102 protein-coding genes, 4 tRNA genes and 1 pseudogene (2 of these 107 only partly in view) are annotated in these 115,343 nt (G+C 45.3%); 77 read left to right on the forward strand and 30 right to left on the reverse strand.

Annotated elements, in window-relative coordinates:
• The 4 genes in view from JK628_RS20195 to JK628_RS20210 are tightly spaced (at most 18 nt apart) and all read left to right on the forward strand, a layout consistent with a single transcriptional unit that may run on beyond the window.
• Positions 1-1,136: the 3' portion of a TolC family outer membrane protein gene (locus tag JK628_RS20195; RefSeq protein WP_202286705.1), read on the forward strand. It extends 286 nt beyond the left edge of the window; 1,136 of the gene's 1,422 nt are visible here — the last part of the coding sequence; its start codon lies off the left edge, out of view; its stop codon occupies positions 1,134-1,136.
• Positions 1,133-1,738, forward strand: coding sequence for an OmpA family protein (locus tag JK628_RS20200; RefSeq protein WP_202286706.1), 606 nt, complete (start codon positions 1,133-1,135; stop codon positions 1,736-1,738). Before JK628_RS20195 ends, JK628_RS20200 begins: the two co-directional genes overlap by 4 nt.
• An 18-nt stretch (positions 1,739-1,756) precedes the next feature.
• Positions 1,757-2,470: a transglutaminase-like cysteine peptidase gene (locus JK628_RS20205; protein ID WP_202286707.1), complete on the forward strand. Its 714-nt coding sequence runs from the start codon at positions 1,757-1,759 to the stop codon at positions 2,468-2,470.
• A gap of 8 nt (positions 2,471-2,478) precedes the next feature.
• Positions 2,479-4,401 carry a bifunctional diguanylate cyclase/phosphodiesterase gene (locus tag JK628_RS20210; RefSeq protein ID WP_202286708.1) on the forward strand — a complete coding sequence of 641 codons (1,923 nt, stop codon included), beginning with the start codon at positions 2,479-2,481 and terminating at the stop codon, positions 4,399-4,401.
• A gap of 553 nt (positions 4,402-4,954) precedes the next feature.
• Here the strand turns inward: JK628_RS20210 and JK628_RS20215 are convergent.
• The 4 genes from JK628_RS20215 to JK628_RS20230 form a co-directional block, all read right to left on the reverse strand.
• Positions 4,955-5,031 (reverse strand) — tRNA-Pro (locus JK628_RS20215).
• 94 nt (positions 5,032-5,125) lie between these two features.
• Positions 5,126-5,202: transfer RNA gene (locus JK628_RS20220), tRNA-Pro, on the reverse strand.
• A 123-nt stretch (positions 5,203-5,325) separates the two neighbouring features.
• Positions 5,326-5,401 (reverse strand) — tRNA-His (locus JK628_RS20225).
• A 40-nt stretch (positions 5,402-5,441) separates the two neighbouring features.
• Positions 5,442-5,518, reverse strand: a tRNA-Arg gene (locus JK628_RS20230).
• Between the two features lie 214 nt (positions 5,519-5,732).
• Here JK628_RS20230 and JK628_RS20235 point away from each other — a divergent pair.
• On the forward strand, positions 5,733-8,354 hold the full coding sequence (locus JK628_RS20235; protein WP_202286709.1) for a sensor domain-containing phosphodiesterase: 2,622 nt from the start codon (positions 5,733-5,735) through the stop codon (positions 8,352-8,354).
• A gap of 54 nt (positions 8,355-8,408) precedes the next feature.
• Here the strand turns inward: JK628_RS20235 and rep are convergent, their stop codons facing one another.
• Entirely contained in the window at positions 8,409-10,421 is a 2,013-nt protein-coding gene (rep, locus tag JK628_RS20240) for a DNA helicase Rep (protein ID WP_202286710.1), read from the reverse strand.
• 293 nt (positions 10,422-10,714) lie between these two features.
• Between rep and JK628_RS20245 the strand changes: the two genes are divergently transcribed.
• The 4 genes from JK628_RS20245 (at position 10,715) to ubiK (ending at position 15,930) form a co-directional block, all read left to right on the forward strand.
• Positions 10,715-11,293: a TetR/AcrR family transcriptional regulator gene (locus tag JK628_RS20245; RefSeq protein ID WP_202286711.1), complete on the forward strand. Its 579-nt coding sequence runs from the start codon at positions 10,715-10,717 to the stop codon at positions 11,291-11,293.
• A gap of 15 nt (positions 11,294-11,308) precedes the next feature.
• Positions 11,309-12,427, forward strand: a complete 1,119-nt coding sequence (locus tag JK628_RS20250) for an efflux RND transporter periplasmic adaptor subunit (RefSeq protein WP_202286712.1) — start codon at positions 11,309-11,311, stop codon at positions 12,425-12,427.
• A 15-nt stretch (positions 12,428-12,442) separates the two neighbouring features.
• Positions 12,443-15,523, forward strand: a complete 3,081-nt coding sequence (locus JK628_RS20255; protein WP_202286713.1) for a multidrug efflux RND transporter permease subunit — start codon at positions 12,443-12,445, stop codon at positions 15,521-15,523.
• Positions 15,524-15,675: 152 nt separating this feature from the next.
• The gene (gene ubiK, locus JK628_RS20260) at positions 15,676-15,930 is read left to right on the forward strand and encodes a ubiquinone biosynthesis accessory factor UbiK (protein WP_202286714.1); all 255 of its coding nucleotides are present in this window, start codon (positions 15,676-15,678) and stop codon (positions 15,928-15,930) included.
• Positions 15,931-16,011: 81 nt separating this feature from the next.
• On the opposite strand, the gene JK628_RS20265 is transcribed toward ubiK, so the two are convergent.
• Complete coding sequence (locus tag JK628_RS20265; RefSeq protein ID WP_202286715.1) at positions 16,012-16,872, reverse strand: DUF417 family protein; 861 nt, start codon at positions 16,870-16,872, stop codon at positions 16,012-16,014.
• A 352-nt stretch (positions 16,873-17,224) separates the two neighbouring features.
• Between JK628_RS20265 and JK628_RS20270 the strand changes: the two genes are divergently transcribed.
• The 6 genes from JK628_RS20270 (at position 17,225) to JK628_RS20295 (ending at position 22,800) form a co-directional block, all read left to right on the forward strand.
• Entirely contained in the window at positions 17,225-17,947 is a 723-nt protein-coding gene (locus tag JK628_RS20270; protein WP_202286716.1) for a phosphatase PAP2 family protein, read from the forward strand.
• Positions 17,948-18,029: 82 nt separating this feature from the next.
• A complete protein-coding gene (locus tag JK628_RS20275) occupies positions 18,030-18,515 on the forward strand; it encodes an Lrp/AsnC family transcriptional regulator (protein WP_202286717.1) in 486 nt (161 codons plus the stop codon).
• Positions 18,516-18,800: 285 nt separating this feature from the next.
• On the forward strand, positions 18,801-20,159 hold the full coding sequence (locus tag JK628_RS20280; protein WP_202286718.1) for a sodium-dependent transporter: 1,359 nt from the start codon (positions 18,801-18,803) through the stop codon (positions 20,157-20,159).
• Positions 20,160-21,018: 859 nt separating this feature from the next.
• A complete protein-coding gene (locus JK628_RS20285) occupies positions 21,019-21,426 on the forward strand; it encodes a hypothetical protein (protein ID WP_202286719.1) in 408 nt (135 codons plus the stop codon).
• Between the two features lie 400 nt (positions 21,427-21,826).
• Positions 21,827-22,255 carry an SPOR domain-containing protein gene (locus JK628_RS20290; RefSeq protein ID WP_202286720.1) on the forward strand — a complete coding sequence of 143 codons (429 nt, stop codon included), beginning with the start codon at positions 21,827-21,829 and terminating at the stop codon, positions 22,253-22,255.
• 128 nt (positions 22,256-22,383) lie between these two features.
• Positions 22,384-22,800: a VOC family protein gene (locus JK628_RS20295; RefSeq protein ID WP_202286721.1), complete on the forward strand. Its 417-nt coding sequence runs from the start codon at positions 22,384-22,386 to the stop codon at positions 22,798-22,800.
• Between the two features lie 56 nt (positions 22,801-22,856).
• Here JK628_RS20295 and JK628_RS20300 read toward each other — a convergent pair whose 3' ends face one another.
• Entirely contained in the window at positions 22,857-23,465 is a 609-nt protein-coding gene (locus tag JK628_RS20300; RefSeq protein WP_237524076.1) for a TetR/AcrR family transcriptional regulator, read from the reverse strand.
• A gap of 166 nt (positions 23,466-23,631) precedes the next feature.
• Between JK628_RS20300 and JK628_RS20305 the strand changes: the two genes are divergently transcribed.
• Positions 23,632-24,690: an MBL fold metallo-hydrolase gene (locus tag JK628_RS20305; protein WP_237524077.1), complete on the forward strand. Its 1,059-nt coding sequence runs from the start codon at positions 23,632-23,634 to the stop codon at positions 24,688-24,690.
• Between the two features lie 80 nt (positions 24,691-24,770).
• Here the strand turns inward: JK628_RS20305 and JK628_RS20310 are convergent, their stop codons facing one another.
• From JK628_RS20310 to ilvC, 7 genes are all read right to left on the reverse strand, one after another.
• The gene (locus JK628_RS20310) at positions 24,771-25,907 is read right to left on the reverse strand and encodes a pyridoxal-phosphate-dependent aminotransferase family protein (RefSeq protein ID WP_202286723.1); all 1,137 of its coding nucleotides are present in this window, start codon (positions 25,905-25,907) and stop codon (positions 24,771-24,773) included.
• A gap of 290 nt (positions 25,908-26,197) precedes the next feature.
• Positions 26,198-27,748, reverse strand: a complete 1,551-nt coding sequence (ilvA, locus tag JK628_RS20315) for a threonine ammonia-lyase, biosynthetic (RefSeq protein WP_202286724.1) — start codon at positions 27,746-27,748, stop codon at positions 26,198-26,200.
• 28 nt (positions 27,749-27,776) lie between these two features.
• Positions 27,777-29,624, reverse strand: coding sequence for a dihydroxy-acid dehydratase (ilvD, locus tag JK628_RS20320; RefSeq protein ID WP_202286725.1), 1,848 nt, complete (start codon positions 29,622-29,624; stop codon positions 27,777-27,779).
• Between the two features lie 412 nt (positions 29,625-30,036).
• Positions 30,037-30,969 (reverse strand): branched-chain amino acid transaminase, encoded by a 933-nt coding sequence (locus tag JK628_RS20325; protein WP_202286726.1) that lies wholly within the window; start codon positions 30,967-30,969, stop codon positions 30,037-30,039.
• A 4-nt stretch (positions 30,970-30,973) separates the two neighbouring features.
• Positions 30,974-31,240, reverse strand: coding sequence for an acetolactate synthase 2 small subunit (gene ilvM / locus JK628_RS20330; protein ID WP_443019978.1), 267 nt, complete (start codon positions 31,238-31,240; stop codon positions 30,974-30,976).
• Complete coding sequence (gene ilvG / locus JK628_RS20335; RefSeq protein WP_202286727.1) at positions 31,237-32,910, reverse strand: acetolactate synthase 2 catalytic subunit; 1,674 nt, start codon at positions 32,908-32,910, stop codon at positions 31,237-31,239. Before ilvG ends, ilvM begins: the two co-directional genes overlap by 4 nt.
• Positions 32,911-33,734: 824 nt before the next feature.
• Positions 33,735-35,216: a ketol-acid reductoisomerase gene (ilvC, locus tag JK628_RS20340; RefSeq protein WP_202286728.1), complete on the reverse strand. Its 1,482-nt coding sequence runs from the start codon at positions 35,214-35,216 to the stop codon at positions 33,735-33,737.
• Between the two features lie 202 nt (positions 35,217-35,418).
• On the opposite strand from ilvC, the gene ilvY reads away from it, so the two are divergent.
• Positions 35,419-36,291 (forward strand): HTH-type transcriptional activator IlvY, encoded by an 873-nt coding sequence (gene ilvY, locus JK628_RS20345; RefSeq protein ID WP_202286729.1) that lies wholly within the window; start codon positions 35,419-35,421, stop codon positions 36,289-36,291.
• A 33-nt stretch (positions 36,292-36,324) separates the two neighbouring features.
• On the opposite strand, the gene JK628_RS20350 is transcribed toward ilvY, so the two are convergent.
• Entirely contained in the window at positions 36,325-37,260 is a 936-nt protein-coding gene (locus JK628_RS20350) for a LysR family transcriptional regulator (protein ID WP_202286730.1), read from the reverse strand.
• Between the two features lie 231 nt (positions 37,261-37,491).
• On the opposite strand from JK628_RS20350, the gene JK628_RS20355 reads away from it, so the two are divergent.
• Both JK628_RS20355 and JK628_RS20360 read left to right on the forward strand, forming a co-directional pair.
• On the forward strand, positions 37,492-37,644 hold the full coding sequence (locus tag JK628_RS20355; RefSeq protein WP_202286731.1) for a hypothetical protein: 153 nt from the start codon (positions 37,492-37,494) through the stop codon (positions 37,642-37,644).
• A gap of 101 nt (positions 37,645-37,745) precedes the next feature.
• Entirely contained in the window at positions 37,746-38,369 is a 624-nt protein-coding gene (locus JK628_RS20360; protein ID WP_202286732.1) for a LysE family translocator, read from the forward strand.
• A gap of 276 nt (positions 38,370-38,645) precedes the next feature.
• On the opposite strand, the gene JK628_RS20365 is transcribed toward JK628_RS20360, so the two are convergent.
• Both JK628_RS20365 and JK628_RS20370 read right to left on the reverse strand, forming a co-directional pair.
• Positions 38,646-39,443 (reverse strand): DUF4824 family protein, encoded by a 798-nt coding sequence (locus JK628_RS20365; RefSeq protein WP_202286733.1) that lies wholly within the window; start codon positions 39,441-39,443, stop codon positions 38,646-38,648.
• Entirely contained in the window at positions 39,440-40,546 is a 1,107-nt protein-coding gene (locus JK628_RS20370) for a DUF2157 domain-containing protein (protein WP_202286734.1), read from the reverse strand. Before JK628_RS20370 ends, JK628_RS20365 begins: the two co-directional genes overlap by 4 nt.
• A gap of 255 nt (positions 40,547-40,801) precedes the next feature.
• On the opposite strand from JK628_RS20370, the gene JK628_RS20375 reads away from it, so the two are divergent.
• From JK628_RS20375 to JK628_RS20385, 3 genes are all read left to right on the forward strand, one after another.
• On the forward strand, positions 40,802-41,245 hold the full coding sequence (locus JK628_RS20375; protein WP_202286735.1) for a GNAT family N-acetyltransferase: 444 nt from the start codon (positions 40,802-40,804) through the stop codon (positions 41,243-41,245).
• The gene (locus tag JK628_RS20380) at positions 41,232-41,516 is read left to right on the forward strand and encodes a hypothetical protein (protein ID WP_202286736.1); all 285 of its coding nucleotides are present in this window, start codon (positions 41,232-41,234) and stop codon (positions 41,514-41,516) included. Before JK628_RS20375 ends, JK628_RS20380 begins: the two co-directional genes overlap by 14 nt.
• Positions 41,517-41,734: 218 nt before the next feature.
• Complete coding sequence (locus JK628_RS20385) at positions 41,735-42,685, forward strand: family 16 glycosylhydrolase (protein WP_202286737.1); 951 nt, start codon at positions 41,735-41,737, stop codon at positions 42,683-42,685.
• A gap of 473 nt (positions 42,686-43,158) precedes the next feature.
• On the opposite strand, the gene JK628_RS20390 is transcribed toward JK628_RS20385, so the two are convergent.
• Both JK628_RS20390 and JK628_RS20395 read right to left on the reverse strand, forming a co-directional pair.
• Positions 43,159-44,295 (reverse strand): IS4 family transposase, encoded by a 1,137-nt coding sequence (locus tag JK628_RS20390; protein ID WP_202286738.1) that lies wholly within the window; start codon positions 44,293-44,295, stop codon positions 43,159-43,161.
• Positions 44,296-44,614: 319 nt separating this feature from the next.
• Positions 44,615-46,156 (reverse strand): EAL domain-containing protein, encoded by a 1,542-nt coding sequence (locus JK628_RS20395; RefSeq protein ID WP_202286739.1) that lies wholly within the window; start codon positions 46,154-46,156, stop codon positions 44,615-44,617.
• Between the two features lie 237 nt (positions 46,157-46,393).
• On the opposite strand from JK628_RS20395, the gene JK628_RS20400 reads away from it, so the two are divergent.
• The 8 genes and pseudogenes from JK628_RS20400 (at position 46,394) to JK628_RS20435 (ending at position 53,245) form a co-directional block, all read left to right on the forward strand.
• Positions 46,394-47,137 (forward strand): winged helix-turn-helix domain-containing protein, encoded by a 744-nt coding sequence (locus tag JK628_RS20400; protein ID WP_202286740.1) that lies wholly within the window; start codon positions 46,394-46,396, stop codon positions 47,135-47,137.
• Positions 47,130-47,621, forward strand: a complete 492-nt coding sequence (locus tag JK628_RS20405; RefSeq protein ID WP_202286741.1) for a hypothetical protein — start codon at positions 47,130-47,132, stop codon at positions 47,619-47,621. Before JK628_RS20400 ends, JK628_RS20405 begins: the two co-directional genes overlap by 8 nt.
• A gap of 158 nt (positions 47,622-47,779) precedes the next feature.
• Positions 47,780-48,142, forward strand: a complete 363-nt coding sequence (tnpB, locus tag JK628_RS20410) for an IS66 family insertion sequence element accessory protein TnpB (protein WP_202286742.1) — start codon at positions 47,780-47,782, stop codon at positions 48,140-48,142.
• 86 nt (positions 48,143-48,228) lie between these two features.
• A pseudogene (locus JK628_RS20415) lies at positions 48,229-48,423 on the forward strand (IS66 family transposase); the annotation flags it as partial.
• A gap of 484 nt (positions 48,424-48,907) precedes the next feature.
• Positions 48,908-50,434, forward strand: coding sequence for a YifB family Mg chelatase-like AAA ATPase (locus JK628_RS20420; protein ID WP_202286743.1), 1,527 nt, complete (start codon positions 48,908-48,910; stop codon positions 50,432-50,434).
• 174 nt (positions 50,435-50,608) lie between these two features.
• Positions 50,609-51,514: an acyltransferase gene (locus JK628_RS20425; RefSeq protein WP_202286744.1), complete on the forward strand. Its 906-nt coding sequence runs from the start codon at positions 50,609-50,611 to the stop codon at positions 51,512-51,514.
• Between the two features lie 6 nt (positions 51,515-51,520).
• The gene (locus tag JK628_RS20430; RefSeq protein ID WP_202286745.1) at positions 51,521-52,462 is read left to right on the forward strand and encodes an acyltransferase; all 942 of its coding nucleotides are present in this window, start codon (positions 51,521-51,523) and stop codon (positions 52,460-52,462) included.
• A gap of 372 nt (positions 52,463-52,834) precedes the next feature.
• The gene (locus JK628_RS20435; protein WP_202286746.1) at positions 52,835-53,245 is read left to right on the forward strand and encodes an energy transducer TonB; all 411 of its coding nucleotides are present in this window, start codon (positions 52,835-52,837) and stop codon (positions 53,243-53,245) included.
• An 80-nt stretch (positions 53,246-53,325) separates the two neighbouring features.
• Here JK628_RS20435 and JK628_RS20440 read toward each other — a convergent pair whose 3' ends face one another.
• Complete coding sequence (locus tag JK628_RS20440; protein ID WP_202286747.1) at positions 53,326-54,414, reverse strand: branched-chain amino acid aminotransferase; 1,089 nt, start codon at positions 54,412-54,414, stop codon at positions 53,326-53,328.
• A 116-nt stretch (positions 54,415-54,530) separates the two neighbouring features.
• On the reverse strand, positions 54,531-55,301 hold the full coding sequence (locus tag JK628_RS20445) for a TetR/AcrR family transcriptional regulator (RefSeq protein WP_202286748.1): 771 nt from the start codon (positions 55,299-55,301) through the stop codon (positions 54,531-54,533).
• Positions 55,302-55,487: 186 nt separating this feature from the next.
• On the opposite strand from JK628_RS20445, the gene JK628_RS20450 reads away from it, so the two are divergent.
• The 5 genes from JK628_RS20450 to JK628_RS20470 all read left to right on the forward strand — a co-directional run bounded on the left by JK628_RS20450 (position 55,488) and on the right by JK628_RS20470 (position 59,834).
• Positions 55,488-56,990, forward strand: coding sequence for a flavocytochrome c (locus tag JK628_RS20450; protein ID WP_202286749.1), 1,503 nt, complete (start codon positions 55,488-55,490; stop codon positions 56,988-56,990).
• Positions 56,991-57,001: 11 nt separating this feature from the next.
• A complete protein-coding gene (locus JK628_RS20455) occupies positions 57,002-57,355 on the forward strand; it encodes a cytochrome c3 family protein (RefSeq protein ID WP_202286750.1) in 354 nt (117 codons plus the stop codon).
• 31 nt (positions 57,356-57,386) lie between these two features.
• A complete protein-coding gene (locus JK628_RS20460; protein WP_202286751.1) occupies positions 57,387-58,127 on the forward strand; it encodes a cupin domain-containing protein in 741 nt (246 codons plus the stop codon).
• Between the two features lie 74 nt (positions 58,128-58,201).
• The gene (locus JK628_RS20465) at positions 58,202-58,666 is read left to right on the forward strand and encodes a DUF3299 domain-containing protein (RefSeq protein ID WP_202286752.1); all 465 of its coding nucleotides are present in this window, start codon (positions 58,202-58,204) and stop codon (positions 58,664-58,666) included.
• A 34-nt stretch (positions 58,667-58,700) separates the two neighbouring features.
• Positions 58,701-59,834: a porin gene (locus JK628_RS20470; protein ID WP_202286753.1), complete on the forward strand. Its 1,134-nt coding sequence runs from the start codon at positions 58,701-58,703 to the stop codon at positions 59,832-59,834.
• A 134-nt stretch (positions 59,835-59,968) separates the two neighbouring features.
• Here the strand turns inward: JK628_RS20470 and JK628_RS20475 are convergent, their stop codons facing one another.
• A complete protein-coding gene (locus JK628_RS20475) occupies positions 59,969-60,760 on the reverse strand; it encodes a TetR/AcrR family transcriptional regulator (RefSeq protein WP_202289907.1) in 792 nt (263 codons plus the stop codon).
• Between the two features lie 340 nt (positions 60,761-61,100).
• Here JK628_RS20475 and JK628_RS20480 point away from each other — a divergent pair, with 340 nt between their 5' ends.
• The 5 genes from JK628_RS20480 (at position 61,101) to JK628_RS20500 (ending at position 66,364) form a co-directional block, all read left to right on the forward strand.
• Positions 61,101-62,624, forward strand: a complete 1,524-nt coding sequence (locus JK628_RS20480) for a flavocytochrome c (RefSeq protein ID WP_202286754.1) — start codon at positions 61,101-61,103, stop codon at positions 62,622-62,624.
• On the forward strand, positions 62,624-62,992 hold the full coding sequence (locus tag JK628_RS20485) for a cytochrome c3 family protein (protein ID WP_202286755.1): 369 nt from the start codon (positions 62,624-62,626) through the stop codon (positions 62,990-62,992). Before JK628_RS20480 ends, JK628_RS20485 begins: the two co-directional genes overlap by 1 nt.
• A gap of 46 nt (positions 62,993-63,038) precedes the next feature.
• Positions 63,039-64,172, forward strand: coding sequence for a porin (locus JK628_RS20490; RefSeq protein WP_202289908.1), 1,134 nt, complete (start codon positions 63,039-63,041; stop codon positions 64,170-64,172).
• A 223-nt stretch (positions 64,173-64,395) separates the two neighbouring features.
• On the forward strand, positions 64,396-65,445 hold the full coding sequence (locus JK628_RS20495; RefSeq protein ID WP_443020019.1) for a DcaP family trimeric outer membrane transporter: 1,050 nt from the start codon (positions 64,396-64,398) through the stop codon (positions 65,443-65,445).
• Positions 65,446-65,620: 175 nt separating this feature from the next.
• On the forward strand, positions 65,621-66,364 hold the full coding sequence (locus tag JK628_RS20500; RefSeq protein WP_202286757.1) for a cupin domain-containing protein: 744 nt from the start codon (positions 65,621-65,623) through the stop codon (positions 66,362-66,364).
• 59 nt (positions 66,365-66,423) lie between these two features.
• Here the strand turns inward: JK628_RS20500 and JK628_RS20505 are convergent, their stop codons facing one another.
• Genes JK628_RS20505 through JK628_RS20520 form a run of 4 tightly spaced genes read right to left on the reverse strand, consistent with a single transcriptional unit; the run spans position 66,424 to position 70,761 of the window.
• Positions 66,424-67,620 (reverse strand): BamA/TamA family outer membrane protein, encoded by a 1,197-nt coding sequence (locus JK628_RS20505; protein WP_237524078.1) that lies wholly within the window; start codon positions 67,618-67,620, stop codon positions 66,424-66,426.
• Positions 67,617-68,927 (reverse strand): DUF4056 domain-containing protein, encoded by a 1,311-nt coding sequence (locus JK628_RS20510; RefSeq protein ID WP_237524079.1) that lies wholly within the window; start codon positions 68,925-68,927, stop codon positions 67,617-67,619. The genes JK628_RS20505 and JK628_RS20510 overlap by 4 nt, the downstream gene beginning before the upstream one ends.
• Positions 68,924-69,832, reverse strand: a complete 909-nt coding sequence (locus tag JK628_RS20515) for an alpha/beta fold hydrolase (RefSeq protein ID WP_202286758.1) — start codon at positions 69,830-69,832, stop codon at positions 68,924-68,926. Before JK628_RS20515 ends, JK628_RS20510 begins: the two co-directional genes overlap by 4 nt.
• A gap of 41 nt (positions 69,833-69,873) precedes the next feature.
• Positions 69,874-70,761 carry a virulence protein gene (locus tag JK628_RS20520; RefSeq protein WP_202286759.1) on the reverse strand — a complete coding sequence of 296 codons (888 nt, stop codon included), beginning with the start codon at positions 70,759-70,761 and terminating at the stop codon, positions 69,874-69,876.
• A 576-nt stretch (positions 70,762-71,337) separates the two neighbouring features.
• On the opposite strand from JK628_RS20520, the gene JK628_RS20525 reads away from it, so the two are divergent.
• Together JK628_RS20525 and JK628_RS20530 are read left to right on the forward strand one after the other, a co-directional pair.
• Positions 71,338-71,970, forward strand: a complete 633-nt coding sequence (locus JK628_RS20525) for an outer membrane beta-barrel protein (protein WP_202286760.1) — start codon at positions 71,338-71,340, stop codon at positions 71,968-71,970.
• A 260-nt stretch (positions 71,971-72,230) separates the two neighbouring features.
• Positions 72,231-72,950: an SOS response-associated peptidase family protein gene (locus tag JK628_RS20530; protein ID WP_202289910.1), complete on the forward strand. Its 720-nt coding sequence runs from the start codon at positions 72,231-72,233 to the stop codon at positions 72,948-72,950.
• Positions 72,951-72,993: 43 nt separating this feature from the next.
• On the opposite strand, the gene JK628_RS20535 is transcribed toward JK628_RS20530, so the two are convergent.
• Positions 72,994-74,280 (reverse strand): acetyl-CoA hydrolase/transferase family protein, encoded by a 1,287-nt coding sequence (locus tag JK628_RS20535; RefSeq protein ID WP_202286761.1) that lies wholly within the window; start codon positions 74,278-74,280, stop codon positions 72,994-72,996.
• Between the two features lie 756 nt (positions 74,281-75,036).
• Between JK628_RS20535 and JK628_RS20540 the strand changes: the two genes are divergently transcribed.
• From JK628_RS20540 to JK628_RS20565, 6 genes are all read left to right on the forward strand, one after another.
• Positions 75,037-75,990, forward strand: coding sequence for a DmsE family decaheme c-type cytochrome (locus JK628_RS20540; RefSeq protein WP_202286762.1), 954 nt, complete (start codon positions 75,037-75,039; stop codon positions 75,988-75,990).
• Positions 75,991-76,005: 15 nt separating this feature from the next.
• The gene (locus tag JK628_RS20545; RefSeq protein WP_202286763.1) at positions 76,006-78,012 is read left to right on the forward strand and encodes an MtrB/PioB family decaheme-associated outer membrane protein; all 2,007 of its coding nucleotides are present in this window, start codon (positions 76,006-76,008) and stop codon (positions 78,010-78,012) included.
• Between the two features lie 40 nt (positions 78,013-78,052).
• Entirely contained in the window at positions 78,053-80,482 is a 2,430-nt protein-coding gene (locus JK628_RS20550; protein WP_202286764.1) for a DMSO/selenate family reductase complex A subunit, read from the forward strand.
• A gap of 12 nt (positions 80,483-80,494) precedes the next feature.
• Positions 80,495-81,130 carry a DMSO/selenate family reductase complex B subunit gene (locus tag JK628_RS20555; RefSeq protein WP_202286765.1) on the forward strand — a complete coding sequence of 212 codons (636 nt, stop codon included), beginning with the start codon at positions 80,495-80,497 and terminating at the stop codon, positions 81,128-81,130.
• 82 nt (positions 81,131-81,212) lie between these two features.
• Entirely contained in the window at positions 81,213-81,872 is a 660-nt protein-coding gene (locus JK628_RS20560; RefSeq protein WP_202286766.1) for a TorD/DmsD family molecular chaperone, read from the forward strand.
• Positions 81,873-81,902: 30 nt separating this feature from the next.
• Positions 81,903-82,355, forward strand: coding sequence for a hypothetical protein (locus JK628_RS20565; RefSeq protein WP_202286767.1), 453 nt, complete (start codon positions 81,903-81,905; stop codon positions 82,353-82,355).
• A gap of 161 nt (positions 82,356-82,516) precedes the next feature.
• Here the strand turns inward: JK628_RS20565 and JK628_RS20570 are convergent, their stop codons facing one another.
• The 3 genes from JK628_RS20570 to JK628_RS20580 form a co-directional block, all read right to left on the reverse strand.
• Complete coding sequence (locus JK628_RS20570; protein ID WP_202286768.1) at positions 82,517-83,584, reverse strand: phosphotransferase enzyme family protein; 1,068 nt, start codon at positions 83,582-83,584, stop codon at positions 82,517-82,519.
• A gap of 78 nt (positions 83,585-83,662) precedes the next feature.
• Positions 83,663-84,562: an NTP transferase domain-containing protein gene (locus tag JK628_RS20575; protein ID WP_443019979.1), complete on the reverse strand. Its 900-nt coding sequence runs from the start codon at positions 84,560-84,562 to the stop codon at positions 83,663-83,665.
• Between the two features lie 118 nt (positions 84,563-84,680).
• Positions 84,681-85,769, reverse strand: coding sequence for a DUF805 domain-containing protein (locus JK628_RS20580; protein WP_202286769.1), 1,089 nt, complete (start codon positions 85,767-85,769; stop codon positions 84,681-84,683).
• A 307-nt stretch (positions 85,770-86,076) separates the two neighbouring features.
• On the opposite strand from JK628_RS20580, the gene gmk reads away from it, so the two are divergent.
• The 29 genes from gmk to JK628_RS20725 form a co-directional block, all read left to right on the forward strand.
• The gene (gene gmk, locus JK628_RS20585; RefSeq protein ID WP_202286770.1) at positions 86,077-86,700 is read left to right on the forward strand and encodes a guanylate kinase; all 624 of its coding nucleotides are present in this window, start codon (positions 86,077-86,079) and stop codon (positions 86,698-86,700) included.
• A gap of 62 nt (positions 86,701-86,762) precedes the next feature.
• Positions 86,763-87,044, forward strand: coding sequence for a DNA-directed RNA polymerase subunit omega (gene rpoZ / locus JK628_RS20590; protein WP_202286771.1), 282 nt, complete (start codon positions 86,763-86,765; stop codon positions 87,042-87,044).
• 13 nt (positions 87,045-87,057) lie between these two features.
• Entirely contained in the window at positions 87,058-89,163 is a 2,106-nt protein-coding gene (spoT, locus tag JK628_RS20595; protein WP_202286772.1) for a bifunctional GTP diphosphokinase/guanosine-3',5'-bis pyrophosphate 3'-pyrophosphohydrolase, read from the forward strand.
• Between the two features lie 49 nt (positions 89,164-89,212).
• On the forward strand, positions 89,213-89,596 hold the full coding sequence (locus JK628_RS20600; RefSeq protein ID WP_202286773.1) for a RidA family protein: 384 nt from the start codon (positions 89,213-89,215) through the stop codon (positions 89,594-89,596).
• 65 nt (positions 89,597-89,661) lie between these two features.
• A complete protein-coding gene (gene trmH, locus JK628_RS20605) occupies positions 89,662-90,348 on the forward strand; it encodes a tRNA (guanosine(18)-2'-O)-methyltransferase TrmH (protein ID WP_202286774.1) in 687 nt (228 codons plus the stop codon).
• Positions 90,349-91,178: 830 nt separating this feature from the next.
• Positions 91,179-92,834, forward strand: a complete 1,656-nt coding sequence (locus JK628_RS20610; protein WP_202286775.1) for an AMP-binding protein — start codon at positions 91,179-91,181, stop codon at positions 92,832-92,834.
• 211 nt (positions 92,835-93,045) lie between these two features.
• Positions 93,046-93,969, forward strand: a complete 924-nt coding sequence (locus tag JK628_RS20615; RefSeq protein WP_202286776.1) for a calcium/sodium antiporter — start codon at positions 93,046-93,048, stop codon at positions 93,967-93,969.
• Between the two features lie 121 nt (positions 93,970-94,090).
• Positions 94,091-94,795, forward strand: coding sequence for a hypothetical protein (locus tag JK628_RS20620; protein ID WP_202286777.1), 705 nt, complete (start codon positions 94,091-94,093; stop codon positions 94,793-94,795).
• Between the two features lie 51 nt (positions 94,796-94,846).
• Positions 94,847-95,917 carry a sensor histidine kinase gene (locus tag JK628_RS20625; protein ID WP_202286778.1) on the forward strand — a complete coding sequence of 357 codons (1,071 nt, stop codon included), beginning with the start codon at positions 94,847-94,849 and terminating at the stop codon, positions 95,915-95,917.
• Between the two features lie 20 nt (positions 95,918-95,937).
• Positions 95,938-96,534, forward strand: coding sequence for a response regulator transcription factor (locus JK628_RS20630; protein WP_202286779.1), 597 nt, complete (start codon positions 95,938-95,940; stop codon positions 96,532-96,534).
• An 82-nt stretch (positions 96,535-96,616) separates the two neighbouring features.
• A complete protein-coding gene (gene recG / locus JK628_RS20635) occupies positions 96,617-98,692 on the forward strand; it encodes an ATP-dependent DNA helicase RecG (protein WP_202286780.1) in 2,076 nt (691 codons plus the stop codon).
• A 197-nt stretch (positions 98,693-98,889) separates the two neighbouring features.
• Positions 98,890-99,762: a DUF3014 domain-containing protein gene (locus tag JK628_RS20640; RefSeq protein ID WP_202286781.1), complete on the forward strand. Its 873-nt coding sequence runs from the start codon at positions 98,890-98,892 to the stop codon at positions 99,760-99,762.
• A gap of 351 nt (positions 99,763-100,113) precedes the next feature.
• A complete protein-coding gene (locus tag JK628_RS20645) occupies positions 100,114-100,830 on the forward strand; it encodes a beta-ketoacyl synthase chain length factor (RefSeq protein ID WP_202286782.1) in 717 nt (238 codons plus the stop codon).
• Entirely contained in the window at positions 100,823-101,623 is an 801-nt protein-coding gene (locus JK628_RS20650) for a lysophospholipid acyltransferase family protein (RefSeq protein ID WP_202286783.1), read from the forward strand. Before JK628_RS20645 ends, JK628_RS20650 begins: the two co-directional genes overlap by 8 nt.
• Positions 101,620-101,874 (forward strand): phosphopantetheine-binding protein, encoded by a 255-nt coding sequence (locus JK628_RS20655; RefSeq protein ID WP_202286784.1) that lies wholly within the window; start codon positions 101,620-101,622, stop codon positions 101,872-101,874. Before JK628_RS20650 ends, JK628_RS20655 begins: the two co-directional genes overlap by 4 nt.
• An 8-nt stretch (positions 101,875-101,882) precedes the next feature.
• The gene (locus tag JK628_RS20660; RefSeq protein WP_202286785.1) at positions 101,883-102,131 is read left to right on the forward strand and encodes an acyl carrier protein; all 249 of its coding nucleotides are present in this window, start codon (positions 101,883-101,885) and stop codon (positions 102,129-102,131) included.
• On the forward strand, positions 102,131-102,679 hold the full coding sequence (locus tag JK628_RS20665; RefSeq protein ID WP_202286786.1) for a hypothetical protein: 549 nt from the start codon (positions 102,131-102,133) through the stop codon (positions 102,677-102,679). The genes JK628_RS20660 and JK628_RS20665 overlap by 1 nt, the downstream gene beginning before the upstream one ends.
• Positions 102,676-104,055 carry an AMP-binding protein gene (locus JK628_RS20670; RefSeq protein ID WP_202286787.1) on the forward strand — a complete coding sequence of 460 codons (1,380 nt, stop codon included), beginning with the start codon at positions 102,676-102,678 and terminating at the stop codon, positions 104,053-104,055. The genes JK628_RS20665 and JK628_RS20670 overlap by 4 nt, the downstream gene beginning before the upstream one ends.
• Positions 104,052-104,435, forward strand: coding sequence for an ApeI family dehydratase (locus tag JK628_RS20675; RefSeq protein WP_202286788.1), 384 nt, complete (start codon positions 104,052-104,054; stop codon positions 104,433-104,435). Before JK628_RS20670 ends, JK628_RS20675 begins: the two co-directional genes overlap by 4 nt.
• Positions 104,435-106,153, forward strand: coding sequence for a glycosyltransferase family 2 protein (locus tag JK628_RS20680; protein ID WP_202286789.1), 1,719 nt, complete (start codon positions 104,435-104,437; stop codon positions 106,151-106,153). Before JK628_RS20675 ends, JK628_RS20680 begins: the two co-directional genes overlap by 1 nt.
• Complete coding sequence (locus JK628_RS20685; RefSeq protein ID WP_202286790.1) at positions 106,150-107,709, forward strand: HAL/PAL/TAL family ammonia-lyase; 1,560 nt, start codon at positions 106,150-106,152, stop codon at positions 107,707-107,709. The genes JK628_RS20680 and JK628_RS20685 overlap by 4 nt, the downstream gene beginning before the upstream one ends.
• Before the next feature lie 34 nt (positions 107,710-107,743).
• On the forward strand, positions 107,744-108,211 hold the full coding sequence (locus tag JK628_RS20690; protein WP_202286791.1) for an acyl-CoA thioesterase: 468 nt from the start codon (positions 107,744-107,746) through the stop codon (positions 108,209-108,211).
• Between the two features lie 41 nt (positions 108,212-108,252).
• Positions 108,253-108,936, forward strand: a complete 684-nt coding sequence (locus JK628_RS20695; RefSeq protein WP_202286792.1) for a LolA family protein — start codon at positions 108,253-108,255, stop codon at positions 108,934-108,936.
• On the forward strand, positions 108,933-111,362 hold the full coding sequence (locus tag JK628_RS20700; RefSeq protein WP_202286793.1) for an MMPL family transporter: 2,430 nt from the start codon (positions 108,933-108,935) through the stop codon (positions 111,360-111,362). The genes JK628_RS20695 and JK628_RS20700 overlap by 4 nt, the downstream gene beginning before the upstream one ends.
• On the forward strand, positions 111,356-112,618 hold the full coding sequence (locus JK628_RS20705) for an NAD(P)/FAD-dependent oxidoreductase (protein ID WP_202286794.1): 1,263 nt from the start codon (positions 111,356-111,358) through the stop codon (positions 112,616-112,618). Before JK628_RS20700 ends, JK628_RS20705 begins: the two co-directional genes overlap by 7 nt.
• The gene (locus JK628_RS20710) at positions 112,606-113,268 is read left to right on the forward strand and encodes a DUF3261 domain-containing protein (protein ID WP_202286795.1); all 663 of its coding nucleotides are present in this window, start codon (positions 112,606-112,608) and stop codon (positions 113,266-113,268) included. The genes JK628_RS20705 and JK628_RS20710 overlap by 13 nt, the downstream gene beginning before the upstream one ends.
• Before the next feature lie 17 nt (positions 113,269-113,285).
• Complete coding sequence (locus JK628_RS20715; RefSeq protein ID WP_443020020.1) at positions 113,286-114,518, forward strand: beta-ketoacyl-[acyl-carrier-protein] synthase family protein; 1,233 nt, start codon at positions 113,286-113,288, stop codon at positions 114,516-114,518.
• On the forward strand, positions 114,496-114,987 hold the full coding sequence (locus JK628_RS20720; RefSeq protein WP_237524080.1) for an ApeP family dehydratase: 492 nt from the start codon (positions 114,496-114,498) through the stop codon (positions 114,985-114,987). The genes JK628_RS20715 and JK628_RS20720 overlap by 23 nt, the downstream gene beginning before the upstream one ends.
• 80 nt (positions 114,988-115,067) lie before the next feature.
• Positions 115,068-115,343 carry the 5' portion of a 3-ketoacyl-ACP reductase FabG2 gene (locus JK628_RS20725; RefSeq protein ID WP_202286797.1) on the forward strand. It continues 450 nt past the right edge of the window, so 276 of the gene's 726 nt are visible here — the first part of the coding sequence; the start codon lies at positions 115,068-115,070; the stop codon falls past the right edge of the window.

Genomic DNA, 115,343 nt, shown 5'->3' on the forward strand with positions numbered 1-115,343 from the left:
TTGACGGTGATGGCGTGATTGAACTTGAGCGTGGTGAAGCAGGCTTCAGTATCAAGCAAATGCTATTTGATGGATTTTATACCAGTAGTGAAGTCGATAGATACAGCTTTGAAGCAAGTGCTGAGCAGTGGGCACTGTTTGCGGCAGCCGAAGATATGGCGCTAGATGTGGTTAAGGTATACACCAACTACATTCGCAGTGAACAAGTACTCACTCTGGCCGAAAAAAACCTTGCAAGCCACAAAGATATATATGAACAGATTAAACAGAGAACCGATTCAGGATTGGGCTCAACGGCGGATCTATCTCAGATCACTGGCCGCTTAGCGCGGGCAAATGCAAATGTTATCTCGGCTCGCAATAATTTTTATGATGCAAAATCACAGTTCATTCGCGTCGTAGAGCAAGAGCCGGAAGATATGATAGTGCCAGTGCCTGATGCTGATATGTTACCGAGTGACCTCAACACCAGCGTGATGATGGCGCAAGATAACCATCCCATTCTTAAATCGGCCGCTAGTGATATCCATGCAGCGGAGAACGAACGCGAATCTGCTCAATCCAATTATTACCCTAAGTTCACTTTGGAGCTTGATGGTAACTGGAATAACGATCTCGACGGTGAAGATGGTATTTCTGGACAAGGCGTATTTCAAACCGATGTGGGCGGGCACAGTAACGACCTCGTCGCCATGATCCGAGTAAAATACAACCTGTTTGCTGGCGGCCGTGATTTGGCGCGAGAAAAAGAAGCGGCCTACAAAATAGGTGAAGCTAAAGAGATCCGCCAACGTGCATATAGACAAGTCATTGAAGGCGTAAACTTGGCTTGGAACGCATACGAAATGCTAACACCGCAAAAAATGTATATTCGTGACCATGTCATTGCCGCTAAAGACACGCAAGTTGCCTATAGCCAACAATTCAATTTGGGCCAACGTACATTGCTGGATCTGCTCGATACCGAAAATGAGTTGTTTGAAGCAAGAAAAGACTATTTAGAATCTGAGTATGACGAAATAGTATCGCGATACCGCATTCTTAATGCGACAGGCCAATTACTTGATTCATTAAGAGTGACTCGCCCAGATGTATGGCAAGGTGAGCGAGATTACGAAGGAGGAGTACCGCAATGAAAACCCTGATAATAATATTGAGTTTAGCCATATTAGGCGGTTGCTCAATGCGTGATACTGTATCGATGGATACACCGACCAAGCAAGTTTACGATTTAAATGATATTGACCATGATGGTGTCATCGTTGCAAGAGAGCGCTGTAATGAAACCGCACTCGGAGCCACTATCGATAACTATGGCTGTGGTAAAATCAAACCGATCAATGAGCGCCAAGAGTTAAAAATCTTATTTGCTAATGACTCTTATTATATAGATCCAATTTATTATACTCAGGTAGAGATTATTGCCAGTTTCATGCAAAAGTTCCCTAATACACAAGCTGTTATCGAGGGACATTGCAGTAAAACCGGTAGCCACGAGCATAACCAGCAGCTATCGCAAAATAGAGCTAATGCCGTAAGCGCATTACTAAGTGAGCGTTTTGATATTGAATCATCTCGATTAAGTGCTGTAGGATATAGTTTCGATCGTCCAATCGATCCCACTCATACCTCTGCTGCGCATAGAGTAAACCGCCGAGTCATCGCTGAACTCACTGGTGATGACACCACTGCAGATATGAAATGGCATATCTATACCGTGGATGAAGTTGTTAATTAGGAAACAAACTAACGTCGTATGAATGGCAGACTTTGTAAATTAAAGAAATTCAAAAAAGTCTGCCAATTTAAATTGACGATTTTGGCTTTGGCTGCGCCTTCTCTTTATCTAGGTGCGGATCCAATACCACAACTGAACTATGCACATATAACCCAAACAATAGAATCTCAGTATGGAGAGCGTGCGGGTAAACGCATTAGAGCTTGGTTTAAAATCCTTGATGAAGCTAAGGACCTAGAAGATAGCGATAAAATACTGATGGTTAATAACTTTTTTAACCTATTTCATTTTATCGATGATATAAAACTTTGGGGAAATAAGAATTACTGGGCTACGCCAATGGAGTTTATTGGTGTTAGTGGTGGCGATTGCGAAGATTTTTCTATCGCAAAGTATTTCACGCTGCTCCAACTTGGCATTTCAGAAGATAAATTACGCATTACTATGGTAAAGGCAACCAGCGTAAACCAATACCATATGGTACTTGCCTACTATGAAACGCCCTCTTCCATCCCCCTCGTTTTAGATAATCTTGATAAATCCATAAAACCAGCAACACAGCGTAAAGATCTAATACCGGTATACAGTTTTAACGGTCGACAATTGTGGCTAAATAAAGAAAAAGGACGCGGCGTTCTAGCAGGATCATCATCGAAACTTGCGAAATGGAATGACCTAAAACATCGTTTAGGTGTTGAGCGACTAAAACAACCTAAACTAAAACTGGAGTAGTTAACAAGATGACACTGTTTCGACAGATATACACACTACTGTTTGCGCTGTTTTTACTAGTGGTCGCGAGTTTAGGCTATGTGCAGTTTACCGAAACTCAAAGCTTTCTGACCAAGCAAATGGAGTCAGATCTCAATAATACCAGTAATTCACTCGGTATCATGCTGGTGCCGGATCTTGAAGCGGGCGACATTGTCGGTGCCGAAACCTTAATCAATGTCATCTTCGAAGGGGGTTATTACCAAGAGGTAAAATTGACCTGGCTGGTCGATGGAAAACAGCAAACTTGGCAAAACCCGGTAACTATCGATGGTGTACCTCAGTGGTTTATTGACCTTGACCTCTTCAAAAGAATTCGACGAGAAAGCACTATAACTTCGGGCTGGATCCAGCTAGCACGATTGGAGATCACCGCTCACCCAGGTTTCGGCTACCATGAACTTTGGCGAACGATGACCAATGCTATTATGGTTTTTTCAGTACTATTTTTAATTGCGATTATTTTAGCCCGCGTTGGACTAACCTGGATATTGAGACCATTACATGAAATAGCTGAACACGCTAAAGAGATAGCTAATAGAAAATTTGGCCCTGATATGGCAGTACCCAAGACACTTGAGCTAAAGTCAGTGGTTCAAGCTTTCAATAGTATGTCAGAGCAACTCAAACAGATCTTTAGCTCTCTGGATGAAGAGGTCGGCGAGCTGAGAAAGAAAAATCTAGTCGACCAAGTATCTACCCTTCCTAATCGTCAATACATGATGGGAAGACTTAATGGTTGGTTAAGCGAACCTAAGAACGGTGCGCTTATTATGGCTAAAATGGACTGGCTTGAAGAGGTTCATAGTAAATATGGTTACCAAGTAAGAGATGAAACCATAAAGCTGTTATCAGAAAAAATGAAGCATCATTTAGATGGTGTTACCACATCTGTTATAGCGCGTATCGCCGCCTATGAGTTTGCGTTCCTAATTACTAGCTCCGAACATGAACAAACAAGCAAATACTTGCAGACTCTTATTCGCACAATCAATCAAGAGGTTTCAAAAGCGGGTTGCAAGCCAAATGAAGGATTTGCTCTCGGTATAGCACAACGGATTGGTCAAATGAGCGTGAGTGATATTTTGGCTCAAGCAGATAATGCACTACAAAAATCACTGCAAGACAATAAAGTATTCCACTGGTTTGAGACCAATGAAAAACAGCTGTTTTCTCGTGAGCAATGGCGAGAACACCTCAGTACCGCGATTAGTGGTGGTAAGTTTAAGTTTAAGTGGCAACCCATATTGCTTAATGACAATGATAGCGTACTTCAAAGGGAGCTTTATTGTCAGTTAGAAATAGGTGATAAAAAGGTTTTTGCAGGGCAATTCATGCCTTACATTGAATTACTATCACTGGGGAGCTTGCTCGATAAATGTTTAATAGAAACCATCAGTGCAAAGGACTTGCTAGGTCGCAACTTTGAACCTATTGCTATCAACCTCACCTTTGAAAGTATCAATGACCTTGAATTTCATCAGTGGCTCAACAAACTACTGCGCTCATCTGCATTAAGAGAGCGTATATGTTTTGATATACCTGAAGCCGCAGTGTATAGCAGTCCAGAGGCTTGTGATGCTCTATGCACCGTCATTAGAGATAATGGTGCCCATTTTGGTATCGATCACTTTGGACGTCAGTTTGGCTCAATGAGCTACTTACAGAGCTTAAGACCAAGTTATGTAAAACTGGATCAATCATTTGCATATTATGATGAAAGTGAGCATAGCAGTGAGCTTTGCCGCGCCTTAATCAATGTTGCTAAAGGATTAGACATTGAAGTGATAGTTACCGGTATAGAAGAGAAAGCACAGCTAGATCGCTTTACCCCTCTAAAAACCAATGCTTATATGGGCTATGTATCACCGCCGGTAGACATTAAACTGTAGCTAAAACGACATCAGTAGATTAATAAAGGCCTCAACAGAGGCCTTTTGTTTGCCAGCTACTAACCAAAATCCTCTGCCGTTTACCCCATCATATTCTCCTATTGAGCATATTTATTGAATATGGGAGTTATTAGCTAGCTCTCAAGTTTTCGCTCTTAATCTAAACAAAAAGCCTCCTAATTTCTCAGAAGCCTTATCGAAGTGCTCGATCGTCGGTCATAAATGCAGGATTCAAATCTTTTTATATCCAAAACAAAAAAGCCTCCTGATTTCTCAGGGGGCTTATCGAAAGTGGTCGGTCATAATAGCTGGATTTGAACTATTACCTTAATCGTAACCAACAAAAAAGCCCTTCGATTTCTCGAAGAGATTTCTGTAAAGTGCTCGGTCGTTAATTGCTGGATTCGAATTTCTTTATATCCAAACGAAAAAGCCTCCTGATTTCTCAGGAGGCTTATCGAAAGTGGTCGGCCATAATAGCTGGATTTGAACTATTACCTTAATCGTAACCAACAAAAAAGCCCTTCGATTGCTCGAAGGGCTTTCAGTAAAGTGGTCGGTGATAGAGGATTCGAACCTCTGACCCTCTGGTCCCAAACCAGATGCGCTACCGGGCTGCGCTAATCACCGTAAACTTTTTTAAAGATGGTTGGTATCTTATTACTAAGCCTCCCAAAAATCTTTTATCTTGCTAAATACCGAGTAAACTCGCTACCTATTAATGTGGTCGGTGATAGAGGATTCGAACCTCTGACCCTCTGGTCCCAAACCAGATGCGCTACCGGGCTGCGCTAATCACCGAGTCTTAATTTAGATATTTTAAAGAGGCTCACCCTCTGGTCCGTTTCTTATCACAACCCTGATACACTACCAAGATGCGCTAATCACCGAGCTTTTGAAACTTTAAAACTTCACGAGGAAAAATGGGGTGACTGATGGGGCTCGAACCCACGACAACCGGAATCACAATCCGGGGCTCTACCAACTGAGCTACAATCACCACTGATTATTTCCTACTAACAAAACCGCCGTTTCCAATCTGGTGCACCCAGAAGGATTCGAACCCTCGGCCTCACCCTCCGGAGGGGTGCGCTCTATCCAGCTGAGCTATGGGTGCCTGCCTTGTTAGCGCCGCATATATTATGGATAAAACGCCCCCCCGTCTACACTTGATTTGCTTTTTTTATTTGTTTGCTCAAGATTTGAGTTATTTGTATGCTTTTATAGCAGGGCGAACAAAAATAAAGCCTTGGATATAAACATATTTCATGTTATTTATACTGATTAGCTTAAATCCTAGTCAAAATAAAAATAGCACTTGGCGGAAACGCATGTTTAGGGAAGAAACATCGCAGTCTACTGAAACTGTGAAATTGAACAAAAGGATTGCACGCTTAAAAGTATTGGCTCTTAAATACAAGCGCGCTGAGATAACCCAAAACGCTCTGTTGGATATTTCCAACTTCGCCGCCAGCGTCAGCACACCTGAAGAGTTTTACTCATCCCTGCATCAGTCACTCAAAAAGCTTATTCCTGCTGACAATTTTTTCATCGCAACCTTAAATTCTGTTAGCGGAAAGATTGAAGTTCCCTTTTTTGCCGATGAAAAAGATTTGCACCCAGAAGATAGTTACCCCGATGAAGATCTCTCCAAGATGCTTTATAAAGGGTTAACAGGCTACGTGCTAAAAACGGAACAGGCGTTGGTTTGTGATAACGACACCTATAAACAACTCGTTGCTTCTAAGGCTATCATTCCTAGAGGCAGTAACTGTCATCAATGGGTAGGCGTCCCCATTAAAAGTGCAGAGAGCACCACAGGGGTGCTCGTGGTGCAAAGCTATGACGCCAGTATCCACTATGGCGATATTGAGCTCGAGTTAATGAATTTCATTAGCCACCACATATCTGCAGTTATCGAGCGTTTGCAATATCAAGAACAACTTGAACTCGCTATCGAAACTCGCACCAAAGAACTCAGTATCGCTTACAACAAGCTAAAGCTTGAAGTCTATGAAAGACGTAGAGCGGAGCGGTTACAGAAATCACTGTTTGAAATAGCAGATCTAGCGACATCAAATATCGATAGCCTTGAGTTCTACGAAGAGCTCCACCGGGTCATTAGCCACCTGATCCCAATTAATAATTGCTTTATCTCTCTTCTTAACGAAGAGCGAAACACTTTAAGCTTTCCCTACTTTGTTTCACAATTTGATCTGCCATCTCCCAAGCCAAGAGCCATAAGCGATGGATTGACCGAATATATCTTATTAAATCGTAAGCCGAGGTTGTTAGAACGCTGTGACATTGATGCATTGATTCAATCAGGAGAGCTCTATTGTGAAGCGCCTGAACTCAATGACACGCAGGAGATAAGTCAGTGGATAGGTTTACCCCTGTTGATCCACGGAAAAGTCAGTGGTTCACTCACCATTTACAGTTACAGCTATAACCAAAACTACCAAGAGAAAGATTTAGATCTACTTACCTTTGTCTCGCAGCATATCGCGACAGCAATCGAGAAAAAGCTCTCAGCGGAATCATTACAACTCAGCTATGAGCAATTAGAGGAGAAGGTCAATGAGCGAACCCAAGCACTGGCTTGTGTAAATGATGATCTTGAAAAAGAGATCCATCAGCGTAAGCGCATTGAGCGTCAACTGGTACATGATGCAAAACACGATAACCTGACAGGGTTGCCTAACCGCGCCATGTTTATGGAACGTTTATCGCTATCGATTAAGCATATTCGCCGCCATACTCTCGACAAGTTCGCAGTGCTGTTTATTGACATGGACAGGTTTAAGCTTCTAAACGACACCTTGGGTCATCTTGAGGGCGACCGCTTTCTTATTGAAACCGCAAAGCGCCTTCAACTCTGCATACGCAGTAATGACATGTTAGCCCGCTTAGGCGGTGATGAGTTTGTTATCTTGCTAGACTCCATTGGCAGTCAGAAAGATGCTGAAGATGTCGCTGAACGAGTACTACTAGAGCTGTCCCGCCCCTTTAGACTTGCGAACCAGCAGCTTAACTCAAGTGCCAGTATCGGTGTTGCCATGAGTGGACAGAGCCATTCCGATACTAGTGAATCAGTGCTTCGTAACGCAGACAACGCCATGTACCAAGCTAAGTCAAAGGGTAAAGGCTGTTACGTGATCTTTGATCACGGTAGCAACAAGCAGCAAGTACAAGAGCTTGAGCTCGAAAATGAACTCAAGATGGCAATTGAAAAAGGCGAATTGCAGCTGAGCTATCTGCCCATAATGGAACTCGACACCGAGCGTGTCATTGCATTTGAGCCAAGATTATTTTGGCATCATCCAACCCTAGGAAAAGTGAAGCAGCTGCAGCTCAATAATATTGCCGAGCACTGCAACATGCTCATTGAGTTAGATAATTACCTCCTGGCCATCATTAATGATGGTTTTAATACATTAGAACAGCAGTTTGGCGTCGACTTTCATTTACAGGTTTCAATTTCAAGCCAGCATTTGAATCACAAGCACGCACTCAGGGCTTTAAAGAATAAGCTGAAACAGTGCAGCTTCGAGCTGACAAAATTAACGCTGTTTTTCAATGAAAAAGATTTTGTCCAAAACTCTAACAACCATATCAATGCTTTTGAGCAACTCCACAGCCTAAATGTGCAATTAGGGATAGAGGCCTACGGCAGTGCACATAGCGCCATCAGCAGCTTAACCTTCTTGCCTATTCAGTCATTAAAATTAGACCCAAGCTACGCCACCCACCTCGAAAGCGAGCAACATCTCAAGCTTATAAAAGCTTATTACAGCGCCGCTCGAGCGCTGGAGCTAGAAATATTCGCTGTGGGAGTGTCCAGTAAAGCAGATTGCCATGTGTTGTCAGATATAGGCTTTGAAAAGGGTCAAGGTATTGCACTAGGTAAAGTATTTGAACTCAACATTGTCGCTAGTCAAGTGTGTGCTTAAACGCAGCAGTCTGTAGCTTTATTCAGTTCTGCTGCGCCATCGAAAATGCAATATTTACTTCTTAAACATATCTCTAAGGTTAGCAATATTGCTCTTTCCTTTTTGCTGCAGCTGTTCTGCACTTTGAACCGGCTTGCGATTTTCCCAGATCAAGTCATCTTGCGGTAGTTCCATCAAAAAACGACTCGGCTCACAACGTATTGTTTCACCAAATTGACGACGCTCACGACAGATAACAAACCACAGTTCTTTCTGCGCACGCGTGATGCCTACGTACGCTAAGCGGCGCTCTTCATCGACATTGTCTTCGTCGATACTGCTTTGATGTGGCAAGATGCGCTCTTCAGCTCCCACCATAAAGACGTAGGGGAACTCCAAGCCTTTTGACGCATGTAACGTCATTAACTGCACTTGATCGCCACCTTCATCTTCGCTATTACGCTCCATCATGTCTCTTAATGTTAGCCGAGCCACAACTTCAGGCAGTGTCATTCCCTCATCAAGGTCGTCACCTTCAAGCATTTCTGTTACCCAGCGATAAAGCTCCGAAATGTTTTTCATCCGCATCTCAGCCGCTTTAGCACTGGTACTGGTTTCGTAAAGGTAATCTTCGTAATTGATCTTTCTGATCAACTGCTTTACCGCTTCAACCGGCTCACCACGCAAAGCACAGTCTCCCGTTTCAACCACAAAACGGCCAAACTGATACAAAGACGCCATCGCCGCCGGAGGCAGTTCGTGATTAAGATCGGCTTCAAAAATAGCGGCAAACATTGAGATCTGCTTCTTATTGGAGAAGTTACCTAAACGCTCTAACGTTGCCGGACCGATACCCCGTTTAGGCAGATTAACAATCCGCAAAAAGGCGTTGTCGTCATCTGGATTCACCACTAAACGCAAGTAAGCCATGATGTCTTTAATCTCGGCTCGGCCGAAAAAGGAGGTTCCACCGCTAAGTTTATAGGGGATCCTGTTTGTCATTAGCGCGCGCTCAAGCAAGCGCGACTGATGGTTACCGCGATACAAGATGGCATAATCACCATACTGAGTACGGCCAACAAACTTATGGCGGATCATCTCCGCTATCACTCGCTCGGCTTCCTGCTCCTCATTCGCTGCAATTAACACTCGAATAGGTTCACCATAGGCGAGTTCACTAAATAGCGCTTTTTCATAAATATGCGGATTATTGGCAATCAGTATGTTGGCAGCACGTAGAATACGCTGACTAGAGCGGTAATTTTGCTCCAGTTTGATCAATTTAAGCTTGGGAAAATCTTTGCCAAGCAAAACTAGGTTCTGTGGTTTAGCCCCACGCCAAGAGTAGATAGATTGATCGTCATCGCCCACCACGGTAAAGCGGGCTCGTTCGCCCACTAGCAATTTAACCATCTCATATTGGCTGGTGTTGGTGTCTTGATACTCATCCACCAGCATATATTTGAACCGCGTTTGCCAGCGTGTTCTTACCTCTTCATTTTGTCTCAGTAGTAAAGTTGGCAGTAAGATCAAATCATCGAAATCGAGCGCGTTATACGCTTTCATGTGCTGAGCATAGCGATGATAGAGTACGGCAAATAACTGTTGCTGTTCATCCTTAGCTATCTTGGACGCTTGCGCCGGGATCACCAAGTCCCCTTTCCAATTGGAGATAGTGGTCGCTAACGATCGTAATAGGTCTTTATCTTCATCGAGCTCGTCTTGGGTCAGCTCTTTTAGCAAAGATAGGGTGTCTTGATCGTCAAACAGCGAGAAACCGGGCTTTAATCCAACGACTTTATGTTCACGCTTGATGATCTCTAGCCCTAGAGTATGAAACGTCGAAATCCATAGACCACGCGCTTCTTTGCGTCCCATAGACTTTGACACACGCTCTTTCATCTCACGCGCAGCCTTATTGGTAAAGGTCACTGCGGCAATATTGCGAGCCTTATAGCCACACTTTTCCACCAGATAAGCAATCTTGTTGATAATCACTCTGGTTTTGCCACTGCCTGCACCTGCAAGCACTAAGCAAGGGCCACTAACATAGTGGACGGCATCATTTTGTCCGGGATTGAGCTTCATCTGTACTTAACAACCAAGGTAAATAAAAGGAGGGTATATACCCATCCTACTTGAAAATGCTCATTTCAGAGGCGATGGGTTTTAATAAGCGAATGATAGCAGAAAGCTAACCTCTAACGAGAAGTGATCAGTAAATTTTCCTCGCTACACTATTAATAGTGAATAGAGCATTATCCCCCGCCCCTATCAGCAAAGGTTTGTAAAGAGTCACCGATACACTTTATATATCTTGCCAATTCTATGCATGATCACTAGACTAGTGAATGAACGTTCATTCACTGACAAGCAATACTATGCTAAACAAACGAGATTTAATTTTAAGAGCTTCAGAAAAGATCATCGCCTCTCGTGGTATTCAGGGCTTATCGATGCAGCAAGTCGCTAATGAAGCTGGTGTTGCAGCTGGCACCATCTATCGCTACTTTAAAGACAAAAATGAACTGATATTAGAGCTTCGAAAAGATGTTCTCACCCACGTTGCAGCCTATATATTAGAAGACCACCAGCTAGGTACATTAGAGGAAAGGTTTAAACGTATATGGCTAAAAATGCATAGTTTTGGCAAGGAGCGCTCTCCCGCTAATTTAAGCTACGAGCAATATGCCCACCTGCCCGAAAGCAATACTGATGAGATCCGTAATCTTGAATTAACGCTATTTGCACCATTGGGTCAACTTTTTGAAGAGGGCAAAGCCGCAGGCATTATGCAACCTTTGCACTCGCGCGCTTTGTACGCGCTCTCTATGGAACCCGCCATGACGCTCGCTCGAACAATTCGTCGCGGGCTCATCCAATATGAACCCCATGAAATTAACCTTGCTTGCGAGCTATGCTGGCAAACTATTTTAATCCCAATTAAACCCACTCATTAAAGGAGCTATCAGGACATGAAGAAATGGACCCTGGTAATGTTAATTATCGCCGTACTGGCATTTGGTTCTGTCATTGGATTTAACCTGTTTGTAAAAGGTAAGATTGCCGATGCTATTGCTAATATGCCCGAGCCAGTCGCTCCTGTGACCGCTATCACTATCGCAGCAAACACTTGGCAATCAACCATCAATGCGATTGGTTTTGTAGAACCTAATCAAGGGGTCACCATCTCCAATGAGCTTGCAGGTGTCGTGTCAGCCATAAAGTTTGAAAACGGAAGCCGTGTTGAAACCGGACAGAAACTCATTGAGCTCGATTCTAAAGTTGAAAAAGCCAACCTCAGGAGTAAACAGGTACAGTTGCCAGCCGCCGAAGCTGACTTTAAACGACTGACTAAACTATATAAGCAGAATTCAGTTTCAAAACAAGATCTTGATAACAGCGAATCTAAATACCTTGCACTGCTGGCTGACAGCGAAAGTTTAAGCGCCACCATTGAGCGTCGTGAGATCAGCGCGCCATTTGCAGGTTTAGTCGGTATTCGTAACGTAAATTTAGGTGAGTATCTACAGACAGGCACTGAAATTGTGCGCCTTGAAGATATTAGTACCATGAAAATCCGTTTCACCATTCCGCAAACTCAGCTACCGCATATAGCCACAGGACAAACGGTGCATGTGTATGTCGATGCTTATCCGACCGAACCCTTTGAAGGCATAATATCGGCAATTGAACCCGCCGTTTTCTACCAAAGTGGTTTAATTCAAGTGCAGGCGCAAATCCCTAATACCGATTCAAAATTGCGTAGCGGAATGTTCGCTAAAGTCGACATTTTATTGCCAGAACTGGTTGAGCAAATTGTACTGCCACAAACAGCCATCAGCTTTACCCTCTATGGCAACTCGGTTTATATCATTGAAGAGCAAACCGAAGATGGTGAGCAAGTTAAACGCGTTAAACAGATCAACGTAAATGTAATCGAGCGTGGTCTTAACGATGCGTTAGTCACTGGCGAAATCAAGCCTGGCGATATGATCGTCACCTCAGGCCAAGTTCGCTTGAGTAACAATAGCAAAATCAGTGTCAGCGAGGACAAAGCTCTAACGCCTCCCGCCACATTGCCACAGCTATAAGCGGAGATCAGAGCAATGCGCTTTACTGACATATTTATACGCAGACCCGTGCTGGCTGCGTCTATTAGCTTTTTAATCCTACTGCTTGGCTTTTATTCGCTAAACAGTATGCAGGTTAGAGAGTACCCTGAAATGACCAATACCGTGGTGACAGTGACGACCAGTTACTACGGTGCCGATTCCAACCTTATTCAAGGCTTTATTACTCAACCACTAGAGCAAGCTTTAGCTCAGGCTGATAACGTTGATTTTATGACCTCAGACAGTTTTCTGGGTAGCTCAAAAATCACCGTTTACATGAAGCTCAACACCGACCCCAATGGGGCATTGGCAGACATTCTCGCTAAAGTGAACTCGGTACGGTCTCAGCTTCCTAAAGAAGCGGAAGACCCAACCGTTGACATGTCTACAGGCTCACAGACATCGGTGTTATACATCTCATTCTATAGTGAGCAGATTAACTCGAGTCAGATCACCGACTACCTTGAGCGCGTGGTAAAGCCTGAGTTATTCACCATTGATGGTGTAGCCAAAGTAAACCTCTATGGCGGGATTAAATACGCCATGCGGATCTGGCTAGATCCCGCACGCATGGGCGCCTTCAACCTATCGTCAACTGACGTAATGAACGTACTGCAGGCTAACAACTATCAATCAGCTGTTGGCCAAGCAAACAATACCTTTACCCTATTCAATGGTACCGCTGACACCCAAGTTGCCACGGTTGATGAACTCGAAAAGCTGGTTGTTGGCAGTAAAGACGGTCTGGTTATTCGCCTTGGCGATATTGCCGATGTGAGCTTAGAGAAGAGCCATGACGTTTACCGAGCACTCGCCGATGGCCAAGAAGCTGTGGTGATTGGCTTGGATGTCACCCCGACGGCTAACCCGCTCATTGTGGCGGCAGATGCGCGTAGCATGATGCCCGATATTACTCGCAATCTACCGGTATCAATGAAGGCCCGTATCCTTTATGACTCATCACTGGCCATTGATGAATCTATCAATGAAGTGATCAAGACCATTGGCGAAGCGGCACTGATTGTGATTATCGTCATTACCCTATTCTTGGGTTCATTCAGAGCGGTGATCATTCCAATCGTCACCATTCCGCTATCGCTGATTGGTGTTGCCGTCATCATGCAAATGTTTGGCTTTACCCTCAATCTAATGACTCTGCTTGCCATGGTGCTCGCGATTGGCTTGGTGGTGGATGACGCCATCGTGGTGGTTGAGAATGTCGACCGCCACATCAAGCTTGGCGAAACACCGTTTAGAGCGGCGATTATCGGTACCCGTGAAATCGCCGTGCCGGTTATCTCAATGACCATTACCTTAGCCGCCGTGTACGCGCCTATCGCGTTGATGGGCGGCATAACAGGCTCTCTCTTTAAAGAGTTTGCACTCACCCTCGCAGGTGCGGTATTTATCTCAGGTATTGTGGCGCTGACACTATCGCCAATGATGTGCTCTAAGATCCTCAAAGCCCACTCTGAACCGAACAGGTTCGAGCGTGGAGTCGAGCGTTTTCTTAATGGTCTCACCAATCGTTACAGTCGCATGTTAACCGCGGTACTTAATCACCGTCCTGTCATCGTTGCATTTGCGGTGATTGTATTTGCGTCTCTACCGGTAATGTTTAGCTTTATCCCCTCAGAGCTGGCCCCTAACGAAGACAAAAGCGTAGTGATGATGATGGGTACAGCACCTTCAAGTGCGAATCTGGATTACATTCAATCCAACATGTCGATTGTCACCGATATGATCACTGCCCAGCCTGAAGCGGCGGCGTCACTAGCCTTTGTCGGTGTACCTAATGCCAACCAAGCATTTGGTATCGCACCACTCGTGCCTTGGAGTGAACGAGATAAAAGCCAGAAAGAGATGCAAAAGCTATTGGGCGATCAAGTTAAAACTGTACCAGGTATGGCGGTAACAACCTTCCAAATGCCTGAACTTCCGGGGGCATCAGGTGGCCTACCGATACAGTTTGTGATCACCAGTTCAGCATCATTTGAGAGTCTGTTTCAAATTGGTAGTGGCGTACTTGAAAAAGTGCAGCAAAGCCCATTGTTTGTTTACTCAGAAATTAACCTTAAGTTTGATTCTGGCACCATGAAAATTCACATCAAACGTGACTTAGCCGGTACCTATGGCATCACCATGCAAGATATTGGTATCACACTAACCACCATGATGAGTGATGGTTATGTTAACCGTATCAACCTCGATGGCCGCTCATATGAGGTTATCCCTCAGGTGGATCGCAAGTATCGCGCTAACCCAGAATCACTTGCAGGTTATTACGTCACAGCCGCCGATGGCCGCTCGATTCCACTATCCAGCTTAGTCGACATCGAGATGATATCGGAGCCTCGTTCGCTGCCGCACTTTAATCAAATGAATGCGGTTACTGTAGGCGGCGTGGCTACCCCTGGTGTTGCTATTGGTGACGCGATTGCGTTCCTGCAAAACATTGGAGATAACGAGTTACCTAAAGGTTATAGCTACGACTTCCTCGGCGAAGCACGTCAATATGTCACTGAAGGTTCAGCGCTATATGCCACCTTTGCGTTAGCCCTCGCTATCATCTTTTTGGTACTCGCAAGCCAGTTCGAAAGCCTTAAAGATCCATTGGTGATATTGGTCTCTGTACCACTCGCCATTAGTGGTGCGTTAATCGCACTCGGCTGGACCCATGTGATGGGGCTATCTTCGATGAATATCTACACCCAAGTCGGGCTCATTACCTTAGTAGGCCTTATTACCAAGCACGGTATTTTAATGTGCGAAGTCGCTAAAGAGGAGCAGCTACATAACGGCCTAAGTAAAGTTGATGCTATTAAGCACGCAGCCACCATTCGTCTACGCCCAATCTTAATGACCACAGCGGCAATGATAGCTGGCTTAATCCCGCTGTTGTTTGCGGTTGGTGCTGGTGCTGTTGCTCGTTTCAATATTGGACTGGTCATTGTGTCGGGGCTTGCCATCGGGACGATATTCACCCTGTTTGTATTGCCTGTAATCTATACCTATTTGGCTGAAAGACACCAGCCACTGCCAGTATTCGATGAAGAGGTTCAACCGCAGGCGTAAACTATCTCTCTAAAATAAAGGCCGACCACTCGTGACAGTGGTCGGCCTTTTCTTTATCTGGCTCTCATCAAGTGGGGAATTTTTTGGCAATCCCTATCCCCTGAGGTACAATCACTGCCATACTGAAACAGGCGCACTAGCGGATATAAAAGATGATCAACCCAAAGAAAATCGAAGAAGTTGCCAAGCAGCTTAGCGAAAATCTACCCAGTGGATTAAAGCAGTTTGCAGGCGAATTTGAAGAACGTAGTAAGCAAGTTCTGCAAAACCAGCTACAAAAATTGGATGTGGTTTCCCGCGAAGAGTTTGAAGTCCAGCAGCATGTATTGATCAAAACACGTGAAAAGCTCGAAGCACTGCAAGCTCAAGTGGATGCATTAGAAGCTAAGCTAAACGCAGCAGACTAATATCAACATTAGTTGATCCATAAAAAGGCACCCGCGAACGGGTGCTTTTTTATGCCAGTTTCTTTCCAGAGATCCTCACAGCTAAGAGTTTGGCCTTGGCTTACGCTGCGAAAATAGAATAAAACAGGCCGCCAGCAACACTAGGTCTTTAACAATAAACTGCCCGCTGCCCGTCAATATCGGCAAGCCCAAACTAGTTTCATAAGCTGGCAGTGTAATGATAAAGGTCTGCGTAGCTGCAAATGTTAATGCCGCGACAGCGAGCCCAAAAACATAGGCTTTATCAGACCATTTAGCTAACGCAATCCCCATTACAGCCAACAACTCCACCACACCGATGAAGTAAGAGCCGTGCAATACATTAAACAATGAGTAGATCCAGCTAAACAGTGGACTGCTGCTCATCAGGCCTTCAATGCCGTCCGCTTCGATTTGGGTAAACTTCATTGCCCCAATCCAAACCATTACCAGTAAAATGCCTGCCAGTGCCAATTTAACAGCCACCCTGTTAACCCGTGTATGCTTGGCATAATATGATGCCAAATATAACGAGACGGCAGAAATTCCCAAATACTTAATCAGCCCCTGTCCAGCACCAATTGCTGGAAAACCACCTAAAGCATCAATCCACACAGGATGAGTCAGCAACATCCACAACGGCACTGTCGCCAGCGCAGCATAAACATAGAGCATGATTTGGCTGTAACGTTTTTGCGGCATAATCAGTGCAACTACGACTATCAGTTGCAACACACCTAAGCCAGCTGCTAACCAAGGCATAGAGGGTAAATCGAGCTCAAGCAGTTGCTTAGTGAAGTACTGGCTATCGGTAGCGGTAAAGCGGGTTATTGCGGTTAGCAACAAGAAGCTGGCTAACAACCAACGTGATATTGTTACGCTGCTCGCAATAGACAATGAGCGTGATTTGAATGAAGTTAACATCTAGGGCTCTCAATCTTATTCAATAGTTGATTTCTGCAATAGACCCGCGCAGATCAAAAAGCCTTTCAAACATTTTATACCCATCCCACCTGAAGATGCAGGATTCAGTGGGATAGGTATATAAATTGATTTAGCATGATTAAGTTAGATTAATTTACACTTCATGCAACTGAACTAGCATAGCCGGCCGTTAATCATTAACCTTGCCGTGCTACCCCTTAAGCCAGAGCATCGCTTTGGCTAACATTGGTATACAAAAGCACTGCCACTATCTTGCTCATCGAGGCCCCAATTGAACCCTATACATCGTGACGCCAAAACCAGTTCCAAACTCCTACTAATAGGGTGGGCGATGTTGCTCCTCATTCCTGGCAGCCTCTATATTTTTTCCGTCACCATGTTCCCGCGCATCGAGCTTGACGCTAGCTTTGCACAACTGCTGTATTGGATAACCAGCACCGGCACTGCTCCCTATGGCATAGCTACTGGTATTGTGATTCTTATTGCCTGTTATCGCCGCCTCGCTAAGCCTCAGTTTTTACAGCTAATACTTGCTGTTTCCATCAGCATGGCGGCAACCCTTAGCCTCAATCATTTTTTAAAACCCTTTTTTGCCGAAGCGAGACCCTATGCAGCATTGCTAGCGCAGGAGTCACTGCTCAATACCGATGAATTTTATCAACACAACAAAGCAGATAAGCGAGCGATGATCAGTATTGCTGTTGAGGAGCTGGAACTCGCTCGCAGCGAAATAAACCTAAGCCCAGCCATTAAAGGACATTGGCAGCACGAGGTGGGTTACTCTTTTCCTTCGGGTCACACGCTATTTGCCGTCACTTTGGCGTTTGTTGTCAGCTTCTACCTGTTATTGGCGGGCCAAACTTCACTGCCAATAGCACTCTTTAGCTGGGCGATTGCAATGGGCTTCAGTCGAATGTGGCTAGGCATGCATTGGCCGCAAGATGTTCTCGCTTCAACCGCTATTGGCGGTATCATCGCCAGTGGCAGCATTGCAGTGATGCACTTGCTAGCAACACGAGTGAGTTGGATGCAGAAACTATCAGCAAACGGATAATGGCTTCCTGCCAACACCTTGAACTTCAACAGAATAAGGGTATGCTGCCTAGGACGTTATCTGACTTTTAAGAGAAACCCCAATGGCTGACCTTCAATTAGACAAAATTGATCTGCATATCCTTAAACTCGTGCAGCAACATGGAAAGCTGTCTAACCAAGAGCTAGCGGAGAAAGTCGGTCTCTCTCCTTCACCTTGCTCTCGTAGAGTCAAAGCATTAGAAGAAGCGGGTTATATTGCTGGCTATGCCACTTTACTTAGCCCCGCGCACTTTGACTTAGCGCTCACCGCCTATATCCAAGTACGACTCGAGAAGCACTCGAGTGAGATTTTAGAGGGCTTTGAAGCCAAAGTTGCCTCTTATGATGAAGTACAAGAGTGCTGTTTACTGACTGGTAGCGATGCCGATTACCAACTAAAAGTATTGGTTAAGGACATGCCAGCATTTAAAGTATTCTTGCTCGACAAGCTTACCACCAATGAGCAGATCGCCGGTGTGCACTCAAGCTTTGTACTTAAACAGGTTAAAAGCCAAACGCAAATTCCATTACCACAATCTGCTGACTAAATAACGCCTACCAACTCCAACCTTGGCTACTGCGACTATAATCTGTGGATTCGGTCGCACTTCTCCTATAAAGCTGAAAATGATTAAATTGCGCGATCAGGGTAGCGAACTGCCGCCTACGCAACATAATTTCGTTAAAAATTAAATTTCAAAGCATTAGTATCGTTTTTCATGAAAATTAAAAGCAATGCTGCCGGCATTGGTTATATTCGCGCGTATTTTTTGCGTTGACCTACGTTTTCAAAGCTCTATCATGCGCGCTCTTTAATTGGTTCGAGATCATTTATGAGCACTGTAAAACAGGGGCATTTCAGCTCTAGAATTGGCTTTATCATGGCTGCAGCTGGAAGCGCTGTTGGTGTGGGTAATATTTGGGGCTTTCCCACTCAGGCAGCAACTCATGGTGGCGGCGCATTTTTATTAGTGTATCTAATTTTGATCTTGCTGCTTGGTTACCCGATGTTACTTGCTGAGTTGATGATTGGTCGCCATGGCCAAACCAACCCAGCAGATGCTATGGCTAAAATAGCTAATAATTCAATGGGCAAAAAAATAGGCAAAGCCATCGGTTTTACCTCCATTATTACCGCCACTCTTATCTGTACTTTTTACAGCATATTATCAGGCTGGTTTGTCAGTTTTGCCCTAGCGCCTGTGGCACAAGTCGCTGGTCAACCCGATATATCTGCTTGGTTAATGGACTTTTCACTAGCCCGTAATCTAGTGTTTACCCTAGTATTTATCGCCATGGTCATTTTAGTGATCCGCCAAGGTGTTCAACAGGGTATCGAGCGTTGGTCAAAACGGTTAATGCCGATGTTGCTGATTATCTTAGTCGCTGGTGTAGGTTATATATTGACACAGCCAGGTGCCATGCAGGGTCTTGAAGTGTTGCTGATACCTGATTTTAGCCGTATTTTCGAAGCCGATGTACTTGTCGGTGCACTGGGGCAAACCTTCTTCTCGCTCACCATTGGTACCGGTGCAATGATGGTTTACGGTGCCTATTTAAGCCAAAAGGAGGACTTAGGCAAGCTAACCGCCTATGTCACGTTAACCGATACCAGCGTGGCATTTTTAGCCGCATTGATGGTGATCCCTGCTATGTATGTGGCCCAGCATAATGGCGTACAGATCTTCGCAGAAGATGGCAGCCTGCTCAATTCTGACACCTTAGTGTTTACCGTATTACCAGCGCTATTTGATACCCTAGGCGGTGTCAGTCAGTATCTGCTGGCGATTATCTTCTTTGTGTTGATGACCATTGCCGGCCTCACTTCTGCTATTTCGATTGTTGAAGTCCCGACTAGCTACATAGTGGAAAAGACCTCACTTGGTCGCGACAAAGCTACCTTGTTAGTCGGTGCCCTAATTGCGGTGTTATCTATGTTGGTGGTGTTTAACTTCAGTGCCCTGTTTGGCGCGATGATCACCCTGACCACCGAGCGTGCGCAGCCATTAATCGCCTTAGGTATCGCCATATTTACCGGTTGGGTCTGGAGTCGTAATAAGTTAATCAGCACTATCGCAGCGCAAGACGGTGTTAAAGCCGACGGGCTGTTTTGGAAGTTATGGCCAGTCTATGTGAAGTTTGTTTGTCCGCTGTTGATTATCGTTATTATCATGCAGTTGTTTACGAGTTAACGCTGACTACGTTGCTATAACTATCGTAACTACTGAATCCCCGCTATATGCGGGGATTTTTGTTTAAACTCGTCGTTATGAAGTATGAACATCACTATGCTGCTATGGCAAAAAACTGTTAATTTGAGCCACTAATATTAAAGTTAGGCTTGGATAAAATCTAAATCAAGGTCGTGGTGCTTCGCCCACACCAGAGCCAAGGGGCAAAGCGCTTGCGCCCCTTGACAATCCCTCATCGCCCCGGCGAAATTTCTGAAAAGCGAAACTTCCAACGGGGGAGATTTGATTCTGCAAGCTAGGCTATTTAGCTATTGGGGTCAGAGTAAACTTTAGTAAATGGATACGCTGGTGCTAGATGATTCCGCTTTTCAAACCCAGTGCAGATGCGACTGAGGCCTTCGAAAACATGCCTATTCTGTTCCATACAGAATATGGTATTTCCTCCATCCTTGGAGGTCAGACGTTTTCGTTAAGCCCACATGGACCCTTTCTTTTATAAAGAGCTGCTGCGAGTCTCAGTAGCGTCTGCACATACGCCTGCCGCAGGTCATTGGAACAATTAACTATCACCGTGGACTCTGCATTGAATAGTACAAAAAGAGCACTCGAGTTCATTAACCACAGATAATTCCGTCGCAATTGAAAAAAGTTATATTTCAAACTACTGTGCAACATGAGAAAGCAACACACAAACCTCGTAAATAAGCAGGCTCGTTGTTTAAAATCACAAACTATCTACCTTGAGTATAAACTTAAAATAAGCCATTTGCAGCAATGACTTAACAGTGATACCTTCGAGTATAATAACTTTGCTGCCAAGAACATTATCGGCGGCTGTTGAATTAAGCAATTAAATCCCATGAATACTTTACAGAAACTTGCTGACAAAAATAAAACTCATGACATGCACCGGAACAGTGAACACTTTCTGACTCTAGTCATGTTCTTGGTATTATTTCCATTTCTGTTTGGAATCGCCATTGATATAGGTGTAATTGAGTCTTCAGAAAACTTTAACCTCTGGCTGTATGGTGTTGGAGCTTTGTGTTTTGGCTTGCCCTTTGCTGCGATGGGCGATCTAATGATCTTTCATCGGTGGCTAAAATTAGTAGGGCTAATCATTGCTCAAATTTGGTTTGTATATTTCTGGGCATTTAAAATGCAATCATGGGTAGCTTTTGCACCTCTAGTTGTTACCTTTCTGATAGTGAGAATTCAGGCATCAAAAATACGAGGGAAAGCTGAAGCCGAAGAAAATAACACTTAACAAGCCACTAATGTGCGGCTCACTAATTATTGGGGTCAGAGAGAATAATACTAACTGGACACGCTGGTGCTAGATAATTCCGCTTTTCAAACCAAGTGTAAATGTGGCAGCGTCTGCACATAAGGTCATTCATATTTGACCCATAGAGATATGGGGAATGTCATAATGATGTCGGGAACACCATCGACCATGTGATCACGACATTCGGACATCCTGTCCAGCACCACAGCAAGTCATTGGAACCACCAAAGTTAGAGTATCAAGCTTTGATTGGCCAAAGTAGTGAGGTTACGAAATAAACCATTTACGATAATTGCTTAGCGGTGCTAACGTTGGACAAAAAAAGTGCGCAGCCAACAACGTTATCGAGCTACTATTGAATAAGCTTTAGGGGGATTAAGTGCTCGCATCAGAGTTGACTAAAAAATTATTAGCTGAAGGTTGCACGCCAGAAAGCTTTGCTGTTTTGTCTCGACAAAGCGATGCTTATTGCTTGGATAGACTTGGAGGTGCGTGGGCTGTTTTTTATTCCGAAAGAGGAATAGATGCTAACCCTATCTATTGGTCAAGCTCGGAAATTGACGCTTGCAGATTCTTCTATGACTACATTCTAAATTTAGAGCATTGGCACTTGGTCGGCTTTTTTATACAAGAAACAAAAGCTCAAGAACTAGAACATAAACTGAAAAAGTTTGGAGTTGGTTCTATTCGAAATGATATACCCGCTTTCAATACCGCCAATGCTCCAAGATACCGTGTGTTCGTTGTCGGTAAAGATATATTTAAAGCCAAAGATCACCTTGGAACTCAGGTAATAAAGTGTACCTAACAATATTTTGAAGCTGAGCAGCTAACAGCTTACTTCGTTTTTATTCGCGAGATACTTTAGCCAAATATATAATGGCCCGCTGAAATGGGCGCTATGTAACCGAGACCGTTTTCACTCTAGGTAACAAAATGAAGCAGAATATCGTGCATATTGCACTTGTAGTCAAAGACTACGACGAAGCGATAGACTTCTATGTGAACAAGCTAAAGTTTGAGCTTATTGAAGATACTTATCAATCTGAGCAAGATAAACGCTGGGTTGTTGTCGCGCCACCAAACTCACATGGTGTAACTTTGCTACTTGCTAAGGCTTCTAAACCTGAACAGCACGATTTTATTGGCAATCAAGCCGGTGGGCGGGTTTTCATCTTCCTAAATACTGACGATTTTTGGCGTGACTATAAGCACATGAAGTCAATTGGTATCAACTTCATTCGAGAACCGAAAGAGCAGGATTACGGCACTGTAGCAGTCTTTGAGGATTTATATGGCAACCTTTGGGATTTACTGCAGCTAAATCCCGATCATCCCATGGCGAAAAGATAGCAATAGCTTTAAATCTAAGCCACTTTTCAAAATATAACTTAACCAACCTCAGATCATTAAACGGCGTACTGTTTAATGATCATCTCTACTGCGGTATCAACAACCTCTGCTGTTTTTGCATCATCAGGAAATGGGGCGTTTTGTATCAACTGTGGCCAGAAGCAGAACGCTTTAATGACCGCTAAAAACTGCGTTACTAACATCTCAGGGCTGTTCGCTTTTATCACTCCAGCCTCAATGGCTGATTCAAACCAGTTGGCCATGGGAGACTCTTGCTTACTGAGCTGCAGCATCGCTTCTTCTATCAATTCTGGTGAGTGAATAGCTTCGGCAATAATCACTTTTGAGGTCGCGATAAATCCTTCCGCTTTTAGTAAGGCAATTTCATGATTAGCAAGTAAAGTAAGCTGCGATTTAAGCGATGCATCCGCACTGTAAGGCACGCTTTCTAACGCGCACAGCATCGACATCATCTCTTGCATAATCGCGCCGAACAAGGCTTCTTTACTGGGGAAATGGTTGTACACCGTTCGCTTAGAAACATCAGCCCGCTTAGCAATATCATCCATGCTTGCTGTCTTAAAACCCTTAGCACGAAACTCTGTAATCGCAGCAGAGATCACCGCTGCACGTTTTATTTCTGAACGTGTAATCTTTTTATCCATTATTTTCAAAACCTTACTCAAGGAGCTCAACCATACACCACACCATTTTACACTCAGCAGTTTACTTTTCAAAATATTTTAGTAAACTACACCGTATAGTTTACTTTTAATAATCACTATGAAGCTAATTAAACTCATTTCAATATTGGTATTTATCGGAGGCATTATGCTGGCAACTTCAGCTTTAACATCATCCAACCATCCAGGCGACGTTAACGTCAGTGAGCAACGCGCGCACCACAAGGCAAAGGGTGGCTTTATCAATACTAGCCCAAGCTTTACTGACGATACTGCCATTCTGCCGCTGCTGAAGCGTTATATTACCGAGACCAGAGTCGACGCTACTCCTACGATGGAGATCCCAGTAATGACCGTCACCGCTGAGCTACTCAGAAACTTACCAAAGAACCAAGACACGGTGATCCGTTTAGGCCATTCGAGTATCTTTTTGCAAGTCGACGGCCAACGCTGGTTGATTGATCCGGTTTTTAGTAAGCGAGCTTCGCCTTTTAGCTTTGCAGGGCCGAAACGCTTCCACCAGCCACCTATTGCACTAACAGACTTACCGTCAATCGATGGGGTGATGATTAGCCATGATCACTATGACCATTTGGACAAAGCTTCAATCAAGCACCTAGCAAAAAGTGTGGCGTATTTCGTGGTACCGCTGGGAGTTGATAAGCACCTTACCGACTGGGGCGTTAAACCGAACCAGATCCACAGCCTCGACTGGTGGCAAGCACATAATAGTTCAGGGGTAACCATTACCGCGACACCGACTCAACATTTTTCTGGGCGCAGTTTATTTGATAAGAATGACACTCTATGGGCGTCATACGTGATTCAATCGACTAACAGTAGCCTCTATTTCAGCGGTGATTCAGGCTATTTTGATGGCTTTAAGCAGATTGGTGAGCGCTTTGGTCCATTTGATCTGACCATGGTTGAAACTGGGGCTTATGATAAAGACTGGGCAACTATCCATATGACGCCAGAGCAAAGTCTGCAAGCGCATATTGATCTGCAAGGGAAGAAGATGATGCCTATCCATAACGGTACCTTCGATCTGGCCTTTCACAGTTGGTACGACCCGCTCAATCAAATCACACAACTGGCCAGTGATGCTAATATCGAGATTGTCACGCCGAAGATGGGCGAGCTAATCGCAGTCAATGAGATCCATGAAACCAGCCAATGGTGGGCTGCGCTAGCCAATGAGCTTTAAGATTAAACTCACTAGAACAAAAAGGCCGTTCGCCATAAGTGTACGGCCTTTTCAAATCTGCATACTCACTGAGCAAATATTTACACTAAAACTTCATCTAACGCCTTAATACATAGCGCGACATTTTCACGACGAGCCGCATAGCCCATCAAACCAATACGCCATGCTTTGCCAGCTAAGATGCCGAGTCCAGCACCGATTTCAAGATTATAGTTTTCCAATAGCTGCTTACGTATTTTAGCGTCATCTATTCCTTCTGGAATATAAACAGTATTGAGCTGCGGTAAACGCACCTCTTCAGCAACCACAAACTTAAGCCCTAAACGCTGCAGGCCATGACGCAACACTTGATGCATGTCAGCGTGTCTCTGCCACGCTTGCTCTAACCCCTCAAGCGACAACAAACGCAATGACTCATGCAGCGCATAAAGTGCATTAACTGGCGCTGTATGGTGATAGCTGCGCTTGCCGCCACTTTCACCCGTCCAATAGCCCATCACTAACGTTTGATCGAGGAACCAACTCTGAACTTGAGTCTTGCGGTTTTTCATTTTCTCAACCGCTTTAGGAGAGAAAGACACAGGAGACAAACCTGGCACACAAGATAGACATTTCTGGCTACCTGAATAGATGGCATCTATGCCCCACTCATCGACTCTAAGCTCAACACCACCTAGTGATGTCACCGCATCGACAATCGATATACAATCATGTTGTTTAGCCAATGCACACAAGGCTTGAGCATCTGATAAAGCACCGGTTGAGGTTTCTGCATGCACAAAGGCCAAAAACTTAGCGTCTGGATTGGCCGTCAATGCACTGGCAACATCATCAACAGAGACGGCTTCGCCCCACTCGTTATCAACCACCACCGCAACGCCACCGCAACGCTCGACATTTTGGCGCATACGCTCACCGAAAACACCGTTACGGCAGACAATCACTTTTTCGCCGGGCTCAACCAGATTAACAAAACAGGTTTCCATACCCGCGCTGCCTGGAGCAGACACTGCTAGCGTCATCTCATTCTTGGTTTGAAAGGCGTATTGGATCAGCGCTTTTAGCTCATCCATCATGCCGACAAATACAGGGTCTAGATGGCCAATCGTCGGTTTAGCTTGAGCAGCTAACACTTCTGGATAAACATCAGAGGGCCCCGGCCCCATCAGCACTCTGCGCGGTGGATTAAACGGTTCGATATAGGGTGCTATTAACATTACATTTCCTTAGAAACTAAATACTTTGCTGTGGTTAAGATTGAACTGCCTTTATACCCATCCTACCTGAAGATGCAGGATTCAGTGGGATGGGAATATGATTTTTCCGAAACAAAAAGCCTGTTAGTGACTGCAGTTTCAGGTTCACTATTATTTTTATTTTCTTTAAGAACAATATTACAAAACGGAACTTAACTCCATAAATCTGCGAGAGTTTCATAAAAAAAGGACGCTTTCGCGTCCTCCTCTCTAAAACAGCCCAAAAATGCTGAATACTGTAGTTTCAGCTCCTAAGCACGATTATCGAGGAAGAGTCGATAAGCAGGACTGTTAGTTTCCTCTTGATAGATGAAACCCAGCTCAGTCAAAAACTGCTGAAAGGCAAGATTGTCACTCTCTGGTACTTCAAAACCCGCTAACACTCTGCCATAGGCCGCGCCATGGTTACGGTAGTGAAATAAGCTGATGTTCCACTTACTTTGCAATGTAGTCAAAAACTTAAACAGTGCACCAGGGTGCTCGGGGAATTCAAAGCTAAATAAACGTTCCTCTAATGGCTCTGGTGGATGACCACCTACCATATAGCGCACATGCAACTTAGCCGTTTCATCCTGAGAAAGATCTTGTACTCCAAAACCTTCAGCTTCAAGGTTGGCAACGATCTCGTCCAATTCACTTTGGCCTTCGGATATGCGAATACCTGCAAACACCACTGCTTTATCGCGACTGCTAAAGCGATAGTTAAACTCGGTCATTGCTCGCTTACCTAGTAGCTCACAAAAACGCAGGAAGATCCCTGGACGCTCTGGCACTTTTACCGCCAGAATCGCTTCTTTTTGCTCACCCAGTTCACAGCGCTCAGACACATAACGCAAACCATGAAAGTTAACATTAGCACCGCTTAAAATGGCGCCGAGCTTTTCGCCAGTACCATTATTGCCAACATATTTTTTCAGCCCAGCTAACGACAGTGCGCCAGAAGGCTCCGCTATCGCGCGGGTATCTTCAAAAATATCTTTTACCGCGGCGCAAATTTCATCGGAGCTCACAGTGATAACGTCGTCCACGTATTCACGCGCCACTCTAAAGGGCTCGGCGCCAATTTGCTTAACCGCTACGCCATCGGCGAACAAGCCCACTTGCGGCAATACTACCCGCTCGCCCGCATCCAGTGCCGCCTTTAGGCAGGCTGAATCTTCAGGCTCAACGCCAATGATCTTCACTTGTGGCATCACCGCTTTGTAATAAGCCGCAATCCCCGCAATTAGTCCACCGCCGCCCACAGGCACGAAGACCACTTCAAGATCACGCTGCTGCTGCACCATCTCTTGTGCCACTGTGCCTTGCCCGGCAATAACCGCTTCATCATCGAACGGTGCGATATACACCCGGCCTTCGCTTTTCGCCAAGCTTTGCGCATGGGCACTGGCTTGATCAAATGCCTGACCATGCAACACCACTTCACCGCCTAAACGCTTTACCGCATCCACTTTGATATCGGGTGTGGTTTCAGGCATCACGATGACGGCACTAATACCGCGCGCCGCAGCAGACATCGCCACGCCTTGGGCATGATTACCTGCCGACGCACATACCACGCCACACTCGCCCTCTGCTTTTGTCAGCTGGGAGATCCTGTTATAGGCACCACGCAACTTAAAAGAGTGCACAGGCTGCATATCTTCGCGTTTAAGAAATACTTGGCAACCTAAGCGTGCGGAGAGCTTATTTAGGCTAGAAAGCGGCGTCACTTTGGCGACATCATAAACAGAAGACAGTAATATCTTCTGCAAATAATATTGCGCTAAGTCCAACTTTGATTGTGATGCTAAAGCCAACATAAACTACCTCTTAAGCCCGTTAAATCAATTAAACCAGTTTACTGGTATCGCGCACTGCACCCTTGTCGGCACTGGTCGCTAATAATGCATACGCTTTTAGCGCCATCGACACCTGTCTAACACGTCCAAGTGGCTTCCACGCATCAACCCCTAGAGCGTCCATAGCAGTGCGGCGCGCCGCTAGTTCAACATCGCTAATAGCTAATTTTATTGAGCGCGCTGGAATATCAATCTCAATGGTGTCACCTGTTTGCACTAAGCCAATAACGCCACCCGCCGCCGCTTCTGGCGATACATGGCCAATTGACAAACCAGAGGTTCCACCCGAGAAACGACCATCGGTGATAAGGGCACACTTAGCGCCCAAGCCACGAGACTTAAGGTAGCTGGTTGGATACAGCATCTCTTGCATTCCAGGACCACCTTTAGGGCCTTCATAGCGAATAACCACCACATCACCAGCAACTACCTCGCCGCCTAAGATCGCGGCAACCGCATCATCTTGACTCTCATACACGCGTGCACTCCCGATAAAGGTGTGGTTTTCCACTTCAACGCCAGCGGTTTTTACGATACAGCCATCGACGGCAACGTTACCGGATAAAACCGCCAATCCACCCTCTTGGCTAAAGGCAAATTCGCGGGTACGGATACAACCCTCTTCGCGGTCAATATCAACACTGTCCCAGCGGCAACTTTGGCTAAAGGCTTTAGTGGTAGGGATCCCTGCTGGCCCTGCTGAGAAAAACTTATGTACCGCAGCATCTTTGCTTTGCGCAATATCGTATTTAGCCAGTACTTCAGCAAGATTTTTGCCTGCCACATGGTAAGCAACGTTATGCAACAGGCCCGCTCGGTCGAGCTCACCCAAAATGCCCATCACGCCACCAGCACGATGCACATCTTCCATATGGTATTTAGGTGTCGATGGTGCAACCTTACACAAGTGCGGTACTAAGCGAGACAAGCGGTCAATATCGGCCATGGTGAAGTCAACTTCCGCTTCGCGGGCAGCAGCCACTAAATGCAATACCGTGTTGCTCGAACCACCCATAGCGATATCTAAGGTCATGGCATTTTCAAAGGCATTAAAGTTCGCAATATTGCGTGGTAATGCTGACTCATCGTCATCACGATAATAACGCGTCGCAAGATCCATAATGCGGCGACCCGCTTCTAGAAACAGTTCGCGGCGATCAGAGTGAGTCGCCAACATTGAACCATTGCCCGGCAGCGACAAACCAAGCGCTTCAGTTAAGCAATTCATTGAGTTGGCAGTAAACATGCCTGAACATGAACCACAGGTTGGGCAGGCGCTGCGCTCAATTTGTTCGCTGTCTGCATCGGATACACGATCGTCCGCGCCAGCAACCATGGCATCAACTAAATCGAGCTTAATGATTTTGTCGGATAACTTAGTCTTACCCGCTTCCATCGGGCCACCAGAGACGAAGATCACTGGGATATTCAGTCTTAGCGCCGCCATTAGCATGCCTGGAGTGATCTTGTCGCAGTTAGAGATACACACTAACGCGTCGGCGCAGTGAGCATTTACCATATACTCAACACTGTCGGCAATAAGCTCCCGTGATGGCAAGCTGTAAAGCATGCCGCCATGACCCATTGCAATACCGTCATCAACCGCAATAGTGTTGAACTCTTTGGCTATACCGCCTGCCTCTTCAATCGCACCAGCAACTAAAGACCCCATATCTTTGAGGTGGACGTGGCCAGGCACAAACTGGGTGAATGAGTTGGAAATGGCAATGATTGGCTTGCCAAAATCGCCCTCTTTTACGCCAGTCGCACGCCAAAGTGCACGTGCTCCCGCCATGTTACGACCTTCGGTACTGGTTGCTGAACGTAATTTCGGCATTGCTTTATCCTTTTTTAGAGAAGGCTTTAGGCTCGAGTATTAGAGGTTCTAAAATACCTAACCTGACCTTCTACTTTAACTCTTTAACCTAAGGCTGTTGCCTCAGATTTTAATATTTTTTCTTAGCTTTATTCTTTCCCGGCTTTCACCGTCTTAGGCTATTTCGGATTTTCCGTCAGTGAGCTAGCGAACATTCCGTAATCCGTCAGCATAGCGTCCGTCTCAGCCTGTTTCAGCTCTCACCGTCTTAGCTTGTTTCAGCTTGCCCGTAAGTCGCTATTTATACCTACAAGCCATATCAAACCCTTGATTGACGGGCTAAAGCCCGACCTACAAAAACTTTATTCTTCTCCGGCTTTCACTATTTCGGCTCTCACCATCTCAGCCTATTTCGGCTATCACCATCTCAGCTTTATCCGGCTTTCAACGGCTCTAACCAGCCCCATTTATCTTCTGTTTCGCCATTAAAAAGACCAAAGAAGCTCTTTTGCACTATCTTGGTTATTTCACCGCGCTTGCCACTACCCACTTCGATGCGATCAATGCTGCGTACGGGAACGATTTCTGCCGCGGTGCCAGTCATAAAGATTTCATCAGCCAAGTAGAGGAATTCACGCGACATGTTCTCCTCTACCACTTGGTAACCTTTCTCGCGGGCTAAGGTGATAATGGTATCGCGGGTCAATCCCATCAGAATAGCGGCAGTCGCTGGTGGTGTGTAGATCTTATTCTTCTTCACTACAAATATGTTGGCGCCAGCCGCTTCGCTGACTAAACCATTGGTGTCGAGCGCAATACCTTCATCATAACCGTTACGTTTGGCTTCGGTTGAAACCTGCAGTGATGACAAGTAGTTACCGCCCGCTTTAGCGCCCGTTGGAATGGTATTTGGTGCTAAACGATTCCATGAAGTGACTGCCACATCAACACCGGCATCCATACTGTCTTCACCCAAATAAGCACCCCATGGAAAGCCCGCGACCAATACATCACATTGAGCATCTTTCGGCGGTGTAATGCCCATGCCGACATCGCCATAAAAAGCTAACGGGCGGATATAGGCGCTCGATAAACCATTGCCCAAAACCGCATCACGACAGGCTTGCATCAGCTCATCGAAGCTATAGGGGATCGGCATGCGATAGATTTTCGCTGAATCAAACAAACGCTGCACATGCTCGGTCAATCTAAAGCCTGCCGGTCCTGCGGGTGTATCGTAAACACGAATGCCCTCAAATACTGATGTACCGTAATGCAAAGCATGCGACATGACATGTACCTTAGCGTCACCCCAAGGCATCATTTCACCATTGAACCATATTAACTCAGCTGTTTTAGCGGCCATATCTTTATCCTTTTGCAGATGCGGTAGTCTTGTTTATTTGACCCGCCAACACTTGGCAGTCCAGTACATCAATTAACTTGTTTATTTGATTAGTAAGCAAAGCAATCGCTCTATCGCTTTGAACCGACATATCGATACTGCTGGTGTTATTGTCGTTGAGCTGCATCTCTAAGCTAGTGACTTTAAAACCACGATGACGGACGACGCGCAGCACTCGCTCCAATACTTCAGGTTGCTGTTGCACGCTAATTGCTACTGAGTAATCGATCATGTTTGCTTCTCCATCTCATCCATCATGTCTTGGTTTGACGCACCCGGCGGTACTAAAGGCCATACATTGTGAGCATCGTCTATCGACACATGCAGCAGGAACGGCCCTTCACTATTTAGCATCTCATCTAAGCCCTCCTCTACCTCACTGGCCAAGGTTATGTTGCGCCCAGGAATATCAAAGGCGGATGCCATTTTGACAAAGTCAGGGTTGTCCGACAGATCGGTTTCGCTATAACGCTCTTCAAAGAATAGTTGTTGCCACTGCTTAACCATGCCCAATTTTTGATTATCCACCAGCAGGATTTTAACCGGCAAACGTCTGCGTTTAATGGTTGTCAGCTCCTGTACGTTCATCATGAATGAACCATCACCAGAAACCGCCACCACAGTGGCACTTGGACGTGCGACTTTTGCACCAATCGCCGCAGGTAAGCCAAAACCCATGGTGCCAAGACCAGCGCTTGAAAGATGATCTTCAGGACGACGAAAATACATATGCTGTGCCACCCACATTTGGTGCTGGCCTACATCGCAAGAAACCACACTATCTTCAGGCAGTTTTTGCGCTAAACGATTCAGCATAGCGGGGGCATAGATCAGTTCACCGGGGCGATCGTAACGCCATGGGTGCTGCGCCTTTAACTGTTGAATTTCCAACTGCCACGCCTCTATCTGCATGCTCTGGCTCAATGCCGGTAATATCTGTCGTAAGTCACCCGCAATGGCGACCTCCGGCATTCTGAGTTTACCCAGTTCTGCGGCATCGATATCAAGATGCAACACCTTGGCATTCTCCGCAAACGAGGCTAAACGGCCGGTTACGCGGTCATCAAAGCGCGCGCCGACGACAATCAATAGATCGCACTGCTGCACCGCTAGATTGGCCGCTTTCGAGCCATGCATACCGAGCATGCCTAAATAACCTGCAGTATCGATACTAACGGCGCCTAGCCCTTTCAATGTTGCAACAGAGGGGATGCCAGTTGCCGCAATAAACTGTCTTAATGGCTCAACCGCACTGGCCATACCGACGCCGCCACCGACATATAACATTGGCTGCTTAGCGTTAGCCAGCAATGCATTTGCAGCATCGATTTGGGCTTGAGTATGCTCCGGCTCTGGCATGACCGCTTGTAACGGCGTTTTGTAATCCACTAGCGCTATTTGAATATCTTTAGGGATATCGACTAACACAGGGCCTGGACGCCCAGATGCTGCAATTTCGAATGCTTGATATAGCGTCGGCACTAACTCTTCAACGCTGGTGACCATAAAGCTGTGCTTGGTGCACGACAGGGACATGCCCAGAACATCAATCTCTTGGAATGCGTCGGTACCGATAACGGCTGTGGACACCTGACCGGTAATCGCAACCACAGGGACAGAGTCCAGCAGCGCATCAGCAAGCGAGGTAATTAGGTTGGTGGCCCCTGGACCTGAAGTCGCAAAGCATACACCGGTTTTTCCACTCGCTCTTGCATAGCCTACGGCCGCGAATGCAGCGCCCTGCTCATGACGACTCAGTAGGTGCTCTACAGGGCTACCATACAAGGCGTCGTAGATGGGCATGATTGCACCGCCTGGATAACCAAACACCGTCGTTACACCGTGTGCGGCGATGGCTTTTATTACTGCGTCGGCGCCCCGTATCATCTGCCCTGATCCCATCTGCACTTGCTCCACTACTCAATTTATCGATAACTTGGTTACTGCTTAATGGCGATACTCAATAATTTGAGTAGCCCTTTAAACGAAAAAACCCCCGTTCCTTTCGGAGCGGGGGTTGTTTGCAATCTTAAACCTAATTAGGTGTGTCGATTTAGCATACGCGGCCCCCGCTGTGATTTAATAATCACGACGGTAATAATCACAATAATAATTTGGGCAGCTTGGTTAAACATACGCGACTCGTATTCCTAAATTTGGGTCTTTGCTTAAATTCGGTATCGGTCTTTTTAAAAGACCACTATTAAGATTTACCACAAAGCGAATAAAAAACACAATGAAAACTTTTGCATTATTAGTAACACTCAAGCTCTAGCCGCTAATCTCGGCTAAATAACTAGGTGTAATAACAACTGACTGCCGTCTCTCTTTATTGTCACTAAGGTGTTATACCAATCAATATAAAGATGTGAGCGCTCAGCGAGAATTTAGCGATTCAGAGGTAAGGCAACGAGTGAAGAACATAGTCGTTCTACGTTTCAGCTCGTTAACACAGCATCTGAAGCGCTAAAACTCGCCTAGAAGGAGTGTTTTTGGCTGCCCACTTCGCTGTTGAATGAATTCAAAAGGGAACAACCATTCATCATCCATTCGCCTTGAAATAGATTGCCAAAACACACTCTGAGTAGCTCACCTTCTTATACTGATTGGTATCGTTCGTTAATGTTTTACTGAAAATACTTAACTGATAAAACAGCTACTCTACTCGGTGCTAGTTCAGCCTTGCCTGCGACACAATTGCGTCACAGGCTTAGCCACAAATAATGTTAGCCTTCTTCAACGATACGTTGCATTTCGGTCATGTAACCGCGCAGCTCTGCGCCAATAGACTCAACGGCTGTGCCACGGATCTCATCATTAACTTCGATAAGACGCACGTTATCCACGCCGTTACCGCTATCCTTTAGGCCGCCGCCTAAGAACTCTGCCGACATGTTTTCAACATAATCACGTAGCATTGGCACTGCCGCGTGGTTGAATAGGTAGCAACCATATTCAGCAGTATCAGAGATAACCACATTCATCTCGTAAAGGCGCTTACGGGCAATCGTGTTGGCAATCAATGGTGTTTCATGCAGTGATTCATAGTAAGCCGACTCTTCAACAATACCTGCTGCAACCATGGTATCGAACGCAAGCTCAACGCCCGCTTTGATCATAGCAACCAGGAAAATACCTTTATCGAAGTACGCCTGCTCGTCAATTTGCTCATCACACTGAGGTGCATTTTCAAAGGCTGTTTCATTCGTTTCACTACGCCATTTAAGCAGGTTAGCATCGTCGTTAGCCCAGTCAGCCATCATGGTTTTAGAGAACTCGCCACCGATGATATCGTCCATGTGCTTTTCGAAGAGTGGCTTAAGGATCTCTTTCAACTCCTCAGCCATTTCAAACGCTTTAATCTTAGCGGGGTTAGATAGTCTATCCATCATATGGGTAATACCACCGTGCTTAAGCGCCTCGGTAGTGGTTTCCCAACCTTGCTGAATTAACTTAGCGGCGTAGCCTGGCTCAACGCCATCGGCAACCATCTTCTCGTAACCTAAAATCGCGCCAGTTTGTAGCATGCCACAAAGAATTGTTTGCTCACCCATCAGGTCAGACTTAACTTCAGCGATGAAAGATGAGTGCAATACGCCGGCTCTGTCGCCGCCAGTTGCGCTTGCATACGCCTTAGCGATAGCAAAACCTTCACCCTTTGGATCATTCTCAGGGTGGACTGCAATCAGTGTAGGCACACCGAAACCACGCTTGTACTCTTCACGAACTTCGGTACCAGGGCATTTAGGAGCAACCATGATGACGGTGATATCAGGGCGAACCTGCATGCCCTCTTCAACAATGTTAAAGCCGTGCGAATAAGACAGTGTCGCACCTTGCTTCATTAACGGCATGATGGTGGTCACGGCGTTAGTGTGTTGCTTGTCTGGCGTTAGGTTTAACACCAAGTCTGCATCAGGAATTAACTCTTCAATGGTACCGACACGGAAACCGTTGCCAGTGGCTTTCTGATATGATTCACGCTTCTCGGTGATCGCTTGTGCACGCAGTGCAAAAGAGATGTTTAGTCCAGAATCTCGCATGTTCAAACCTTGGTTCAAACCTTGTGCACCACAACCTAGAATGACTATATTCCATCCTTTGATGTGGCTGCAGCCTTCGCTAAACTCGCTGCGATCCATAAAGCGGCATTGAGCCAGCTGTTCTAATTGTTGACGCAAGTTCAGAGAGTTAAAATAGTTAGCCATCTGATATACCACCTTGATTCTGGATATTTAAACGGGCTTGCTCAGTACCGAGCTAAGCTGTGATTGAGATCACTATAGCGCAAGCTTTTGATTGCTTAAAATGATATATTCGGAACATGACATTGCGATTTGTGCAACATGGAGAAATAACTGCCACCTAGCATTTGCTCAGCTCAAATGCCATTTCTCGAGGATGAAAATTTTGGATATTCGTACCATCAAACTCTACTTGCACCTGTCAGATAGTTTGCACTTTGCTCGCACTGCGCAGGCGATGCATGTTAGTCCATCGACACTCAGTCGCGCCATGCAGAGATTAGAAATGGAGGTAGGAGCGCAGCTGTTTCAGCGTGATAATCGTAGCGTAACCTTAACCAGTGCAGGGGTGGAATATCGTCATTTTGCTGAGCTAACCCTCGATCACTGGAGCAAACTCAAAACTAAGATAGACCCTAAGCAAGATCTATTAAGGGGTCGACTTAACCTCTACTGCTCGGTTACGGCGGCGTACAGTCATCTGCCCGGCTTACTTGACCACTTTAGACGCGAACACCCATTAGTCGAAATAGCCTTAACCACGGGTGATGCCGCTAATGCTGTCAACGAAATTCGCAATAATCGCGCCGATATTGCCATTGCCGCACTGCCGGATCCTTTTCCTGACAACCTGCATTTTGCCAAGATAGATGACGTGCCACTGTCGATCATCGCGCCGACCTTTCGTTGCCAAGTGCAAGAATTGCTGACCGAATCCTACATCCCCTGGGATCGATTACCGTTTATCGTGCCTGAGCATGGGCCGGGGCGTAAACGTATCGACAACTGGTTTAAAGCGCTCGGCTTAACGCCCAACATTTATGCGCAAGTCTCAGGCCAAGAAGCGATAACCTCGATGGTCGCCCTAGGATGTGGCGTCAGTATCACCCCCGAAGTGGTACTCAATAACAGCCCTGTGCGTGACCGAATTCAACTTTTGTCATCACCCATTGCTATCCCCCCTTTTGAGCTGGGCTGTTGCTGCCGCGAAAAGCGCATTAGCGAGCCGGTAATAAAAGCCTTTTTAGAGGCTATTTAAGCCACTTAACGACTGCTTTTACTAGCTGATTACTCAATCCTTAGATTCAATCTGACTAACACCATCGATCATTAGATTACGTAACCAGCGATGGCTTGGATCTAAATTGAAGTGTTTATGCCACACCAGCACGTAGGCACCAGGTTCAACATGCACCGGCACATCAAGGCAAACAAGGTCATGGCCGGGCAACATATGCATGACGTACTTTCGCGGCGCACATAAGATTAGATCGCTGTTCTCACACAGATCTAGCGCACTAGTAAAGTCAGTCATATTAACGGCAATATCACGCTCTCTATGCTCTAAACGCAATACGTCATCCAGCAGCCAGTGCTCCAAGCCACCAAATGCCACCTGTAGATGACGATATTTTAAAAAGGTATCGAGATCCCAAGGTTCATTGCGTAGCGGATGTCCGGATCTGACCAGACATACCGGATAGTCACGGATAAGTTCAGCGTAAGCCAGCTCATCCGGCAAGTTATTCATATGCAGTAAAGAGCGTTTATCCCACTCGCGGCAGATAATACCGAGATCAATTTCGCAGCGCAGTATCTTCTCCATACTGTCGTGCGACCACGTCTGACTATTAATACTCACTTGCGGCGCTTGCGTTAACAACTGAGGCACAAAGTGCGGAAATACTAGCGAATAAGCGGTTTCAACCAGGTGCATACGAAATCTGCGTTGGCTATCAGCTGGCTCGAAGCTATTGGGGCGGGTAAATTGCTCAAGCCTTTGCAGCACTTCACGCAGCTCCGGCGCTAATTGCAAGGCTCGTGGGGTGGCTTTTAGCCCATAAGCGGTACGCTCGAAAAGTTGATCATCGAAGGTGTCGCGTAACTTACTTAACTGCTTGCTGACCGCAGATTGACTCAGGTGCAGCCTCGATGCAGCAGCAGTAACACTTTGCTCCTCGAGCAGCACCTCTAACACTCGCAATAAATTAAAATCTAGCTGTTTCACCCGTTACCCTCCACACACCAAAACTGACTTGGCCTATGATAGTGTTTTTCAGGCAGAAGCGGTGCTGTTTTCGATCAAAAAAGCCATTAACAAATTACCCTTGCATTGACTCCATTCTGCATACCTATGCCAACAGTTCTGATTTGGATCATGAAAATTAGCGAATTTACAATAAAGACCGACTGATGCTAGCCTCGCTCAATTATGCATAATTTTGATTCTGAGTATTTAATGAAAATTGAAGTATTTAAAGCTGATTATTTAAACCAGCAGCAAACTAAAAACATTGGCTACTTATTGAATAGCTATGCCGAAGATCCTATGGGTGGCGGAGCACCTTTGTCAGCTTTTGTGAAAGACTATCTCGCCGCAAAATTACTGTAAAACAAGTCAACATTGCAATGTTTGCCCTCTATACCCATCCTACTTGAAGATGGGTATAGAGGGCTTTATTAATAGTGTTAATTAATCTTTCTGAGAATATTATGTCCATTGAAGTTTGGTTATCTTTTGTCATAGCCAGTGCAGTACTCACTCTTATTCCAGGACCTTGTGTTTTACTGGTGATCAGTCAGTCCTTAACCAAAGGGATACGCGCAGCTTTTATGTGCATATTGGGAGATGTCTTCGGCGGAGTAATGTTAATGGTACTTTCCTTAATCGGTGTTGGTGCTATCTTGGCAACCTCTGCAACCCTGTTTATGATTTTTAAATGGTTAGGCGTGATGTATATGGCTTACCTTGGTTATTGCCAAATAGCTGCAGCAAGGACAAGTTCCACAGATAACAATACCGATAAAGATCAAACCCTCAGCGTTGCTAGTATGAAAGCTGGCTTTATTGCTTCCTCTTTAAACCCCAAGGCAATCGCATTCTATATGGCATTCCTGCCGCAATTTATGACCCCTGAAGGCGATGAGGTTTTGCAGTTTGCTATATTAATCCTGACTTCCTCTGTTGTTGTCGCGGTTATTTTAGCGGGATACGCACTACTTGCTTCAAGCGCGAGTCAGTTTTTACAACGTAAGAAATCACAAAAGTACCTAGGCTATGTTGGTGGCAGCTGTTTAATTAGCGGTAGCGCCTATATGGCAACGGCAGTGAAATGAAAATTGAAATCATTAATAAAAGAAGATAAAGCGGTTTTCGATACGCTTATCGAGGGGCTTAAACAGCGCAATTAGACCCTATCTTTTCCAGCCCCGGTATTTTCGATGGCCTCAGGTATTTCTACACAGGGTTTGAAAAGCGCAATCATCTAGCACCAGAGTGTCTATTTATTAATGTTTACTCAGATCCAAATTGTTATGAGCAGCACACCACATGCATTACGGTTGGTAAAACAGCTTCCCCCCTGACAGCCACCTCCTATCCAGTCCGAGGCTTTACTCATGGCGAGTTACTTTCGTTATCCACGGTTCCAAACGGCTGCCCCATTTTATATCCACCGTATAACGAGGGGCTTCAATATCTTGATAACCCAACCTGCTCAACCCCTTAAGAGTTTCTGAATATTCTAATGGCAGCATAATTTCAGTGATCAATAACTGTTGCAGGAATAAACGGTAACTGTCGTTATTTTCGTTGTAATAAGGCTTAGCTAGCCCCTTAACAAACAGCATATTATCTTGGCCAGCAAATTCAGCCGCTAAGGACTCATAGTCAGTAGCCACTTTGACAAAGAATAGTCGACTGTTGGTTAGCTTCTCCTTTTTAAAGTTAACAAGAGAGTCATCCTTTAAGCGACTATTATTGTCATTGGGTTGCTCGGTATAAGTTTTAACGGCTTCCTGATAGCGCAGCTCTGCTTTGGCAATTTCAGCGGCATGTCGCTCACCATCAAACTCAAATGCCCAATACAATTGACGAGACTGCGCTCCGTAATAATTGTTATCCGGCAGCTCAAAACCAAGATCTAATAGTTGCGCTTGAGTCACTGTGGTTTCATTACTGTTGTAGGGAGTATAGGCATTATCAGGCTTGGTAGCGGTGCGCCAATTAATACTGAGTAGAATGCCGGAATTCTCTTGTTGCGCGCTGCTGTTATAGGGTAATTCCAGCTCTCTTTCAGTCAATTTTAGTGCTGATGTCGGTGCGCCCATGCGGTTATATGCTACACCACTCAACGCCATGACATTACTGCCGATAAGGATCAGCAGACCCATCAATAAGTACTTTTTCATTGCCCAGCCCCTCCGCCCATTTTGCCGACTTTACTTAAGTCATTTAAATTACTGAGGCGAACTCGCTTAAACACCATCAGTGCCAACAAAGCTGACAAGCCTAGAATAAAAAAGAAGACATATTTCGGCATCCACTCCCACCACCAATCGAAGAACTTGGTGTAGAGGAACAAAATAAAGAACACATTGCCCGTGTTGGTTACCTCGCCCCATTGGCGCTTAACCCCAAGCCAAATAGCCGCAGCTGAAAGTGCAAACCCCATCAGTTGATAACAACCCTCAATTATCTCCGCTGACCAGCTTAAATAGCTTATTTCGCCCCAGTTAGACAAAACGAGTATAGGTAGAAACAGCATGATCATTGCCATAACTTTATAAATCGCAGCAAAGCCATTGAAGCGTCGATGATCGCTTAGATGAGGTATTAAAAAGATCAACAAACTAGGCACTAGAAAATTCTCAGGTCTTTCGCCGAAGCTAATCCAATACATTCCAGACCAACTGCCCATCTTCATCGCGATAAAGCTACTTAGACTGACAATCCCAAAGAACAGTAAAAGACGCGCATTACAGGCGTAGGCCAGTAAAAAACTAAAAGCCGCCCACACCGCAAAGGCATTAGGTGACGGCGTGATGTTGAATATTTGTCCCAACATAGACAGGTTAAGCACAAAGCAGGCAAGACTGACCAAGGCGGCAATTTTTGAGTAATATGCGCTTTTCTCGGCTTGAGCCAATTTCAACGACAGGATAAAAAGGGAGATGGGTGCGATGACTAAAATACTCACTTGCACAGCGGTACTCAGGTAGCCCCAAAACTGATAGAACAGAAAGAAAATACTGGTCGCCATCGCTAGCGCCCCCAGCATTGAGGCTATTCTCATCCCAAGAGAAAGCTGCTTCGATTGACTGCTGGTATCGACGTCATAGCTTTCTGAGAGGCGTTTTAATAATTGCTGATGATAATCATCGAGCTTATTTTTCTGTGCTGGTGAGACTGCAATAACCTGATCAATTTCCAATGCATGCAGCTCTTGCTGGAATGCATGAATTTGATCAACCCGTTGCTGGGCATCTAATTGAGAAAGCAGCTTTTCTTCCATGGATTTATTCTCCTTAGTCACAGCATATAGTGCCGTAATTGATAATAAAAACAACAAAAAGAACGCTTCATAAACGCGCTGCAATAAGTCAATTTACAGCCGTGACTTAAGAGTGATAAATTAACTGGCTGTAGAGAGCACACCTCTAAAGTTTCAATCTAAACAACAGTTGCCGTGACGCTGTTGAATCTACTCTCAACAAAGTACTCCAGCAGTAACGGCAATGGCTAACAAACGGATTTATAGGTCACATAAATGAAAATTGAAGTCATCAATAAAAATGATAAAGCGGTTTTCGATACGCTTATCGAGGGGCTTAAACAGCACAAATATGAGCATATGGGGCCAGAAGAAACAGCTCCTCTCTCAGTCATTGCTCGCGATGAAGCAGACAACATCATTGCTGGTGTCTCAGGTCGCAGCATTTACCGAAACTTTCTTATAGAAGTGGTGTGGGTCAGTCCCGAGGCCAGAGGCACTGGGCTTGGGCGTCAGTTAATGGAACAAGCTGAGATGGAAGCTAGAAAGCGCGGCTGCCTAATAGCGCAATTAGACACCCTTTCTTTTCAGGCCCCTGTGTTTTATCAAAAGCTTGGTTTTGAAATTGTCGGTACTGTCCCCGGATTTCCCGGCAGTCCAGAACGTTATTTTATGCTGAAGCAATATACCGACGGAGCAATGCTAAATGAAACCATTTAAAAAGCTACAATCTGAAAACCTCGGATTAGTGCTAACTATTGCACGTCTATTTTTCATCTTAGGCACATTCGGAACGCTATTAATATTGGTGACACTGGTATTTACGCTGTCTGGTGGCGGTTTTATGAATACTATTGCATTGGGAGCTGTTTATATGCAGTTTCTCCCTTACTGCTTCGCTTTAATCGTGACTGCTTGTTTACTCGCGGTATTGATTGCTGCCGAAGAGTCTTATAGAAAGCAAACACGCAAACCTGTGCTGGAAAGCTAACAATAGATGACCTTGGGATGTTAGTAATCTACAAATATTAACAAGGCCAATTCTGTTATTAATAGAATTGGCCTGCGCTGCACAAGCATGGGCTAAAAATTGGATCATTTTATTCAGGCCCACCTAGAGCCGCTCAAAAACGTCATAAATTAACTCAACTTTCCATCTATGCGAACTATAATTAGTCATCCAAAAGTATCGACACTGTTGGAGACCATATGCCATATCACTCTTCTTGCCCCACTAAACGCTCCATTCTTTACATCAGTTGTATCCTGCTCGCGAGTTACCACAGCGCATTACAAGCTAAACCCAACGACAAGTCAGAGATAAAAATACGCGGTAAATCAATGGAATTGTCACAACAGCAAGTCTCTGCTCAGCGTATTGCAAAGGAGGACTCCTTGCAGAAATCCAGTTCATCAAACAAAAAAGAACCTAGGGGAAAATCAACTAAAAGCAGCGGTTTTACTGATGCACTGACCCAGTTTGATTACAGCCATTGGTGGGCCAGTGATGGCTGGCACAACGGTTTTCCGTTTGTTAATCGCTGGCAAGCCGATGCCATTAGCCATAGTAGTGAGGGGATGCAACTCACCTTGAGTAACCAAGGAACATTAGCGGCGCCTGATTGGGTCTCGGGCGAGTTACGCAGCCATGAGTACCGAGGTTATGGCTGCTATGAAGTCAGTATGAAGCCTGCCGCACGTGCAGGCGTGGTCAGTAGCTTCTTTTTATTTGCCAGCCCCTACGATGTTGCCCCTAATGGCAATGGCCTGCACCATGAAATAGATATAGAATTTCTCGGCGATAACACCAACTTCATGCAGATCAACTTCTGGCGCAATGGCGAGCCAGCATCAGGCGAGAACGCCCTGCTTATTCCACTGCAATTCGATGCTGCATTAGACTTTCACCGTTACGGCATTCGTTGGTCATCGGGTAAAATTCAGTGGTACGTCGATGGTTTATTAGTGCATCAAGTTAACTCAAAGGCGAGCCCTTACATCCCGACAACCAGCGAATCAACCCTGATGGCGATGATGAATATATGGGCGACTCATGAGGATATCTCCACCTGGGCTGGCGAGTTTGATCCTGAGTTAGGCGCAAGCGAAAGTTACTATAAAGATTTTAGCTATCAGACTTTGAAACAATGTCAGTTTTAGTTGGGGCTGACGTTGCTCTAGCTTGAGTTTTATCTTCAAGTACAGGTGCAAAACGAGACATTTGTGGTTCCAATGGTCTGCAGTCAGTGCAGCACACGGAAGTGCCAATGTCGTGATCGCATGTGCAGACACTGCAGTGACACGCTGCAAGTCCATCTGACCTCCAAGGACGGAGGGAATGCCAAATTCTGTATGGAACAGAATTGGCCGTGAAAGCTCGGCCATGACGAATACTATCCTTGTTAAAAAGCCAGTTCAGCACCCATACCTCTCGTTCGAGAACTTGATAACTTCGCTATCTCTCACCAGATCATGGACGGCCTCAGCCATATCTGCACTGGGTTTGAAAAGCGGAATCATCTAGCACCAAAGTGCCTATTTATTAATGTTTACTCTGACCCTGAGGGATCCCCACGAATTTAATAGGATGCTTGTGGCTCCCTAACTAAATCCTACAGTGTCTTAACCCCTACTCACCAGTGAGACTTCAGCAGCTTCAAATTCCAGTCCTTGTAGGCTCTTAACCCTATAAACTGGTTTGATAAAACATTCCGGTGTTTGATTGAGTTTGCTTGGTATTGCCGATGCTTATCTGCTGCTTTGGCGGCCAAACCAAGAAAATAAAGCATGAATTGAGATAGACAGGCTATGAGTAGTAAAACGCTTAGTTTATGCAGGAGCCTTGAGCCACTATCATTCATTTTCAAGCCCGTTTTCACGTCTCTAAAGCTCTCCTCTATCTGCATTCTTGTTGCATAAATCTTAACAATGCTTTTAGCGTTATCGCTCTTGCTACACAGTGAGCTTGCCAGCAACCAAGGTTCTTTTTCTCGTTCCGCACTTGCACGAGACTGCTTACTTCGCCTGGCTTTATCACCCATTGCTGTTTTATCTTTTCGTCCTTTAGCTTTGCGCTTGAAAATGACTAAACGAGATTTGAAAGAGACTTGTTCACCTAAAAAGTAGACGCCGAGATTTTTTGCTCTGCAACTTGATTGAACATAGAGTTTTTTAACTGGATACCAATCATCCTCTGGGCACTTCTTGCAGTGAGTTCTATTTCTAAAGCGACCTACGTAATCCCAGTTAAGCGACAAAATTTGCTTGAACCAAGGGATCCTAAAGCCCGCATCAGTTACGATGATAGGCTTGCAGTCATGAGGTAACATAACCTTAAGTTTTCTCAGAAAGAGTAGATGAGTTTTGGGCTTCTCTTTTTTGTTTAGTGTTGTGGCTTCATAAAGCGTAAGCGAGCGTCCTTGAGCTGCTAGTGATGCTCGGATAAGAAAGTGTTGCTTGCGGTCATCAAGATCTGACCAATCTATATGGATAATTGGCTGCTTCATTGTTCCGACTAACAAGTAAGTCATGCGAGTATAGATGAACTCGATATCACGATATAACTTGGTGTTACTGCAAAGCCTACCTACACGCTTAATCTTATGTTTTTCAAAGGCATTACTATCAATGTCACGGCCAAGGCCTGTAATTGATAGAGAGCCACCATTCATTGAGCTTTCGATTGCTGAAAACAAACTCTGTCGGAGAGTTCTGTGCATTAATGGGGTGACAAGGGAGAGGCATTTTGATAAAACTTGTTTCGCATTCATGGCATTTACCTGTGATTATTTTTGTTTGGCGATAAATGTGATCACCAAATGCCATGAATGTTCCCTTCTTTTTTAATTTATCTTATTGTTTACTCATAATATTTCGTGGGGATTCGTCAGACTCTGACCCCAATAGTTCAATAGTTCAATAGTTCAATAGTTCAATAGTTCAATAGTTCAATAGTTCTATTACAAATTGGGCATAGGCTTGATTGATTTAGCCTCTACAACTAACGCCCAGTTAGATCTCTTTAACGGCAGCACCCCTAACCTCTTGTTTTATATATCAATTTAATTTGTAGATGTTATTGAGAACTGGTTAAGGCTCTTCTCCACTTATTCCTGAAATTGATATGTCTTTTGTTGAATGACTATTTTTTGGTTTTATTTTCTGCGTGGAGAAATATTCGACCCAGTATGAAGCGGGCTTTGCTTTGGAGTATACAAAGCCTTGATGTAAGAAAATATGAGAATTATTTAGAGCGTGAATCAACGACTTCGACTCTACTCCTTCCGCAATAATTCTTATTCCTTTCGTATTACAGTAGTCAACCAGTGATGATAATATTAGTTGGTTCTTTTCAATGTTGGTAATTATACTACGATCGATTTTTATGCAATCAATATCGAGTTCAGATATTCTTGACAAATTAGAATGGCCGACGCCAAAGTCATCTATTGAAAATTCAATCCCGTGTTGCGAGATTTTTTTTAAAGAATAAAGTAAGTTATCTTTTTCACTTAGTGCTAATGAGTCTTCTGTTATTTCTAATATAAATTTTTTCCCATTGAACTTTATGAGGTTTTCGATAACAGACCAAAATGGATCATCTCGGTACTCGATGATTGTTTCTGGTTTTAAATTGAATGAATAGATTATTTTCGAAGACAACTTACCTCTAATAAGCTCATTTATAGATATAATGGCTGTTTTAAACAGTAAGAAGTCTGTTTTTGCATCTAGGTATTTTAAGCATCGTGGTGCTGTCCCAGATTGACTAAGACGACATAAAACCTCAAATGAAAAAACTGAGTTATTTCTAGAATTGACTATTGGTTGTAAGTTGAACGTGATTGCCCTTGTCTTTAAATAACGGCTAAAGTATTGGTAAATAAGTCGATATTTCAATAACTCTGAAAAATACTGATTCGTTGATAGTACTCTGTATGTGATAAATGCAATTAATAGACTCAGGGATAAACTGATGAAAAGTAAAATTGTCAGCTTCTTATAATCTATATACAAAAAAGAGGTTAGTGGTTTAAAAATGGCAGTGCTAAAATCATCCTGAAAATATTCAATGTCAAACCATTTTTGAAAATTATAATTAAGTAAAAAGATAAAGTTTGCATTGTTTTTGTTCAGTATGGTGTCGCTTAACTGTTGATCTATTCCAATCTCTACATAATGCGTGTTGTTTTTTAAAATGACCCTGATGGTTTTGGATTTAGTTATTTTATCTATAACCTCTGCTAATAAAAATGCTGATTCAGGAGCTTGTAAACCGCTAGGCCAATTTACATTGCTAGGGTATAGCCGTTCTGATAATGAAAAACATCCTCTTTCTTTTAGGCTTCCTAGGCTACCATTAGTTATGTTTTTATAAGTTACAAATTCAATATTTTGGAATTCCTTCTTAATTCCGTAAGCCTTGGGGATTACAGAATTGCAGTTTGTTTGAGTACTATCAATAATTTCGTATGATAGTCGGATCAACTCTGACATCATGTTTTTTTTTGCTTTAAACTTATTGTAATCATTGCTAATAGCTAAACAAGACAATAAAAAGAAAGCTACAGGCGCTACTATTAAGATGACATGCTTAGCTATCTGTTTGTTTATATAGTTATTATAATTCAATTGGTTTTATTCACATAAATGCTAAGATAGATTCACTCAGTTTAACAGTATGATCATGACTTTAGTTGTAATAAAAAATAATAAAATCATTAAGAGCGTGAAAAAAAGGGGTGAAATAATGTCTAACCTGTTGTTAATTAGTGTGTTAGCGCAGTGGTCTGTTGGTTACTCTTTTGCCATTATTTAGGCTATAATTATGGGATAAATTAATATAATTGAATACAAACATCACATCTAATGAAAATACTTATAAAGAATGAAAGAACAATTGAAATCAGTGGTGTCGAATACCAGTTGTCATCTGCGGAAATGTTAATATTAACATCCATGTTCGCGTCAAAAGGTAGGGTTTTTAGTCGTGATGAACTTTTATATATTGGTTGGGAGGGGAGGGCTATTTCTCAAAATTCATTAACTGTAGCCATTGCTAATTTGAGGAAAGTTATTGATGTAAGTAATAGTGGTAGGTTTATTATAACCTTACCTAAGCAAGGTTATAAAATAGATGGGGATGTTTTAGTATTTCCACTTAAGAGTGAAGTTAAACCTTCACTCTCAGAGTCAGGTATATATGATAACCCCATATGGGGTGAGCTGATTAGACTCTGTAGTTTACCAAGTAACAAAATATATTTTTTCTCATGCTTTACTATATTGGCATTTTTGAGTGTGTCATTTCTATTTGACACCAAAGTAAAAGAGAGGCTTTATCATACTCCAGATTATAAGGTTTTAATTATAATAACGGATGGCTCTTCTGTGGATGTATTACTTGAACAATTCCCAGACTTGTACCAATTAGACAACGATGGTGCGGGGGGACTGTCTCTCGTCGATAAATATAAATTGGTTGTAATTTTTAATACTGTTCAAAGGGTATTTATCATAGATTGTATCGATGATAATAAAGTTGAATCGTATATCTCGTTTGATGGGCAAGCTGTTATTAAAATGCTGGCGTCAGGAGCTTGTCATGAGTAATAAGAAAATAATTATTTGTCTCGGTTTTTTTCTGGTTTTAATGTTGTTTTCCTTGGCCTGCAGTGAGATTAAGTCCAAAAAGCTCAATGAGTTAAATGGCCGTTATGTGCGAACTGAGATAGTTGCAAAGCTAGATGCTGAAAGCCATGTGACTTTAAAATTATTTTGGGTTATTAATAATGGGCGACATTTTGGAATTATAAAGGACACTGGCCAACCTGATGGTCCGGTTATGTTCAAATTTAAAGGTGAGTTCGCTTATGTTTTTTGGAGCGATAGCTACATATTTAACATCGATGATTTGAACGGGCAGCAGGTGAGTGGATTGAACTATTCAGCTTTGCCCTTTATTCGCAATGTCTTATTCGGGGTGTTGGGAGACAAGGCGGGTAAAACTTTCCGCGCTGAGGTGTTTAAAAATAATAACTTACTTTGCTTAAAAGAAACTAATAGTAACATCACCCGATGTTTATCCTATTGGTAAGCCTGTTGTTGCTCCATTTAATATTGATTCGTTGAACTATTGGGGTCAAAGTCTGAGGGATCCCCACGAATTTAATAGGTAAGCGTCTGCCAAAGCACACCTTTATAACTTAGTTGCCTGCAGCCATCATTGTTTCTCTAAATTGATAGGGGAACAATATGTTTAGCAGCAGCACTAAGCTTGATGTCACTTTGATCTGTGGGATCACCGATATGCGTAAATCAATCGATGGTTTGAGCAATATCGTTGCCTACGAATTACAGCAAGAACCTTGTAATGAACATCTGTTTGTCTTTTGTAATCGTCAGCGCAATAAGTTGAAGATTTTGCAGTGGGCCAGTAATGGCTTCTGGCTACATTACAAACGACTCGAGAAAAATACCTTTAAATGGTCTGGGATCGAAGACGAACAGCTCAGTCTGCGTATCACACCACAGCAACTCGATTGGCTTATCGCAGGGCTCCCCCTCACACAACCCCATGCTCATCCCGCGCTTCGTTATCACTATCATGACTTATAACCTATGATCATAAGCAGGATTTATTGATCACCAATTAATCTAAATAAACACAAGAAGTTAGATAGCACTCCGTGCATAATCTTTGCATGGAATTAAATCATCAAAATCTCCCTACTGATCTCGTCGAATTGCAGTTACTGGTGCTGAAACTACAGCAAGAGTTGCACGCTAAAGATGTGAAAATCAACTTTCTCGAAGAACAGTTTCGCCTCGCTCAACAAAAGCAATTTGGCAAGAGTGCCGAAGGGCATATTGGCGAGGGCGAAGTGTTCAATGAAGCGTGAACAATTGGGGTCAGAATAAACTTTCAAACTCAACACGTTTAACTCCTGTAGAGATTAAACACAAGCTAATGTCCTACATAAAACGCAAATTGAAACACCAATCCCCATCGAAGTTGCCGAAGTACGTTGAAGAAAGGGCCGTAATGCCCACACGGACGTGGGCATAGCTTTTGCGAGACAGGATGTCCCATCGAAAGCGTTAGGCTATTTCAAATAAGTACGAGGAAGACAACTTCGTCGGGGCGTCATGGTGGATGCAAGGAGGATAAGGACGAGCAGTCCTTCTTGCTCGGGTGTGGGCGAAGCGCCACGACTTTTATCAAACGAAGTTTGATTATCCAAGCTCAAGTGAAACTTGAGCAGCCCCAAAACAAACCCAAAGTATGAAATTAAAATCAGATCCAACCTAAAACCCACTTAAATTCAAAACTTTGACTAGGCTTAAACAAGTCTACAACTCATAAAACAAAAGGATTTGTTAATGGCATTAGCCTGTGTTGAAACCCGCGCCAGTTGTGGCGTCGACGCCCCTCCTGTCACAGTAGAGGTCCATTTAAGTAATGGCTTGCCTGCATTCTCTTTAGTCGGACTCCCCGAAGCCTCTGTAAAAGAAGCCAAAGAGCGGGTACGTAGCGCACTGATTAACGCGGGGTTTGAGTTCCCAATGCGCCGCATTACCGTTAACTTGGCGCCTGCTGACCTGCCAAAACAGGGGGGGCGCTATGATCTGCCGATAGCGATTGGCATTCTCGCGGCCTCAAAACAAATTCCACCTAAGTCGATTGAACAGCATGAGTTTGTCGGTGAACTGGCCCTCTCCGGTCATGTACGTTATTGCCAAGGGATCCTGCCAGTCATTGTGGCAGCCAGCCAAGCAAACAACCGCCTAATACTGCCGATTGATAATCGAGCCGATGCCGAGCTCGTCGGCTTTAATAAAGTGTTATTTGCCACCCATCTACAATCAATCGCTGCTTATTTACATGGTCAATCTGAGTTACCCAGCATTGATCTTGGACTGGAATGGATCACCCCAACGAGCAACACTAGCGACGCCAGTAACTGTCTCAGTGAAGTAATAGGCCAACAACATGCGAAACAAGCATTAGAGATAGCCGCCGCAGGCAACCACAACCTATTGATGCTGGGTCCGCCAGGTACTGGCAAGACAATGCTCGCCAGTCGCATGATGCAGCTGCTACCGCCACTTAATTATGAAGAGGCACTCGAAGTCGCCTCGATTCACTCTGTTGCCGGACACGATATGCAGCCGCAACAATTCTATCAACGGCCGTTTCGAAGCCCGCACCATACCAGTTCTGCTGTTTCATTAGTGGGCGGTGGCGCTATGCCAAAACCGGGGGAAATATCCCTCGCCCATCGCGGGGTACTTTTTCTAGATGAAGTGGCTGAATTTCCGCGCAAAGTTCTCGACTGTCTGCGTGAGCCGATGGAAACCGGTGAGGTGAGTATTTCTCGTGCTGCGGCCAAGCTTAATTTTTTATGTCGCTTTCAGCTGGTGGCGGCCATGAACCCCAGCCCCTGCGGGGATGTGAATAATGCCAGAGCCAGCAATGAGCAGATCATCCGCTATTTATCTAAGTTGTCAGGGCCGTTTCTCGACCGCTTTGATTTAACTATTGATGTCCCCAAACTACCTCTAGGTGCGCTCAATAGCAGTGGTACTCACGCCGAAACCAGTGCAACTGTCGCTCAACGAGTGCATGCAGCAAGAGAGATTCAGTTATCACGTTCGGGTACGCTCAACAGCGACTTAAGCGGCAAACAACTTAAAGATGAGGCGCGATTTAGCGCAGCAGATCTGTTATTTCTTGAGGAGAGTGTCAGTCGATTAGGGTTATCGGTACGCAGTTACCATCGGCTACAACGTGTTGCTCGCACCATAGCAGATCTGCAACAGGAACAAGATGTATCGCGGAGCCATATCGCGCAAGCGTTAGGTTACCGAGCCGTAGACCGCTTACTGACTAGCTTAAACCAGTACTAAGCAGTATGGACTTAGTGGAACCGTACTTAGATCGACACCTTCAGATCCACTGTCAATAGTTGACTCGCTAAAATAGCTCATTTGCTGGTTTTATCTGCAAAAATTAACATCTAGATTGAGACAAATCTTTACAACGAGTACTATAGGTCTCCGTTTTTTATCCTGGGGATCTCAATGGGCGCGATTGTGTCACGCATTACGGGAAGTTTAGCGTTCTTCTTTTACATCATTAATACTATCTTTTGGGTTACTCCCATTTTAGCGTTCAGTATTTTTAAGCTAATTCCTCTCACTATTACGCGTACTGCCTGCACCTATTTCCTCGATTTCTGTGCCAGTTCATGGATCCGTTGCAACGGGGTGGTTGAAGACATTTTCCATCCTGTCACTATTGATGTTCAGGGTGATGCACAACTGTCGCCAAAAGAGTGGTATATGGTGATAGCCAATCACCAAACTTGGGTCGATATTTTAATTTTGCAGCGGGTGTTAAATGGCAAAATTCCCTTTCTGAAATTTTTCCTGAAACAGCAATTAATCTTCGTGCCGATTTTAGGGCTCGCTTGGTGGGCACTGGATTTTCCTTTTATGCGCCGCTATAGCAATGCACAGCTGCGTAAAAATCCCAAGTTGCGTGGTAAAGATATCGAGATAACCCGTAAAGCCTGCGCTAAATTTAAAAGTAAGCCAGTGAGCGTGATGAACTTTGTTGAGGGTACTCGCTTTCATCCCGGTAAACATCAAAAGCAAAACTCGCCTTTTACCCATCTGCTCAAGCCAAAAGCTGGCGGTATGGCTTTTGCACTATCTGCAATGGGTGACCATATCCACAAGTTGGTTGATGTGTCTATTTGCTACCCCGACAAAGTGCCTACTTATTGGGAGTTTATTAGCGGGCAAGTTAACGAGGTCAAGGTACATATTCAAGTGCGCGAAATTGGCGAATCGCTACGTGGCGATTATATTAAAGATCGTGAGTTTAAGATTGAGTTCCAAAACCAGCTGAATCAAATTTGGCAGCAAAAAGATCAAGTGCTTACTGAGTTAGCACAAGTTAAAACATCCAGAGAAGAGGCTTAGCACAAGATGTTGAATTTTTTACCCGGCTCACTTTTGTATTTTATGAGCACTACTTTACTGATCATCAACACCATTGTCTGGACCACTCTGATCTCACTTGGCGGGATCATAAAACTGCTGCTGCCTTTTACCGCTGCACGGGTGCTACTCACCCGCCTTATGAACCGCTTTATGTGGGGATGGGCTAGCTGTAATGGCGGCATTTTGAGGCTGCTAGCTGATATTGAATGGGATGTTGAAGGCCTAGAAAACCTCGATCAGAAAAGCTGGTACTTACTTATTAGTAACCATTTGAGTGGATTTGATATTGCAGTGCAAACTTATGTTCTGCGTAATAACATCCCTATGCTTAAGTTCTTTTTGAAACGTGAACTCATGTATGTACCTTTTCTTGGTTTAGGTTGCTGGGCACTCGATATGCCATTTATGAGCCGAACCAGCCCGGCAAAGTTAAAGAAAAACCCTAAGCTAAAAGGCAAAGATTTAGAGAGCACTCGTAAAGCCTGTAAGAAGTTTCGCTTTATGCCGACCTCGATAATCAACTATGTCGAAGGCAGTCGTTTTACCGAAGAGAAGCATAGACGCCAAGGCTCACCTTACCGCTATTTATTACGCCCTAAGGCTGGCGGGATCGCTTTTGCTTTATCGGCTATGGGTGAGCAGTTTACTAACGTGCTTAACGTGACCGTACTCTATCCTGAAGTATTTAAGAAAGATGCTTTGCATGAAGTCATGCATGGTCGTTTGAAAAAAATTGTAGTGCGAGTAAAAGTCCTTCCTGTACCCGAAGTTGATAATAAGCGCTACTTCTCAGAGTCGAGTTATCGCGTTGAATTTCAACGCTGGTTAAACCAACTTTGGTTAGAGAAAGATGAAGAGATCCACCAGTTAATGATCAAGCATGGTGCACCAATCGAGCAAATAATAGAGAAGAAAGTGTCAGACTAGATGCTTATAGTTGAATACGAAGGTGCACTCAGTGCACCTTTTTTGTTGCTTGATATTCACGCTAATCATGAAGCTATGCAGCACTAACCTCAAAGAAGCTGTAGATAGATAATGCCTCCCGTTCTCGGCTCTTCATACAAGCTTTTGCTTAATCATAATGCCCATCCAAAAGCAGCCTTACCAACCAAACGCTTTACCCAACATAATCAACACCTTGCACTAAATAAGTGATTTATCCAATAGATCTCACCAAATGTCATCATAAAAACCATGTGATATTGTGAACTCGGCACCTAGACAGCAATACTTTCGACCTATATATTGATAGCCAACTTAACATTTACTCAACACCCGCTTCACAAGGTATCTTTCATGTCTGTCAATTCCCCCAAGCTAAAAAATGCCTCTTTGGCGTATTTACTATTGATATCCACGTCGCTACTAGGTTGCACGAACATCACCAACCAGCCAGCTCCTCGTATTCTAGATATTGATAGCACAAGCTTTGCTAAGTATTGGGTAGCAAAAGACAAGTTAATTCATTGGCAGAAAAGTTTACATACGACCTCAGAAGTTGATATTGAGTTGACAGGGACTCAATACCTAGTCTCCTTCGTCGTTGATAGTGACGGACAGATGCAACAACTAGAAATAATCAACAGCACAACGGGAGAACTTCTCGATAAAGCGCGCACAGCCAAGGCATCTGAACAACAGTTTCATCCAACAGTGCAAAATAGTAGCCATCAAGCTGTGCGGATTAGCACCAGCTTTCGATTATAGAACTAGGTAACAAGCAGTAAAAAGCAGCCACAAAAAAGCTCCCATTGGGAGCTTTTAGTTTTTAGCACAACGCAGCAGTATTACACTCGTCGCTCAACCAGTTTAACCCAGCCTTCAGGCCCTGCTATATGACCCTTTTGGATCTCTGTTAGCACGTTGTAGATGCGCTTAGTATGCTCTCCCACATTACCATCACCGACGGTGACGATGCGGTTATCTTCAAAGATATAAGAGCCGACAGGCGATACAACTGCTGCTGTACCAAAGCCGCCCGCTTCAATGATTTCGCCTGATTCTATATCGGCAATAAATTGATCCAGCATCACTGTTTCTTGGCGAACGTCGCAACCAAGTAATTCACCTAGGTCGAGAATTGATTGTGAAGTAATAGACTTCAAGATGGTGTCGGTGAACTTAGGGATGATGATGCTGCCATCTTTAAGCACATGAAAGTGGTTCATCGCACCCACCTCTTCAATCTGCTTGTTGTTAGCATCTAAATAAAGCACCTGCGCAGCACCATACTCCGCCGCCGCCTTACCCGCTTTTAATGATGCAGCATAGTTGCCAGCCGCTTTAGAGGCGCCAGTTCCGCCAGACACTGCACGGTGGAAGCGTTCACTGATCAGCAGACGAATCGCTTTATCAAAGCCATCACTGTAATAAGGACCACTCGGGCTAAGCATCACGCAGAAAGTGTACTGCTCGCTCGGGCTCACCGACAATCTATCTTCAGTCGCAAACACAAAAGGGCGAATATAAAGACAGGCGTCTTCCTGCATGGGGAACCACAATCTATCGACATCAATTAAGGCATTAATGGCTTCTATTTGCAGTGATTCTGGAATCGCGGGGATACAGATAATATCAGCAGAACGGTTTAAGCGTTCGGCGTTTTTATCAATTCGAAAGGTGTAAATTTCACCATCTTCATGTTGGAATGCTTTAGCGCCCTCAAACACAGATTGGCCATAATGCAATGCAATTGCACCTGGCGCGACTTGAAATGGGCCGTATGGCACCACTCTAGGATCACACCACTGACCATCGCGATAATCCATTAAAAACATATGGTCAGTTCTGAGGTTACCGAAACCAACATTTGTGCTTGGTTGGAACTGCTCTGTACGGCGCTCTAACGCAGGTTTTAAATTATAGTTTATTTGCATTGCATACCACCTTGAATACTGACTGAGCAGACTATGCAGTGGTCACAAAAAAGTCAAGCTAAACGCGGGCTAGCATTAAGATCTTCAAGCCCTAACCTGTAAAGCTAAAAACGCATTTAGCTGCGCGCTTTCCCTTTACAATGTGACAGTTTACCAATCGCTAAACAGGTGTCACAGGTGCCGATTTTCCCCTCAGTGCGTTCTAAAAAGCCCTTCACTCGCAATGACAAGTCTTGCATCTGCTCTTGAGTAATTGGTTTACGCCACTGGTATCGATTCATAATGCGACTGACATGTCTAAACCAAGTAGTATCATCCGCAACAAAGTATTCCTCCTCCATCAAACGGCTCTGATAAGAAGACGTTGCTCCAGCTAAAAAGAAATATATCGCCTGGCTCAAGTCACTAATATCTGTATCGGTTGCTTTTAGCTCCCCTAATTCAACAGCATCTTCTAATGGTTGTTTAATTCTACTCCAAAACAAATTAACTCTACTTTTTAAAATAGATATTTTTTCTGGGCTTGCTAATTGCCAAAACATACTATTAATAGACACAAGTCTCAAAATATTAAATATTGGGCTTCTCTTCACTATTTCGAATGTGAATATTATCGCCAGCAGAGATTTATCATTAATAGTGATTGATGGATTTTCTTTTAAAAATAATGGTATCTGGCTTGATGTTGTATTCCTAAGAAATAAACAAACTAATACATCTTCTTTCGATTCAAAGTATTTATAGAGAGTATTAGTTGAGCAGCCAGCACCTTTGGATATTTGAGAAAACCTAAATGATACAACACCTTGAGTATCAACAAGAGACTCTGCTATATCGAGTAACTGATTACACCTAATAGCATCAGCATGAGTGTTAGGGCATTGCATACACAGTTCCAATAAATACCTTATATTAATATATTACGAAACCACATATATATAGATAGTGAAAAGAAACATTTTCTTGATGGGCTACACAAAAAACTTTCCCAACGAATACAAAGTGTGATTTCAAGCATGATCAGCGGCAAAGTATAAGCATATTGTTACCTCAAGTTAATTGGAGACTCAAATATGCAAACAAGACGTTCATTTTTAAAGTTTGGTGCTGGAGCCGCTGCTATTGGTGCATTATCACCTCTTTCAGTAAGTGCAAATTCTTCTAATATAAAATGGGATGAAGAACACGAAATAATTATTGTAGGTTCAGGTTTTGCTGGGTTAGCAGCCGCTGTTGAAGCGGGCAAGTTAGGCGCAAAAGATATTGTCATATTTGAAAAACTAGGCGTATACGGTGGCAATAGTACTTTAAACGCTGGCCAAGCCTGCTTCGCCAATACTGACCTGCAAAAGAAGCTCGGTATTGAAGATAGCGCAGAACTAATGGTGCAAGACCAACTTAAATCAGGTCGTGGCTACGCCAGTGAACAATTACTAAAGCACAGTGCAGAGCTAGGCCCATATATTTACCAGCTTACTAAAGATTGTGGTTGCGTATATCGCGACCACATCATCAACACGGGCGGCACTAGTGCCACACGTAGTCACCAAGTGGTTGAACGTAGTGGCGCTGGATTTATTCGCCCTATGCTAAAAACAGCACGTAGCTACGGGGTTAAAACCAAAATTCGTCACAAATTTGAACATCTAATCACCGCTAAAGACGGTAAAGTTCTAGGTATTCAAGTGCGTCGCGGCTATCACTTCGGACATGAAGATTCTGGAGAACTAATCAATGTAAAAGCAGAGAAAGGTGTATTGATTGCCACAGGTGGCTTTGGGGCTAACGTTAGTTTCCGCCAAGCGCTTGATCCAAACCTAGGCAGCGAAGTGGGCTGCACTAATGCTCGCGGCGCTACCGGTGACGGCCTGATTGCTATGCTGGCAGAAGGCGCTATGCCTATTCATTTGAGCTTCATTCAATCAGGCCCTTGGGCTTCTCCAGATGAAGGCGGCTTTGGCTACGGCGCTGGCTTCTCCCTATATAACTTCCCACACTCTATCGCGATTGACCGCAATACCGGGCGGCGCTTTATGAATGAAACAGCGGATCGTAAGACTCGTGCTGATTTAGAGGTTCAGCGTCGTGATAAAGATGGCAATCCTAATCCCGCACTGCTTATTGCCCCAAAGCATGAAGCGCAAAAAGATCCGTCAATGGCAAATGTTCTCAAGTACAACGTGGCTTGGGAGTTCGACAGTGTGGAAGCCATTGCCAAGCATTTCGACCTACCTAAAAAAGAGCTTAAAGCCCAGATAGATGACTGGAACAAGTATGTCAAAACTGGTGAAGATCCTCAGTTTGGAAAGCGGATGAACATGAGCACTGGCATCTACCTTACCGCGCCATTTATTGTGCAACGCTTATGGCCAAAAGTGCACTACTGCCAAGGCGGCATTCAGATTAACGCTAAAGCTGAGGTCATTGCCGCTAAAACAGGTAAGAACATTCCAGGCCTATATGCCGCAGGTGAAGTATCGGGTGGCGTACACGGTGTAAGTCGTCTTGGTGGTTGTTCAACTCCTGAGTGTATGGCATTCGGTGTTACTGCAGCTCGTTCAATGATGAAGGCATAAGGAATATTACGATGAAAAAAATCAACACTTTACTTGTGCTTATTCTAGGTGGCTGTATCGCATTATCTGCACAAGCTCGCGACAAACGTGATTACCACGAAATGGTCTACGACTCAGGTTGTAAAACCTGTCATGACCAAGGTATGAAAGCCTTCCCATCAGACAATTCTTGCCTGCAATGCCATGACATGAGTGAACTGGCCGAACAAACAAAGCGTGAAGGCCATGAAGCAAGACAAAACCCACATGACAGCATGCATTACGGCCAAGAAGCACCTTGTATGGAATGTCACGGAGAGCATAAACCAAAGCAAGCCATCTGCATGGATTGCCACAACTTTGATTTCCCCAAATTTAAGCAATAAAAACTGAAAAATCTAAAACATAAAGGAATAAATGATGAAAAAACTACTCGCGATGTCTGCCATTCTAGTTACAGGTTGCGCTGTTGCAGGTGATAAGCCCGCTGATAAACCTTGGCATAATGATAAGCCAACGCTATCAACGATTAATGCACCAACCAAGGTTATGCCAATGGTGTGTAAGCAAGAACAAGCTATGGCCTATCTCAAGGAGCTTCAATCTGGCGCCAAAGATATCTACAACATCAAGTCAAACGATCATGGTGGTAAGGGTGCCAATGAATCTGGTTGGTTAACTTGGCGTGTAGATGACCCGAGCAACCTAATCCCTTGTCCTGAAGGCGGCGCAAGTGCAACGGAAGTAGGCATGTGCTGGAAAGAGCTTAACGACGAACCTACGGTTATTGGTTTAGTGCGTGTAGCACCAGGTACTGCCGCGCCACATTACCACCGTGAAATGGAATGCTACTACGGCATAAGCGGCCAAGGGTTAACTTGGGCACAGGAGCGTATGCAACCATTTGGTCCTGAAGACTACATAGAGATTCCAAGTAAAGCGATGCACTACACGCCTAACACTTATGATGACCAAGATTTGATCTACATGTACTGGTTCCCACTTGATGGCAAGTTCTCAACATTCAAATATCAATGGCCACAAGATGTAGGACCAGGTGAGCAATTGATGTTTGATTTCATTCCATACACTGACTCTAAGTTAGTACGCTCAGGTAACGGTGGTTACGGTTGGGATGTAGTTAAAAAGTCTAAGTAAATACACTTAGAACTCCTGATTTCCCCACCTCCCAATGAGAATGAGGTCGAGTTAAATTGGTCTCATTATATAATATGAAAAAACTTATCCTAGTGTTCAGTTTACTGTTGAGCCCAACTCTTGCTGCAGCAGAGACGGTGTCAATCCTTTGGAACCATTTAGCCCCCGGCGCAGCTGATCTACCAGCAGAGAGCAATATCAACCCGGCTCTCAATGGTAAAAAAGTTATTATTCCTGGTTTTGTAGTGCCTTTAGATGGCAAAAATAGTGGTTATGTAAAGAATTTTTTGTTAACACCACAGCAAGGCGCTTGCTTTCATAAGCCCCCTTCACCATCAAATCAATTGATCCATGTTTCATTTGATGTACCGGTCGCAATTACAGATTTAGAGAAACCTATCTATGTTGCAGGTATTTTAACTGTTAAAAATGCGCAAGCAGGATTTGCCAAAACAGGCTATCACCTACAGGGCATTGAGGCTATTCCTTACCCGGAACCAACAAACCTCGTTAGTACCTCTAAAGAGCACCAACACTAAATCAACGTTTAGGTAAGCAAAGTACAAGGTTAGGATGATGAAAAATAATAAATTTATGCTCTCACTGCTGACTACAGCAATCGCACTTTCAAGCTCGGCAGCATTTGCTGAAGAAGAACAAGAAGATGGTATTAACATAGGCGGCGCGGTGCGCGTTAACTATGGTTACAAAGATTACAGTGAAGCCTCAAAAGACAAGGGCGGCGACCTAACCTTTGATATGGCGGCGATTAAGTTTGACGGTAAGAAAGGTGACTGGGGATTAGCGGCGGAATACCGCTTTACCTCAAACACTAATTACATCAAATATGGTTACGCTACTTACGATGTCGATCCTGATTGGCAACTGCAATTTGGTATTAACAAGGTGCCATTTGGTAACCGTGATTTTATCTCAAACAGCTGGTGGTTTGGCCTGCCTTACTACCTTGGTTTCGAAGATGACCATGATGTGGGCGTAAAGGCTATCTACGAAAGTAGTGGCTGGCATACAGACTTAGCCTTCTACAAGAATGCTGAATATGGCCCAACCGAGAACAAACGTTACTCAACAGATCTGTATACTGGCACTATCAATGGTACCGAGTATAACAACGAAGAGACTAACCAGTTCAACGTACGTCAAACTTATACCGCTGAGCACGAAGGCGGCCAGACAACGTTTGGTGGCTCAGTGCAATATGGCCAGATCTATAACAGCAAAACCGGCAACAATGGTGACCGTTATGCCGTGGCACTGCATTTAGACAGCAGCTATAAAGATTGGAATCTACAGCTACAAGCGATGCAGTATGAGTACGACGCGGCAGATGCTGAAGATCCCAACAAAATCGGTGTGTCAGTGGTTAGCTGGCAGTATGAGATCGCCTCTAAAGGTCAATCATACAGCGTCAACTTGGCTAAAACATTCAACACCGACTGGGGCAGTGTTAAGTGCTACAACGATTTTGGCTTAATGACCCCTGATGTTGACGACGATGATTACGACAACAGTATGCAAAACGTGACTGGTTGTGCGATTTCAGCAGGTCCAACTTACACCATGGTCGATTTTGTCATGGGTAAAAACATGACCTTCTCTACAGCCAATAATGACCACGTCGGTTTACCAGAGATGGGCGATGATTGGGACAAGCGCGTTAATATCAACTTCGGCTATTACTTCTAAGTAATAACCTAAACTCATGGTAATTGCTCCCCGCAATTTGTACACGATTACCTCGAGTTTTCATTTTTGGATCAGTGACATCATCTCAAACATCACCGCTTTTATTCGATCCAGCCCTTTTATTGAGGGCTTTTTTATCTCCCGATGGCCTCTAAACGTGAACAGTCTGAATGGGGAACACTCGATGCACAAGCTAATGCGCTGCATGCTGAGCAACTCATATGATCACGGTAGTGTTTATCGAAAAACCGAATCGTCTGGCTTTCTAATGAATCAAATAACTGCTGATTAAGCGGCTTCGACCATTTGTATTGCGCCATCAGTTTCGACAAATGGCGGTAACAGGTTTCACGGCGATTCGATAGGTATTCGGGCGCAACTAACTGGCTTTCGAATTGAGTGAGGGAGCCGGTTAAATAAAAAGTGATCCCTTGTACCAGTTCCTTAACTTGCAGCGGTGTCGCATCAAGTTCGCCTTTTTCAACCGCCTCATTGAGCGAATCAGTAAACCAGCCCCAAAAAGCATTGATGCGCTTTTTAAATCGTTCCACCTTCTCATCACTGGCAAGTTGCCACACCATGGTATTGACTGACACTGAACGTAGGGTGAAAAAACTCTTACTGCGTTTAATGGTTTCGAAGGTAAACAAAATCGGCAATAGCACTTTCTCTTGCGCGGTTAGCTCAGGGGTTTGATCGATAAATACAGGTAGATGATTGGAGGTCGCGCTGCGTAGAAATAAGCAGACTAGAACATCCTCTTTACGCTCAAAGAATTTGTACAGCGTGCCCGTGGAACAGCCCACTTCTTTGGCAAGCTGAGAAAACTTAAATGACACAATTCCCTGTGATTCAATCAGCATCTCTGCTGCATCAAGTATTTGATTGCAACGCATCATCGGCAATGCTTCAGTTGGACATTTCATCATTACAACCTGTATATCTATTTGCGCTAATTATGCGCTGTTACCAATTATTGGTTTAGCTATTGCTTCATTTATCGGGACTAACTTCACGCTAATACCTGTTTATTAGTAGGCTTTGTGAGTTACTTCATACAAACATTCCAACCATAACCATTAACTCAGTATAAAATCCTGTCACATTTCACCACTGCCGCTAGCTAACCACTTTTGAGTAGAGAAAAGATCTTCGAGAACTGACTCACGAATAAATTTGTCACTGAAAAAATGACGTGACTTAGTTCACCTTTAGCAGCCGAATTTGCGTTTATCGTTACCTCATTCCCATTCAGAGGATTCAAGAATGCAAGGTAGAAGAAATTTTTTAAAACTAGCAGCTGGTGCAACTGTTGGTGGCGTAGCGGCAACGTTACCCGGAACAGTTCAAGCAAAGTCGTGTGGCGAGATTAGCTGGAGCGAAACCGTAGATACATTGGTTGTCGGTTCTGGCTTTGCTGGTTTATCAGCAGCGCTCAATGTAAAACGTCAGGGGCTGGGATCTGTTCTGGTTTTAGAGAAAATGCAGGTGATTGGTGGCAACTCAGCCATTAATGGCGGTTGGTTAGCGATTCCCAAAAACCCGACTCAATTAGCCCAGGGGATCAATGATGATTCACCTGAAGAGCTGATTAAAGATCAGATAATTTCCGGCCGCGGTATGCATAACGAAGCGGCACTTCGCCAAATTGCTAACCATGCATTAGATGCCTATGAACTATGTATTGATACCGGCGTTAAATTCAAAAAAGACTTTAATATTCAAGTGGGCGGCCACAACAAGGCTCGTGCAATCCGTACCCAGCATGGTACCGGCGGCGATATCACCACCAAGCTCTATGAAGCGGGTGTAAAGGAAGGCGTTGATTACCGCCTACAACACTACATTGAAGACTTCATCATGGATGGTCAGCAGATCATCGGTGTCAAAGTACGTAAAAACTACCGCTTCCCCGATCTGAAAACCGGTAGCAGTGTGTTTATCAAAGCCAATAAGGCGGTGATCTTAGCTAACGGTGGTTTTGCTCGTAACATGGCGCTACGCGAAGTCGTTGATCCATCACTGGATCCAACACTCGATTGCACCAATGCATTAGGTGCAACAGGTGAAGTCACCCTTACCGCAATGGCTCACGGTGCGCTACCCGTGCATATGAACCTTATCCAAACGGGTCACTGGGGTTCGCCAGATGAAGGCGGGTTCGGTTGGTCTAATGCGCTGCTTTCAATCGGCTGGCATCAAGGTGCAGCTATAAGCGTACTTAACGGTAAACGCTTTATGGATGAGCGCGCCGATCGCAAAACCTGCTCCGAAGCGATTATGAAAAACCGCTACCAAGATGGTAGCCCAGCTTACCCAATCGTGTTGTTTAACTACAACAACTATGCCGAAGACCATCGTGTTACCCGCGCTATTCGCGACAAAATGGCATGGAAGCTAGATTCTCTCGACGATGTCGCCGCGCAGTTCAATATCCCTGCAAGTGAGCTAAAACGTAGCATTAGCGAATACAACACTCATGTTAACGCCCGCAAGGATCCATTGTTTAACCGCAAAATGGATACCGCGGAGGTGCTAACGGGGCCATTTGTGGTATCTCGAATTTGGCCAAAGGTGCACTACTGCATGGGTGGATTAAAAACAGATTTGGCCGCTCGAGTCATCGATGGTCGCTCAATGGCTCCGATTAAAAACTTATATGCCATTGGTGAAGTTACTGGCGGTATCCACGGTGAAGCACGCCTGAGTTCAACCTCTTGCCTAGAGTGCCTCGCAATGGGGATTGTCGTCTCCACAACCATTAAAGCTGATCTTAAGGGAGCCGTCTAATGAACAAGCTATTACTAACAGCTCTGCTGAGCTTTGTGGTGTCACAAGGCGCAGTGGCCGGTGAACTGGTCAAGATGAAGGGCAGTACTAAAGGCCGGGTTAATCACGAATTTATTTACCAAGATGGCTGTCAATCTTGCCATCAAGGTTCAGGTAAGAAAAACGCTACTGATGCCGCATGCGTAGAGTGCCACGGCGACATCAACAGCATAGATGTTGATGAAACCAAACTGGCTATCCCAGAAGCGGATCCGCATAAATCACTGCATTACAACCAAGGCGCAAGTTGCCTTGCATGTCATGGCGAGCACGAGAAAAAAGCACCTGTTTGCGCAGAGTGTCACCGTACTTGGTTTGAAGAGATGTAATGCCACAAATTGAAATACAAAAAATCTAAATATAGATAGGGGAATGATGATGAAAAAAACCACTAAGTTTATGTTGTCTATGGTGGCTACAGCAATCGCGCTTTCAAGTTCAGCGGCATACGCCGAAGAACAAGAAGATGGTATTAACATAGGCGGCGCAGTGCGCGTTAACTATGGTTACAAAGATTACAGTGAAGCCTCAAAAGACAAGGGCGGCGACCTAACCTTTGATATGGCGGCGATTAAGTTTGACGGCAAGAAAGGTGACTGGGGATTAGCGGCGGAATACCGCTTCACCTCAAACACTAATTACATCAAATATGGTTACGCTACTTACGATGTCGATCCTGATTGGCAACTGCAATTTGGTATTAACAAGGTGCCATTTGGTAACCGTGATTTTATCTCAAACAGCTGGTGGTTTGGTCTGCCTTACTACCTTGGTTTCGAAGATGACCATGATGTGGGCGTAAAAGCTATCTACGAAAGTAATGGCTGGCATACAGATTTAGCCTTCTACAAGAATGCTGAATATGGCCCAACCGAGAATAAGCGTTACTCAACAGATCTGTACACTGGCACCATCAATGGTACCGAGTATAACAACGAAGAGACTAACCAGTTCAACGTACGCCAAACTTATACCGCTGAGCACGAAGGCGGCCAGACAACCTTTGGTGGCTCTGTACAATATGGCCAGATCTATAACAGCAAAACCGGTAACAATGGTGACCGTTATGCCGTGGCACTGCATTTAGACAGCAGCTATAAAGATTGGAATCTACAGCTACAAGCGATGCAGTATGAGTACGACGCGGCAGATGCTGAAGATCCCAACAAAATCGGTGTGTCAGTGGTTAGCTGGCAGTATGAGATCGCCTCTAAAGGTCAATCATACAGCGTCAACTTGGCTAAAACATTCAACACCGACTGGGGCAGTGTTAAGTGCTACAACGATTTTGGCTTAATGACCCCTGATGTTGACGACGATGATTACGACAACAGTATGCAAAACGTGACTGGTTGTGCGATTTCAGCAGGCCCAACTTACACAATGGTCGATTTCGTCATGGGTAAAAACATGACCTTCTCAACCGCTAACAACGATCATGTTGGCTTGCCTGAAATGGGCGATGACTGGGATAAACGCGTTAACATTAACTTTGGTTACTATTTCTAACGGATGAAGATGTAGTTAACTAAAGATCTCGGCAAAAGCAAGGTCGCTCCCACTTTGCTTTTGCCACCTAATACTATTTATCTAGCCTACTGACATATCACTTTGATATTGCTCTCACTCCTTTTTAGCCAGCCCAATTAACCATGCCCTTGTAGGGTTTCGCGGCTATTCCCAACAAGACAAAACTATGAAATCAATAATTCAAACTACCATTGTTATTAGCATGGTTGGCACTCTATCTGCACCCTTATTAGCTAGCGAGTATCACTTTGGTGGATTTATCAAAGCGAATGCGCGTTACATTGATGGCGACATCGCTTTTCAAGATAGTTGGACCGGAGGCGGCAGCGTTACTGAGTCAGCCAAACGGAGTCAGTTCAGTGCAGCGGAAAGCCGTTTTAATGCTAGCGTGACACAAGGGGATGTAAAAGGGTTTGCCGAAATCGATTTTGCCGGTTCATCACAAGGTAATGCCGTTTTTTCTAACTCATACAGTCCACGCCTAAGGCATGCCTTTATTGAGTATCAAGCCGTCACCGCCGGGCAAACTTGGTCAACGATGGTCAATAGCAGCACCTTTGCAGAAACTGCCGACTTAGGTGGGCCATTGGTGGGCCAAGCAATGGTACGACAAGCATTAGTCCGTTATCGAACAGCTCATTGGCAATTTGCGCTTGAAAACCCCTATACCTACGGCACTCAAGCTGTAAGCGATAGCGTTCAAACAGCAGCGGGAACAGAGTGGATAGACACCAGTAATGACTACGTACCCGACGCCATTATCCGTTACGACCAACAAGGCGGTTGGGGCAATGTTTCAGTCTCCAGTTTATTGCGTTATTTAGACCCCAGTGATAACGCGCAGTTGGCGGCTGGAGTTTCGGTCGCCGCTAAGCTACACACCTTTGGCAAAGACGACTTACGATTGCAGTTGCACTACGGCAATTTAGGCCGCTATGTTGGTACAGATGCCGCCCGCGACAGCGTCAATGACGAGATAGAAACAACCACTTCAGCCATGTTTGCTTATCGCCACTTTTGGACAGAACGCACTCGTTCAAGCCTGTTTTATGGCCGTACCATAACCGAAGTGGAACAAACTGACCGCTTCCATATCGGCGCCAACGTCTTTACCAACCTAACCCCTGTATTAGCACTGGGATTTGAAGTAGGCCGCTATCAAATTAGTGACGGCTTATCCGCATATACCTTACAACCCGCAGCTCAAGGCTCATCGAATTACGCACAGTTAACCTTGCAATTTCATCTTTAAAAGTCACTAAAGAAAAGAATATTCGCGACCCTGCTCACGAATAAGTTTGTTACTCAAAACGCGGCGTGATCCAATTCAAATTTACGCCGTAACAATCGCTTTATTGTTAGTTCAAGCCCGTTTAAACGAGCACAATATCGCAGCTTAAGCTGCTTCAGCTAAAAACAGGATAGGAATGATGAAACTAAAAATGATATTTGGCATGGCAGCGCTAACATCGGCAGCCGCATTCGCCCAAGGCCCACAATGCGATCACGCACAACTGCCATACCAGCAGATGACACCAGTGCCATATGACAGCACGCCGTATTCGCCACAAGACACAATGCCAGCTCAGTGTAGCAACCCTATGGTCGAAGCATACATTGCCGACTGGGAAGCGGGTAAAATTGATTTCACCACCATCCAATCTAACAGCAGTATTGCTGCTGATCAGCGTTTCTGTAAGACGTTGGATGACGATGGCAACGTGCTAGAAGTTAAAGACTGTGACAAGTCAAAATCACCGGTTGGTTATATCTGGAAAGAGCTTTCAGATAGCCCTATGGTGATGGGTATTACCGATGGTGGAAAGTCTGATCATGCACCGCACTTCCACGGTCAACCAGAGTGTTACTATGTGGTAAACGGTGAAGGTAAGACTCTGGCTGACAACAAGTTCCAAACCTTAGCAACAGGCCAATACTTTTATATTCCAGGCGCTACTATTCACAACACTCCAATCATGAGCGATAAAGGCTTAGGAGTAATGTACTGGTATCCAAATAATGCACATTTCGATGGCTTCAAGTACTACTGGCGTAAAGATGTTAAAAACCTACGCGTTGCAGAAGAAGCATTTGACCGCGTTGATGAGATCCGTAAGCGCGACCTAGATTTAGGCCCATACGGCACTAACGAAGCTGTTTTCAAAAAATAGTTTAAGTGACTATGGTGTGGGGCTCAATAGAGTCCCACATTGACTTAAACCACAAGCTGCTAAAATGCCTCATTAACATTGAAATAAAAACCGCTGTCACCATCACCCCACGCCATATCTAAGCGCAAATTCACTCTTGGTTTAACTTCAAAGCGATAACCCACCCCGCCGTTAGGCAATATTTTACCAGCATCAAACTCACTAACATCAGCTGCGATTACGCCAGCGCCACCCCAGAACACCATGCCATGTCGACCGGGAAGATTGAGTCGATACTCCACTTGAGTCATCAACATCTGCTTATCCCGATAGCGCCCAGATGTGTAGCCACGCAGTAAGTCACCACCGCCAGCCTTTGATAACTGATCCCAAGGCACATCTCCAGAAGTAAAACGGCCTCGAACCTGCCAGGCTAAGATATCTTCGCCACGGCCGGTTTTCATGTATTCGCTATAGAGCGCGTTGTACACATCAAAGTCGGTTTTACTGCCAAGATATTGTCGATAAAAAGCGGCGTCAATTTCTAAAATACGTCCTGATTGCGGGTTTAATACGTTGTCTCTAGTATCATGATTTAGCAGCAGGTTAACCCCGACACTACGCGAACTATGTTCAAGAGCCTCAGTATCAACCGTTGAGTCCAGCGGGTTTATATCATCGGCGCTGGCATAGCTAAAATCAAAGCCAATGCCCACAAAACTGCTCGGGCTCATTCGCTGTAACAACATAGGGTTAATCGATACTATTCGCTGGTTATACTCGACACGGTTAATGTCGGCATGGTTACTGTCATAACCGACACCGTAAAACACATCGGGTGCATCATAGAACTCGGCATTAAGGTAGAAGCGCTGCTTGTCTTGATTGATAAAGGTCTTATTGGCAATCGCAACCCCTAATGCACCATTGGTTGAGGCCAGACCATTAATCACCAAAGATGACAGTTGACTCACCTCATCATCGGGATCAACTTGGTACAAACCGACCGCAGAGATCCCCACCCCGAGATCCATCTCTGGATTATAAAAGGGTCCCGGCAGATAGCTAAAATCGATCAGCTTATCGGGGTTAAACTCACCATCAGCGCCTAGGGTTTGTAAGAAATCCTCCAACCAACCCTGAGACACGTCATCATCTTGTGCTTGGACAGCCTCTATTGGATCTGTCGACTCCGTGGCTGCAACGTAGGGCGCTTTGAGCATACCCGTTAAAACAAGACTTAGAATTAGCGTTTTAGCGATATTGCCGCCAGTCATGGTTGTACCTCTAACTCAGTAAGGTAGCTAGCCCGCTGCTGAATATGCTGCTGTAATTCAATTGAATCTTGTATTTGGTTGTACTCGCTGATGCGATAAAAATCAGCTTGAGTAAATCCATTACGCCATAGCGACTCCGGGATATGACTAAAGCTGGCAGTGAATTTATCCGCCACCAGCAGTTTTTGCTGAGCAATAGCATCAATGTCTATCCCATGAAGGGTGTTACTCAGGGCTAAGTGGTGCGGCTCAACATCCGCTTCATAAAGTTCGGCAATCTCGTTCCATTTAACATGGGAGCTCGCTAAGGCTTTTGGTACTAGATAAGGGGACTGTTTATCACCTAACGCATAATGGCGTTTGAGTAGCATAAACTTGCTCGGCAAGGGTTGCTTTGAATCCCACCATACACCATCAATGACGTCAAATAGCGCATTGGTTTGTTCGATAGCAACAGGCTCTAACCAAGTGAGTGTCGCTGCGAGCCATTGGGTCATATGTTGGTTATATAGCTCTTTATTCATCGCTAGATTATTGTTCAGCAAGGCTAATGCGATTTTGGCGCCCAACATATTGGAGTAAAGATCTTCAGGTGAATAGGCCGATACAGCTTCAGACCAGGGTGCCCAACTGCGATAGCCGTGCCACTGTGCTATTTCATGGGCTTCAGCCATAGAATAAGCCAAGCGCACCGATATGGCCGCAGCAAGTTCCCAGCGCTGAGCGGCTGTTAAACCTGAGGTATCAAAGGCTTTGAGCTCTATGCTGCGCGGACCAATTTCATCAGGCAGCAGGATACTTTGTGGCAAACCCAGTTGCGGAAAGATTCGATAGAACAGGGCAATAGCATTATCCGCAGTATCGCGAACATGGGCTAGATCGATAAAGCCACCGCGCAGGGTGTAAATTTGGCCATTATTCTCGCCACCACGGCTACCATTAGGCGCATCTTTTTGGTAGCTAAAGGTCCCCGCCTCAAACGCGTGCGGTCCAACACTGTCGACCGCTAGCGTATTAGCATAACGAAAGAAGGGGACAGACAATGAGCCCACTTGGACTTTCTGTGCATTGCCAAAAGCGCAGCATGGGCGAACGTCTTCAGGCATGCGCACTAACGGCAAATCTTGCAACACAACGTCCCCCATCAACAACGGGTCTGGCTCATTATCTAGCGCGGCAGCGATCGCAATATCACTCGGTAAAGCGCGTACTTGCCAGTCAGGACTACTACACGCGCCAAGCAGCAATACACTCATCACCACGGCAACACTTTGCCTCATTAACAAAGCTAAGTTAGCTATCATCATTGTACAAACGCCCTAACGGCTTGGCTTATGAGCTCTGGATAATCATTGCTAAGTCCATGAGCACCCTTTGGGATCACCATAATCGGGGCATTTAGATAGTTAGCCAGTTGGATCCCCGATGCTAAGGGAAATACTTGATCACGCTCGCCCCAGATAAGCATGCTCGGCGGTAACGACGCTGTCGAAACAGTTGTGGCTATACGGTCCCTATCGGCCGGTAAACTATCAATAAGCACCTGTTTTTCATTATGATACCCAGCAAAATACTGAGCATATATTGCTGCATCGATAAATGCGGGATACCAAGGAAAGTCGATAAACGTCGCATTGAGTAAACGGCGCATCTCGGTGGCATTTTTCGGCACAAAGATGTCAGTGGCGCTCTCAACAGCAAAGCGTTGATTCAACTCCTCGAGATCAGCATCAGAAAACAGCACCCCAGGGCTGGCTAGCAACACGGCCTTTTCGACCCTAGGCTCGTTAATCATCAAGTCAAAAGTGACAAAGCCACCGTAGGAGATCCCCACGACATTGACCTTGTCAACATTAAGCGCATCAATAAGCTGGCGAACTGCTTGCGACTGAGTCGCGAGACTTGGAGTAGCCTCACTAACAGAGTCACCAAACCAGGCTAAATCTGCGGCGATGACCTGATAATCCTGACTCAGGTCAAGCATCACTTGCTGCCAACTAGTGACTGCGGTGCCGCCAAAGCCATGGATAAGCAGCACTGTTTTACCTTGCCCTGCTTGCCAATAATTGAGCTTGCCACCCTCTGCTAGCGTGAGTTGCTGCTGTACAAAACCCACTTTTTTTAGTGCTGTTTTTTCACTTGAATCAACCATCTCGACGATTGAGCAACCACTGATAAATAGCATGCTGAGCATTAGATAAATAGATCGCATAATTCCCCCGGAACGCCTTATAAAACTTCCGATTAAATGTCCTAAAAGCGGTAACCTAAGCTCATCATAAAGCTCGTTCGTGTGCCAAATCCCAGCTCCATCAATAGGTCGATATTTTTAGTCACCCCTATTTGGCCACCAATCAGGCCATTCCATTTGTCTTCGAGGTGTTGGTTAACCTCAAATTTGGCATTGCCTAGTGGAATACCGATATCTCGCAGGTAACCGCTAAACGTTTGTTCGACATTTTGGTACATAGCCCCGACCCAAACTTGAATATCGTGCTGGTTATAACTCGTTCTGTAGCCTGCGCGAGGCGAGACGACGATGCTGCTGATCTCGCCATCTAGAATATCCAAATTAGTATTGGTGTAATTTACATCCAACAGTGCAAACCAATTGCCAATGCCTCCCACTAGCGTGCCGCCCACGCCATAGGTCGTGCCTTTAAAGTTGAGTTCAAAATCGAAAGGATCGCTAATGCTACTGCAGGGATTGACCGTACATGCCAGTGGCGGCAGTAACGACGACCAGTCAGCTTCAAGCTGCACATTTGCCACACTGCTGCCTTTGGTATGCCCTAGTACCCCGTACAAATTTAAAAATGGCAGCACCCATGCATCCGCTCGAAAGGTGATGGTTTCTGAATCTTGCAGCGCTTCACTGCCGGTTATGCTGAGCAGATCATCTAGGCCACCCAGCCCAGAAAAGGCTACTGAATCGACAATTAAAGGTTGCTCCATCGACATATAGTTGAAGCTAAAGCCAAACGGTTTAGGCAGTTCATGACCCAAATCGATGGCTTCTTGTGCCCAAATTGGAAAGGTGCGGTCGTAACGCACTGTATGTGGCTCTCGCTCGATAGCGTGAACCGGTGTAATACAATACAGCATGACGAATATAGCCATGATTTTTACAATATTAAGCATGTATAGGTTGAGCCTTTACTGGATAAGAATGGACTAAATGTTGTTTCATTGAAGGTCGCGCATAGATTAACTAAGACGAGGCAATACATTAGCGAAGCGTAATTATTGCGCACTAATCTGAAACAAATCTGAAGTGAAAACGATTACAGAAAATCATTAGAGTAAAGAGTCTAACTTTAAAGTGGCATTTTTGAACAAGATTAACCGCTCAAGCGTAGATAGGTGACTTGCGGAATAATTAAGCGTTTAGCTCAAAATGAAGCGGATATATTTAAATTTACTTAAAGCTGAGCATGCAATAAAAGGGGAACTGTTGCCTAAAACCCTTAAATTAAAGTTGCCATTAAGCGACGGCTGCTACAAATTAAAAATAACGCCTTAAAATATTAACCCACTATATATCAGTAAATTAACAGTATTGCGTTCCATTACATATAGCCAAAATAGAAAATTCGGCGATCGCTAATACCATTCAGTTATTATTCAGCTAGCCTCCCCTACTATAGCTCCAACGAAACGAAACAGCCCGATTGGCGATGAGCACAATCAAACATTTTTTAGTGTGGGAGCACAAACATGAAAACTAAATCACTTATCTTAGCGTCAGTAATCGCAACCGTAATTTCAGCACCAACAATGGCAGCAGACTGGTTTATTGGTGGCGGTGTTGGCGCACAGCAAAACTCATATAAAGGTTCAACTACGACTGAAGTAACGGTTGACCCAGGGTTTAACAGCCAAACTGAACATTGGTCAACATCTGAAGATAATGCAGTTTACGAACTAAGAGCGGGTGTTTACTTAAATGACAATAACCGTGTATACGGTACTTATTCTTACAACTCAGATGATTTTGCTAAGCAGCAAAGTTTCTTGATGTCTTACGATTACTTAGTTGGACTAGGCGACAGCAACAAAGTTAACTGGTTTATTGGTGCAACAGCCGGTGTTAATCACGTCAGCCCAGAAACTGCACTTGCTAGCTCAAGCAACAACTTTGTCTGGGGTGGCCAAACTGGTATTATGTACAAGATCAATGACAGTCTAAGCACAGAAATTGGTTACCGTTACCTTAAGCAGGATTATGATGCATCAGCATCTATGACAGTTCAGCCTCCAATGGAAGGCGCTATTGGTAGCACAGTAACAGAGACTGCATCACTCAATGATAGCCAGCAACTATACCTATCTATCGACTACCGCTTCTAAGCAAGTCGTTATATAGACCTTGCCTCACGCTAGCGCACGGGGCATACAAAAAAACCAGCGATATACTATCGTTGGTTTTTTTGTATCTGCTATCTGTTGATACTTATCAACATTATGCTTCGACACTACCAACATCATATTCTCAGCCTCATCTGTCCGCTAGAAAACAGCGTCCCCATTAAAGCAATAGCAGAGTCATAATGTTTTCTAACTCCATATCTGCTATTTATATAGTAAATATCACTAAAGCGAGAATACAGATGTGCGGTCGACTGAATGTTATCGATGATATATTTGTACAAGCATTGATGGAAGAACTGCGCATTAACAATAGCGACGAGATGCTATTTTCTCGTTTTAAAATGCCGACCAATGATATCTCTATCGTCCGAGAACATAACGGCGAGCGCTCTTTGCAAACCGCCTCTTGGTGGCTGCTACAGCAAACTACCTATGATGGCTTTAAGCCGAGTCGCTTTACTTCATTCAATACTCGCTTCGATAAACTCAATCAACCCAATAGCGCAGGCTTTAACGCCTTTAGAGAGAGCCGCTGCATTGTGATTGCCAAAGGCTTTGGTGAAACCGAGAAAAACGGCAGTAGCTATATTTATCATGATTTTGTCGCGGAAAATGCAGCCATCGCCTTTGGCGGTTTATACCGAGAATGGCAACACCCTAGAACGGGCGAAAGCCGCGTATCTTGCTCGATTATTACTAATCCTCCACATCCCGACTTATTGCCTTATCACAGCAAGGCAAGTCCAATGATTTTACCTAAAGATGAAGCCGTGATGGACGCTTGGTTGAGCCCTGAGAATCAACAGGTCGATATGTTTGATGAGCTATTAAAGCCCGCCCTTAGGCATGACTTTATTGCCCAACAGATAGATAAGCCCAGCCTACACAATGCGATCGGCAAGCCATCGAGATTAATCCCCAATGACTTTCTAGCCAGTCAGTGCACCACCACTGAATAATCAAATTCACTAATCAAAACGGCTGCCGTTAGAGTAAGAGCCACTACAGCGTTAGACCCCACATGTCGAATGTCTCTCGGCAAAGTTGCTCTCTAAAATCCGGATGGGCGATATCTATCAAGTCTCTTGCCCGCTCTCGTAATGACCTGCCTCTTAAATTAACGATGCCATACTCGGTGACGACATAATGCACGTGGGCGCGAGTGGTCACCACTCCCGCTCCGGGAGATAACACGGTACTGATCCGCGAAACTGAACCGCGTGCAGCGGTGCTCGGTAGCGCTATCACCGAGCGTCCGCCCTCAGAAAGGCCTGCACCGCGGATAAAGTCCATCTGGCCACCCACTCCTGAATATATTCTGGTACCCAGGGAATCAGCACAGATCTGTCCAGAGATATCCACTTGCAGCGCGGAGTTAATTGCCATGACATTGGGATTTTTACGGATGATAGACGTATCGTTGACCTGCTCGATATCCATAAATATTACCGATGGATTATCATCGACATAGTCGTAGAGTCGCTGACTACCGAGGGCAAAGCCTGTGACTAGTTTACCTGGATGCACCTTCTTACGACTGTTATTGATCACCCCAAGCTCGACTAAGTTAAGCACCCCATCTGAAAACAACTCGGTATGCACCCCGAGATCTTTATGCTCGGTTAAACAGGAAAGCACCGCATCAGGAATGGCGCCGATCCCCATCTGTAGGCAGTCACCGTCACGTACCAACTTCGCCACATTTTGGCCTATCGCGAGACTAACCTCATCGCTTGCGGCTAATGGATGTTGTGGCAGCGGCATACTCTGCTCGTATACTGCGGCAAACTTATCATAATGGATAAAACCATCGCCATGGGTTCTCGGCATTTGCGGGTTTATATGGGCAATTATTTTACCCGCCACCTGACAAGCGGCCAATGTTGCTTCAACCGAGATCCCTAAAGAACAGATGCCATGTTTATCAGGAGGTGAAACTTGAATGATGGCGGTATCTATTGGTTGCTCACCCGACCTAAATAACTTGGGGACTTCAGACAGAAAAATAGGCACGTAATCCGCATCTCCCTGCTGTAATAGCAAGCGTGTAGGCAAACCACCAAAGAAACAGCGATGCCGCAGGTGTCCCTTGAGCTTCTCATCGCTCAGCGATTCTGCGCATTCAGTGTGCAACTGCAATAGGGTCAAGTCTTGTTTGGTTAATGCATGCTCTGCAAGTGCGTTGAGCAGTAGGGTCGGAGTCGCCCCCATTGAGTGAGTCCATAGCGTCTCACCACTCTGAATTAAAGACACAGCTTCTAAAGCAGTACTACAGATAATTGGCGCCATTAAAGATACCTAATGTGATTATTATGTCGGCAGTGTATGAGGTTAGAGCGTTGATTAACAGCGATTAGCTATGTCAGTTAACGATGGTTTGATCTTAAACAACTCAGCCCATATATGTATAACGGAGGCCATTCTGAACACCTCCGCCTAGCGCTGTAATCTACAACCCTCCAATACAAGACTAATGTAGGCTAATCATTGTTGTAATAAACGCAATTTGCCCATCATTTAAATGAGATTAGATCACCTAGTGATTGGCGAAGACCGATAATAAAATCATATAAAAACCCTTAAACCAGACAAAGAGTAATGATTATCAATTGAGCTTTTGAAGAAATATTAATTTTTATGAAAACTTATTAATGGTTATATTAAAAGTTATTAACGAATAGACTTTAATATATAAACATATGAACAAAAACCATAGTCATTAATATTAATTCACACTTCAAACAATGCACATGAAATAAGTGCAAAGCATTTAAGTAAATATAATCAGAACCAATACGAACAACAATAACCACAATAAAAACAAAGAGCTATATCAAACCTAAAACTCAGCAGATTTAATAAGCCCGCCATCTAACAGAGACTACTAAATAAAGATCACGATCACGTATAAATTATTTTTAAATCAAAAATCACAACTCCAACCATACCTATTTAGTAATAGTTGCACATTCAAACTACAATTCACCTGCAAAATAATTAACATAAAAAACACCAAACCATAAAATATTTAACTGTAAGGCCAAGATGATGAACAAATGTATTTTCACTAAATTACTTTGTGGGATATTCGCTTTCGCGTGTTTATCTCTCTCAGTTCAGGCGGCCCCCTGGAACCAACTCACTGGTGAACAACTGGAACAGCAACTGGCGGAGAAATTTGCTCAGGGTAAATACTCCAAGAAAGGTGCCGACTCCTGCCTGATGTGTCATAAGAAAAATGACAAGGTCATGGCGATATTCGATGGTGTACACGGCAACCCAAGCCAAGCGAATTCGCCTATGGCGGGTCTGCAGTGTGAAGCCTGTCATGGTCCATTAGGCAAGCACAATAAGGGCGGTAAGGAGCCGATGATCGCCTTTGGCAAAGAGAGCAAGCTGCCAGCACAGAGTCAGAACAGTGTTTGCCTGGGATGCCATAACGATCCTAAGCAGATGGCATGGCATAGCAGCAGCCACAATTTAGACGAGGTGGCCTGCAGCGATTGTCATAATATCCACACCGACAAAGATCCGGTAATGGATCAGCTCACGGTCAATGACACCTGCACCTCCTGCCACACTCAGCAAAAATCTGACATGAATAAGCGCTCATCCCATCCGATGAAATGGGATCGAATGACCTGTATCGATTGCCATAACCCACATGGATCCATGAGTGAAAGCGCACTAAACCACACCACAGTCAATGACACCTGCTATAGCTGTCATGGCGAGAAACGTGGCCCCGTTTTATGGGAACATGCGCCGGTTACTGAAAATTGTGCCAACTGCCATAACCCCCATGGCAGCGTTAATGAAGCCATGCTCACTCACAGAGCACCACAACTATGTCAGCAATGCCATATGGACGATGGCCATGCAAGCCGTGCCGTACAGCAAGGCGGAAGTGACGCCTTTGGTGCCGGTAAGAGCTGCCTCAACTGCCATAGCCAGATCCATGGCTCCAATCACCCAGCCGGCAGCAAGCTGCAGCGCTAATCAGGAGTAACTCAAATGAGATTCAAATTTAACCTCATCACGTTATCACTTCTCGCCATATCGGGCGCGGTAACGGGCTCAGCAATGGCGGCAGACTTTGGCGTAAACAGGGCTAATACCAGTACTGTTAAACAGGGCACATTTCAATGTAAGCGTTGCCCTCAAGTCGATGGCTATAGCGGCACAATCGCTATCAATGCCGCCTATATTGAGAGCGATGATATTCACTCCGGCAATGCTTTCGGTACCGGCAAAGACGGCCCGAATGCCAGTTTAGATGCCGACCTCAATTACCGAAACGATGCAGGCTATAAGGCCAAGTTTCAGGCACACCGGTTAGGTCTGGATAACGGCTTCGCTCACCTTAAAGCTGGAAAATCAGGTCACTATGAGCTAGTTGCTGATTATCAACAACAAACCCGCTATCAGTCTGGCGATGCACACAGTCAGTTATGGTACAAAGATGGCGTGTTGACCCCGAGTGAACATACTCAGACCCAGGAGCTCTCCCTGCAGAGAAACAAAGCTGGCCTGGGTCTGAGTTATGGCCGGGATTTCTATCAGGCTTACCTGCGTTATGATCACGAGAATAAAACCGGCTACCAGAGCAGCAGCATTGTCACTCCGCGACCAGTTAATTTCGGTCAGCCTGTCGATGCCAACACAGATAGCCTCACCACAGGTCTGTCACTGTCTGGCGATAGTTGGTCTACAGACTTCAATTACTTTGTCAGTCAGTATAACAACGATATCGGCGCCTTAAGTCTACCCTACCTGTATGACGTCTTTGCACCTGCTCCTGACAATCAGGCTCATCAACTTAGCCTGTCGGGTCAATATCAGTTAAACCGCACCGTCATAAGCGGCCGCCTGACATCGGGCAAGATGATCCAGGACGATGATTTGATCCAGATGTCCGGTAACCCACTACAAAACTGGGACGGAGAGGTCGAGACTTTAGACGGCAAGCTGTCAGTCACCTCGCTTGTGAGCAATAAATTCAGACTCGGCGGCAGTGTCGATTACAGCAAGCGCGACAACAAGAGCTCGGTATGGGAGTTCGCTCAATATGAAGTTAACGGCATCACGGGTGCATTTAAGCAAAGTGTTCCTTTAGACACCGAACGTCGCGGCCTCAAGGTTAATGCCAGTTATCGCTTCAGCGGCGACTATCGCCTACAGGCCGGCTACGACCGTAAAGAGATGGAACGTAGCCATGGCGACCGTGAGCAGACCAATGATAATGTGCTATGGGCCAAGCTCAATGTCCGCGCATTGGATAATCTCAAGCTTAAGTTTAAGGCCTTCCTCGATAATCGTGGCGGCAGCGAATATCAAACCAGCGAACTGACCTCATCTGAAGCTAACCCTTTGCTACGGAAATACTACCTGGCTGACCGAAAGCGCACCGCCTTCGAAGCCAAGTTTAATCACACCCCGACCTCTTGGCTCAGCCTAGATATGACCGCCCGCTATGCCAAAGATGATTTTGATGAGACTCAACTGGGCCTGACCGAATCTGAAGATTACGGTTATGACATCAACCTTGGCCTGCAACTTGATGCGCACCTGTCAGGTTATGCCTTTGCCGGTCAGCAGTGGATCGACTCTGCACAAGCCGGCAGTCAGAGTTTCTCAACTCCTGATTGGTTCGCCGATATCGAAGATGAGTTTATCAACCTGGGCGCGGGTTTTACCTACACTGGGCTACTGAAAGACAAGCTCAGTCTGGGCGGCGATTACCTATTCACAAACTCCACCAGCGATACGATAGTCACCTATGACGCCACCACGCCACAGGGGGATTACACCTCTTTCAACCATAGTCTCAAGCTACATGCGAACTACGCATTGAGTGAAGAGATGGCGTTAAAACTGGCTTACCAGTATGAGCGCTATTACGACACCAATTACGCGCAAATTGATGTCGATACTGTTCCAGGCCTGACCACCTTAGGTGACCTGAACCATAACTATAACGCGCACCAAGTGATGTTGTCGTTTAGCTACCTGCTGCGCTAATGCAAACAGTGCTAATCATAACTGCAATGAGGAAAAGATAATGGAACGCAGAAGTTTCTTAAAAATGAGTGCCGCACTAAGTTGCGCAGCAACGGTTTCAGGCTGTAACTCAAGCTCTAAAGATGTTGAAGTAGTACCGCCTACGCCCCCCGTGGTTGGTGAAAATCTAAACTGGTCGGCTTGTCTGGTTAATTGTGGATCTAACTGCCCAGTACAGGTTTTTTCTACCGATGGGGTGATCACCCGAGTAGAGTCTCAATTTACCACCACAGATAAATACGGTGACCACGACGTACGCGCCTGCCCACGTGGTCGATCGCTACGTAAACGTGTCTATGCTCCCGATCGTCTGAAATACCCGATGAAGCGTGTTGGTCCTCGTGGCAGTGGACAATTTGAGCGGATCAGCTGGGATGAAGCTCTGGATCTGGTGGCTGAAAAACTGCAAGGCACCATAGATCAGTACGGTAATGAATCGATTCACTTCACCTATAACTCAGGTGCGCGTTATCACTTTTCTGGTAAGCAGTGTCTCTACCGTCTAATGAACCTTAAGGGTGGTTATCTCAACGCCTATGGTGATTATAGCTGGTCACAAATTTATGAAGCTGCTGGGCAAACATACGGCTCAGCGGGTCCCGGTTGGCAGGGAAGCAGCGTCTCTGAGATGCAAAATTCAGACTTAGTGCTGATGGTCGGCTACAACCCATCTGAGATCCGCATGAGTGGTTCGGGTGAAGCCTATGACTTCCTAGTACAGAAACAGCAGCATAAGTTTAAGACTATCTTGATCGATCCACGTTATACCGATTCTGCCGTAGGTAAGGAAGATCAATGGCTCGCTATCCGTCCGGGAACCGACGCGGCGCTATTCGAAGCCTTAGCTTATGAATGGATCACCACCAACACAGTTGATCAGGCCTTCTTAGATAAATACTGTGTCGGTTATGACGAGAAGACCATGCCTGCTGGCATTGGCTACGAAGAGAGCTATAAGGCGTATATTCTCGATAATGCGACGGTTGGTGACTCAACTCCTGGTGTTAATGCTAAGACACCAGAGTGGGCAGCTGCGATCACAGGTATCGAAGCCCACCTCATTGTCGAGTTGGCCCGCGAGCTGGCTGCAGCTCGAGCACCTTTCATCCAAATTGCCGCGTCATTAAACCGTCAGGCTGCCGGTGAAAACAACACCCGAGCCGGTTACATGCTGCCTATTCTGTTAGGTCAATTGGGTCTGCCCGGCACTAACTGCGGTGGCCTGTGTAAGGGCTCTTCTCTGCACGCACCGTCAATGCCTACAGGCTCAAACCCAGTAAAGAAAGCCATCTCATTCTTTACCTTCACTCAGGCCATCGAAGACGGTAAGAACATGACCGTCCTGTCCGATGGGGTACAAGGTGTCGATCTTGATGAAGAGGGTGACGGTAAGCTAGACACAGATATCAAAGCAATCATCAATTACGGTGGCAACGCGCTGATTAACCAACATTCAGACGTGCGAAAAACAGAAACCTTGCTTAAAGACGACACCAAGTGTGAATTTATTCTGGTCGTCGATAACTGGATGACACCCAGTGCCAAGTTTGCCGATATCTTGCTGCCAGACGTATCCTGGCTTGAATCAGAGGACTTAGTTAACCAAAGCTACGCTGCAGGAGATACAGCCTCTTTGGTACAGATGAGCAGCGGCGTTGAACCTATGTTCGAGAGCCGTCCTATCTATGAAGTCTGTGTCGATCTTGCTAAACGTATGGGTGTTGAAGCAGAGTTTACCGAAGGTAAGAGCCGCAAAGATTGGCTGGATCAATTCTATGCCGAATCTAAAGCTGCCACCCCAGAACTACCAGAAAAAGAGGTGATGCTCACACAAGGTATCTATCGTAAGTATTTGCCGAACGGCGGCTATATTGTACTGGAAGACTTCCGCACCGACCCTGATGCAAATCCCCTAGGCACGCCATCAGGAAAGATTGAGATCTATTCATCACGCCTGGCAGAGAAAGCCCGTACCTGGAAGCTCAAAGAGGGTGACGTAATATCTGCGCTACCTAAATATGTGCCAACCAGGGAAGGTTATGAAGATACCGAGACCAAGAAAAAGTATCCATTACAGCTTACAGGTTATCACACCAAGGGCCGTGCCCACTCTAGTTTCCACAACGTTCCCTGGCTACGCGAAGCTGTACAGGATGCTGTATGGATGAACCCGCTAGATGCGAATAAGCGCGGACTCAAAACTGGCGATAAGGTCCATATATTCAATGATCGTGGCACCATCGAAGTCGAAGTAAAGGTTACGCCTCGTATCATGGTCGGCGTAACAGCACTGGGTCAGGGCGCATGGTTCCAACCCGGCGGCGATGTGGATAAAGGTGGTTGTTTGAACGTGCTAACCACACAACGCACCACACCTGTAACTAAAGGTAATCCTCAGCACACAAACCTAGTTGAAATCCGTAAGGTCTGATAGGAGTTAACAATGAGTAATAATATCCAATACGGCTTTCATGTCGACGCAAGTAAATGTACTGGCTGCAAAACCTGCCAGATATCGTGTAAGGATCGTAAAGACCTTCCCGTGGGTATCAATTGGCGCCGGGTTTATGAATATGGTGGAGGACAATGGACAGAACATGGTGATGGTACTGTCAGCCAAAATGTATTTGCTTATTACATGTCTATCGGTTGTAACCACTGCTCCGAACCAGTATGTGTTAAGGCCTGCCCGACTGGCGCGATGCACAAGCGCCGCGAAGATGGCTTAGTCCATGTAGCAACGGATCTGTGTATCGGTTGTGAAAGCTGCGCGAGAGCCTGCCCATACGATGCGCCACAGATAGACAAAGAACGTAAGGTGATGACCAAATGCGATGGTTGCTATGAGCGTTTAGCCGAAGGTAAGCAGCCTTCATGTGTCGAGTCTTGCCCTATGCGTGCCATCGACTTCGGTCCAATGGAAGAGTTAAAGGCTAAGTACCCAGCGGCCATCAATCCCGATGTAGCCCCGCTGCCACAAAGCAGTGTGACGACACCCAACTTACTTATCACGCCTAACCGCCATTCTCGCCCAAGTGGCGCCACAGATGGAGATGTGTTGAACTACTCAGAAGTTTAACCCTGCTTGGTGCCATTCGTTTTGAATGGCATCTTTTTTGCTGTTATTTACGACACCTTTTAGCTACAAAAATGAGGTTAGCATGTCACTCCTTAGCGAAAATGAGATCCTTGAATATCAAGGCATTGCGCGCATTCTTCACAATGTGCTCTTTAACGACCCAACACCCGAGTTGATCCAAAGTTTTATAGAACACCATGCAGCCCAAAGCTGGCCACAGTTCACCGCATCAGAGCGAGAGACCTCGGGTCGGAAACTGCTCTTAGCTTATCTCGGTCAATGGACTAGCGAAAAACAACAAGCCTTAAAACTGGACTATGCACAACTATTCTATGGACCGGGTGAGCCCAATGCCGTGCCTTGGGGGTCGGTCTATCTGAGCGAGAGGCAACTCCTCAATGACAAGTCAACTCTGGCACTCAAAGCCTTCTATCAAGAACACGGGATCAGCTTCAAGCTAGAGACTAATCAACCGGTGGATCATATCGGTCTATTTTTCGCCGTGTTGGATCAGATGTTTAGTCAATGGACTCTAACTGAAGATAACGAGCCACTAACGCGCAGTTGCATGATCCTGCTACAGCAACACTTGTTACCCTGGTCAGACCGCTGCCTCGAACTCATGATTGAACATGCCGAAACTGATTTTTATCGCGGTATAGCATTGCTGACTCAAGCTTATTTAGAGGGACTGACTCAAAGATTAAATTTGCTGCCTATGACGGCACGCTTATATCGTTAATAGACAAGATTTCATAACGGGTGAGTTGATATGACATTCATTAAAGCGCTGGGTATGCAGTGGAATAAAGGGAAGCTGGCGCAACAGCTTGAGCAGGCTCTGATGCTGGAGCCTGAGATCCACTCTCTTTTTATCGGGGCAACCACAATCACCACCGTCTCCAATCTTATCGCAGCCATCGGCTTTCACGACTCAGAGACTCAAGAGCAGCCGCTCCCCCATGAGTTTATACTCACCATACTGTGCGACTGTTTTCGGCTATTGATGATCAAACAAATTGAACATGACAATTTAAGCCAGGCCGAACACCTGATCATGCAACTTGCAAACATCTGGGCAGCAAAAGAGTTGGATAACAAGCCAGGCAATGAACTCAACCAGACTCAATATCGAGAGGTACAACAACAGATCCTCAAACTGACCGAACAGCTCGAGATGCTCAATCGGCAGAGGCGGCTTCAAAAAAGAAACATGGGACGCTAGCTGAAACTCTACAAACTAATCGGAGGCCTAATGTTCTAACCTTACTACTCATGATGAGTATTTAGCGCTTGTAACAAGCTGAAGCTCAAACTGCTTTACCATCTATAGGAGCATTATTAGAACCGAATTTGACCAATTCAGCTCTTTTTATATCGGGAACATTACCTTAAATAATATTTCAACTTATCTTCTTGCTCCAGCAGACTCTGATACAAGGTAAATTGATTCGCTGCCCGCTCAAGGTTATGTCCTTGATGGTGTATTTGGAAATAGACGTCACCATTGAGATGATCGGTTAAGAATCGAACTCCGATCATCAAACACATCACTTTCGCGCCCAGCCACAAACTGCGGCGTTCAAGCTCCGATAAAATCGGCGCAAGCTCGACTAAGTAGCCTTTACAAATAGCAGCAAAAATAGACTCTCTCACCATCACTTTATCCAGTGTCGTCGAGTCCTCCTCTTCAGGGCTACAGAAGGTACGAACCATGTCGCCAAAGTCATACATCAAGTAGCCTTTCATGCAGGTATCAAGATCGATAATCGCCATACTGCTCATATCGCGCTTATCAAACAGCATGTTGTTGATCTTGGTATCATTATGACAAATACGTTGTGGTAAATTAGCTTCAACCTCTACCAGTTCTTGCAGTAACTCAGTTTGCCCCATCACCATATCAACCCAATGCTGACACTCTTGCAAACGCGCTTTGCCGTCTTTTGCAACGGCGTCAGACAGCTGTTCTATCCGTCCCGGGAGGTGATGAAAATGTGGGATCACATCTTCGAGTAATTCGGCGTTGAGATCGCTAAGCGAATAGGAAAAATGGCCAAATGCTTTGGCCGCAATCTCGGCGTGAGATTCAGTGCTAACAACGTCAACACTACGGCTGTTAGGCAGGTAATTAATAGCCCGCCAATAACCTTGTTCACCGAGATCTAAAGACAATGCGCCCTCTTGAGTTAACTCTGGAGAGACCACGTGTAACTGGTATTGCCCGGCTTGGCTTTTTGCCGCTAAATGTCGACTGATCCGCTCTGCATTATTGACCAAAGCATCCGGCGTAGTAAAAACTTGTGTATTGATTTTTTGCAGCACCAGCTCACCCGCTGGCCAACGTACCAAAAAAGTATGGTTTATATGACCATTACCCAATGGTGACACCTTGGCATTTTCCATCTGTTCGCCAAAATGCGACAAAACGTTTTGTCTTATAAAGTCAATCACCCAACACTCCAGTTCTCAGTCAATATTGTTGCTTCTACCTGTTTATCAGTCAGGTTTTTGGTGCAAATGCATTAGCGGCTATGTTTGCGGTACCGCTAATTTTTCCAATAGTTTACGTTTAACCCACTCGGCGTCTTCAGGGTAAGTCACTCCATACCAAGATTCTTGCGCCACACTGACATAAACATCTCGAGAGTCAGTGCTAGTATTACCTTGCTGTAAGCTAGTTTGCACCACACTGGGTAGATAACACTCACTTTTAGTGAGCCTACCGTGCTGTAGAATAAAACGGCTTAATTCAGTTTCGATAGCGGCAAAGATATCAGCTTTAAAGCCCCAACATGTCATCGACACCAACGCATCATTTCCAATTGCTGACCGTTTACCCTCGAGGGTGCCAACTAAACCATTGGCGTGCGATTGAATGTCTAGCCATTCTTCAACATCAACCAGTTTGCCATCCTCAACCTGACATAAACCCCGATTAACACCGCCATTATCAGACAAGGTCAAGTTGATCGGATAGGCCACCATCATCCAATCGTCAATGCTATTTAGTAGCCCTTCTGCCAGCAATACAAACGCGCTATCGCCATAAAAATCGTCAGCATTAATCACCGCCATTGGACCCGCTACCTGATTTCTTGCACTCCATAGAGCGTGTGCAGTACCCCATGGTTTTTTACGCAACGCTAAATCAGCGTATTTGATAACCGCTGCAGGTAGGTCATCGAGCGACTGCATACAGTAATCGCACACGAAATCGGCAGGTAACTTATCCGCTAATAGCGTATCTAACGTGTCGACCAACTCAGGTCGAATGACCAAGACGGCTTTGGTAAAGCCTGCTCGATATGCGCTTTGCAGTGATAACTCCAGCATGGTCTCACCATTAGGGCCGAGTGCAGCAAGCTGCTTATCGCCGCCAAAACGGGTACCTAAACCCGCCGCTAGAATAACCAAGGTTAAATCTGGCATTATTTTATCTACCAAGCGTCTAATCATCGCTGTTACAACACGACGTAGCGTATAAAGTTAAGGCGAAGCAGTTTAATGACTCTAATCACTAATTTCCACTAATACCCGATACAGCAGCTTATAAATAAGTAGAGAATGCCGCTACTTTACCAATCGCCGCTTGGCTACCTTTCAAACTAAAGTTATAGCCACACAAATTCACACTTCCTCGACGCGCCATATCGACAATAATCGCTTTGGTATCTAGCGGGGAAAAGCGTGCTTCAGTGCCAGTATCGGCTAGCAGATCGACCACAACGGTGCGATATTCGGTGCCGTTATTAAACTTAAGCGCCGAACAGCTTCTATCGCCCTTAGCGGTCGCAAGTGACCATAATTCTGTTGGCAAGCCCGTTTCACCCAGCCATCTTACGATGAGCACATCATCTTCAAGTACTAAGCTAAATCCATCTGGCAGAGTGGTAATTTCACGCTCTATTATCGGTGTATTAGCAATGTTGCTAACCTCGGCGATATCCTGCTCTGTGGCATTCACAGCATCAGTTGGAATAAGTGACCAAATGCTGAGCAACAGCATAACGAGCGTCAATGAAGCAACGGCAGAAAATGCTACCTTTTGATTGCTCATTAACCAATTTTGCATCTGAGTAAAGCGAACATTGCTCCTGTTTGACGGGCGCGATGTTTGCGGATCAGCAAATTCATTATCATTTTCTTCAACGGTTGGTTCAGTAAAAGTGGTTAAATCCGCTTCAGACTTATGATTGCTTAATGTCGGCTCCACTCGTACTCGAGCATTACTGGCCCTTGTATTGGCGCTGACTTTTATCGGCCCTGAGTAGCCTTGCTGGTATTGAGTGGCTGATGTAGCGGGCAAAATAGCGATATAACCAATAGCCAGTGCGGCAAAGAGCATAAAAGTGAGCAGCAGCATCACACTGTCGATATGTATCAATGTGAGCATCACTAAGATAAAGGGGGCGACCACCAATGCGGTCAGCCTAGGTGACTTACCACTATCACGTAGTCGCCTTAGGCTGGTTAATGTCAGTATTGGCGAAAGCAGCAGGCCAACTAAATACTGCACAGATGCAGTGCCAAATACCACCATAGCCAACAGCAAAGTAAAGAAAATCAAGCCGCTGATGCTTGCGAACCGCTGGCCGTTGTCGCGACCAATTAAACAAAAAAGTGCCGAGAACTGCATACCTTGATATACCTACCTTCTTCAATGGAATATGACTAAATAAGCGGATTTTACCCGCTTAACTACAAATCACGTTTGTCTTATGTTCAGGCGATAACATAAAAACTAAAAAAATAGCCTACCCAATTTGCCTGAAGATGTCAGTGTTTTAGGCATATACAGCGAAATTAATCTAAAAAACGAGGGCAAACATAAAATATTATCTCGCTTAAAGCGCATCACTAGCGCAAATATCACCCTAGACTGTATAATGCCCGGCTAAATCTTTTCACTCGCCCAAATGGGCTAAAGACCGGATACGTAAATCATGACTGCACGCGGGAACCTATTTATCCTCTCAGCGCCAAGTGGCGCAGGTAAATCATCACTGATATCGGCTCTGTTAAAAGACCAACCAGTTGATATGCAAGTATCTGTGTCGCATACCACCCGTCAACCTCGTCCAGGTGAAGAGAATGGCCTGCACTATCATTTTGTGGATCAAGATGAGTTTAAAGGCTTAATCGCTGAAAATGTTTTTTTTGAATGGGCCGAAGTTTTCAATAACTACTACGGTACTTCGCGTGTGACCATAGAACAAACACTTGCGAAAGGTATCGACGTTTTTCTCGATATCGACTGGCAGGGTGCTCAGCAAGTTAAAAAATTGATGCCTGAATCGATAGGAATATTTATTCTTCCCCCTTCAAAAGCTGAGCTAGAACGTCGCCTTACGGGTCGCGGACAAGATAGCCAAGAGGTGATCGATGGCCGCATGGCACAAGCTGTTTCAGAGATGTCACACTATAATGAATATGACTTTGTTTTAGTAAATGATAATTTTGATAAGGCGCAGGCTGATCTTTTAGCGATCATTCGCAGTCAAAGACTAACCTCTGCTAGCCAAATTCATACGCAAAATGATATGATTAAAGATCTGTTGGCAGACTAGCTGTCTTCATGTACAATTTTGCGTCATTTTTTCAATCGATAAAACCACTGGAGTTTCCACACATGGCTCGCGTAACTGTAGAAGATGCCGTAAATAAAATCGGCAACCGTTTTGACATGATTCTGATTGCCGCGCGTCGTGCTCGCCAAATCGCCGTGCAGGGTAAAGACCCTATGGTTGACGAAGAGAACGACAAGCCAACAGTTATCGCCCTGCGCGAAATCGAGCTAGGTTTAGTCACAGCTGATACTTTGGATGCCGATGAGCGCCAAACAGTTCGTGAACGTGAAGCTGCTGAAATTGCTGCTGTTGCTGCCATCGCTGAAGGCCGTAACGCTATATAAGGAGTAGAGTCACTTGTATCTGTTTGAAGGTCTCAAGGAGTCTGCGTCAGGTTATTTAGAACCTGAACAGGTAGAATTACTCAAGCAGGCCTATCAGGTGGCGCGCGATGCCCATGAAGGTCAGATGCGCACGAGTGGCGAACCTTATATTACCCATCCGGTTGCGGTCGCCCGCATCCTGGCCGATATGCGTCTCGATCATGAGACGCTTATGGCCGCACTCTTACATGACACTATCGAAGACACCCCTGTTACCAAAGAGGAACTGGCTGAAACGTTCAGTGAGTCTATTGCTGAATTGGTTGAAGGTGTATCTAAGCTAGACAAGCTAAAATTTCGCGATAAGAAAGAAGCCCAGGCCGAAAACTTCCGCAAAATGATGATGGCAATGACACAAGATATACGTGTCATCTTAATCAAGCTTGCCGATAGAACCCACAACATGCGCACCTTAGGTGCCCTACGGCCCGATAAGCGCCGTCGTATCGCCCGTGAAACCCTCGAGATTTACGCCCCTATCGCCAACCGTCTTGGTATTCATAATATTAAGAGTGAGTTAGAGGATTTAGGTTTTCATGCCTACTATCCGATGCGTTATCGTGTATTAAAAGAGGTGGTAAAAGCCGCACGAGGCAACCGAAAAGAGCTTATTCAACGTATCGAAGCTGCTGTTGCAACACGATTAGATGACACAGGCATTGAAGGCACAGTTCAAGGCCGTGAAAAGAACCTCTATTCCATCTACAACAAGATGCGTAATAAAGAACTGCAGTTCCAAGAAGTCATGGATATCTATGCCTTCAGAGTCATCGTTGACTCAATCGACACCTGCTACCGCGTAATGGGCGCCATGCATGGCCTCTATAAGCCGCGTCCTGGTCGATTCAAAGATTATATCGCTATCCCTAAGGCCAACGGCTATCAATCATTGCATACTTCACTTTTTGGTCCTCACGGCGTGCCGGTTGAGATCCAAATTCGTACTGAAGATATGGATCAAATGGCAGATAAAGGGGTGGCAGCACATTGGTTATACAAGAAAGGTAGCTCTGCAGACCAAGGGACGACGACGCAAGTTCGTGCCCGTAAGTGGATGCAAAGCCTACTTGAGCTACAACAAAGCGCCAGCACCTCTTTTGAGTTTGTGGAGAACTTTAAGACAGAGTTGTTCCCAGAAGAGATCTACGTATTTACCCCAGAAGGTCGCATCTTAGAGCTACCCGTTGGTGCTACTGCGGTCGATTTTGCCTATGAAGTGCATACCGATGTCGGTAACACTTGCGTTGGCGCTCGGGTGAACCGCCAAGCCTATCCATTAAGCCAGCCACTAATTTCAGGTCAAACTGTTGAGATCATTATCGCTAAGGGCGCCCGTCCAAATGCGGCCTGGCTCAACTTTGTCGTCACCGGTAAGGCGCGCGCTAAAATACGTCAGTTACTTAGAAGCCTCAAAGAGGAAGACGCTATTTTGCTGGGTAAGCGCCTTTTAAACCATGCGCTAGGCGAAACCAAGTTAGATCATTTGTCTAAAGAGCAGATCGACAAAGTGGTTAATGATACCAAGCACGATACGCTTGATGAGCTGCTGGCTGATATTGGCCTTGGTAATGCGATGAGCATTGTGATCGCCCAGCGTTTACGTGGCGACCAAGTCGACGCGCAAGTGCCAAAAGAATCCCATACTATGCCTATTCGTGGCGCTGAAGGTATGTTGGTTACTTTTGCTAACTGTTGTCGCCCTATCCCTGGTGATGCGGTTATAGCTCACGTCAGCCCAGGTAAGGGCTTAGTGGTGCATATGGAAAGCTGCGCCAATATTCGTGGTTACCAAGGCGAACCTGATAAGTATATTCCTGTGCAGTGGGATAGTGCCGAGGGTGTTGAATACCAGGCAAACCTACGCGTAGAGATAGTAAACCACCAAGGTGCACTCGCTAAAATCACCTCTATTGTGGCCGCTGAAGGTTCCAATATTCATAACTTAACCACAGAAGAGCGAGATGGGCGGGTATTCCTCATCAACCTGCGCATCTCTGTGAGAGATCGTATTCATTTAGCCAACGTGATGCGCCGCATTAGGGTGCTCCCTGAAGTGCTGCGAACATCGCGTAACCGCTAACGAATTTAACCTAAACATTAGTTTACTTAATACAGATAAAGGGATAATCATGGCAGAGAAGATCATCATTGCTACCGACAAAGCACCACAAGCTATCGGCACCTATTCTCAAGCAGTAAAAGTAGGCAGCACCGTTTATTTATCGGGTCAGATCCCACTGAACCCAGAAACGATGCAGATGGTGAGTGACGAGTTTGATGCGCAAGTAGTACAGGTTTTTGAAAACCTGACTGCAGTCTGTGCAGCAGCTGGTGGTTCATTAAGCGATATTGTTAAGCTCAACATCTTCATGACCGACTTAAGCAATTTTGCCACTGTAAACGAAATTATGGGTCGCTATTTTGAGCAACCTTATCCAGCTCGTGCCGCTATCGGCGTCAGTCAGCTACCGAAAGGTTCGCTAGTCGAGATGGATGGTGTAATGGAAGTTTAATCCATTACACTAGAAAACGGGCGCTACGGCGCCCTTTTTTATTGATCACATTTAAGAAGAACCCCATGAGTCCTGAACGCTTCGCCCGCATCAACCAGATGCTAGACAATCGCCAACCCGATCTCACCCTTTGCCTAGACACTGTGCATAAAAGCAATAACATTGCGGCGGTGATCCGCAGTGCTGACGCAGTCGGGATCCATGAAGTTCATGCGGTCTGGGCCGAGTTAGAGATGCGTGTCTCTGGCAATACTGCATCTGGCAGTCAACAGTGGGTTAAAACTCAAGTTCATCACACAATGGACCATGCGGTAGAAGAGTTTCGTCGCCAAGATATGCAGATTTTAGCCACTACGTTTTCACCGACAGCGGTCGATTTTCGCGAAATAGATTACACCCGTCCGACGGCCATTATTTTGGGTAATGAGCGTGATGGTGTCAGCGCCGAAGGTATCGCTGCGGCCGATCAACATATCATCATTCCAATGATCGGCATGGTGCAGTCATTAAATGTTTCGGTTGCAGGCGCACTTATTGTATATGAAGCGCAGCGCCAACGAGAAGCTGCTGGCATGTATGGCACTCGCAAGCTTGATGATGCCTACTGCCAAATAAAATTGTTTGAACAAGGCCATCCTATTTACGCCAAAGCGTGCCGTCGTAAAAAGCTCGCCTACCCTGCGATTGATGAAACTGGCCAAATTGTGGCTGATGAGCAGTGGTGGCAAAAAATGCGCGAACCGTCTGCGTAGCAGCATCACCTCCAAAAATATTCAACAAGTGCTGGTCAGCCAGGCTAGCACTTACCTATACCCATCCTACTTGAAGATGGGTATATAAAGCCCTTCGATTCACCTACCACTCTTCTAATACCAATTGCATTAGGTATTTAATCAATTCAGAAGCGCTCAAGCTTTTCAATTCAAGACGCATTGACGACAGAATGGTTATTCCCTTGTGAGCCAATGCAAAGCAGAAATGGAATGCGTGAGCGCTTCCCGTAGGGTGGGTTTCAAAGCGCTGCATGCTACGCCGAAAAATCTTGATATAGAATAACTATTAGCTTCAAGTTCCCGGCTTGCCTTCATCGCTTTGAATTCCCACTGAATGAACAGATACTGAATGCAATTGGTATAAATCCAAGGCACGCTTTAACAGCATCATTGCGATAAATTGTAACGAGCGTTTGAAAAAGTTGTCATAGATCACATTTTTCGCCATACTCGATATTAATACCAATCAATATAAGAATTTGATCTACTCAGAGCTGTTTTTGGCAAACTAATTCAAGGCGAACAACTGAAAGAATGGTTGTTCCCTTGTGAAGTTGTTCAACACAGAAATAGGCAGCCAAAAACGCTCCAGGGTGGCGAGTTTTAGCGATTCTGATGTTGTGTTAACGAGTTTAACCGTAGAACAACTATGCTCTTCACTCGTTGCCTTACCTCAGAATCGCTAAACTCTCGCTGAGCGACCAAATGTTTATACTGATTGGTATAAAACAGTCTATTAAACGAACGATTAAAACAAGTATTGAGCTACAGACTGAATTGGAATTAACGATAATCAATATGGAATTGCCATGGAACCCTCTAAGAAAACCCCAATTGAGATGCTTGAACATTGGGTTGAAAAACAAGGCGATCAAGTATATCTAAAGCAGCCTATTGACGGTCAATATAAGACTTTTACGTGGCGCGATGTACAAACTAAAATGCAGCAAATTTCTGGTGCACTTAGACACCTAGGCCTAAATCCAGGTGACAAAGTTGCCATTCTTTCTAAAAACTGTGCCGAGTGGTTTATCACTGATCTAGCCCTTATGCATGGCGGTTATATTAGCGTTCCTATTTATCCAACGGCCAATGCAGATACCATCCGCTACACGCTTGAGCACAGTGAATCAAAAGCGATATTCATCGGTAAGTTAGATTACTGGGCCGACCAAGAGGCTGGCGTTGGTGGTGAAATTTTACGTATGGCTATGCCTTACGACACCATGCCGGCCCAATATCATTGGGATAAACTACTGACTCTTGGCCAGCCTCTAATTGATGCGCCGCTGCCAACGCTTGAACAGATCATGACGCTGGTTTACACCTCTGGCTCAACAGGTAAGCCTAAGGGCGCGATTCAAACTTTTGCCAGTTATGCTTGGACCTGCAACGCCGTAGTGCGCGATCTCAAAACCGATGGTGAAGATAGACTAATTTCATATCTACCACTAGCACACATCACTGAGCGTGTGGCGATGGAAGGCTCTTCATTCTATTCTGGTAGCAGTGTGGCCTTTGTTGAGAGTCTCGATAGCTTTGTCGCCGATGTGCAGCGTGCCAGACCCACTGTCTTTTTCTCAGTGCCTCGCCTTTGGAGCCTATTTCAGAAGAATATTATCGATAAGATTGGCGCCAGCAAGCTCAACTTGTTACTTAAAGTGCCCATTATCAGCGGTATCGTAAAGCGCAAAATTCATGCAGGCCTTGGTCTTGAGCATTGTCATTTACTCGGCTCTGGTTCGGCGCCAATTCCGCCCTCACTGGTGAGTTGGTACCACAAGATTGGTCTCAATATTAGTGAGGCTTGGGGCATGACTGAAAACTGCGCTTATTCAATCATTAACCACCCATTTGACGCCCGTAAAATTGGCACGGTTGGTCATGCAGTTGAAGGCTGCACCATTAAGCAGACAGATGTTGGTGAGTTAATGGTTAAGAGCCCTGGATTGATGCAAGGTTATTACAAGCAACCTGAAGAGACAGCCGCTTGTTTTGACGCAGAGGGTTATTTCTACACTGGCGATCTAGTCAATATTGATGCCGACGGTTGTGTCACTATTACTGGCCGGGTGAAAGATAACTTTAAGACCTCTAAAGGTAAGTACGTTGCTCCCGTACCTATTGAGCGTAAACTCGCACAAGACCTACATGTCGAGATGATTTGCGTCATTGGCTCAGGCCTACCGCACCCAATTGCATTGGTGCAATTATCTGAAGGTGCATCACTACAGCCTAGAGAAGAGATAAAAGCATCACTGAAAAACACTTTAGATGCAGTTAATCCTCATCTAGAGTCCCACGAAACGGTTGATGCGATTATCGTGGTCACCGATAAATGGGATGTCGACAATGATGTATTGACCCCAACGTTAAAGATTAAGCGCCATGTGTTGGAGAAAGCATTCAGCGAAAAAGTCGATGGTATTCGTGGCGGTAAGATCTGCTGGGAAGATGAAATCTAACAATTAGTGGCAGGATATCTTTGTCATTTAACAGCACACCTTTTGGTGTGCTGTTCCATATCAGATAGAGAAATGGGTCTAATGACTATTAGCCCAAGTTCGAGCTAAATAAACTATATTTAATGACCATTTACTGTTTTTTTTGTTGTGCTCTTTAAAAAAAAACCTATCCTAGCCTCCCTTTTATTTCATCTATAAGTAGTGCTTAATTATGTTTATTTGGTTGTCGATTATCGGCGGATTTGTCATTTTGACTGTAGGCGCTGAATCTTTAGTGAGAGGTGCCAGTAACATCGCCTTAAAACTTGGCCTATCTCCGTTAATCATCGGCTTAACCATTGTCGCCTTTGGCACCAGTGCACCAGAGCTCGCAGTAAGCATTAAGTCCGCTGTTGCGGGTAATAGCGGTATTGCATTAGGCAATGTGATTGGCTCAAACATTGCCAACATTGGTCTTATCCTCGGCATTACAGCCCTTATTCGGCCGATTAAGATTGAATCGCAAATGGTCAAGCGCGACATTCCAATTATGATCGCAGCATCAGTACTATTTTGGGGCTTACTGCTCGACGGTGGATTGAGCTTTACTGATGGCGCAATTCTTTCAGCGCTACTCATTGCCTATTTGAGCTACAGCTATTTCACAGCCGAAAAACAAGCTCCTGCTGAAGATACAGAGGAAAATCAAAGTCAGTGGTTATCCATCCTATTTATCATTGTTGGTATTAGCATGTTGGTTGGCGGTGGTATTTTGTTTGTTGATGGTGCAGTTGCACTGGCTCAATCGTTCGGGATCAGCGAAATCATCATCGGGCTAACAATAGTGGCTATTGGCACTAGCATGCCAGAATTGGTGACCTCCATTGTGGCTGCGCTAAAGGGACAGAGCGATATTGCCATCGGCAACGTCGTCGGTTCCAACCTATTCAATATTTTGGGGATCTTGGGCGTTACTGCCGTTATTCATCCCATTATTGGCAACGACATTAATTCACTAGATTGGTTAGTCATGATAGGCCTAGCAGCCCTTCTACTACCATTTGCCTATACAGGTCTGCGAATTGGTCGTCGTGAAGGTAGCATCTTGGTTTTAAGTTATTTGCTTTACATCGGCTACTTAATCTCTCAAGCATAATTACCTCCTTATTAATAATGACAATTGTCATCGCTATCTGATGACGTTTGTGTCTGCAAAAGAACTTCGCAATCTTCAATAATAGCCCTGTACCCAATACAGGGCTCAAAAGGAGATTGATATGAAATCACTACTACTGGTTACTACAATGGCCATCACTAGCCAATTTGCTCAAGCTGACAGTACTGCTACAAGTATTAACGCTATCGATACGGCAGCTAACCACATGGATGTTAAAAGCCTCCAGTCGCTTACCCAGCAAGGCGGGGATTACCTACAAGCATACGCAGGCTATAGACTCGCCATTAGTGCCAATATTCTCGGCCAACGTGAGCTTGCAATGAGTGCTCTTGAATCAGCAAAAGACACACTTGAACCACTAACGGCCTCGAGCGCCGACGCCGACAACCTCGCCCTGCTATCATCAGTTTATGGCATGCTTATCGGCTTAGATAATAGCAAAGGTGCCGTATATGGTGCCAAGGCAGGCGCCGCAATAACACAAGCAAAAGCACTGGACCCCAGCAATCCTCGAGTGCTACTGGTTCAAGCAATCACCGCCTTTAACACCCCAGAGATGTACGGTGGCAGCAAACAGCGTGCTGTCGATTTAAGCAGCAAAGCCATTGAGCTTTACACAATTCCCTGTGATAACATTTGCTGGGGACACGCTGAGGCTTACACTTGGCGAGGACTAGCGAAGCAGAATTTAGGCGATGTTGATGGGGCAATAGCAGACTGGCAGCAAGCCTTAGTTATTGAAAATGACTACAGTTGGGCACAGTTTCTACTGCAGCAAAATAGCCAAAGCGCCAAGCGACAATAGGGCTAGCTGGAGAGCCACTATAATGGCTCTCTTAGATAAAAGGAGTTTGTCATGACCGAGTCAACCAAATCAACAGAAGACAAATTGGCTTGGGTTTACCTAGTCAACTTGGTTTTTTATCTTATCCCCATCTTCGTTACAAAAATGCTGCCTTGGCAGATAGCCTTAAGCTTAGCGGCTTTAATCCCTTTTGTTTATTGCTATTTCTGGGCTTACCGTTCAACCACCGCAAAAGCTTATCAGCCTATTCTGGCAATGATAGCCATCGCCGTATTGATCACGCCGATTAATACTGGTTCATTGTCGCTATTCACCTTTGCTGGTTTCTTTATCGGTTTTTTCTATCCGCTAAGAACGGCCATCTACAGCCTGCTAGCGCTAATAGGTCTACTGTCACTGGTCAATGCTGGTCTCAATTTTGACCATTACTATTGGGTCATTTATGGTGCAGGCCTCATAGCAGGCGTCGGACTATTTGGGGTCGCTGAGCGCAAACGCGTCGAACATAAATGCCAACAGCAAAAAAGCCAATCAGAGATCCAACAACTTGCTACCATGCTAGAGCGTGAACGCATTGCTCGCGATCTACACGACATCATGGGGCATAGTCTTTCATCCATTTCGTTGAAAGCCGAGTTAGCCGAAAAACTGATTGCCAACAATAATATTGATCAAGCACGCCAGCAGTTAATCGAGCTTAATACAATTGCTAGAGATAGCTTGAGCCAAATAAGACAAACCGTCTCAGGCTATAAGCACAAGGGCCTTTCAGCCAGTGTGACTCAGCTGTGCCAAACATTACGAGACAAGGGCTTAATTGTCACTCTTGAGGGTGAAATCCCCAAGCTTGAACCCGAGTTAGAAACCCAGTTAATTTTAAGTTTAACCGAGCTTTGCAGCAATATTGTTCGCCATAGTAAGGGCAGTCACTGTGAAATACAGTTTGAGCAAACCACAACTGAACTGCGTATTGCCATTACAGATGATGGTTGTCCAAGCAAGATAGAGCAAGGCAATGGGCTTATTGGTATCAATGAAAGATTAGCCAAATTTCAGGGCGTATTGTCTTGGAGTTTAACCCCTAAATGCCAATTTACCATTAGCGTACCAGCACAAGCCTAGCCATAAGGATCAGAACAGTAATGAGAATTTTGTTAGCGGAAGATCAAGCCATGGTAAGAGGTGCTTTGTCCGCCTTACTGTCTTTAGGCGGAGAGTTTGAAATAACCCAAGCCGCCAATGGTGATGAAGCGTTAGCGCAATTAAAAAAGGCCGAGTTTGACCTGCTGCTCACCGATATTGAAATGCCAGGGCGCACCGGACTGGAACTCGCCAGTTGGTGCCAACAAAACAGGCCCAGTCTTAAAATCGTCATTATCACCACCTTCGGCAGAGCTGGTTACATAAAACGCGCCATTGAGGCCGGTGTCGGGGGGTTTCTGTTGAAAGATGCCCCGTCTAACACCCTCATAAAAGCCATCAACCAAGTGATGCAGGGTAAACGGATAATAGATCCCGAGCTAGCAATCATGGCGATAGGTGAAGTGGATCCACTCAATGACAAAGAGCGCCGCGCATTAAGGCTCGCCAGCGATGGAAAATCTACTGCAGAGATCGCTAAGCTACTCTTTATCGCTGAAGGCACCGTGAGAAACTATCTGTCAGAGGCTATCAGTAAACTGCATGCGACTAATCGTATTGATGCAGCCAGAATTGCACAGCAAAAAGGTTGGTTATAATAAACAAAAGTCCTGCTAATTTGCGAAAAATGATTTCTCTGATAATATATGTATAAATTTACAGTACTTTGGTGCTAAACGTTTGCAAAGACTCGATCTTGTACCTATAACAGAACTCAAGGGCGTCGCTAAAAAGATGGCCGAGAGATTAGCTAAGCTGGATATTACAACAGTGCAAGATCTGTTGTTTCATCTGCCGCTACGTTATGAAGATCGTACTCAGATCTACCCGATTGCTTCACTCTACCCCGGCAGTTACGGCACCATTGAAGCGGTGATCCAATCAAGCCAGGTGATCCAAGGTCGCAAACGTATGCTGACCTGTACGGTACGAGATGATACAGGCAGCTTAACGCTACGATTTTTCAACTTTTCTGCGGCTCAACGAAACAGCTTTGAAGCTGGCACCGTTATTCGAGCCTATGGTGAAATTCGCCGCAGTAAGCATTTTTGTGAAATTATTCATCCTGAGTACAAACTAGTATCACCGGAAGATACGGCGCCGTTAAGCGACACGTTAACCCCTGTATACCCGACCACTGAGGGCCTTAAGCAGGCGAGTTGGATAAAGTTAACCGAGCAAGCATTAATAATGTTGGCAGACGGTGGCTTGCCAGAGCTATTGCCTAATAATCTTCAGCCTAACCAGATGCAACTCAAACAGGCGTTGCAGTTACTGCATCGTCCCAATAACCAAGTCTCACTGTTTGATCTTGAACAGGGTACACACCCAGCACAGCAACGTCTTATCCAAGAGGAACTACTGGCCCACAACTTGAGTATGCTACGCCTGCGCCAGCGCACTCGCCGAGATAAAGCCGTTAGCATGTCGGCCACAGGTCAGCTGTTAAATCCATTTCTGGCATCATTACCTTTTAAACCAACGGGCGCACAACAACGCGTCGGCGCTGATATCACCCTCGATCTTGAAAAAGCTGAGCCGATGATGCGACTCGTTCAGGGCGACGTGGGATCAGGTAAAACCTTAGTTGCAGCGCTAGCCGCATTGCAGGCGATCGAAAGCGGTTATCAAGTTGCCATGATGGCGCCAACCGAGTTACTCGCGGAGCAGCATGTTATTAATTTCAAAAGCTGGTTTGAGCCTTTAGGCTTAAAAGTGGGTTGGTTAGCAGGAAAATTAAAAGGCAAAGCCAGAGCAGAGTCTTTAGCCGACATAGAGTCTGGTGCCGCCAATATGGTCATTGGCACCCATGCTATATTTCAAGAACAGGTGGTATTCAATAAGCTCGCATTGATTATCATCGATGAGCAACATCGATTTGGTGTACATCAGCGCCTAGGTCTGCGAGAAAAAGGCGTTAGTCAGGGCTTTCATCCGCACCAGCTGATTATGACGGCAACGCCGATCCCGCGCACCTTGGCCATGACCGCCTATGCAGATTTAGATACCTCTATCATCGATGAACTACCACCTGGACGCACACCCGTCACTACGGTCGCTGTATCAGATCAACGTCGAGAAGAGGTTATCAGCCGAGTGCGTCAAGCGGCGGTAAATGACAATCGCCAAGCCTACTGGGTCTGTACGCTAATTGAAGAGTCAGAGGCACTCGAATGCCAAGCGGCAGAAGATACCGCTGCAGAGCTTAAAATTGCCTTACCAGAATTAAACGTTGGGCTAGTGCATGGTCGAATGAAATCCGCAGAAAAACAGCAGATTATGGCCAGTTTTAAGGCTGGAGACATACAACTACTGGTCGCTACAACAGTGATCGAAGTCGGCGTTGATGTACCTAATGCCAGCCTGATGATTATTGAAAATCCAGAACGTCTAGGCTTAGCACAACTGCATCAGCTTAGAGGACGTGTGGGGCGAGGCGCCATTGCCAGCCATTGCCTACTTATGTATAAACCGCCACTCTCAGCTACTGCCACCAAAAGACTTGGCGTTCTTAGGCAGAGTAACGACGGTTTTGTGATCGCCCAGCGTGACTTAGAGATCCGCGGCCCAGGTGAAGTGCTCGGCACCAAGCAAACTGGTGTAGCCGATATGAAGATTGCCGACTTAATGCGAGATCAAGCGTTAATCCCACATGTACAAAAGCTTGCTCCACATGTGATGCAGCAAGCGCCGGGCAGTGTCGATGCCATAATTCAGCGCTGGCTTGGCGATCGAGAACAGTTTGTTCAAGCATAAGTTGTAGCAATAACGTATACGCAGCAGCGACTTGTCGCCATGCTGAACCCTGCATTTCGGGGGTGATTGGTATAGATTAAAATTAAATATTCTTAATAGAGCTTCAACCTATAGACAAGCCCGTTTAATTTTGCAAAATGGGTATAAAGCTATACTTATCATTAAAACGATCATCGTGCGGTAGCAGAGGAATCAAAATGCAACTCAGTCAAGAAGATAGAATTTCACCTCAGGAGAAGTCCTCAGGAACTAATGGCCTAGCTATTATCGCCATTGCCGTCGTTGCACTGATCTCTGCCGGAGGTTACTACTATCTAAGCGGTAACGATAAGAGCGAAGAGCCGCAAATTATTGCACCCGTTGTAATTCCTGACCCTATCCCAGAAAAGCCACTCGAAACCGATGCGAACCTGCCTGAGCCAGAGCCTGAAATCATCGAGCCGGTGCCGGTTCAGTTACCCGAAGTGGAACCCGATCCTGAGGTGGAACCACTGCCAGCACTTGCTGATAGCGATCCCTATATTCATCAGAAAGCGATTGATGTTGCAGATGGAATGGCTATTGAATCTTTGCTTATCGAAGACAATGTAGTGCGCCAATTTGTGGTGTTTGTTGATAACTTGGCACAAGGTGAGTTAGCCCGAAAAGTTAGCCCGCTGAAAGCACCAAATAACAGTTTTACCGTGTCGGAGATTGCTAATAAGACCTATGTAGATCCGGATAGTTACCACAGATATGACTTGTATGCAGATTTTCTCGCCAGCTTAAATGAAGAAGAGTTAGCTAAAACATACAAAGAGATGACACCGCTTTTAAGCGAAGCTTTCAGCGAGCTAGGCTACAGCAGCACCTCGTTTGACGACAGAATGCAACAAGCAATTGGCATTATGCTCGACGCACCGATTATTGAGCAACCGATAGAGCTAGATGGCGTGAGTGTTAACTACCAATTTGTTGATCCAACACTAGAGGCTTTACCAAATGCCCAGAAACTCATGGTTCGTATGGGTCCTGAAAATGCTCGCAAAGTAAAATCGGCACTACGTCGTTTACAAAAGCACCTAAACTAATCCCATCTAAGTGAAATTTTAAACCATTCAAAGGCTCTTAAATAACAGAGCCTTTACTTTAGCGTCATACTTTAATAATTTTCAGTACTTTTTCGCCACAGCCGTATCGCAAAACGCTTTTTGAATACCTGTCTTATGATGTAGAATAGCGGCTCTAATTCCGTTATTTCAATAGTATAACTAAGCCCACCCCACCTGAAGATGCAGCTTCAGATGATACAAAGCAATATCGGCTAGTTAGGTAACCCGGATATGCTATAGCTTAAAAATAGATTTCTATTGATAGGCTTAAGCGATTAATGACAGTAAACCAAGGCACTACGAACGGATATTCGTATGTGGGGCAGTGCAATGAAGTTTCACATTCTTTCATGGGGCGCATGGTCGCCACATTATCAGCACATTGCTGAATGGCAGGCTTGGCCCAAAACAGTATTAGACGTATCTACTGCGGCTACGGCTGTGCCTAAGTTACCACAAGTGCCTGCAATGCAACGCCGTCGCCTCAGTAAGCTCAGTAAAATTTTTCTGGATGCTGTCTTTCAATCTGAACCACCGCAGCAATGTCGCAGTATTTTTGCCTCGCAGCACGGAGAGATAAACCGCACCATCAATTTACTTAATGACATCGTCGATAAGTCTGCATTATCGCCAACCGCATTTAGTCAGTCAGTGCACAATACTGCTAGTGGGATCTATAGCATCATTAGTCAAAACCATGCCGCATCTACATCGATTGCAGCAGGTTCAGAGACTTTTTCTCAGGCTTTCATTGAAGCATACGGACTCCTTGTGGATGATCCAAAGCCGATACTGCTTTCCTATGCTGACGACACTTTACCCGATATTTATAAGCCATTTGCTAGTGAGCCCGAATGGCCGCTTGCAGTGGCATTTATCCTTGCACCATGCACCACACAGCAAAAGACTTTGGCAGAAATAAATCTCTGTGAGCAGCAGCCCCAAGCCGTGAAATTATGCTTGGGCCAAATCTTATCCAGTATCGCACTAAAACAGACCATTTCAGGCAACTACTCTGGTATGCATTGGAGTTTGAGCTTTGAATAAACAGCGAGCACCACGGCTAACAGGTATTGCTTACCTACCACGATGGTTAGGGGGCACCTGTTGCTATATCGTATTTGGCCTCGGTGGCTTGCTGAGCTCGATAACCATTTTGCCTATTCTTCGGTTTTGGCCCGGCACTCCCACTCAACGTATAGAGAGAGTGCAGCATGCGGTTCATCTCATGTTCAAAGGCTTTGTTTACATGCTCACTTGGACGGGCTTAATCAAGGTCAGCCATGGCAATTTGCAACAACTAAAAGACGCCAAGGGCATGATTGTTACCTCAAATCACCCCACTTTAGTCGATGTTGTGGTACTGATTAGCCTAATGCCCAATACCAGTTGTATTGTTAAACAGGGAATTTGGCGTAATCCATTTATGCGTGGAGTCGTATCCAGTGCTGGTTACATACCGAATCGCGGCGCTGAGTTGCTATTAGCAGACTGTAAAGAGGTATTAAATAGGGGCAATAATTTGATCATTTTCCCTGAAGGTACTCGTACAATCATTGGAAAACGCGTCAACAGTTTTGCACGTGGAGCGGCCAATATCACCATCCGTACCCAAAGCGACCTATTACCTATATTGCTTAAAACCAACTGTGTTGGTTTCAGCAAACAAGAATCTTGGTATCAATTACCCAGACGTACCATCGGCATGCATATTGAAATAGGCGAAAAACTGCCCTATCTTCGCTATGATGCCAGAGTGGGTGGCGATGCTAAAATGGCTCGTCAAATGACCCGTGATCTTGAAGAATATTATAAACAACAATTAGATAATTACTTATGAGCTTAGAAAACGAAATAAAACAATTGATCATCGAAAGTCTTGATCTTGAAGACGTCAATATTGATGATATTGACGCTGATGCACCACTTTTTGGTGAAGGATTAGGACTAGACTCTATTGATGCACTTGAACTTGGCTTAGCGATAAAAAAACAGTTCGATGTCAAAATTGAAGCGAACTCGGAAGCAACCAAATTGCACTTTTACAGCGTTGCTAGCTTAGCAAGCTTTGTTAAGTCACAACGAGCGTAGGAGGCAATATGCAAACTGCTGAACAAATTTTAGAGGCATTAACCGCCATCTTAGTCGATGAGTTTGAAGTTGACGCTGACGATATCACCTTAGATGCATCACTTTATGAAGCGTTAGATTTAGACAGTATTGATGCTGTCGATCTGGTGATTAAACTGCAACAGATGACAGGCAAAAAAATTAAGCCTGAAGAGTTTAAAGCTGTGCGCACTGTCGGTGACGTGGTCAATGCCATTGAAGGGTTAGTTAAAGACTAATGCGTTTAATCTTGCAAATAGTGACCAGTCTAGTGGTTATAGCCTATCCATTAGCCGTCTATTTCGGATTACATTATTTGCCAACGGGCACTATTGCCCTGCTATTGTGCGCCGTACTCTTGCTGCGTTTATTGCTGCAAAAGCAAAAACTAAAAGCATTGATATTACCGATATTGATTGGCATAGGCCTCACAGCAGGCAGCTTTATCGCTAAAGAGCATGAGTTTTTACTGTTCTACCCGGTAGTAATCAACTTAACGATGTTGGGGCTGTTTAGTTACTCATTGGTTCGTGGCCCTAGCATGATAGAGCAACTGGCAAGATTGAAAGAACCCGAGCTTCCCAATGAAGCGGTAGCTTATCTCAATAAAGTCACGCTACTTTGGTGTGGGCTGTTTATTTTCAATGGTAGCATTGCGCTCTATACCGCACTTTATACTAGCTTGGAAACTTGGACTCTTTATAACGGCTTAATCGCCTACTTGCTTATTGGATTACTGCTCGCTGGTGAGTGGTTATACAGAACATTGTGGTTAAAAAAGACATGACTGAATTACTCAAATCCTGGTTATCCCAAGGGCCAGCAGCACAGCAGTTGATCAGCTTCAACCATCACAATATTGTGACAGGTACAGTGTTCAGCAACCAAGTCGCCCATCTGCACCAGCAGCTAACTCATTCCAAAGAAAAGCGCTGGCTCTTGAGTTGTGAGAGTAGCGATATGTTTGCGGTGGGACTCTGCGCAGGCTTGCTTGCGGGTAAGAAATTGATACTGCCTGCCAACACTCAAGCTGGCACATTGAGTCAGTTAACCCATGAATTTGAAGGGGTCATTGCTGATCTGCCACTATGTGAAGGCAAAGCTTTTTTACGCCTAGATAAAGATCTTAATCTACCGACTTCGCAATGGCCTAGATTAACCCAATGGGGTGAGCTGGTATTATTTACCTCTGGTAGCAGTGGCAAACCCAAACGCATCGCCAAATCCATTAGCCAACTCGACGCTGAAGTCAGCGTCTTGGAACGAACCTTTGCCGAGCACCTGCCCCATTGCAGCGTCATTGCCACCGTTTCACACCAGCATATTTATGGTCTGCTGTTTAAAATTCTGTGGCCACTTGCCGCTAGCCGTCCATTTTTAAGTGATTTAGTCGAATACCCTGAAACGCTTAGCTATTACGCTAACTTGTTTCCAAATTTATGTTTAATCAGTAGTCCTGCTCAGTTATCTCGTTTGCCTGATGCACTGGATAATGAGCCGCAACTGCGCTCGCCAAGCTTAGTGTTTAGCTCTGGTGGCCCACTCAGCTTTGAAGCTGCAATGGCAATAAAACAATGCTACGGTCGACTACCGACCGAAGTTTTCGGTAGTACTGAGACAGGGGGGATTGCATACCGCCAGCAACACTCTCCCGCTGAGCCTTGGCAAACATTTGCAGCAATAGAGATTAAACAAGATGATGTCGATGGTGCATTGCAGCTCAAATCCCCCTATTTAGAGAATGATGATTGGCTTCGATGTGACGATAAAGTCGATATTGCCAGTGATGGCAGGTTCAGCCTACAAGGGCGGCTTGATCGCATCGTAAAAGTCGAAGAAAAACGCTTATCGCTGGTGCAGATGGAGTCGCTTTTAGAGAGCCATCCTTACGTCACCAAAGCAGCTTTACTTATGTTAGAGCAGCCTAGAACACAGCTTGGTGCAGCGATTGAACTGTCTACACAAGGCGTTGAGCAATTAGCCATAGACGGCAAGCTTGCGCTCAACAATGCGCTGAAGCGTCACCTTCTATCCCAATTTGAACGGGTTACATTGCCACGTCGCTGGCGTTATCCTGAGCAGTTACCCGTTGATCTGCAAGGTAAATGCGTGCACGACACCATGCTAGCTCTATTTGATATCGATAAGTTTAAGAGTAAATGATTAAATCTAGATTACCGGCTATTATCAGCACTAAAATCGATGATGACTCCATTTGTTGGCGTCTCGATATCCCGGCTGAGCTTGAGTATTTTAAAGGCCACTTTCCCGAGCAACCAGTGCTGCCAGGCGTAACTCAATTAGATTGGGCGATTAAGCTTGGCTGCCAGCATTTTGGCTACGCCAGTGATGTTGCAGTGCTTGAGGTGCTCAAGTTTCAACAGCTAATGTTGCCTAATACACAGGTCAATTTAACCATTAGCCACAATGCCGCGAAAGCCAAGCTTACTTTTACCTATAGCGATGGCGATAAGCGCTTTGCATCTGGCCGAATAGCATTCAATGTAACCAATAGTCTAGCGACCGCTGGAGAAGCCAGTTAATGCGCATCGCCTTAGTCATTCCTAACTATAACCACCAAACTGCCATTGCACAGACGCTTGAGCAACTCGACGGACTTGGTTTGCCCTGTTATTTGGTCAATGACGGCAGTAATGATGAAACTCGTTTTTTACTCACTGAACTTGCCAAAAAGTATTCGTGGGTAACGCTGCTGCACCACCCTTTTAATCGTGGCAAAGGCGCGGCCGTTATGACGGGACTGCGCACCGCTTATCAAGATGGCTATAGCCACGCACTGCAGGTTGATGCCGATGGGCAACACAACTTAGATGATATCCCGGCGATGATAGCGCGTGCAGAATCTGCGCCAGAATCCTTAATCTCTGGACTGCCTCAATATGATGAATCAGTCCCGAAGGGGCGGTTATATGGTCGCTACCTCACCCACATCTGGGTGTGGATCGAAACCCTAAGTTTCGATATCCAAGATTCTATGTGCGGCTTTAGGGTGTACCCGTTAGCAGAGACTGAAAAGCTGTTTTTAACTCACGCTCTTGGCGAGCGTATGGACTTTGATATCGAGGTGCTAGTGCGCCTGTATTGGCAAGGCGTACCGGTGATCCATATCCCCACACGGGTTATCTACCCCGAAGATGGCATTAGCCATTTTCAGGGGATCAAAGACAATGCGCGGATCTCCTTGATGCACAGCAAACTATTTTTCAGCATGTTGCTGCGCCAACCCAAACGCTTGTGGAACAAGTTCAGCCAAAGTAAACAAAGCCAACATTGGTCAAATATACAAGAGCGTGGCAGCTACTGGGGCATAAAAGTAATAGCTGAAAGCTATCGCTACGGTGGCCACTGGCTATGTCGCGCCGTTATGTACCCAGTTATCTGCTACTTCTTTCTCACTGGTGCCACCGCCAGAAAAGCATCACAGCAGTTTTTGACTCAAGTTAAAACAACTGAGCCCAAACACCCTTTGCTGAGTGAAAATCTCAGCTGGCGTGACAATCTCAAACACTTTTTTACCTTTGGCAATGCAGCCCTTGACCGAATTGATGCCTGGTGTAACCGTATCAAACTCGCTGAGGTAGACTTTCCAAATAGACAATTACTGGTTGATCAGCTTAAAACCGGCAAGGGCGCCGTTTTACTGGTTTCTCATTTGGGAAATCTTGAGCTTTGCCGCGCCATATCGATCCACCAGCGCAAAGTAAAAGTTAATGTCATGGTGTTAACTGAACATGCCGAAAACTTTAATCGCGTATTGCAGCAACTCAACCCAGATAGCGCACTCAACCTCATTCAAGTGACTGAGCTTGGCCCAAGCACCTCGATCTTATTACAACAGAAGATCGATGCTGGGGAGTTGGTGGTTATCGCTGGCGATAGAACCTCATCGCAAACAGCGGGTCGAGTTATCTATCAGCCTTTTTTAGGTAAGGAAGCGCCCTTCCCACAAGGACCCTTTATCTTGGCAGGTTTGTTAGATTGCCCAGTATTTACCATGTTCTGCTTGCGTGAAGAGGGACGTTATCACGTGCACCTCAGGCATTTTGCCAACAGCCTTAAAGGCCCACGAGCAGGTCGAGCCGAACGACTCGAAAATGCGGTACAAGATTTTAGCCAGCGCTTAGAGTATTTTGCGCTGCGCCAACCACTTCAGTGGTTTAATTTTTATGATTTTTGGCACAAGGACGAGAATATCCAGCGTACCAATGTTCAAGGCAGTAAAGGACAACAACACAAATGACCCACGCAAACTCCCTAAATACCCAGCAGCAAACCATCGAGTTTGGTTACCGTAAACTGTCTCTTGAAGATGTCGTCTCTATCGCAAAAGGAGCAAGCGCACAGCTAAACCAGACGCAAGAATACCGAGCCTACATCCAAAAGGGCGCATTGTTTATTGACAGTTTGCTCAAAGAGGAAGGCGTGGTCTACGGCGTAACAACCGGCTACGGTGACTCTTGCACTGTCACCGTAGGACTCGATCTGGTCCATGAGCTACCACTGCATTTGACCCGCTTTCACGGTTGCGGCTTGGGCGACATTTTATCTGTGGCACAAACCCGTGCAGTCATGGCATGCCGCTTAAGCTCGCTCGCTTATGGCAAGTCTGGGGTCAGTTTTGAACTGCTAGAGCGCATTGAGACCCTATTGAATCTAGATATCACCCCGGTGATCCCAGAAGAGGGTTCTGTCGGTGCTAGCGGCGATTTAACCCCATTATCTTACCTCGCCGCCGTACTTGTTGGTGAGCGCGATGTGATGTACCAAGGTCAGCGCCGCCCCACGAGCGAAGTCTACCAACAGCTTAATATTGTTCCGCTAACCTTGCGACCTAAAGAGGGGCTGGCATTGATGAATGGCACCGCGGTCATGACGGCACTGGCTTGTTTAGCTTATGATCGTGCCCAATATATGACGCGACTATCAAGTCGCATCACCGCCATGGCTTCACTGGCACTAAAGGGTAACTCGAACCACTTCGATGACATCCTGTTTGCCGCGAAGCCACACCCAGGGCAAAACCAAATTGCGGCGTGGATCCGTGAAGATCTCAATCACCACACTCATCCGCGCAACTCCGACCGATTACAAGACCGATACTCTATCCGCTGTGCGCCACACGTGATCGGAGTGCTACAAGATGCGCTGCCCTTTATGCGCCAATTTATCGAAACCGAACTGAACAGTGCCAACGACAACCCGATTGTTGATGCCGAAGGCGAGCATATCCTTCATGGCGGACACTTCTATGGTGGCCATATCGCCTTTGCGATGGATTCGATGAAAAATGCGGTGGCCAACATTGCTGATTTGATCGACCGCCAGATGGCACTGGTAATGGACCAAAAATTTAATAATGGCCTGCCAGCGAATCTTTCTGGTGCAATGGGTAAACGCAAAGCCATCAATCACGGTTTTAAAGCGGTACAGATTGGCGTTTCAGCATGGACTGCCGAGGCATTAAAAAACACCATGCCTGCCAGCGTATTTTCGCGCTCTACCGAATGTCATAACCAAGATAAAGTTAGCATGGGCACTATTTCAGCCCGTGACTGCATGCGAGTGCTGCAGCTTACCGAACAAGTCGCCGCCGCAGCCTTGTTGGCGATGTCTCAAGGTATTCGTTTGCGTATAATGCAACAAGAGCTTGTGCCGAGTTCTATTACCCCCTCTCTGGGCAAAACCTTAGCGCAAGTCGAAGAAGATTTTGAACTGCTCACCGAAGACCGACCGTTAGAGCAAGCACTGCGCTCGACCGTCGACAAGATCCAAAGTGGCTATTGGGAAGTATGCTAATGCGCCTTTCCGTGCCGACAAGGATAATGATCTTATGAAAGGTATTATAAGCACCGAGATTGAAGTCATTATCCCTTTTCACGATGTGGATTCAATGGGTATTACTTGGCATGGCAACTACCTACGCTACTTTGAAGTGGCTCGTTGCCAGTTACTGGATCTTATCGATTATGGCTACCGAGCCATGCAAGATTCAGGCTATAGCTGGCCGATTGTCGATTTGCAGATAAAGTATGTGCAATCGAGTACGTTCGATCAAAAAGTAATTATCAAAGCGGCCATCGTTGAGTGGGAAAACCGTCTTAAAATCAATTACCAAGTATTAGATGCCATCACTAAGAAACGTATTACCAAAGGCTATACCATACAAGCCGCGGTTGATATGCAAACCCAGGAACTGTGCTTTGTTACGCCTGAAGTGTTTCAAGATAAAATCGCTAAACTTATCGGTTCAAGTGATAAACCAAGTGCTTCGCTAACCACCGCAGGCTCAAACAGATGATATTAGCTAGGTATCCATCGCGCTGTTGCAAACTCATATCAATGTGCCTGATCTTAATCGGTAATACGCTGAGTTTTTCGGCCCATAGTGAGAGCAACTTTGAGGCTTTATTCGCACAAAATGCGTCACCAAGTGAATTAACGCAGCTCAGCAAGCAGCTAGCGCCAAGCGCACAAGCTAAGGGTTTGTTTACTCAATATCGACAATTAAAGGTACTAAAACAGCCGCTGATTAGCCGAGGGAGCTTTGTCTTCTCTAAGCAACAAGGCGTGATCTGGCAGCAACTATCTCCGTTCGAAAGCACCTTAATTCTACAAGCGGGTCGCCTGATCCAAATCGATAGCCAAGGGCAGGTACAGGTTAGCGATGCACAGCAATCGCCCAGTGCCAATCAACTGTCTCAGTTAATGCCTATCCTGCTCAATGCCCTGCTTAGCGGCGATCTACCAACACTTGAACAGCATTTTAAATTGAGCTTACAAAGCACCAGCAGCACCGATGCCCAGTGGCAGTTAGGTTTGACGCCAATCGACCCTCTAGTCAAAAAAGCCATGCCTAGACTCGTGTTAATCGGCGAGCAACATATTCAAACCTTGATCCTCTTTAGCGATAATCAAGATCGCAGCCGTATCGAATTTTCAGCTATCAATGACGCACCATTGACGGAGCAGGATCTAGCTCGCTTTTCTCCCTCAATTGAAGATAGCGCCAGAGCTGGCCAATGAGCAAAAAACCTCGGCTTGCAGTACTGAGCTTCCTAACCAAGCTCACCGCAACAAAAAAGTTAACTATCTGGTTATTTTTGCTAGTTACCACGCTCGTACTGGGTATTGTGCAATGGCAATCTGGCGCCAAGATCCAGACTGACATTTTGGCTATGCTACCTAAAGTGAGTGAAAATTTGCTAACGCAACGGGCCATCGCCCAAGTTGAGCAGCAGTTAGCCAATCGGCTCTATATTGGGGTTGTTAGCGCAGACAAGAATACGGCGGTTAGCGCGGCCACCATGTTAATGCAGCAACTAAAATCCACCAGTTCAGCAGTATTCATTGATATATCCAGCGCCGATATATCACAAGCTGAAGCCCTAAATGCCTTTTACTTTCCATACCGATTCAATCTACTGACCGACAAACAACAACAGCAACTCGCAGAGCAGCAGTGGCAGCAGCTAACACAAGCAAGTTTACAGAAACTTTATAGCGCCTTTAGCTATGCTAATAGCGCCTTAATCAGCCATGATCCTCTGCTGCTCTACCCCGATAACCTGCTCGCGCTCGCCCCCAAACAAGCACTGGGTGTCGAAAATGGCGTGCTCATCGCTCGCCTTACTAATAATGATGCTAAAACAGAATCAGCTTTTGTCGCCATCGTAATGGCAAAAGGGCTTCAAAGTGCCTTCAGCCCTGATGCGCAGCAATCGCAACTGGCTGCGCTTGAGTTAGCGAAACAGACGGTAACAAGCAACTTCCCCGCAGTTGATTTTTTACACGCTGGCGCACTGTTTCATGCAGCTGCTGCCACTGACAATGCTAAAAAGGAAGTATCAAGCATTGGCCTTATCTCCCTTATTGGGGTTATCGCCCTCGTCTGGTTTTCCTTTCGCTCAATCATGCCGTTAATGATCGCCGTGATGACACTCAGCGTAAGCCTACTGTTTGCCATTGTGCTTACCCTTGTGGTGTTTGGTGAGCTGCACCTGCTCACACTAGTATTTGGTACCAGCCTCATCGGCATCGCCATTGATTACTGCTTTCACTTTTATTGCGATCGCTTAAATAACCCCGAGCATGATGCTAACCATACGACGCTAGCCATTCTGCCAGCGATTTCATTGGCACTGCTCACTAGCATTATCGCCTATGGTTCACTGGGATTAGCGCCTTTTCCAGGCATGCAGCAGGTCGCTATATTCTGCGCTGCAGGTTTGATCGGGGCTTATTTAACCTTAGTATTTGCCTACCCGGCGTTAGCGAGCGCAAAGCTCAATAACAGCCAACGCCAACTTGAACTTGCTGACCAATACCAAGGTTTTGTGCTCAGCCGCGCGATGCCATCATCACGGTTATTTGCAGGGTTGTTGCTACTTGGCTGCATGGTATTTATTGGCATCGGTCTATCACAACTAAGCAGTGATGATGATATTCGTCAATTACAACACACGCCGCCTGCGATTCAGCAACAGGAAGACACCCTGCGTACCGTGCTCAGTGGTGGAACAGATAATCAATTTCTACTGATTACAGGGCAGACAGAAGAGCAGGTAAAGCAACAACTAGAGCAACTAGAACCTGTCCTTAAATTGGCAGAACAACAGCAGTTGCTTGGCAATCACTTTAGTTTAAGTAGATTCCTACCCAGCGAGAAAAAACAGGCTAATAACTACCAGTTACAACAGCAGATTTATCAGCAACATCTTGATGAAATTTTTGAACGCCTAGGGATTGAAGACAGCATTAAACTGCCGTTAGCAGATGAGTTTATCGCAGCTAAAGCGCGTTATATTAATGCGGATGACTTCTTACTATCGACGGCAGGGAAGCAGTTTAGCTCAATGTGGTTAATGCCGCAGCAGGATTCTAGTTTAGATTCTGGCTACGCAGCCATTGTGTTACTCGGCGGCATAAAACAACTCGATAAATTATCGGCACTTTTCCAAGCCAATCCCAATGTAGAGTTAGTCGATAAAGTCTGTGAAATATCCAAGTTAATGGGCCACTATCGCCAGCTGACGCTGGGGTTACTGGTCATTGCTTTGATTGCGGCGGTTTGTATATTTACCCTTAGGTTTGGTATCAGGTTAGCGTCAATAATGGTTAGTGTGCCCGCACTTTCCGCCATTCTGACCCTGTCCACTTTGGGGCTGATGCTAGCGCCGTTAACGCTGTTTCATGCGTTAGCACTGATTTTGGTGTTTGGGATTGGCATTGATTATTGTCTATTTTTCGCCGAAGCGAAGCAAAAGACTCGTGGCGTGATGATGGCTGTACTCATGTCAGCTATGTCGACACTACTGGCCTTTGGTTTGCTTGCTTTTAGCCAGACGCCCGCCATTAGTGCCTTTGGTCTAACCCTATTGATAGGCATTAGCTTTACGTTTTTACTGTCACCATTTATTCAAATTTTCACAAGGAAAATACCCCAATGTTAAGCTCCAATGCACATCAACACACTATTACTCATGGTGTTGAAGAGGTCGATGTTGCCATCATAGGCGCGGGCCCATCCGGGAGTATTGCCGCTAGCCTTTTACATGCTCAAGGCAAGCGTGTGTTGGTGCTTGAGAAACAATATTTCCCACGTTTCTCTATAGGAGAGAGCTTACTTCCCTGCTGTATGCAGGTGATAGCCGAAGCCAATATGCTCGACGCCGTGAATGCCGCAGGCTTTCAATATAAAGATGGTGCAGCATTTAGATGTCGCGACCAATACACCAGTTTCGACTTTAATAACAAGTTCACTCCAGGGCCTGGTAATACTTTTCAGGTCGAACGCGCCAAATTCGACAAACTGCTGGCCGATGAGGCAAGTAAGCAAGGGGTGGAGATCCGCTATGGCCAGACAGTCGAGTCGATAAACTTAGATTCAGCACCTGAACTGACGGTGAAAAATGCAGCGGGGGACACTGACACAGTTAGGGCAAAGTTCATCCTAGATGCCAGTGGTTTTGGCCGTGTTTTACCGCGGTTACTCGATTTAGAAACACCATCATGTTTACCCACTCGCAGCGCTGTTTTTAACCATATAAACGACAATATTACTTGTACTGATTTTGACCGTAATAAGATCCTTATCAGCGTTCACCCTGACAACAAAGATATCTGGTACTGGTTAATCCCTTTTAGTAATGGTCGTTGCTCAATAGGCGTAGTAGCGGAGCCGCATCAATTGGGTAACTTAACGGGCAGCTTGGACGACGTTCTTCTTGATATGATTAACCAAGAGCCCGGCCTTAAAAAATTACTCGCCAATGCTGAACTCGTCAATGATTCCGCATTATTGCAAGGATACTCAGCTAACGTGAAAACCTTAGCTACCAATAAGTTCGCCCTACTAGGCAATGCTGGAGAGTTTCTAGATCCGGTCTTTTCATCAGGTGTGACTATCGCCATGCAATCGGCGTCTTTAGCGGCTAAAGCACTTATTAAGCAACTTGATGGTGAGGCGGTGGACTGGCAAGATGAATACGCTACACCATTAATGAAAGGCGTTGATACCTTTAGAACTTATGTCGAAGCTTGGTATGACTGCCGCTTTCAAGACGCTATCTTCTATAGTGACCCCGATTTGACCATCAAACAGATGATCTGTTCTATTTTGGCGGGCTACGCTTGGGATCAAAATAATCCCTTTGTCAGTGAATCTAAAAGGCGCCTTAATATGGTTGTAGAGCTATGTCGCAGCTAACTCATTTTCAAAAGTCATTTCTAAAGAGCTTAAGCATGTTCGGCTTAACGCTATTGGCAGGATGTAGCCAAACCTTGCAAAGACAAACCTGTGTTGAGCTGCCAAGCAGCGTCAGTTACTGTCTTGCACCGCTAAGCGATGCGAGTCAAGATGCTGGCAATAAGCCAGAGTCGTTTACTGATCGCAGTATGACGCAAAAAACCATCTTAAAAACCCAATCGAGTCAGCATGAACTGCTCACTCAATTGGAGCTAGATCCGCAGCAGTTAACCTTGGTTGGTTTAGCCCCCTTAGGGCAGCCACTATTCACACTTACCTATGATGGCGAAAAGCTTATCAGCGAGCAAAGTAGTTTGCTTGGCGATCAATTTAAAGCCGAGTATCTGCTAGCCATTATGCAGCTTATCTATTGGAGTGAAGACAGCCTCAATCGCCATCTACAAAATGGCTATATACAGAGCTATAATTGCGATGTTGCTTATTGTCGCAAGCTCATCGCTGCAAAGCCGAGTGCTAATGACATGATGAATAACGCGGAAGATCCACAGCCGATTGTTACAATCCGTTATAGTCAACTTGCCCCATGGCAAGCCAAGGTCAAATTACAGATTGATGCAGCTGATTTCGAGCTCATCATCACTCCGTTATAAACCTATTATGGTGATTAATAGTGAAGTCGAATAGCGCAATAGCAATAACCCAAATAGGTTTATGTACACCACTGGGTGACACGCCCAAATCAGTGCTTAACAATCTCATTGCCGCGAATATAGCGGGGATGCAGTGGCGTGATGACTTAATGTTTGAACGCCCTGTACTGGTTGGCGAAGTCGCAAGTAAGCTGCCTGAGCTCGGGCCGCAATGGCGACAGTTTAATAGCCGCAATAACCAGCTTGCCTTAATGGCTGCACTGCAGATTGAGCAGTACGTTATTGATGCTAAAACTCAATATAGTGCCAAGCGTATTGGTGTGGTCATTGGCACAAGCACCTCAGGCATCGCCACTGGCGAGCAGGCGTTAGCGCATCAAAGTCAACATGGCGAATTCCCCGCAGGTTATGACTATTCACAGCAAGAGCTCGGCGACAGCAGCCAATTCTTACAATGCTATTTTGGACTCTCAGGACCTTGCTTAACGGTATCCACCGCTTGCTCTTCAAGTGCTAAAGCCTTCGCTAGTGCGCGACGACTACTTAATGCTGAGCTCTGCGATATGGTCATTGTTGGTGGCGTCGACTCCTTGTGCCAATTAACCCTCAATGGTTTCAACTCACTAGAGTCAATCTCGAGTGCCCATTGCCAGCCATTTAGTCGCAACCGTGACGGTATTAACATTGGTGAAGGGGCTGCACTGTTCACCCTAGAGCGAGCTACAGCGCGGGACGACATTCTCGTAAGTGGTGTTGGTGAATCCAGCGATGCTTACCATATTTCGGCACCACATCCTGACGGGACAGGCGCTATCACGGCCATGCAATCTGCGCTAAAAATGGCAAACTTGGACGCTGAGCAGATCAGCTACTTAAACTTACACGGTACTGCAACCCCCAAAAATGATGCCATGGAAAGCCGAGCCGTCACCGCAGTATTTACTCATAAAATTCCCCCATGCAGCTCAACCAAACCGTTAACCGGTCACACCTTAGGCGCTGCCGGTGCTATCGAAGCGGCCTTTTGCTACCTGTTACTGAGCGATTTAAACCTTGATAACAAGCTGCCACCACAGGTATGGGATCAACAGCAAGACACTGACAACCCAGTATTGCCACTGGTTACCTATGGCGATGCCACTGTGCTGCACCACGTTATGAGCAACTCTTTTGCATTTGGTGGCAGTAATGCCAGCCTCATATTCAGCCGCCAAAGAAAAACCACCAATGAGACTAACTCACATGCTTGATCTATCCACCCTTGCCAGCCAGAATGTTGAGCAGTTTATTCCCCATCGCCAACCTATGGTGCTGATCAGTAACCTATTAGAGTATGAAACTGATAATTTACTCACTCAAACCCAAATATTGGTCACTAGCCCCTATTTTGATGACAAGCTGCAAGGAGTAGCAAACTATGTTGGTATTGAATATATGGCGCAAAGCATTGCAGCCTTAGCTGGGGTTGAGGCACATCTTAGAGAAGACATTATCAGGGTGGGTTTTTTACTGGGGACCCGTAAGCTCAAAATGCATATTCCACACTTCAAAGCTGGCGAGATCTACCAAACTAAAGTCACTCGACTGTATCAAGAGGAGTCTGGCTTAGCAGTTTTTGACTGCAAAATCATGCACCAGCAGCAAGTGGTCGCCGAAGCCAATGTAAATGTATTTCAGCCGCAAGACAGCAGTGCCTATATCACTGAAGCAACTGACTAACAACAAATTTAATACCACTTTATAGAGAGCAGTGTTAGCCGATTAAAACAGATAAAAAAGGCCACTGTTGAGGATAAGAGATGACTAAAAGAGTACTAATTACTGGTTCAAGTCGCGGGATAGGCAAAGCAATTGCATTAAAGCTGGCGGCTGCTGGCTTTGATATTGCCATGCATTATTATCAGAATATCGACGCTGCCAATGAAACAAAACAAGCCTTAGAGCAGTTGGGTGTGTCGGTATCTTGCCTTAAGTTTGATATCGCCGACCGCGCAGCCGTAAAACAAGCCATCGAACAAGACATTGGACTGCATGGCGCCTATTACGGCGTGGTATTAAACGCCGGCATTAATTGC

Source organism: Shewanella sp. KX20019, from assembly GCF_016757755.1.
In the GTDB taxonomy this organism is placed as follows: domain Bacteria; phylum Pseudomonadota; class Gammaproteobacteria; order Enterobacterales; family Shewanellaceae; genus Shewanella.

What these genes read in the sequence shown, in the direction of transcription:
- JK628_RS20530 (WP_202289910.1), top strand. Translation starts at nt 72,231, where the DNA reads ATGTGCGGTCGACTGAATGTTATCGATGATATATTTGTACAAGCATTG.
- tnpB (WP_202286742.1), top strand. Translation starts at nt 47,780, where the DNA reads ATGTTTAGCAGCAGCACTAAGCTTGATGTCACTTTGATCTGTGGGATC.
- JK628_RS20575 (WP_443019979.1), bottom strand. Translation starts at nt 84,562, where the DNA reads ATGCCAGATTTAACCTTGGTTATTCTAGCGGCGGGTTTAGGTACCCGT.
- JK628_RS20680 (WP_202286789.1), top strand. Translation starts at nt 104,435, where the DNA reads ATGCGCATCGCCTTAGTCATTCCTAACTATAACCACCAAACTGCCATT.
- JK628_RS20620 (WP_202286777.1), top strand. Translation starts at nt 94,091, where the DNA reads ATGAAATCACTACTACTGGTTACTACAATGGCCATCACTAGCCAATTT.
- JK628_RS20645 (WP_202286782.1), top strand. Translation starts at nt 100,114, where the DNA reads ATGAAGTTTCACATTCTTTCATGGGGCGCATGGTCGCCACATTATCAG.
- JK628_RS20505 (WP_237524078.1), bottom strand. Translation starts at nt 67,620, where the DNA reads ATGACTGGCGGCAATATCGCTAAAACGCTAATTCTAAGTCTTGTTTTA.
- JK628_RS20210 (WP_202286708.1), top strand. Translation starts at nt 2,479, where the DNA reads ATGACACTGTTTCGACAGATATACACACTACTGTTTGCGCTGTTTTTA.
- JK628_RS20690 (WP_202286791.1), top strand. Translation starts at nt 107,744, where the DNA reads ATGAAAGGTATTATAAGCACCGAGATTGAAGTCATTATCCCTTTTCAC.
- JK628_RS20640 (WP_202286781.1), top strand. Translation starts at nt 98,890, where the DNA reads ATGCAACTCAGTCAAGAAGATAGAATTTCACCTCAGGAGAAGTCCTCA.
- JK628_RS20370 (WP_202286734.1), bottom strand. Translation starts at nt 40,546, where the DNA reads ATGGAAGAAAAGCTGCTTTCTCAATTAGATGCCCAGCAACGGGTTGAT.
- JK628_RS20565 (WP_202286767.1), top strand. Translation starts at nt 81,903, where the DNA reads ATGACATTCATTAAAGCGCTGGGTATGCAGTGGAATAAAGGGAAGCTG.
- JK628_RS20400 (WP_202286740.1), top strand. Translation starts at nt 46,394, where the DNA reads ATGAAAATACTTATAAAGAATGAAAGAACAATTGAAATCAGTGGTGTC.
- JK628_RS20500 (WP_202286757.1), top strand. Translation starts at nt 65,621, where the DNA reads ATGATGAAACTAAAAATGATATTTGGCATGGCAGCGCTAACATCGGCA.
- JK628_RS20705 (WP_202286794.1), top strand. Translation starts at nt 111,356, where the DNA reads ATGTTAAGCTCCAATGCACATCAACACACTATTACTCATGGTGTTGAA.
- JK628_RS20455 (WP_202286750.1), top strand. Translation starts at nt 57,002, where the DNA reads ATGAAAAAAATCAACACTTTACTTGTGCTTATTCTAGGTGGCTGTATC.
- JK628_RS20660 (WP_202286785.1), top strand. Translation starts at nt 101,883, where the DNA reads ATGCAAACTGCTGAACAAATTTTAGAGGCATTAACCGCCATCTTAGTC.
- JK628_RS20445 (WP_202286748.1), bottom strand. Translation starts at nt 55,301, where the DNA reads ATGCAATGCCCTAACACTCATGCTGATGCTATTAGGTGTAATCAGTTA.
- JK628_RS20480 (WP_202286754.1), top strand. Translation starts at nt 61,101, where the DNA reads ATGCAAGGTAGAAGAAATTTTTTAAAACTAGCAGCTGGTGCAACTGTT.
- JK628_RS20300 (WP_237524076.1), bottom strand. Translation starts at nt 23,465, where the DNA reads ATGGATAAAAAGATTACACGTTCAGAAATAAAACGTGCAGCGGTGATC.
- JK628_RS20270 (WP_202286716.1), top strand. Translation starts at nt 17,225, where the DNA reads ATGTTGCTCCTCATTCCTGGCAGCCTCTATATTTTTTCCGTCACCATG.
- JK628_RS20710 (WP_202286795.1), top strand. Translation starts at nt 112,606, where the DNA reads ATGTCGCAGCTAACTCATTTTCAAAAGTCATTTCTAAAGAGCTTAAGC.
- JK628_RS20560 (WP_202286766.1), top strand. Translation starts at nt 81,213, where the DNA reads ATGTCACTCCTTAGCGAAAATGAGATCCTTGAATATCAAGGCATTGCG.
- JK628_RS20200 (WP_202286706.1), top strand. Translation starts at nt 1,133, where the DNA reads ATGAAAACCCTGATAATAATATTGAGTTTAGCCATATTAGGCGGTTGC.
- JK628_RS20475 (WP_202289907.1), bottom strand. Translation starts at nt 60,760, where the DNA reads ATGAAATGTCCAACTGAAGCATTGCCGATGATGCGTTGCAATCAAATA.
- JK628_RS20440 (WP_202286747.1), bottom strand. Translation starts at nt 54,414, where the DNA reads ATGCAAATAAACTATAATTTAAAACCTGCGTTAGAGCGCCGTACAGAG.
- JK628_RS20205 (WP_202286707.1), top strand. Translation starts at nt 1,757, where the DNA reads ATGAATGGCAGACTTTGTAAATTAAAGAAATTCAAAAAAGTCTGCCAA.
- ilvC (WP_202286728.1), bottom strand. Translation starts at nt 35,216, where the DNA reads ATGGCTAACTATTTTAACTCTCTGAACTTGCGTCAACAATTAGAACAG.
- JK628_RS20470 (WP_202286753.1), top strand. Translation starts at nt 58,701, where the DNA reads ATGATGAAAAATAATAAATTTATGCTCTCACTGCTGACTACAGCAATC.
- JK628_RS20655 (WP_202286784.1), top strand. Translation starts at nt 101,620, where the DNA reads ATGAGCTTAGAAAACGAAATAAAACAATTGATCATCGAAAGTCTTGAT.
- JK628_RS20700 (WP_202286793.1), top strand. Translation starts at nt 108,933, where the DNA reads ATGAGCAAAAAACCTCGGCTTGCAGTACTGAGCTTCCTAACCAAGCTC.
- JK628_RS20520 (WP_202286759.1), bottom strand. Translation starts at nt 70,761, where the DNA reads ATGCTTAATATTGTAAAAATCATGGCTATATTCGTCATGCTGTATTGT.
- JK628_RS20385 (WP_202286737.1), top strand. Translation starts at nt 41,735, where the DNA reads ATGCCATATCACTCTTCTTGCCCCACTAAACGCTCCATTCTTTACATC.
- ubiK (WP_202286714.1), top strand. Translation starts at nt 15,676, where the DNA reads ATGATCAACCCAAAGAAAATCGAAGAAGTTGCCAAGCAGCTTAGCGAA.
- JK628_RS20695 (WP_202286792.1), top strand. Translation starts at nt 108,253, where the DNA reads ATGTGCCTGATCTTAATCGGTAATACGCTGAGTTTTTCGGCCCATAGT.
- JK628_RS20615 (WP_202286776.1), top strand. Translation starts at nt 93,046, where the DNA reads ATGTTTATTTGGTTGTCGATTATCGGCGGATTTGTCATTTTGACTGTA.
- JK628_RS20245 (WP_202286711.1), top strand. Translation starts at nt 10,715, where the DNA reads ATGCTAAACAAACGAGATTTAATTTTAAGAGCTTCAGAAAAGATCATC.
- JK628_RS20405 (WP_202286741.1), top strand. Translation starts at nt 47,130, where the DNA reads ATGAGTAATAAGAAAATAATTATTTGTCTCGGTTTTTTTCTGGTTTTA.
- JK628_RS20305 (WP_237524077.1), top strand. Translation starts at nt 23,632, where the DNA reads ATGCTGGCAACTTCAGCTTTAACATCATCCAACCATCCAGGCGACGTT.
- JK628_RS20525 (WP_202286760.1), top strand. Translation starts at nt 71,338, where the DNA reads ATGAAAACTAAATCACTTATCTTAGCGTCAGTAATCGCAACCGTAATT.
- JK628_RS20255 (WP_202286713.1), top strand. Translation starts at nt 12,443, where the DNA reads ATGCGCTTTACTGACATATTTATACGCAGACCCGTGCTGGCTGCGTCT.
- JK628_RS20495 (WP_443020019.1), top strand. Translation starts at nt 64,396, where the DNA reads ATGGTTGGCACTCTATCTGCACCCTTATTAGCTAGCGAGTATCACTTT.
- JK628_RS20670 (WP_202286787.1), top strand. Translation starts at nt 102,676, where the DNA reads ATGACTGAATTACTCAAATCCTGGTTATCCCAAGGGCCAGCAGCACAG.
- rep (WP_202286710.1), bottom strand. Translation starts at nt 10,421, where the DNA reads ATGAAGCTCAATCCCGGACAAAATGATGCCGTCCACTATGTTAGTGGC.
- JK628_RS20295 (WP_202286721.1), top strand. Translation starts at nt 22,384, where the DNA reads ATGAAGCAGAATATCGTGCATATTGCACTTGTAGTCAAAGACTACGAC.
- ilvM (WP_443019978.1), bottom strand. Translation starts at nt 31,240, where the DNA reads ATGATCGATTACTCAGTAGCAATTAGCGTGCAACAGCAACCTGAAGTA.
- gmk (WP_202286770.1), top strand. Translation starts at nt 86,077, where the DNA reads ATGACTGCACGCGGGAACCTATTTATCCTCTCAGCGCCAAGTGGCGCA.
- JK628_RS20355 (WP_202286731.1), top strand. Translation starts at nt 37,492, where the DNA reads ATGAAAATTGAAGTATTTAAAGCTGATTATTTAAACCAGCAGCAAACT.
- ilvD (WP_202286725.1), bottom strand. Translation starts at nt 29,624, where the DNA reads ATGCCGAAATTACGTTCAGCAACCAGTACCGAAGGTCGTAACATGGCG.
- JK628_RS20510 (WP_237524079.1), bottom strand. Translation starts at nt 68,927, where the DNA reads ATGATGATAGCTAACTTAGCTTTGTTAATGAGGCAAAGTGTTGCCGTG.
- JK628_RS20580 (WP_202286769.1), bottom strand. Translation starts at nt 85,769, where the DNA reads ATGCAGTTCTCGGCACTTTTTTGTTTAATTGGTCGCGACAACGGCCAG.
- JK628_RS20425 (WP_202286744.1), top strand. Translation starts at nt 50,609, where the DNA reads ATGGGCGCGATTGTGTCACGCATTACGGGAAGTTTAGCGTTCTTCTTT.
- JK628_RS20515 (WP_202286758.1), bottom strand. Translation starts at nt 69,832, where the DNA reads ATGCGATCTATTTATCTAATGCTCAGCATGCTATTTATCAGTGGTTGC.
- rpoZ (WP_202286771.1), top strand. Translation starts at nt 86,763, where the DNA reads ATGGCTCGCGTAACTGTAGAAGATGCCGTAAATAAAATCGGCAACCGT.
- JK628_RS20555 (WP_202286765.1), top strand. Translation starts at nt 80,495, where the DNA reads ATGAGTAATAATATCCAATACGGCTTTCATGTCGACGCAAGTAAATGT.
- JK628_RS20380 (WP_202286736.1), top strand. Translation starts at nt 41,232, where the DNA reads ATGAAACCATTTAAAAAGCTACAATCTGAAAACCTCGGATTAGTGCTA.
- JK628_RS20250 (WP_202286712.1), top strand. Translation starts at nt 11,309, where the DNA reads ATGAAGAAATGGACCCTGGTAATGTTAATTATCGCCGTACTGGCATTT.
- ilvG (WP_202286727.1), bottom strand. Translation starts at nt 32,910, where the DNA reads ATGGGATCAGGGCAGATGATACGGGGCGCCGACGCAGTAATAAAAGCC.
- JK628_RS20280 (WP_202286718.1), top strand. Translation starts at nt 18,801, where the DNA reads ATGAGCACTGTAAAACAGGGGCATTTCAGCTCTAGAATTGGCTTTATC.
- JK628_RS20360 (WP_202286732.1), top strand. Translation starts at nt 37,746, where the DNA reads ATGTCCATTGAAGTTTGGTTATCTTTTGTCATAGCCAGTGCAGTACTC.
- JK628_RS20285 (WP_202286719.1), top strand. Translation starts at nt 21,019, where the DNA reads ATGAATACTTTACAGAAACTTGCTGACAAAAATAAAACTCATGACATG.
- JK628_RS20535 (WP_202286761.1), bottom strand. Translation starts at nt 74,280, where the DNA reads ATGGCGCCAATTATCTGTAGTACTGCTTTAGAAGCTGTGTCTTTAATT.
- JK628_RS20675 (WP_202286788.1), top strand. Translation starts at nt 104,052, where the DNA reads ATGATTAAATCTAGATTACCGGCTATTATCAGCACTAAAATCGATGAT.
- JK628_RS20235 (WP_202286709.1), top strand. Translation starts at nt 5,733, where the DNA reads ATGTTTAGGGAAGAAACATCGCAGTCTACTGAAACTGTGAAATTGAAC.
- JK628_RS20265 (WP_202286715.1), bottom strand. Translation starts at nt 16,872, where the DNA reads ATGTTAACTTCATTCAAATCACGCTCATTGTCTATTGCGAGCAGCGTA.
- JK628_RS20485 (WP_202286755.1), top strand. Translation starts at nt 62,624, where the DNA reads ATGAACAAGCTATTACTAACAGCTCTGCTGAGCTTTGTGGTGTCACAA.
- JK628_RS20365 (WP_202286733.1), bottom strand. Translation starts at nt 39,443, where the DNA reads ATGAAAAAGTACTTATTGATGGGTCTGCTGATCCTTATCGGCAGTAAT.
- JK628_RS20545 (WP_202286763.1), top strand. Translation starts at nt 76,006, where the DNA reads ATGAGATTCAAATTTAACCTCATCACGTTATCACTTCTCGCCATATCG.
- JK628_RS20550 (WP_202286764.1), top strand. Translation starts at nt 78,053, where the DNA reads ATGGAACGCAGAAGTTTCTTAAAAATGAGTGCCGCACTAAGTTGCGCA.
- JK628_RS20420 (WP_202286743.1), top strand. Translation starts at nt 48,908, where the DNA reads ATGGCATTAGCCTGTGTTGAAACCCGCGCCAGTTGTGGCGTCGACGCC.
- JK628_RS20435 (WP_202286746.1), top strand. Translation starts at nt 52,835, where the DNA reads ATGTCTGTCAATTCCCCCAAGCTAAAAAATGCCTCTTTGGCGTATTTA.
- trmH (WP_202286774.1), top strand. Translation starts at nt 89,662, where the DNA reads ATGAGTCCTGAACGCTTCGCCCGCATCAACCAGATGCTAGACAATCGC.
- JK628_RS20610 (WP_202286775.1), top strand. Translation starts at nt 91,179, where the DNA reads ATGGAACCCTCTAAGAAAACCCCAATTGAGATGCTTGAACATTGGGTT.
- JK628_RS20275 (WP_202286717.1), top strand. Translation starts at nt 18,030, where the DNA reads ATGGCTGACCTTCAATTAGACAAAATTGATCTGCATATCCTTAAACTC.
- JK628_RS20325 (WP_202286726.1), bottom strand. Translation starts at nt 30,969, where the DNA reads ATGGCCGCTAAAACAGCTGAGTTAATATGGTTCAATGGTGAAATGATG.
- JK628_RS20540 (WP_202286762.1), top strand. Translation starts at nt 75,037, where the DNA reads ATGATGAACAAATGTATTTTCACTAAATTACTTTGTGGGATATTCGCT.
- JK628_RS20490 (WP_202289908.1), top strand. Translation starts at nt 63,039, where the DNA reads ATGATGAAAAAAACCACTAAGTTTATGTTGTCTATGGTGGCTACAGCA.
- JK628_RS20450 (WP_202286749.1), top strand. Translation starts at nt 55,488, where the DNA reads ATGCAAACAAGACGTTCATTTTTAAAGTTTGGTGCTGGAGCCGCTGCT.
- JK628_RS20630 (WP_202286779.1), top strand. Translation starts at nt 95,938, where the DNA reads ATGAGAATTTTGTTAGCGGAAGATCAAGCCATGGTAAGAGGTGCTTTG.
- JK628_RS20685 (WP_202286790.1), top strand. Translation starts at nt 106,150, where the DNA reads ATGACCCACGCAAACTCCCTAAATACCCAGCAGCAAACCATCGAGTTT.
- JK628_RS20375 (WP_202286735.1), top strand. Translation starts at nt 40,802, where the DNA reads ATGAAAATTGAAGTCATCAATAAAAATGATAAAGCGGTTTTCGATACG.
- JK628_RS20465 (WP_202286752.1), top strand. Translation starts at nt 58,202, where the DNA reads ATGAAAAAACTTATCCTAGTGTTCAGTTTACTGTTGAGCCCAACTCTT.
- JK628_RS20430 (WP_202286745.1), top strand. Translation starts at nt 51,521, where the DNA reads ATGTTGAATTTTTTACCCGGCTCACTTTTGTATTTTATGAGCACTACT.
- JK628_RS20625 (WP_202286778.1), top strand. Translation starts at nt 94,847, where the DNA reads ATGACCGAGTCAACCAAATCAACAGAAGACAAATTGGCTTGGGTTTAC.
- JK628_RS20460 (WP_202286751.1), top strand. Translation starts at nt 57,387, where the DNA reads ATGATGAAAAAACTACTCGCGATGTCTGCCATTCTAGTTACAGGTTGC.
- JK628_RS20720 (WP_237524080.1), top strand. Translation starts at nt 114,496, where the DNA reads ATGAGACTAACTCACATGCTTGATCTATCCACCCTTGCCAGCCAGAAT.
- ilvA (WP_202286724.1), bottom strand. Translation starts at nt 27,748, where the DNA reads ATGTTGGCTTTAGCATCACAATCAAAGTTGGACTTAGCGCAATATTAT.
- JK628_RS20310 (WP_202286723.1), bottom strand. Translation starts at nt 25,907, where the DNA reads ATGTTAATAGCACCCTATATCGAACCGTTTAATCCACCGCGCAGAGTG.
- JK628_RS20390 (WP_202286738.1), bottom strand. Translation starts at nt 44,295, where the DNA reads ATGAATGCGAAACAAGTTTTATCAAAATGCCTCTCCCTTGTCACCCCA.
- JK628_RS20600 (WP_202286773.1), top strand. Translation starts at nt 89,213, where the DNA reads ATGGCAGAGAAGATCATCATTGCTACCGACAAAGCACCACAAGCTATC.
- JK628_RS20665 (WP_202286786.1), top strand. Translation starts at nt 102,131, where the DNA reads ATGCGTTTAATCTTGCAAATAGTGACCAGTCTAGTGGTTATAGCCTAT.